This window comes from Xanthomonas arboricola (assembly GCF_002940665.1).
In the GTDB taxonomy this organism is placed as follows: domain Bacteria; phylum Pseudomonadota; class Gammaproteobacteria; order Xanthomonadales; family Xanthomonadaceae; genus Xanthomonas; species Xanthomonas arboricola_B.
The window spans coordinates 1-111,869 of record NZ_MIGY01000003.1 but is presented as its reverse complement, the minus strand read 5'-3'; the positions used below and the strand labels follow the sequence as shown (position 1 = coordinate 111,869).

97 protein-coding genes, 2 tRNA genes and 3 pseudogenes (1 of these 102 running past the window's edge) are annotated in these 111,869 nt (G+C 65.4%); 55 read left to right on the top strand and 47 right to left on the bottom strand.

Annotation, left to right across the window (positions count from 1 at the left end):
- The 6 genes from XarjCFBP7645_RS14035 to XarjCFBP7645_RS14010 all read left to right on the top strand — a co-directional run.
- Positions 1-139, top strand: the end of a protein-coding gene (locus XarjCFBP7645_RS14035) for a DUF2058 domain-containing protein (RefSeq protein WP_343125444.1). 599 nt of this gene lie to the left of the window's left edge; 139 of the gene's 738 nt are visible here — the last part of the coding sequence; its start codon lies beyond the left edge, outside the window; the stop codon is at positions 137-139.
- Positions 140-388: 249 nt separating this feature from the next.
- Positions 389-1,222, top strand: a complete 834-nt coding sequence (locus tag XarjCFBP7645_RS14030) for a transporter (protein WP_429001470.1) — start codon at positions 389-391, stop codon at positions 1,220-1,222.
- A gap of 142 nt (positions 1,223-1,364) precedes the next feature.
- Positions 1,365-2,489, top strand: a complete 1,125-nt coding sequence (locus XarjCFBP7645_RS14025) for a LacI family DNA-binding transcriptional regulator (protein ID WP_104538023.1) — start codon at positions 1,365-1,367, stop codon at positions 2,487-2,489.
- A gap of 13 nt (positions 2,490-2,502) precedes the next feature.
- Entirely contained in the window at positions 2,503-3,813 is a 1,311-nt protein-coding gene (fucP, locus tag XarjCFBP7645_RS14020) for an L-fucose:H+ symporter permease (RefSeq protein WP_104538022.1), read from the top strand.
- On the top strand, positions 3,810-4,796 hold the full coding sequence (locus XarjCFBP7645_RS14015; RefSeq protein WP_181126347.1) for a carbohydrate kinase family protein: 987 nt from the start codon (positions 3,810-3,812) through the stop codon (positions 4,794-4,796). The genes fucP and XarjCFBP7645_RS14015 overlap by 4 nt, the downstream gene beginning before the upstream one ends.
- Positions 4,793-5,998: an AGE family epimerase/isomerase gene (locus XarjCFBP7645_RS14010; RefSeq protein WP_104538020.1), complete on the top strand. Its 1,206-nt coding sequence runs from the start codon at positions 4,793-4,795 to the stop codon at positions 5,996-5,998. Before XarjCFBP7645_RS14015 ends, XarjCFBP7645_RS14010 begins: the two co-directional genes overlap by 4 nt.
- Before the next feature lie 137 nt (positions 5,999-6,135).
- Here XarjCFBP7645_RS14010 and metH read toward each other — a convergent pair whose 3' ends face one another.
- The 3 genes from metH to XarjCFBP7645_RS13995 are packed head-to-tail and all read right to left on the bottom strand — an operon-like array spanning position 6,136 to position 11,050.
- Positions 6,136-8,889, bottom strand: coding sequence for a methionine synthase (metH, locus tag XarjCFBP7645_RS14005; RefSeq protein WP_104538019.1), 2,754 nt, complete (start codon positions 8,887-8,889; stop codon positions 6,136-6,138).
- Complete coding sequence (locus tag XarjCFBP7645_RS14000) at positions 8,886-10,058, bottom strand: homocysteine S-methyltransferase family protein (protein WP_104538018.1); 1,173 nt, start codon at positions 10,056-10,058, stop codon at positions 8,886-8,888. The genes metH and XarjCFBP7645_RS14000 overlap by 4 nt, the downstream gene beginning before the upstream one ends.
- The gene (locus XarjCFBP7645_RS13995; RefSeq protein ID WP_181126346.1) at positions 10,055-11,050 is read right to left on the bottom strand and encodes an ArsR/SmtB family transcription factor; all 996 of its coding nucleotides are present in this window, start codon (positions 11,048-11,050) and stop codon (positions 10,055-10,057) included. Before XarjCFBP7645_RS13995 ends, XarjCFBP7645_RS14000 begins: the two co-directional genes overlap by 4 nt.
- 152 nt (positions 11,051-11,202) lie before the next feature.
- On the opposite strand from XarjCFBP7645_RS13995, the gene XarjCFBP7645_RS13990 reads away from it, so the two are divergent.
- Positions 11,203-12,321, top strand: a complete 1,119-nt coding sequence (locus XarjCFBP7645_RS13990) for an acyl-CoA dehydrogenase family protein (protein ID WP_258079589.1) — start codon at positions 11,203-11,205, stop codon at positions 12,319-12,321.
- Positions 12,322-12,646: 325 nt separating this feature from the next.
- On the top strand, positions 12,647-14,170 hold the full coding sequence (locus tag XarjCFBP7645_RS13985) for a platelet-activating factor acetylhydrolase IB subunit (RefSeq protein WP_104538015.1): 1,524 nt from the start codon (positions 12,647-12,649) through the stop codon (positions 14,168-14,170).
- A 230-nt stretch (positions 14,171-14,400) separates the two neighbouring features.
- Here XarjCFBP7645_RS13985 and XarjCFBP7645_RS13980 read toward each other — a convergent pair.
- Positions 14,401-14,487, bottom strand: a tRNA-Leu gene (locus XarjCFBP7645_RS13980).
- A gap of 121 nt (positions 14,488-14,608) precedes the next feature.
- On the opposite strand from XarjCFBP7645_RS13980, the gene rnr reads away from it, so the two are divergent.
- Together rnr and rlmB are read left to right on the top strand one after the other, a co-directional pair.
- Positions 14,609-17,149 (top strand): ribonuclease R, encoded by a 2,541-nt coding sequence (gene rnr, locus XarjCFBP7645_RS13975; protein WP_104538014.1) that lies wholly within the window; start codon positions 14,609-14,611, stop codon positions 17,147-17,149.
- Between the two features lie 173 nt (positions 17,150-17,322).
- Positions 17,323-18,072, top strand: a complete 750-nt coding sequence (rlmB, locus tag XarjCFBP7645_RS13970) for a 23S rRNA (guanosine(2251)-2'-O)-methyltransferase RlmB (protein WP_104538013.1) — start codon at positions 17,323-17,325, stop codon at positions 18,070-18,072.
- 447 nt (positions 18,073-18,519) lie between these two features.
- On the opposite strand, the gene rnt is transcribed toward rlmB, so the two are convergent.
- From rnt to XarjCFBP7645_RS13925, 9 genes are all read right to left on the bottom strand, one after another.
- On the bottom strand, positions 18,520-19,161 hold the full coding sequence (gene rnt, locus XarjCFBP7645_RS13965) for a ribonuclease T (protein WP_102584351.1): 642 nt from the start codon (positions 19,159-19,161) through the stop codon (positions 18,520-18,522).
- A gap of 138 nt (positions 19,162-19,299) precedes the next feature.
- A complete protein-coding gene (locus XarjCFBP7645_RS13960; protein WP_104538012.1) occupies positions 19,300-19,698 on the bottom strand; it encodes an RcnB family protein in 399 nt (132 codons plus the stop codon).
- Positions 19,699-19,819: 121 nt separating this feature from the next.
- On the bottom strand, positions 19,820-20,530 hold the full coding sequence (gene phoU / locus XarjCFBP7645_RS13955; protein WP_005994733.1) for a phosphate signaling complex protein PhoU: 711 nt from the start codon (positions 20,528-20,530) through the stop codon (positions 19,820-19,822).
- 128 nt (positions 20,531-20,658) lie between these two features.
- Positions 20,659-21,489, bottom strand: coding sequence for a phosphate ABC transporter ATP-binding protein PstB (pstB, locus tag XarjCFBP7645_RS13950; protein WP_016902480.1), 831 nt, complete (start codon positions 21,487-21,489; stop codon positions 20,659-20,661).
- Positions 21,490-21,511: 22 nt separating this feature from the next.
- Positions 21,512-22,375 (bottom strand): phosphate ABC transporter permease PstA, encoded by an 864-nt coding sequence (gene pstA, locus XarjCFBP7645_RS13945; protein WP_104538011.1) that lies wholly within the window; start codon positions 22,373-22,375, stop codon positions 21,512-21,514.
- The gene (gene pstC, locus XarjCFBP7645_RS13940) at positions 22,375-23,349 is read right to left on the bottom strand and encodes a phosphate ABC transporter permease subunit PstC (RefSeq protein WP_006450306.1); all 975 of its coding nucleotides are present in this window, start codon (positions 23,347-23,349) and stop codon (positions 22,375-22,377) included. Before pstC ends, pstA begins: the two co-directional genes overlap by 1 nt.
- Before the next feature lie 112 nt (positions 23,350-23,461).
- Entirely contained in the window at positions 23,462-24,553 is a 1,092-nt protein-coding gene (gene pstS / locus XarjCFBP7645_RS13935) for a phosphate ABC transporter substrate-binding protein PstS (RefSeq protein ID WP_104538010.1), read from the bottom strand.
- A 187-nt stretch (positions 24,554-24,740) separates the two neighbouring features.
- A complete protein-coding gene (gene pstS, locus XarjCFBP7645_RS13930) occupies positions 24,741-25,760 on the bottom strand; it encodes a phosphate ABC transporter substrate-binding protein PstS (protein WP_181126344.1) in 1,020 nt (339 codons plus the stop codon).
- Positions 25,761-25,958: 198 nt separating this feature from the next.
- A complete protein-coding gene (locus XarjCFBP7645_RS13925) occupies positions 25,959-27,209 on the bottom strand; it encodes an OprO/OprP family phosphate-selective porin (RefSeq protein WP_104538008.1) in 1,251 nt (416 codons plus the stop codon).
- A gap of 336 nt (positions 27,210-27,545) precedes the next feature.
- Between XarjCFBP7645_RS13925 and XarjCFBP7645_RS13920 the strand changes: the two genes are divergently transcribed.
- The 3 genes from XarjCFBP7645_RS13920 to XarjCFBP7645_RS13910 all read left to right on the top strand — a co-directional run bounded on the left by XarjCFBP7645_RS13920 (position 27,546) and on the right by XarjCFBP7645_RS13910 (position 30,240).
- Positions 27,546-27,866, top strand: coding sequence for a hypothetical protein (locus XarjCFBP7645_RS13920; protein WP_181126396.1), 321 nt, complete (start codon positions 27,546-27,548; stop codon positions 27,864-27,866).
- 113 nt (positions 27,867-27,979) lie between these two features.
- Positions 27,980-28,660: a carbonic anhydrase gene (locus XarjCFBP7645_RS13915; RefSeq protein ID WP_016902474.1), complete on the top strand. Its 681-nt coding sequence runs from the start codon at positions 27,980-27,982 to the stop codon at positions 28,658-28,660.
- Positions 28,661-28,671: 11 nt separating this feature from the next.
- Complete coding sequence (locus XarjCFBP7645_RS13910; RefSeq protein ID WP_104538006.1) at positions 28,672-30,240, top strand: SulP family inorganic anion transporter; 1,569 nt, start codon at positions 28,672-28,674, stop codon at positions 30,238-30,240.
- 210 nt (positions 30,241-30,450) lie between these two features.
- Here XarjCFBP7645_RS13910 and nth read toward each other — a convergent pair whose 3' ends face one another.
- The 3 genes from nth to XarjCFBP7645_RS13895 are packed head-to-tail and all read right to left on the bottom strand — an operon-like array spanning position 30,451 to position 32,331.
- A complete protein-coding gene (gene nth / locus XarjCFBP7645_RS13905; RefSeq protein ID WP_104538005.1) occupies positions 30,451-31,161 on the bottom strand; it encodes an endonuclease III in 711 nt (236 codons plus the stop codon).
- Positions 31,158-31,538, bottom strand: coding sequence for a hypothetical protein (locus XarjCFBP7645_RS13900; protein WP_104538004.1), 381 nt, complete (start codon positions 31,536-31,538; stop codon positions 31,158-31,160). The genes nth and XarjCFBP7645_RS13900 overlap by 4 nt, the downstream gene beginning before the upstream one ends.
- A 10-nt stretch (positions 31,539-31,548) precedes the next feature.
- A complete protein-coding gene (locus XarjCFBP7645_RS13895) occupies positions 31,549-32,331 on the bottom strand; it encodes an enoyl-CoA hydratase-related protein (RefSeq protein ID WP_104538003.1) in 783 nt (260 codons plus the stop codon).
- 163 nt (positions 32,332-32,494) lie between these two features.
- On the opposite strand from XarjCFBP7645_RS13895, the gene XarjCFBP7645_RS13890 reads away from it, so the two are divergent.
- The 4 genes from XarjCFBP7645_RS13890 to XarjCFBP7645_RS13875 all read left to right on the top strand — a co-directional run bounded on the left by XarjCFBP7645_RS13890 (position 32,495) and on the right by XarjCFBP7645_RS13875 (position 36,022).
- A complete protein-coding gene (locus tag XarjCFBP7645_RS13890; RefSeq protein ID WP_104538002.1) occupies positions 32,495-33,193 on the top strand; it encodes an FKBP-type peptidyl-prolyl cis-trans isomerase N-terminal domain-containing protein in 699 nt (232 codons plus the stop codon).
- A gap of 120 nt (positions 33,194-33,313) precedes the next feature.
- The gene (locus XarjCFBP7645_RS13885) at positions 33,314-34,111 is read left to right on the top strand and encodes a CoA pyrophosphatase (RefSeq protein ID WP_104538001.1); all 798 of its coding nucleotides are present in this window, start codon (positions 33,314-33,316) and stop codon (positions 34,109-34,111) included.
- Positions 34,108-34,980, top strand: coding sequence for a sulfurtransferase (locus XarjCFBP7645_RS13880; RefSeq protein ID WP_104538000.1), 873 nt, complete (start codon positions 34,108-34,110; stop codon positions 34,978-34,980). The genes XarjCFBP7645_RS13885 and XarjCFBP7645_RS13880 overlap by 4 nt, the downstream gene beginning before the upstream one ends.
- An 88-nt stretch (positions 34,981-35,068) precedes the next feature.
- A complete protein-coding gene (locus tag XarjCFBP7645_RS13875; RefSeq protein WP_104537999.1) occupies positions 35,069-36,022 on the top strand; it encodes a DUF1684 domain-containing protein in 954 nt (317 codons plus the stop codon).
- 50 nt (positions 36,023-36,072) lie between these two features.
- On the opposite strand, the gene XarjCFBP7645_RS13870 is transcribed toward XarjCFBP7645_RS13875, so the two are convergent.
- Positions 36,073-36,648, bottom strand: coding sequence for an N-acetylmuramoyl-L-alanine amidase (locus XarjCFBP7645_RS13870; protein WP_104537998.1), 576 nt, complete (start codon positions 36,646-36,648; stop codon positions 36,073-36,075).
- Positions 36,649-36,671: 23 nt separating this feature from the next.
- Between XarjCFBP7645_RS13870 and XarjCFBP7645_RS13865 the strand changes: the two genes are divergently transcribed.
- From XarjCFBP7645_RS13865 to XarjCFBP7645_RS13825, 9 genes are all read left to right on the top strand, one after another.
- On the top strand, positions 36,672-37,163 hold the full coding sequence (locus XarjCFBP7645_RS13865) for an MOSC domain-containing protein (protein WP_104537997.1): 492 nt from the start codon (positions 36,672-36,674) through the stop codon (positions 37,161-37,163).
- Positions 37,160-37,687: a YqiA/YcfP family alpha/beta fold hydrolase gene (locus XarjCFBP7645_RS13860; RefSeq protein WP_104537996.1), complete on the top strand. Its 528-nt coding sequence runs from the start codon at positions 37,160-37,162 to the stop codon at positions 37,685-37,687. The genes XarjCFBP7645_RS13865 and XarjCFBP7645_RS13860 overlap by 4 nt, the downstream gene beginning before the upstream one ends.
- Before the next feature lie 40 nt (positions 37,688-37,727).
- On the top strand, positions 37,728-38,234 hold the full coding sequence (locus tag XarjCFBP7645_RS13855; protein WP_104537995.1) for a GNAT family N-acetyltransferase: 507 nt from the start codon (positions 37,728-37,730) through the stop codon (positions 38,232-38,234).
- Positions 38,235-38,630: 396 nt separating this feature from the next.
- A complete protein-coding gene (locus XarjCFBP7645_RS13850; RefSeq protein ID WP_104538799.1) occupies positions 38,631-40,244 on the top strand; it encodes an ABC-F family ATP-binding cassette domain-containing protein in 1,614 nt (537 codons plus the stop codon).
- Positions 40,223-40,414, top strand: coding sequence for a hypothetical protein (locus tag XarjCFBP7645_RS13845; protein WP_080689560.1), 192 nt, complete (start codon positions 40,223-40,225; stop codon positions 40,412-40,414). Before XarjCFBP7645_RS13850 ends, XarjCFBP7645_RS13845 begins: the two co-directional genes overlap by 22 nt.
- Positions 40,411-42,546, top strand: a complete 2,136-nt coding sequence (gene rlmKL / locus XarjCFBP7645_RS13840) for a bifunctional 23S rRNA (guanine(2069)-N(7))-methyltransferase RlmK/23S rRNA (guanine(2445)-N(2))-methyltransferase RlmL (RefSeq protein WP_104537994.1) — start codon at positions 40,411-40,413, stop codon at positions 42,544-42,546. The genes XarjCFBP7645_RS13845 and rlmKL overlap by 4 nt, the downstream gene beginning before the upstream one ends.
- A gap of 203 nt (positions 42,547-42,749) precedes the next feature.
- Positions 42,750-43,526, top strand: coding sequence for an NAD kinase (locus XarjCFBP7645_RS13835; protein WP_047125593.1), 777 nt, complete (start codon positions 42,750-42,752; stop codon positions 43,524-43,526).
- A gap of 174 nt (positions 43,527-43,700) precedes the next feature.
- On the top strand, positions 43,701-44,666 hold the full coding sequence (locus tag XarjCFBP7645_RS13830; protein WP_054592274.1) for a 5'-nucleotidase: 966 nt from the start codon (positions 43,701-43,703) through the stop codon (positions 44,664-44,666).
- Positions 44,663-45,406 (top strand): transferase, encoded by a 744-nt coding sequence (locus tag XarjCFBP7645_RS13825; protein WP_104537993.1) that lies wholly within the window; start codon positions 44,663-44,665, stop codon positions 45,404-45,406. Before XarjCFBP7645_RS13830 ends, XarjCFBP7645_RS13825 begins: the two co-directional genes overlap by 4 nt.
- Positions 45,407-45,473: 67 nt before the next feature.
- On the opposite strand, the gene XarjCFBP7645_RS13820 is transcribed toward XarjCFBP7645_RS13825, so the two are convergent.
- The 12 genes from XarjCFBP7645_RS13820 to asnS form a co-directional block, all read right to left on the bottom strand.
- Positions 45,474-46,040 carry a DUF2939 domain-containing protein gene (locus XarjCFBP7645_RS13820; protein WP_104537992.1) on the bottom strand — a complete coding sequence of 189 codons (567 nt, stop codon included), beginning with the start codon at positions 46,038-46,040 and terminating at the stop codon, positions 45,474-45,476.
- Positions 46,041-46,164: 124 nt separating this feature from the next.
- Positions 46,165-46,851 carry a DUF2461 domain-containing protein gene (locus XarjCFBP7645_RS13815; protein ID WP_104537991.1) on the bottom strand — a complete coding sequence of 229 codons (687 nt, stop codon included), beginning with the start codon at positions 46,849-46,851 and terminating at the stop codon, positions 46,165-46,167.
- Positions 46,848-48,293, bottom strand: coding sequence for an exodeoxyribonuclease I (sbcB, locus tag XarjCFBP7645_RS13810; protein WP_104537990.1), 1,446 nt, complete (start codon positions 48,291-48,293; stop codon positions 46,848-46,850). The genes XarjCFBP7645_RS13815 and sbcB overlap by 4 nt, the downstream gene beginning before the upstream one ends.
- Before the next feature lie 106 nt (positions 48,294-48,399).
- A complete protein-coding gene (locus tag XarjCFBP7645_RS13805) occupies positions 48,400-49,767 on the bottom strand; it encodes an FAD-dependent oxidoreductase (protein ID WP_104537989.1) in 1,368 nt (455 codons plus the stop codon).
- A gap of 173 nt (positions 49,768-49,940) precedes the next feature.
- Positions 49,941-51,212 carry a kynureninase gene (gene kynU, locus XarjCFBP7645_RS13800; RefSeq protein WP_104537988.1) on the bottom strand — a complete coding sequence of 424 codons (1,272 nt, stop codon included), beginning with the start codon at positions 51,210-51,212 and terminating at the stop codon, positions 49,941-49,943.
- Positions 51,213-51,246: 34 nt separating this feature from the next.
- Positions 51,247-53,400, bottom strand: coding sequence for an FUSC family protein (locus tag XarjCFBP7645_RS13795; protein ID WP_104537987.1), 2,154 nt, complete (start codon positions 53,398-53,400; stop codon positions 51,247-51,249).
- Between the two features lie 187 nt (positions 53,401-53,587).
- Complete coding sequence (locus XarjCFBP7645_RS13790) at positions 53,588-54,118, bottom strand: 3-hydroxyanthranilate 3,4-dioxygenase (protein WP_104537986.1); 531 nt, start codon at positions 54,116-54,118, stop codon at positions 53,588-53,590.
- 85 nt (positions 54,119-54,203) lie between these two features.
- On the bottom strand, positions 54,204-54,866 hold the full coding sequence (gene can / locus XarjCFBP7645_RS13785) for a carbonate dehydratase (protein WP_016902447.1): 663 nt from the start codon (positions 54,864-54,866) through the stop codon (positions 54,204-54,206).
- A 93-nt stretch (positions 54,867-54,959) separates the two neighbouring features.
- On the bottom strand, positions 54,960-55,598 hold the full coding sequence (locus tag XarjCFBP7645_RS13780; protein WP_104537985.1) for an FMN-binding negative transcriptional regulator: 639 nt from the start codon (positions 55,596-55,598) through the stop codon (positions 54,960-54,962).
- A 1-nt stretch (position 55,599) separates the two neighbouring features.
- The gene (locus XarjCFBP7645_RS13775; RefSeq protein ID WP_104537984.1) at positions 55,600-55,926 is read right to left on the bottom strand and encodes a hypothetical protein; all 327 of its coding nucleotides are present in this window, start codon (positions 55,924-55,926) and stop codon (positions 55,600-55,602) included.
- A complete protein-coding gene (locus XarjCFBP7645_RS13770; protein ID WP_104537983.1) occupies positions 55,923-56,228 on the bottom strand; it encodes a hypothetical protein in 306 nt (101 codons plus the stop codon). Before XarjCFBP7645_RS13770 ends, XarjCFBP7645_RS13775 begins: the two co-directional genes overlap by 4 nt.
- Positions 56,229-56,300: 72 nt before the next feature.
- Positions 56,301-57,695, bottom strand: coding sequence for an asparagine--tRNA ligase (gene asnS / locus XarjCFBP7645_RS13765; RefSeq protein ID WP_026064746.1), 1,395 nt, complete (start codon positions 57,693-57,695; stop codon positions 56,301-56,303).
- A gap of 206 nt (positions 57,696-57,901) precedes the next feature.
- On the opposite strand from asnS, the gene XarjCFBP7645_RS13760 reads away from it, so the two are divergent.
- The 7 genes from XarjCFBP7645_RS13760 to XarjCFBP7645_RS13730 all read left to right on the top strand — a co-directional run bounded on the left by XarjCFBP7645_RS13760 (position 57,902) and on the right by XarjCFBP7645_RS13730 (position 65,119).
- On the top strand, positions 57,902-58,240 hold the full coding sequence (locus XarjCFBP7645_RS13760; RefSeq protein WP_104537982.1) for a HesB/IscA family protein: 339 nt from the start codon (positions 57,902-57,904) through the stop codon (positions 58,238-58,240).
- Positions 58,241-58,663: 423 nt separating this feature from the next.
- Entirely contained in the window at positions 58,664-59,098 is a 435-nt protein-coding gene (gene rpsF, locus XarjCFBP7645_RS13755) for a 30S ribosomal protein S6 (RefSeq protein ID WP_006451585.1), read from the top strand.
- A gap of 11 nt (positions 59,099-59,109) precedes the next feature.
- Positions 59,110-59,340, top strand: a complete 231-nt coding sequence (gene rpsR, locus XarjCFBP7645_RS13750) for a 30S ribosomal protein S18 (protein WP_005991243.1) — start codon at positions 59,110-59,112, stop codon at positions 59,338-59,340.
- A gap of 234 nt (positions 59,341-59,574) precedes the next feature.
- Entirely contained in the window at positions 59,575-60,024 is a 450-nt protein-coding gene (gene rplI / locus XarjCFBP7645_RS13745) for a 50S ribosomal protein L9 (protein ID WP_016904199.1), read from the top strand.
- 210 nt (positions 60,025-60,234) lie between these two features.
- Positions 60,235-63,738 (top strand): chromosome segregation protein SMC, encoded by a 3,504-nt coding sequence (gene smc / locus XarjCFBP7645_RS13740; RefSeq protein ID WP_104537981.1) that lies wholly within the window; start codon positions 60,235-60,237, stop codon positions 63,736-63,738.
- Between the two features lie 56 nt (positions 63,739-63,794).
- Positions 63,795-64,526: a cell division protein ZipA gene (zipA, locus tag XarjCFBP7645_RS13735; RefSeq protein WP_102584325.1), complete on the top strand. Its 732-nt coding sequence runs from the start codon at positions 63,795-63,797 to the stop codon at positions 64,524-64,526.
- Between the two features lie 188 nt (positions 64,527-64,714).
- The gene (locus XarjCFBP7645_RS13730; protein WP_104537980.1) at positions 64,715-65,119 is read left to right on the top strand and encodes a hypothetical protein; all 405 of its coding nucleotides are present in this window, start codon (positions 64,715-64,717) and stop codon (positions 65,117-65,119) included.
- Between the two features lie 161 nt (positions 65,120-65,280).
- Here the strand turns inward: XarjCFBP7645_RS13730 and XarjCFBP7645_RS13725 are convergent, their stop codons facing one another.
- Positions 65,281-66,405: a pyridoxal phosphate-dependent aminotransferase gene (locus tag XarjCFBP7645_RS13725; RefSeq protein ID WP_104537979.1), complete on the bottom strand. Its 1,125-nt coding sequence runs from the start codon at positions 66,403-66,405 to the stop codon at positions 65,281-65,283.
- Between the two features lie 177 nt (positions 66,406-66,582).
- On the opposite strand from XarjCFBP7645_RS13725, the gene ligA reads away from it, so the two are divergent.
- The 6 genes from ligA to XarjCFBP7645_RS13690 all read left to right on the top strand — a co-directional run bounded on the left by ligA (position 66,583) and on the right by XarjCFBP7645_RS13690 (position 78,190).
- A complete protein-coding gene (gene ligA / locus XarjCFBP7645_RS13720) occupies positions 66,583-69,084 on the top strand; it encodes an NAD-dependent DNA ligase LigA (protein ID WP_104537978.1) in 2,502 nt (833 codons plus the stop codon).
- Positions 69,081-70,043, top strand: a complete 963-nt coding sequence (epmA, locus tag XarjCFBP7645_RS13715; RefSeq protein WP_104537977.1) for an EF-P lysine aminoacylase EpmA — start codon at positions 69,081-69,083, stop codon at positions 70,041-70,043. The genes ligA and epmA overlap by 4 nt, the downstream gene beginning before the upstream one ends.
- A 168-nt stretch (positions 70,044-70,211) precedes the next feature.
- Entirely contained in the window at positions 70,212-70,898 is a 687-nt protein-coding gene (locus tag XarjCFBP7645_RS13710) for a DUF3011 domain-containing protein (RefSeq protein ID WP_104537976.1), read from the top strand.
- A 634-nt stretch (positions 70,899-71,532) separates the two neighbouring features.
- On the top strand, positions 71,533-72,597 hold the full coding sequence (gene mtnA / locus XarjCFBP7645_RS13700; protein WP_104537974.1) for an S-methyl-5-thioribose-1-phosphate isomerase: 1,065 nt from the start codon (positions 71,533-71,535) through the stop codon (positions 72,595-72,597).
- A gap of 209 nt (positions 72,598-72,806) precedes the next feature.
- The gene (gene gyrA, locus XarjCFBP7645_RS13695) at positions 72,807-75,518 is read left to right on the top strand and encodes a DNA gyrase subunit A (protein WP_104537973.1); all 2,712 of its coding nucleotides are present in this window, start codon (positions 72,807-72,809) and stop codon (positions 75,516-75,518) included.
- Positions 75,519-75,712: 194 nt separating this feature from the next.
- The gene (locus XarjCFBP7645_RS13690; RefSeq protein ID WP_104538798.1) at positions 75,713-78,190 is read left to right on the top strand and encodes a membrane-bound PQQ-dependent dehydrogenase, glucose/quinate/shikimate family; all 2,478 of its coding nucleotides are present in this window, start codon (positions 75,713-75,715) and stop codon (positions 78,188-78,190) included.
- Between the two features lie 233 nt (positions 78,191-78,423).
- On the opposite strand, the gene XarjCFBP7645_RS13680 is transcribed toward XarjCFBP7645_RS13690, so the two are convergent.
- Positions 78,424-79,152: a hypothetical protein gene (locus tag XarjCFBP7645_RS13680; protein ID WP_047125574.1), complete on the bottom strand. Its 729-nt coding sequence runs from the start codon at positions 79,150-79,152 to the stop codon at positions 78,424-78,426.
- Between XarjCFBP7645_RS13680 and XarjCFBP7645_RS13675 the strand changes: the two genes are divergently transcribed.
- A complete protein-coding gene (locus XarjCFBP7645_RS13675) occupies positions 79,145-80,437 on the top strand; it encodes a hypothetical protein (RefSeq protein ID WP_258079562.1) in 1,293 nt (430 codons plus the stop codon). The genes XarjCFBP7645_RS13680 and XarjCFBP7645_RS13675 overlap by 8 nt on opposite strands.
- 151 nt (positions 80,438-80,588) lie before the next feature.
- Here XarjCFBP7645_RS13675 and hutU read toward each other — a convergent pair whose 3' ends face one another.
- From hutU to hutI, 5 genes are read right to left on the bottom strand one after another with little or no spacing between them, the layout of a single operon-like run.
- On the bottom strand, positions 80,589-82,256 hold the full coding sequence (gene hutU / locus XarjCFBP7645_RS13670; RefSeq protein ID WP_104537970.1) for a urocanate hydratase: 1,668 nt from the start codon (positions 82,254-82,256) through the stop codon (positions 80,589-80,591).
- Positions 82,257-82,272: 16 nt separating this feature from the next.
- Positions 82,273-83,133 carry an N-formylglutamate deformylase gene (hutG, locus tag XarjCFBP7645_RS13665; protein WP_104537969.1) on the bottom strand — a complete coding sequence of 287 codons (861 nt, stop codon included), beginning with the start codon at positions 83,131-83,133 and terminating at the stop codon, positions 82,273-82,275.
- On the bottom strand, positions 83,130-83,369 hold the full coding sequence (locus tag XarjCFBP7645_RS21730; protein WP_181126343.1) for a hypothetical protein: 240 nt from the start codon (positions 83,367-83,369) through the stop codon (positions 83,130-83,132). Before XarjCFBP7645_RS21730 ends, hutG begins: the two co-directional genes overlap by 4 nt.
- Positions 83,366-84,907 (bottom strand): histidine ammonia-lyase, encoded by a 1,542-nt coding sequence (gene hutH / locus XarjCFBP7645_RS13660; RefSeq protein WP_104537968.1) that lies wholly within the window; start codon positions 84,905-84,907, stop codon positions 83,366-83,368. Before hutH ends, XarjCFBP7645_RS21730 begins: the two co-directional genes overlap by 4 nt.
- 13 nt (positions 84,908-84,920) lie before the next feature.
- Entirely contained in the window at positions 84,921-86,126 is a 1,206-nt protein-coding gene (gene hutI, locus XarjCFBP7645_RS13655) for an imidazolonepropionase (protein WP_104537967.1), read from the bottom strand.
- A gap of 60 nt (positions 86,127-86,186) precedes the next feature.
- On the opposite strand from hutI, the gene XarjCFBP7645_RS13650 reads away from it, so the two are divergent.
- Together XarjCFBP7645_RS13650 and hutC are read left to right on the top strand one after the other, a co-directional pair.
- Positions 86,187-87,557, top strand: a complete 1,371-nt coding sequence (locus XarjCFBP7645_RS13650) for a formimidoylglutamate deiminase (RefSeq protein WP_181126342.1) — start codon at positions 86,187-86,189, stop codon at positions 87,555-87,557.
- Positions 87,558-87,597: 40 nt separating this feature from the next.
- Positions 87,598-88,335 (top strand): histidine utilization repressor, encoded by a 738-nt coding sequence (gene hutC / locus XarjCFBP7645_RS13645; RefSeq protein WP_429001469.1) that lies wholly within the window; start codon positions 87,598-87,600, stop codon positions 88,333-88,335.
- A gap of 39 nt (positions 88,336-88,374) precedes the next feature.
- Here hutC and XarjCFBP7645_RS13640 read toward each other — a convergent pair whose 3' ends face one another.
- From XarjCFBP7645_RS13640 to XarjCFBP7645_RS13630, 3 genes are all read right to left on the bottom strand, one after another.
- Positions 88,375-89,373 (bottom strand): restriction endonuclease, encoded by a 999-nt coding sequence (locus XarjCFBP7645_RS13640; protein WP_104537965.1) that lies wholly within the window; start codon positions 89,371-89,373, stop codon positions 88,375-88,377.
- 238 nt (positions 89,374-89,611) lie between these two features.
- The gene (locus XarjCFBP7645_RS13635) at positions 89,612-90,166 is read right to left on the bottom strand and encodes a phasin family protein (RefSeq protein ID WP_104537964.1); all 555 of its coding nucleotides are present in this window, start codon (positions 90,164-90,166) and stop codon (positions 89,612-89,614) included.
- Between the two features lie 193 nt (positions 90,167-90,359).
- Complete coding sequence (locus XarjCFBP7645_RS13630) at positions 90,360-90,635, bottom strand: polyhydroxyalkanoic acid system family protein (RefSeq protein ID WP_102596972.1); 276 nt, start codon at positions 90,633-90,635, stop codon at positions 90,360-90,362.
- Positions 90,636-90,805: 170 nt separating this feature from the next.
- Here XarjCFBP7645_RS13630 and XarjCFBP7645_RS13625 point away from each other — a divergent pair, with 170 nt between their 5' ends.
- Positions 90,806-91,615: an FHA domain-containing protein gene (locus XarjCFBP7645_RS13625; RefSeq protein WP_104537963.1), complete on the top strand. Its 810-nt coding sequence runs from the start codon at positions 90,806-90,808 to the stop codon at positions 91,613-91,615.
- Here the strand turns inward: XarjCFBP7645_RS13625 and msrQ are convergent.
- On the bottom strand, positions 91,557-92,213 hold the full coding sequence (msrQ, locus tag XarjCFBP7645_RS13620; protein WP_104537962.1) for a protein-methionine-sulfoxide reductase heme-binding subunit MsrQ: 657 nt from the start codon (positions 92,211-92,213) through the stop codon (positions 91,557-91,559). The two genes, XarjCFBP7645_RS13625 and msrQ, sit on opposite strands and share 59 nt — an antisense overlap.
- Before the next feature lie 136 nt (positions 92,214-92,349).
- Positions 92,350-93,318, bottom strand: a complete 969-nt coding sequence (gene msrP / locus XarjCFBP7645_RS13615; protein ID WP_104537961.1) for a protein-methionine-sulfoxide reductase catalytic subunit MsrP — start codon at positions 93,316-93,318, stop codon at positions 92,350-92,352.
- Positions 93,319-93,496: 178 nt separating this feature from the next.
- On the opposite strand from msrP, the gene serC reads away from it, so the two are divergent.
- The 3 genes from serC (at position 93,497) to aroA (ending at position 97,280) form a co-directional block, all read left to right on the top strand.
- Positions 93,497-94,582: a phosphoserine transaminase gene (gene serC, locus XarjCFBP7645_RS13610; protein WP_104537960.1), complete on the top strand. Its 1,086-nt coding sequence runs from the start codon at positions 93,497-93,499 to the stop codon at positions 94,580-94,582.
- 66 nt (positions 94,583-94,648) lie between these two features.
- Entirely contained in the window at positions 94,649-95,839 is a 1,191-nt protein-coding gene (pheA, locus tag XarjCFBP7645_RS13605) for a prephenate dehydratase (protein WP_047125565.1), read from the top strand.
- Positions 95,840-95,966: 127 nt separating this feature from the next.
- Positions 95,967-97,280, top strand: coding sequence for a 3-phosphoshikimate 1-carboxyvinyltransferase (gene aroA / locus XarjCFBP7645_RS13600; RefSeq protein ID WP_047125564.1), 1,314 nt, complete (start codon positions 95,967-95,969; stop codon positions 97,278-97,280).
- Positions 97,281-97,437: 157 nt separating this feature from the next.
- On the opposite strand, the gene XarjCFBP7645_RS13595 is transcribed toward aroA, so the two are convergent.
- Positions 97,438-98,016, bottom strand: coding sequence for an energy transducer TonB (locus XarjCFBP7645_RS13595; RefSeq protein WP_080959902.1), 579 nt, complete (start codon positions 98,014-98,016; stop codon positions 97,438-97,440).
- A 239-nt stretch (positions 98,017-98,255) separates the two neighbouring features.
- Positions 98,256-98,921 carry an energy transducer TonB gene (locus tag XarjCFBP7645_RS13590; protein ID WP_047125563.1) on the bottom strand — a complete coding sequence of 222 codons (666 nt, stop codon included), beginning with the start codon at positions 98,919-98,921 and terminating at the stop codon, positions 98,256-98,258.
- 111 nt (positions 98,922-99,032) lie between these two features.
- Here XarjCFBP7645_RS13590 and serS point away from each other — a divergent pair, with 111 nt between their 5' ends.
- The 6 genes and pseudogenes from serS (at position 99,033) to XarjCFBP7645_RS13560 (ending at position 105,927) form a co-directional block, all read left to right on the top strand.
- Positions 99,033-100,313: a serine--tRNA ligase gene (gene serS / locus XarjCFBP7645_RS13585; protein WP_104537958.1), complete on the top strand. Its 1,281-nt coding sequence runs from the start codon at positions 99,033-99,035 to the stop codon at positions 100,311-100,313.
- A gap of 463 nt (positions 100,314-100,776) precedes the next feature.
- Positions 100,777-101,793: a LysR family transcriptional regulator gene (locus XarjCFBP7645_RS13580; RefSeq protein ID WP_016903391.1), complete on the top strand. Its 1,017-nt coding sequence runs from the start codon at positions 100,777-100,779 to the stop codon at positions 101,791-101,793.
- Between the two features lie 263 nt (positions 101,794-102,056).
- Positions 102,057-102,146: transfer RNA gene (locus XarjCFBP7645_RS13575), tRNA-Ser, on the top strand.
- An 84-nt stretch (positions 102,147-102,230) separates the two neighbouring features.
- Positions 102,231-103,700, top strand: a complete 1,470-nt coding sequence (locus tag XarjCFBP7645_RS13570; protein WP_104537957.1) for a site-specific integrase — start codon at positions 102,231-102,233, stop codon at positions 103,698-103,700.
- A gap of 8 nt (positions 103,701-103,708) precedes the next feature.
- Positions 103,709-104,456: pseudogene (locus XarjCFBP7645_RS13565) on the top strand (site-specific integrase); the annotation flags it as partial.
- 454 nt (positions 104,457-104,910) lie between these two features.
- Positions 104,911-105,927 (top strand): hypothetical protein, encoded by a 1,017-nt coding sequence (locus XarjCFBP7645_RS13560; protein WP_104537956.1) that lies wholly within the window; start codon positions 104,911-104,913, stop codon positions 105,925-105,927.
- Positions 105,928-106,138: 211 nt separating this feature from the next.
- On the opposite strand, the pseudogene XarjCFBP7645_RS21965 reads toward XarjCFBP7645_RS13560, so the two are convergent.
- Positions 106,139-106,440, bottom strand: a pseudogene (locus tag XarjCFBP7645_RS21965) (hypothetical protein).
- Positions 106,441-106,448: 8 nt separating this feature from the next.
- Positions 106,449-107,039: a hypothetical protein gene (locus XarjCFBP7645_RS13555; protein WP_146096342.1), complete on the bottom strand. Its 591-nt coding sequence runs from the start codon at positions 107,037-107,039 to the stop codon at positions 106,449-106,451.
- 158 nt (positions 107,040-107,197) lie between these two features.
- On the opposite strand from XarjCFBP7645_RS13555, the gene XarjCFBP7645_RS13550 reads away from it, so the two are divergent.
- Genes XarjCFBP7645_RS13550 through XarjCFBP7645_RS13540 form a run of 3 tightly spaced genes read left to right on the top strand, consistent with a single transcriptional unit; the run spans position 107,198 to position 110,616 of the window.
- Positions 107,198-107,872, top strand: coding sequence for a vWA domain-containing protein (locus XarjCFBP7645_RS13550; RefSeq protein WP_104537954.1), 675 nt, complete (start codon positions 107,198-107,200; stop codon positions 107,870-107,872).
- A complete protein-coding gene (locus XarjCFBP7645_RS13545) occupies positions 107,872-108,681 on the top strand; it encodes a PP2C family serine/threonine-protein phosphatase (protein ID WP_055828886.1) in 810 nt (269 codons plus the stop codon). The genes XarjCFBP7645_RS13550 and XarjCFBP7645_RS13545 overlap by 1 nt, the downstream gene beginning before the upstream one ends.
- On the top strand, positions 108,682-110,616 hold the full coding sequence (locus tag XarjCFBP7645_RS13540) for a helix-hairpin-helix domain-containing protein (protein ID WP_104537953.1): 1,935 nt from the start codon (positions 108,682-108,684) through the stop codon (positions 110,614-110,616). It abuts the gene before it with no gap.
- A gap of 25 nt (positions 110,617-110,641) precedes the next feature.
- Here the strand turns inward: XarjCFBP7645_RS13540 and XarjCFBP7645_RS13535 are convergent, their stop codons facing one another.
- Complete coding sequence (locus tag XarjCFBP7645_RS13535) at positions 110,642-111,484, bottom strand: hypothetical protein (protein ID WP_243849075.1); 843 nt, start codon at positions 111,482-111,484, stop codon at positions 110,642-110,644.
- 144 nt (positions 111,485-111,628) lie between these two features.
- A pseudogene (locus XarjCFBP7645_RS21960) lies at positions 111,629-111,775 on the bottom strand (DUF4236 domain-containing protein); the annotation flags it as partial.
- Between the last annotated feature and the right edge of the window lie 94 nt (positions 111,776-111,869).

Here is a 111,869-nt window from a genome sequence, read left to right as displayed (position 1 = left end):
GGTGACTGCCGAGGTACTGGCCGAGGCGGAAGCGGTATTTGCGCCATCGGTAGCATTGAAGGTGGACCCGAATGCGCCGGCAGGCGAAGACCCGTATGCCGATCCCCAGTACCAGGTGCCCGACGACCTGGTCTGGTAACGCTGCGTGTAGTGTTTGTTGGCACATGGGCACCTGATGGGTGCCCATGTTCTTTGGGTGCGTTGCCCTGTGTGTTGCGTGCTTGAATCGTGAATTGCGCACCTTCGGTTTGAACTATGCGGCAAACCTACCGCCGGCGATACACGGGCCGGTCACGGCGCGCGCGGCACCATCGCCGCGTTACTGGCCGACGCATCCGGACATGGTGTCCACTGCGTTGCCGCTCACTTCCTGCCGATGGTGCCGCGTATGTCCATGTTGTCGAAAGTGTTGAAGTCCTGTGCCATTGCGTCGATTGCGTCCACCGCACGTGGTGCTTCGGGTTTGCAGCCCACTTGCGCCCTGGTGCCCGCCGCGGTCGTGCTCGCGTTATGCGTGGTGAGTCAGCAGGCCGCTGCACAGACGGAGGACGCACCGGCGTTCGACCGTCCCGGTATTCCATTTGCCGCCGAAGTGCTGCAGCCCGGCGTGTTTGCCTGGGAGCAGGGCCTGCCGGATGCGAGTACCGATCGCAGCGACGGGCAGCGAGTCACGCAGTACACCGCCGATACGGTGCTGCGCCTGGGTCTGTTCCAGAACGTGGAGCTGCAGGTCGGGAGCGACAGCTACAACTGGCAGCACGGTGGTGGTGAACATGTGCGTGGCGGAGGCGATAGCCATATCGGCTTGAAAGTGGCATTGCCGTCGCAGTCGGACAACTTTCATTGGGCTGCGCTCGGCAGCTACAGCGTGCCGACCGGCAGCCCCGCCTTCAGTGATGGCTATGCGCGCGAACTCGGCGTGACCGCGTCCTGGGATCTGGCCCAGCAGCGTGCACTGGCGCTGTACGTCAACTACGCGCGCGACAGCGACGGGCATACCTGGACCTTCTCGCCCAATTACACGTTCTTTTCCGGCGGGCATTTCAGCAGCTACGTGGAAGCAGGCTTCGACACCGGCAGCGAGCACTCGCGCGTGGCCGGTGCCGGCGGTGCCTGGCAGTTGCCGTATGCGATGCAACTGGATATCTCGGTGCTGCGCGGGCTGACCTCGGAGAGCCCGGACTGGCAGGGCGGGATCGGCCTGTCGATCGCTTTTCAATGATGGGGATGGAAGGGCAGTAGTTGAACGCAGTTGCTACGCATGCTGCACTGCCGCATGCATTGGGCGCGCGGACAAGGCCTAATTGGATCGATCCAATCGACGCCTGACGCATGCGCACTTTTTTCATTGCTAGGTCGGCAACGTGACGCGTGCCAAGCCGCCGCCCTCCGCTCCAGAGGACGGCGACGCGCGCCGCAGCGGACGTGGCGCAGTGACCTTGCGCGATATCGCCGCCGCCATCGGCGTGTCGCGCGCGACCGTGTCGTTGGTGCTGCGCGGCAGCCCGCTGGTGCATGCGGCCACGCGCGCGCGCGTGGAAGCCGAACTGGATCGGCAGCATTACGTCTACAACCGTGCTGCGGCCAATCTGCGCCGCCGTACGTCATCCAGCATCGCGCTGGTCATCAACGATCTGTCCAACCCGTTCTTTGCCGAATTCGCTGCAGGCGTGGACGAGGCGCTGGGCGCGGCCGGTTATGTGACCCTGCTCGGCAGCACCGGCGAATCGACGCAGCGCCAGCAGGCAGTACTGACCTCGCTGATGGAGCACACGCCTGCCGGCATCATCCTGTCGCCGGCCGAAGGCAGCCAGGCGCAGGCACTGACCCAGGTGCTGGGGCGTCAACACAACGTGGTGTTGTTCAACCGCGAGGTGGAAGGCGCGGGCTGGGATCTGCTGGCGCTGGACAACGAGCAGGGCGCGTTGCTTGCCTGCGCGCACCTGATCGCGCAGGGCCATCGGCGCATCGTGTTCTTCGGTGGCCACGCCCAGTCCAGTTCCTGCCGGCAACGCCGCGCCGGTTACGCGCGCGCGATGGCCGATGCCGGTCTGGTCGTGCACTACGTCGAATCCGCACCGAACCGGCAGGATGCTGCACTGTGCGCCGGTCGCATGTTGGATAGCGCCGAGCACGATCGCGCAACTGCGGCGGTCTGCTACAACGACAGCGTCGCATTGGGCCTGATGGCGGCGCTGGCGATGCATGGCATCGTGCCGGGGCGCGACTTCGCGGTGACCGGCTTCGACGATATCGCCGAAGCCGCGCTGTTTACGCCCGCGCTGACCACCCTGGCCGCAGATCCGCGTGCGCGTGGCCGCCAGGCTGCGCAACTGGTGTTGCAGCGTATCGGCAGTCCCGCCCTTGCATCGCAACGCCTGACCGCCGCAGTCGAATTGAAGATCCGCGCCAGTAGCGCCAGCGCGTCAAGCTCCGTCGTTCCGCTTCACTCCCCCAGCGATTCCCCCACCAAGGCCTCAGGCCGCTGACCAGGCAACTCCTATGGTTTCCCTTTCCACGCAATCCACTGCGCCAAGCGGCAACAAGGCGCCCGTCAACAACCGCGTAGCGTTGTCGGTCGTCACCACCATCTTCTTCATGTGGGGCTTTCTTACCTGCCTCAACGACATCCTGATCCCGCATCTGAAGGCGGTGTTCGAACTCAACTTCGCGCAGGCGATGCTGGTGCAGTTCACCTTCTTCGGCGCCTATTTCCTGATGTCGCTGCCGGCCGGTTGGCTGGTGGCCAGGCTTGGCTACAAGCAAGGCATCGTGGCCGGGCTGGCGGTTGCCGCGATCGGTGCGTTGGGCTTCTGGCCCGCGGCAGAACTGCGCGTCTATGGCGCATTTCTCGGCGCGCTGTTCGTGCTGGCGACCGGCATCACCATCCTGCAGGTGGCCGCCAACCCGTATGTCGCGCTGTTGGGTCCGGAGCGCAGTGCGTCCAGCCGGTTGACCCTGGCGCAAGCGCTCAATTCGCTGGGCACGGCGATCGCGCCGCTGTTCGGTGGCTGGCTGATCCTGTCCAACACCGTGATGAGCGGCGACCAGCTCAAGGTGCTGCCGGACGCCGAGCAACTGGCCTATCGCGTGCAGGAAGCGCAAGCCGTGCAGGGGCCGTACATCGGTCTGGGCATCGTGCTGTTTCTGCTGGCGATCTTCGTGTTCCTGTTCCGTCTGCCGGCTCTGACCGATGCGGGCGCGCAGAAGGATGACAGCGGGCATTCGCTGCTGGATGCGCTGGCGCATCCGCATGTGCGCTTCGGTGTCTTGGCGATCTTCTTCTATGTCGGTGCGGAAGTGGCGATCGGCAGCCTGATGGTCAATTATTTCTCGTTGCCGCAGATCGGCGGGTTCACCGAGCGCCAGGCGACCCACTACGTGTCGGCGTACTGGACGCTGGCGATGATCGGCCGCTTCATCGGTTCGGCCTTGCTGGCCAAGTTGTCGCCGCGCGTGCTGCTGTCGGTGTTCGCCGGGATCAATGCACTGCTGCTGGGTCTGACCATGGCCAGTGGCGGCATGCTGGCGGTGTATGCGCTGGTGGCGATCGGCCTGTTCAATTCGATCATGTTCCCGACCATCTTTACGCTGGGCATCGAGCGGCTCGGTCCGCTGACCGGCCGCGCCTCGAGCCTGTTGATCATGGCCATTGTCGGCGGCGCCATCGTGCCGTATCTGCAGGGTCTGCTGGCCGACAGCATCGGTCTGCACGCGTCCTTCGTGCTGCCGCTGGTGTGCTACCTGTACATCGTGTTCTACGGCATCTGGGGCTCGCGTCTGCGCGGCGCACTGGCGGAGGCGCACGCATGAGTGCTGCCAAGGACCGGGTGGTCTGTTTCGGCGAGGCCCTGATCGACATGCTGGCACTGCCGCAGGCCGGTCCGGATGAGGCACGCACGTTTGCGCAATACGCCGGCGGTGCGCCGGCCAATGTCGCGGTCGCGGTGGCGCGGCTGGGTGGCGCGGCGCATTTCGTCGGCATGCTGGGGCGCGACATGTTCGGCGATTTTTTGCTGCAGAGCCTGCAGCAGGCCGGCGTCGCCACCGATGGCATCGTGCGCACCGATCAGGCCAAGACCGCGCTGGCCTTCGTGGCGCTGGATCACGCCGGCGAGCGCAGTTTCAGTTTCTATCGTCCGCCTGCGGCGGATCTGCTGTTCCGGCCGGAGCATTTCGCCGCGGACGGCTTCACACAGGCGGGCGTGCTGCATGTGTGCTCCAACAGCATGACCGAGCCTGCGATCGCGCAATGCACGCTGGACGGCATGCGCCGCGCACGCGCCGATGGCGCCATCGTCAGCCTGGATCTCAACCTGCGGCCGATGTTGTGGCCGCAGGACGTGGACCCGGCTGCACTGCTGTGGGAGGCCTTGGCGCTGGCCGATGTGGTCAAGCTCTCGCGCGAAGAACTCGATTACCTGGCCGGCACGCTCGATGGCGACGCCAGCGCGGTCACCCGCAAGCTCTGGCAGGGCCAGGCCAGCTGGTTGCTGGTTACTGACGGTGGCGGGCCGGTGCACTGGCAGACACGCACCGATTCGGGCCAGGTGCCGGCCTTCCGCGTGCAGGTGCGCGACAGTACGGCAGCGGGCGATGCGTTCGTCGGTGGCTTGCTGTTTCAGCTGGCGACGCGTGCGTCCACGCTGGAGCAGCTGTCCGGCGATGCCGCCGCGATCACCGAGGTGATCCGTTTTGCCGCGGCGGTCGGCGCGCTGGCGGTAACGCGCAAGGGCGCGTTTGCGGCCATGCCGAGCGTCGATGAAGTCCATTCCCTGATCCAGGAACAATCATGAGCCGTTTGCCTGCGAGCCCCGCACCCGATTTCCGTTCGGCCGATGTACTGCGTCAGCATATCGCCGACACCATGGCGTTCTACCACCCGCGCGCGATCGACCCGGCGGGCGGATTTTTCCAGTATTTCCGCGACGATGGTTCGATCTACGATGCCGGGCATCGGCATCTGGTCAGCAGCACGCGCTTCGTCTTCAACTACGCGATGGCGTATCGCGAATTCGGCGATGCGCAGTACCTGCAGGCGGTACGTCACGGCCTGGACTATCTGCGCAACGTGCATCGCAATCCGGCCACCGGCGGCTACGCATGGACCTTGCGCGACGGTGTGGTCGAGGACGACATGAATCACTGCTATGGCGTGGCCTTCGTGCTGCTTGCGTACTCGTGCGGCCTGAAGGCGGGCATCGAGGAGGCGCGCGCATGGATGGACGAGACCTGGCAGCTCCTGGAAAAGCATTTCTGGGAGCCGGAATTCGGCCTGTACCGCGACGAAGCCGATGCGCAGTTCAACTTCACCAGCTACCGCGGCCAGAACGCCAACATGCACATGTGCGAGGCGATGATCGCCGCCTACGAAGCCAGTGGCGAGCAACGTTACCTGGACCGTGCGCTGTCGCTGGCCGACACCATGACCCGGCGTCAGGCGGCCAAGGCCGACGGCCTGGTGTGGGAACACTACGATCTGCAGTGGAACATCGACTGGGACTACAACCGCGACGACCCCAAGCACCTGTTCCGCCCCTGGGGTTTCCAGCCGGGCCATCAGACCGAATGGGCCAAGCTGCTGATGCTGCTGGATCGCTACGCACCGACCGACTGGCTGTTGCCGACCGCGCAACACCTGTTCGATGTGGCGGTGGAGCGCTCCTGGGATGCGCAGCGTGGCGGGCTGTATTACGGCTTCGACCCGGACGGCAAGGTCTGCGACGACGACAAGTACTTCTGGGTGCAGGCAGAATCGCTGGCGGCGGCCGCATTGCTGGCGCAGCGCAGCGGCGAGCAGCGCTATTGGCAGTGGTACGACCAGCTCTGGGAATATTCCTGGAAGCACATGGTCGACCACCGCTACGGTGCGTGGTACCGCATTCTGGACGCGGACAACCGCAAGTACAGCGATGAAAAAAGCCCCGCCGGCAAGACCGATTACCACACCATGGGCGCGTGCTACGAAGTCTTGAACGTGTTGCGGCCGGCTGCTTGATGCTGGTGTGATCAAGGGCACCGCCGTGCAATACGTCGGCGCCGCGTAGGAGCGCACCCGGGCGCGATGAGGCTTTACCGGTAAAGCCTCATCGCGCCCGGGTGCGCTCCTACGACGTCTGCAGTCTGCAGCTGTTCTTATTCCGGGTCGTAATCCAGATTCGATGCCAGCCAACGTTCGGCCAATGCCAAGGTGATGCCCTTGCGCCTGGCGTAGTCGGCCACCTGTTCCTTGCCCAGGCGCCCGACCACGAAGTACTGGCTCTTGGGATGGCTGAAGTAGTAGCCGGAGACCGCTGCGGTGGGCAGCATCGCGAAACTTTCGGTCAGCGTCATCGTGGTATGACGCTCGGCATCGAGCAGGTCGAACAGGGTGCGCTTTTCGCTGTGCTCGGGGCAGGCGGGATAACCCGGTGCCGGGCGAATGCCGCGATAGCGCTCGGCGATCAGCGCTTCGTTGTCCAGCGTCTCATCTTCCACATAACCCCAGAATTCGGTACGCACGCGTTGATGCAGGCGTTCGGCCAGCGCCTCGGCCAGACGGTCGGCCAGGGCCTTGAGCAGAATCGCGTTGTAGTCGTCGTGCGCGGCTTCGAACCGCGCCACATGCGGGTCGATACCGATACCGGCGGTCACCGCAAACGCACCGATCCAGTCCTGCTTGCCGCTGCTCTTGGGCGCGATGAAATCGGCCAGGCAGAAGTCGGGGCGGTCGATGGGTTTGTCGACTTGTTGGCGTAAAAAGTGCAGGGAATGGGGAATGGAGAATCGGGAATGGTCGGGCGCCGATGCGCCGCCTTGCGATTCCCGATTCCCGATTCCCGATTCCGCAGGCTCGGTCAGCACGACAACATCATCGCCTACCGCATTGGCCGGCCACAGCCCGAACACGGCCTTCGCGGTGAGCCATTTTTCGGCGACGATGGTGCGCAGCATCTTGCGTGCATCGCGGTACAACTCGCTGGCCTGGGTGCCGACCACCTCGTCGCTGAGGATCGCCGGAAACTTGCCGGCCAGTTCCCAGGCCTGGAAGAACGGGGTCCAGTCGATCAGCTCGATCAACTCCTGCAGCGGATAGTCGTTCAACACATGCAGGCCCGGCTGGCGCGGGGCGGGCGGCGTGTAGGTGTCCCAGTCGCCATCGAAGCGCTGGGCGCGTGCCTTTTCCAGCGACACCAGGCGTTTGGCGTCGCCGCGGTTGCGATGGCGCGCGCGGATCTCTGCGTAGTCGGCATCGTTGGCGGCGACGAAGGCCTGGCGCAGGTCGCGCGAGATCAGCGATTGCGCAACGCCCACCGCACGCGAGGCGTCCTTCACCCACACGGTGGGGGCGGTGTAATGCGGGTCGATCTTCAATGCAGTGTGCGCGCGCGAGGTGGTGGCGCCACCGATCAACAGCGGAATCTCGAAGCCTTGCCGCTGCATCTCGCGTGCAACGTGCGACATCTCTTCCAGCGACGGCGTGATCAGGCCGGACAAGCCGATCAGGTCCGCATTCTCCGCTCGCGCTCGGTCCAGGATCACCTGCGCCGACACCATCACGCCCAGGTCCACCACATCGAAGTTGTTGCATGCCAGCACCACGCCGACGATGTTCTTGCCGATGTCGTGCACATCGCCCTTGACGGTGGCCATGATGATCTTGCCGTTGGACTTGCCGACATCGCCGGTCCGCAGCTTTTCCGCTTCGATAAAGGGCAGCAGATACGCCACCGCCTTCTTCATCACGCGCGCGGACTTGACCACCTGCGGCAGGAACATCTTGCCGGCGCCGAACAGGTCGCCGACCACGTTCATGCCGTCCATCAGCGGGCCTTCGATCACGTCCAGCGGACGGGTGGATTGCTGGCGCGCTTCCTCGGTGTCGGTTTCAACGAATGCGTCGATGCCGTGCACCAGTGCATGCGCCAGCCGCGCACGCACCGGCTTCTCGCGCCAGGCCAGGTCCTCGACTTTCGCCGCGCCCTTGCTGCCTTTGTAGCGTTCGGCGATTTCCAGCAGCCGCTCGGTGCCGTCGCGGCGCCGATTGAGGATCACATCCTCCACGCGTTCGCGCAGTTCCGGGTCCAGCTCGTCGTAGATCGGCATGCCGCCGGCGTTGACGATGCCCATGTCCATGCCGGCCTTGATCGCATGGAACAGGAACACCGAGTGGATCGCCTGGCGCACCATCTCGTTGCCGCGGAACGAGAACGACACGTTGGAGACGCCGCCGGAAATATGGCAATGCGGCAGCGTGCGTTTGATCTGGCGGGTGGCTTCGATGAAGTCCACCGCGTAGTTGTCGTGCTCCTCGATACCGGTGGCCACGGCAAAGATGTTTGGGTCGAAGATGATGTCTTCCGGCGGAAATCCTACCTGTTCGGTCAACACCTTATAGGCGCGCGTGCAGATCTCGACCTTGCGCGCGCAGGTATCGGCCTGGCCGACTTCATCGAACGCCATCACCACCGCGGCAGCGCCATAGCGCAGCACCTTGCGCGCGTGTTCGATGAACAGTGCCTCGCCTTCCTTGAGCGAGATCGAATTGACCACGCTCTTGCCTTGCAGGCACTTCAGGCCGGCTTCGATCACGCTCCACTTGGACGAATCCACCATCACCGGAATGCGCGCGATATCCGGCTCGGACATGATCAGGTTGAGAAAGCGCGTCATCGCCTTTTCCGAATCGATCAGGCCCTCGTCCATGTTGACGTCGAGGATCTGCGCACCGTTGGCGACCTGCTGGCGCGCCACTTCCACCGCTTCTTCGTAGCGCTCCTCCTTGATCAGCTTGCGGAACTGCGCGCTGCCGGTGACGTTGGTGCGCTCGCCCACGTTGACGAACAACAGGTCAGGGGTGATGACCAGCGGTTCCAGTCCGGACAGGCGGGTGTGGCGGGGAGTGCTCATGCGATGCTCTGGAGAAGGGCGGCCGCGTTGCTAGTCCGGCTGGATACAGGCACTTGCCGCGGCGGCAGGTCGGCGACCGCTTCGGCGATTGCGCGGATGTGATCCGGCGAGGTGCCGCAGCAGCCGCCGACCAGATTGAGCAGGCCGGCCTGCGCGAATTCGCGCAGGGTTTGGGCCATTTCTTCCGGCGTTTCGTCGTACTCGCCGAAGGCATTCGGCAGGCCGGCATTGGGATGCGCGCTGACATAGGCGTCGGCAATCTGCGCCAGCGTTTCCACATGCGGGCGCAAGTCCTTGGCACCGAGCGCGCAGTTCAGGCCCACCGACAGCGGCCGCCCGTGTGCGACCGAGGCATAGAACGCTTCCGCCGTCTGGCCGGACAAGGTGCGTCCGGACGCATCGGTGATGGTGCCGGAGATCATCACCGGCAGGCGCCCGCCGCGCGCTTCGAACACTTCCTCGATCGCATACAGCGCAGCCTTGGCGTTGAGCGTGTCGAAGATGGTTTCCACCATCAACGTGTCGGCGCCGCCATCGATCAGGCCGTCGATGGCCTCGCGATAGGTGTCGCGCAAGGCGTCGAAGCTGGTGTTGCGGTAGCCGGGGTCGTTGACGTCCGGGCTGATCGAGGCGGTGCGGCTGGTGGGGCCGAGCACGCCGATCACGAAGCGCGGTTTATGCGGGGTCAGCGCCTCGACGTCGTCGCAGCAGGCGCGCGCGACCTGCGCGCCGGCCTTGTTCAATTCGTAGACCAGATGTTCCAGGTGATAGTCGGCCTGGCTCACCGAGGTGGCGTTGAAGGTATTGGTTTCCAGCAGGTCGGCACCGGCGTCCAGATAGGCGCGATGGATGCCGGCGATGATTTCCGGGCGCGACAGCAACAGCAGATCGTTGTTGCCTTTCAGGTCGTGGCCCTCCGGCGCATGTGCGTGATCGCAGCCCGGGCCATGCACGTGTACCTGCGCGCTGTCGTAGCCGTCGGCAAAGCGGGTACCGCGATAGTCGGGCTCCTGCAGATCGTGGCGCTGGATCATGGTGCCCATCGCACCGTCGATGATGAGGATGCGTTCGGCGAGCGCGGCAGTGAGCCGGGCGGCGCGCTCGGGATGCAGCCAGGGCAGCGCAAACGGGACTGGGGATTGGGGATTGGGGATTACCGCGGGCGTCATGATGCGATTCTCCGTGAGGCAGTGGCGCTGCTTTCACCGGTTCCCGATTCCCGATTCCCAGTTCCCGGCTTCGCCGCAATCAACGAAATCACCTCGAAATGCGGCGGGCGCTTCTCCCGCGTCACCGTTTCCAGGCTGGACACGTCCAGGCCGGCTTTCTCGGCGAACCTGCGCAATTCCTTGGCAGCAAACCCGAGATTGACGTGGCCATAGGCGTGCACCGCGGCGCGGTGTTCGTGCTTGGCCAGGCTGCATAGCAGCAGGCGGCCGCCGGGGCGCAGCACGCGCGCGGATTCGGCCACTGCTTGCGCCGGCTTGGCTGCGTAGGTGAGCGCATGCATCAGCACCACCAGGTCGAAACTGGCATCGGGAAACGGCAGCGCATGCATGTCGCCCTCGCGCACTTCCACATTGCGCAGCTTGCGCAGGCGCTCGCTGGCGGCGGCGACCACGCGCGCGCTGGTGTCGATGCAGATGTAGCGGGTTGCATGCGGCGCCACCAACTCGGCCAGCACGCCGTCGCCGGAGGCGATGTCGAGCACGTCGCCGGTTTCCAGCAAGGGCAGGGCGGTGCGCGCCAGCGCTTCCCAGGTGCGCCCCGGGGAGTAGTGCCGCTCCATGTCGCCGGCCACCGAATCGGCCCAGTTCTGGTCGGCCGCGCGGTTGGCCAGCACCGCGGCCACGCGCTCGGCGTCCTGGCGCAGCAGCGGATCGTCGCTGCCGGTGCTCAGTGCCAGCCATAGGGCGCGTTGCGCCGGGTCCAGCGACACCTCATCGAAACGGTAGTAAGCCGACACGCCGGCGCGGCGGTCGCGCACAAGCCCGGCTTCCTTGAGCTTGGCCAGATGCGTGGACACGCGCGGCTGGGCCAGGCGGGTGATCGCCGACAGCTCGGCCACGGTGAGTTCTTCCTGCTCCAGCAAGGTCAGCAGGCGGACGCGGGTGGCGTCGGCAAATACCTTCAGGCGCGCCGACCAGTCTTCCAGATCCATGAATATCTCTATATCGCGATATGGAGATATTTTCGGCCGGGCAGGGAGTGGGGTCAACTACATACGCATGCGAATGGTTGGGGCTACAATGGGCACTCAGCCTAGGCCTGGAGGGGTGCGACGTGGATTTCAGCTTTACCGAAGAACAATTGATGATCCAGGATGTGGCGCGCCGCATCGCCCAGGAAAAGATCGCCCCCAGTGCGGAGCAATTCGATCGCAGCGGCGAGTTTCCGCTGGAGAACATCCGCCTGCTCGGCGAGAACGGCCTGATGGGCATCGAGGTACCGGCCGAGTACGGCGGCGCTGGCATGGACCCGATCAGCTATGCGTTGGCGATGATCGAGATCGCCGCCGCCGATGGCGCGCACTCCACCATCGTGTCGGTCAACAACTCGCTGTTCTGCACCGGTATTTTGAAGAACGGCAGCGAGGCGCAGAAACAGCTGTATGTGCGCGCCATTGCCGAAGGTGCGCAGATCGGCGCATTCGCACTGACCGAGCCGCAGTCCGGCTCGGATGCCTCGGCGATGCGTTGCCGCGCGGTCAAGCAGGCCGATGGCAGCTTCGTGATCAACGGCAAGAAGAGCTGGATCACCTCCGGCCCGGTCGCCAAGTACATCGTGTTGTTTGCGGTGACCGAGCCGGACAAGGGCTCGCGCGGTATCACCGCCTTCATGGTCGACGCCGATCGCGCCGGCTTCCATCGCGGCAAGACCGAGCCCAAGCTCGGCATCCGCGCTTCGGCCACCTGCGAGATCGAGTTTGCCGATTACATCGCCCAGCCCGAGGAAGTGCTGGGCGTGGAAGGCGAAGGCTTCAAGACCGCGATGAGCGTGCTCGACGCCGGGCGCATCGGCATCGCTTCGCAAGCGGTCGGCATTGCGCGTGCGGCGTACGAAGCGACCTTGGCCTACGTCAAGGAGCGCAAGGCTTTCGGCGCGGCCATCGGCACGTTCCAGATGACCCAGGCCAAGATCGCCGACATGAAGTGCAAGCTGGATGCAGCGCTGCTGCTGACGCTGCGCGCGGCCTGGTTGAAGGGGCAGGGGCAGAAGTTCGGCACCGAGGCGGCCGTGGCCAAGCTCTCCGCCTCGGAAGCGGCGATGTGGATCACCCATCAGGCGGTGCAGATCCATGGCGGCATGGGCTATTCCAAGGAAATGCCACTGGAGCGCTACTTCCGCGACGCCAAGATCACCGAGATCTACGAAGGCACCTCGGAAATCCAGCGCCTGGTGATCGCGCGCGGCGAAACCGGCCTGCGCTGAGCAGCTGATCCGGCAGCGCGCCGCCATCGGCTCGATCGGCCCAAGATGCGCAGCGGTCGATCCGGCAGCTCGGTGCGGTGATTGCTTCCCATTGCATAGGAGCGTGCCTGCGCGCGATGAAGCTTATCGATAGCGCTTCATCACGCGCAGGCGCGCGCTCACGCAAGCGTGCGCGACCTGGCATCAGAGATGCGCCGTGTCAGTGGCCTGGCGTCGGCACCTGGCAAACACTTCGCAGTGTTACATCGCAGCTGGCGGCGTCCGCGCTTGTCGTGTGCGGCGCACGCGGATCACAATCGCTGCTTCTCCAGCCTCTGGTGCGCGCATGCCCCGGTCTTCGCACGCGGTAGTTCCTCGCCTCTCGTTGTCTGCCATTGCGCCCATGCTGGTTTGTTGGGGGCTGTTGCTAGTCTGCGCTGCGGCAGGTGCGCAAACGCCGCCGCCCTCGATCGTGCCCACCGACCGCCTGCAGGAAGCCTGGTGGGCACAGCGACACGCGCAGGTGCTGGAGCAGGTGAAGCAGCACGCCGACACGCCGCTGTTGTTGATCGGCGATTCGATCACCCAGAACTACGAAAAAGCCAAGGCGCCGGACGAGGATTTCCAGCCGACCTGGCAGACCTTCTACGGCAGCCGTGGCGCGCTCAACCTGGGCTTCAGCGGCGACGGCACCGAACACGTGCTGTGGCGGCTGGCCAATGGCGAGGTGGATGGCCTGCAGCCCAAGGTCGCGCTGGTATTGATCGGTACCAACAACACCGGCCACCTCGGCCAGACCGCAGAGCAGGCCCAGCTCGGTATCGATGCGGTGGTGGCGGCGATCGAACAGAAATTGCCGCGCACGCAGATCTTGCTGCTGGGCGTGCTGCCCAGCGACCTCTCCGGCGAGAAATCGCGCCGCGATGCGCAGATCAATCAGGGCCTGGCGGTGCGCTATGGCGACAATCCACGCGTGACCTACCTGGATGTGGGATCGATCTTCCAGCGCGACGGCAAGCTGCGCACCGAGCTGTTTTACGACACCCGCTTCCGTCCGCCGGCCGGTGCCCTGCATCCGGACACGCAAGGCCAGCGCATGCTGGCCGAGGCGATCGAGCCGACCCTGGCGCGCCTGCTCGGCGAGCCACCGGTCAAGCCGGTTGCGGCGCTGGGCCGCGATTTTGCGACCTCGCTGATTCCGGTCGACCGGCTGGAGCAGGATTCCTACGACTGGTATGCGCGTCACCATGCGGCGCTGGCCGCAGCGCGCGCGCTCAAGCCCGAGGTGGTGATGATCGGCGATTCGATCACGCACTTCTGGGCCGGCCCACCGCAGGCAACGCGCGTCAGCGGACCCGAATCCTGGAGCTGGTTGTACGGCAGCCGCCCGGTGCTGAATCTGGGCTTCGGCTGGGACCGCACCCAGAATGTGCTGTGGCGGATCCGCCAGGGCGAGCTCGACGGCCTGGATCCGCGCTGGGTGGTACTGCATATCGGCACCAACAACCTCACCGGCACCGCGCAATCGCGCGCGGCTACGCCGGCCGAGACCGCGCAGGGCGTGGAGGCGGTGGTGAGCGAGGTGCGTCGCCGTTTGCCCAGCAGTCAGCTGATCCTGATGGCGATCATGCCGCGTGGCCGCCATGCCGGGGATGCGCAGCGCGCGCCCATTGCCGAGACCAATCGGCTGCTGGCCGCGCGTTATGGCAAGGATCGGTCCGTGCGCCTGGTCGACATCGGCCCCCGGATGCTGCAGCCGGACGGGACCTTGCCCGAGGCGCTGATGCCCGACGGCACCCATCCCAGTGAGGCCGGGTATGCGATCTGGGCGACGGCGCTGCGCGAGGCGGGCATCACGGCAACGCCATAACCAGCCTGCGTTGCGGAGTCAGGGCTGCGGCATCGAAGAGGGCGCTGCTGCCGCGCAGCAGGCTATCCGGTTGCACAGTTGCCGCGTCATGGGGTGAGCGGAATGAAAGCTTTGGCCGCCGATCAATAGCGGGCTGCCATCGGCCGGCAACGCAGGCGCACGGCCACCGTCAGAACTTTCCGGACCCCAGAAACCAGAAGACCCCCGATCGCTCGGAGGTCTTTTTAAACTGGTGCCCAGAAGAGGACTCGAACCTCCACGAAGTTGCCCCCGCTAGCACCTGAAGCTAGTGCGTCTACCAATTCCGCCACCTGGGCAGGTGAGCCGCGAATTTTGCAGACTCCCGGCGGGCTTGTCAATGCCTGGCGAGCGGCGATGATGGCCGGCCGGGCGAGGCTTGCTGCCCATGGCGCGGCCGCAAGGGGTACCATGTAAGCAATGACGAAGAAAAACACCCCAGATTCCGATCGGCCCAGTCGCCGCAAGTCCACCAGCCCGGGCGAGTCCACCACCGCCGAAAAACAGAAGTTGCCGGGCTGGATGCCGGACTTCCTGGTCCGCGCCGCCGCCGGTGCGTCGACCAAGTCCGCCAGCAAACGCGCTGCCGACAAGGCCGCCAACGCCTCGCCCGAGCCGCCGTTAGCGCCCGTACTGCCCACGCCGCCGCCACGCGCCCCGCATCCGCGCAAGAGTGGCCCGCCGGCGCCGCCGCCGGAACGCTTCCAGCAGGCGCCAACCGAAGCGCCCGCGCCGGCGGCGGAGTTCAAGGATCCGCATGCCGATCGCGAAGCACTGCGCTACGCCGAACCGATCGCCAGCCGCGAGGCCATCCTGCAGCTGCTCGACGCCTGCGATGGCCCGCAGACCGCCGAGGAAATCGCCGGACAACTCAATCTCAGCGACCGCATCGACGCGCTGGGTAAGCGCCTGGCGGCGATGGTGCGCGAAGCGCAGTTGGTGCAGAACCGTCGCGGCGGCTATGCACCGGTGCAGCAGACCAGCTTGATCGCCGGGGTGGTGATCGCCAATCCGGAAGGCTTCGGCTTCCTCAAGCCCGACGAAGGTGGCGACGACCTGTTCCTGCCGCCTTACGAGATGCGTAAGGTCATGCACGGCGATCGTGCGCTGGCCAACGTCACCGGTATCGACCGCCGCGGCCGTCGCGAAGGTGCGATCGCGCGGGTGCTCGAGCGCCGCATGTCGCGCATGCTCGGGCGCTTCTTCTACGAGCATGGCGTGGCCTATGTCGACCCGGACGACAAGCGCGTGCAACGCAACGTGCAGATCGCACCGGATGGCATCGGCGAGGCACGCGAAGGGCAGTTGGTGGTGTGCGAGCTGATCGCGCCACCGGACGCGCGGCGCCCGGCGATCGGCAAGATCATCGCGGTGCTGGGCGACAAGCTGACGCCGTCGCTGGTAGTGGAAATGGCGATCCACGGCCATGAGCTGCCGCACGAATTCCCGCAGGAAGTGCTGGACCAAGCCGCGGCGGTGCCGTTGGTGGTCGAGCCGCAGATGATCGGCGGGCGCGTGGATCTGCGGCAGATGCCGCTGGTCACCATCGACGGCGAAGACGCCAAGGATTTCGACGACGCGGTGTATTGCGAATCCAATGCCGACGGCTTCCGTCTGGTGGTGGCGATCGCCGACGTGTCCAACTATGTGCGTCCCGGCACCCCGCTGGACGACGAGGCGCAAAAGCGCGCCACCTCGGTGTATTTCCCGGGTTTCGTCGTGCCGATGCTGCCCGAAACGTTGTCCAATGGCATCTGTTCGCTGATGCCCAAGGTCGACCGCATGTGTTTCGTCTGCGACATGCAGGTGGGTCGCGATGGCGAAGTCACCGGTTCGCGCTTCTATGAGGCGGTGATGAACTCGCATGCGCGCCTGACCTATAACCAGGTCTGGAAAGCGGTCGGCGAAGACGACGCGGACACCAAGGCCTTCATCGGCCCGCTGCTGCCGCAGGTGCAGCGCCTGCATCAGCTGTACAACGTGCTGTCGAAGGCGCGCACGCAGCGTGGCGCGATCGAGTTCGAAACCTCCGAAGTACGCTTCGTGCTCGACAACACCGGAGAAGTCACTCAGGCCGGCATGCTGGTGCGCAACGATGCGCACAAGCTGATCGAAGAATGCATGATCGCCGCCAACGTCGAGGCCGCGCGTTACCTGCTGAGCATGCATGTGCCGGCGCCGTACCGCGTGCATGAGCGGCCGCCGGAGAGCAAGTACGAAGACCTGCTGGAGTTCCTCAAGGAGTTCCAGCTGAGTCTGCCGGCGTGGAGCAAGGTGCGCCCTGGCGACTACACCAAGTTGCTGAAAAAGGTGCGCGCGCGGCCCGATGCGGCGCTGCTGGAATCGGTGCTGCTGCGCAGCCAGAGCCTGGCGGTGTACTCGCCTGACAACAACGGTCACTTCGGTCTGGCGCTGGAGGCGTATGCGCACTTCACCTCGCCGATCCGTCGTTACCCTGATCTGCTGGTGCACCGCGCAATCAAGCACGCGTTGACCGGCGCCAGCCCGGAAAAATACATCTACACCCCGCGTCAGATGGCGGCCTTGTCGCTGCAGTGCTCCGAGCGTGGTCGGCGTGCCGACGAGGCCGAACGTGAAGTCGACGAGCGGTATCGCGCCGCGTGGATGGAAAAGCATGTCGGCGGCCAGTTCGACGGCGTGATCAGTGGCGTGACCGGATTCGGCCTGTTCGTGGAGTTGAACGAGTCCAAGGTCAATGGCCTGGTGCATGTCACCCAGTTGCCGCAGGACTATTACCAGTTCGATCCGATCCGCAAGACGCTCAGTGGCGAGCGCCGCGGCCGTGCATTCCGCCTGGGCGATCCGGTGCGGGTGCTGGTGCTCAAGGCCAGCATGGAAGAGCGCAAGATCGACTTCCGCCTGGCAGAGGATCGCGGCGATTCGCCCGAACCGCCGCCGCCGCGCGCTCAGCCGGCCAAGCGCAAGAAAAAACAGTACTGAGCGCGTTTGCAATACCGCGCGCTGCCGTCTGACGGCGGCGCGCGTTGCGCACGAAGTTGACAAGGCGCCTGCGTTTTCGCAGCGGCTGCGCCGTCACGCGGTCCAGGTTGCGGCCGTGACGTGGCAGGCCGCAGGCCCTACCATTCCCTCTTTACCTCTTCCTATCCCGCGCAATGAGCAAGCAGAATCAGTGGATCGTCGGCGTCAACGCCGTCGCCTCGTCCGTCGAGAACGACGCCGACAACGTGCGTGAGGTATTGATCGAGGCCGGTAGCAAGAACCCGCGCCTGATCGAAATCGAAGAGCAGGCCCGCCGCAAGGGCATCGACGTGCGCCGGGTCAACACCCAGGCACTCGATGGCGTCGGTGGGCAGGTGCGCCACCAGGGTGTGGTCGCGCGCTATGCCGCAGCGCGGCTGTGGGCCGAAAACGAGCTCGAGGCGTTGGTGACCGCAGCCGAGGGACGGGCGTTGCTGCTGGTCCTCGACGGCGTACAGGACCCGCACAATCTCGGTGCGTGCCTGCGCAGCGCGGCGGCGGCCGGCGTCACTGCGGTAATCATTCCCAAGGACAAATCGGCCACGGTCAATGCAACCGTGCGCAAGACTTCGGCCGGTGCGGCCGACCGTATTCCGGTGGTAGCGGTGACCAATCTGGCGCGTTGCCTGCGCGATCTGCAGAAGCAGGGCGTGTGGCTCTACGGCCTTGCCGGCGAAGCCGAGGCGTCGTTGTATGGCGTGGACCTGCGCGGCAATGTCGGGCTTGTACTCGGTGGCGAAGCCGACGGCCTGCGCCGACTGACCCGTGAGCACTGCGATGGCCTGGTCAAGATTCCGATGCCGGGCGATATCGAGAGCCTCAACGTGTCGGTAGCGGCCGGTGTGACCTTGTTCGAAGCGGTACGCCAGCGCCTGGGCTCCTAAGCGGCAATCGACGCCGCTGCGCGTATTGCCAGGCAGGCGCGGACGGCTTCGCAATCGGCATAAGCCATTCGTACGCAGCGGCTTCTCCGCCTCGTGCGTACCTAGCTGGCGACTGCTCACTACATCGAAGACCCCGACGTGGTGCGGGTTGGCCACACAACGCGGGGGGGTGGAGTGGGTGAACGGCAAGCGGGCGTCCCTGGCCGTCGACGGCCTGCCTGCACGAAGAGCGCGCCGATCACGCGCTGTATCAGGCCAGGAATGCGAGGCGCGATCGCGCTTGTATCGGCTAGGCGCTGGGAATGGGGATTTGGATTGGCAAAGGCAGTGAGGGGGCGCTTCAGAACCTACTGACTGGCTATCCCATTATCTGCGGCGCAGGGTGGCTCAGGACAAGCAACGCGTCAGGCAACTGGCCCTTGCGAATCGCCAATGCCCAATCCCCGCTCAAACAGGCCCCGGCCAGGCATTGGCGATCGTGCAGAACAGCCGCGCGGTCTGCTCGGTGTCGTAGACCGCGCTATGCGCATCGGCGGCGTTCCATTCCAGGCCCGCGGCTTGTGCCGCGCGCGCCAGCACGGTCTGCCCATACGCCACACCGGCCAGGGTCACGGTGTCGAACACGCTGAACGGATGGAACGGATTGCGCTTGTGGCCCACACGCGCAACGGCAGCATTGAGAAAATTCAGATCGAAGTGCGCATTGTGACCGACCAGGATCGCGCGCTGGCAGCCGTACTTTTTCACTGCCGCACGCACCGGTGCGAACACGTGGTCCAGCGCGTCCTTTTCCTGCTTGGCAAAGCGGAATGGGTGGTCAAGCACGATGCCGGTGATCTCCAGCGACTTCGGATCGATCTCCAGCCCCGGCGCCGGCACCAGATGGGCGCTGGCGGTGTCGCCGGGGAAGAACCGTCCGTCGGCATCCATTTCGATCGGCACGCAGGCAATTTCCAGCAAGGCGTGCTTGTTCCAGTCGAATCCTCCCGTTTCCACATCCACCACCACGGGCAGATAGCCGCGGAAACGCCGCGACATGGGCAGGAAGGAGGGGGCGGGCTGCAGGTCGACCGGTTCGTTCATCGGCATAGCCTAGCAGGTCGCACGGCTGGCCCGATCTTGGCAGCTGGCGGCTTGCCCACGTCTACTGAGCGGCGATCCGGCAACCAAAAAGCCCGACCCGTGTCGCCACGGATCGGGCTCAGGAACTCTGCTGAACCGCCGGCGTCAGCGGGCAGCGACCACACTGGCGATCAGCCCGGTGGCCACTGCAATCAACACGTAGTTGTTGTCCACGCGGCGCCACTCGTGTCCGCGCTGCGGCGTGTTCAAGTGATGCTTGCGGTAGTCGGCCACCCGCGTGCCGCGATGGTCCGGTGCCAGACGCTCGCCACGTCGGTAGGGCGGGCCTCGACGATCGTTGCGGTGATCGTCGTTATGCGCGCTGCGGCGGTCGTCGCGCCGGTCGTCGTGTCTGTCGTTGCGGTGATCGTCGCGACGCTCCGGACCACGGTCGTCGTCGTGCTGCGCGCTGCGGTCGCGATCATCGTGCTGTTGCGGCGCAGCGAACGCTGCACCGGACGTCAGCAGCGACACAACCATGAGGGATCCGATGATACGTTTCATCTGCCTACTCCTGCGTCACAGGAACAGCCTGTGCAAGCTCACCGTAGGCATTTGGAGCTGAATACGTAATGAAATAAGGCGCTGCGCCTGTGCCGGCGGATGTCGCCGGCATCCGCTGCAATCAGATGACGCCGGTCGTGCTGGTGTCGTCGCGCTTCAGACGTGGCGGCAGCGGCTGCTCGCCGTGGACCAGAAACCACACATTCTCGGCGATGTTGGTGGCGTGGTCGCCGATGCGCTCCAGATTCTTGGCCATGAACAGCAGATGCGTGCACGGGGTGATATTGCGCGGGTCCTCCATCATGTAGGTCAGCAACTCGCGAAACAGCGCGGTGTATTGCGCATCCAGGCGTGCATCTTCGTCGCGTACGCGGATGGCCGCATCGGCATCCTTGTTGCGGTACGCCTGCACCGCTTCGCGCACGGCATCGGCGGCCATCTGGCCGAGCGCACGCAGGCCCACTGTCTGCGGCAGCGGCGGTGCGGAATTGAGCGCGATCGAGCGCTTGGCGACATTTGCCGCGTAATCGCCGATGCGTTCGATATCGGCCGGAATGCGCAGGCCGGCCAGGATCTCGCGCAGGTCGCGCGCCATCGGGCCACGCAATGCCAGGCGCATCACGTCGTGGCTGATCGCATGCTCCAGCGCGTCGATCGCTTCGTCGTTGACCACGATGCGATGTGCGGCGTTGTCGTCACGACGCTCCACCACATCCAGTGCGGCTTCCAGCTGCGCCACCGCCGTGTCGCCCATGCGCACGATTTCGGCGACAAGACGGTGCTGCTCCTCGTCGTAGCTTTTGACGATATGGTCGTTGAGGTGCTGGTTCATCGTAATCTCGATTCGTGGCGGTGGTGGATGTCCGCCGCTGCCGGCAACATCGCATGCAGCGTGGATGCCGGTCGGGGCAGGGTGTGGCGGGGTCGTTTGACTGCAGCGCTGCGGCGGCCCGCCTTGCATCAACCGAAACGACCGGTGATGTAGTCCTCGGTCTGCTGCTTGGACGGCTGGGAAAAAATCGTTTCGGTGCGGTCGTGTTCAATCAGGTCGCCCAGATACATGAAGGCGGTGTAGTCGGACACGCGCGCGGCCTGCTGCATGTTGTGGGTCACGATGACGATGGTGTATTCGCGCTTGAGCTCTTCCACCAGTTGCTCGATACGGCTGGTGGAAATCGGATCCAGCGCCGAGGTCGGCTCGTCCAGCAGCAACACGTCCGGGCGTAGCGCCACTGCGCGTGCAATGCACAGCCGCTGCTGCTGGCCGCCGGACAGGCCCAGCGCGCTTTGCCCCAGCTTGTCCTTGACCTCGTCCCACAGCGCGCCCTGGCGCAGCGCCTGCTCGACACGGTTCTGCATGTCGGCCTTGGACAGTTTCTCGTGATGGCGGATGCCGTAGGCGACGTTTTCGAAGATCGTCATCGGAAACGGCACCGGCTTCTGGAACACCATGCCGACTTTGCTGCGCAGCCGGTTCATCGGGTACTTCGGCGACAGGATGTTTTCGTTGTCCAGCAGCACTTCGCCGCGCGCTTCCATCTTCGGATACAGCGCATAGATGCGGTTGAAGATGCGCAGCAGGGTCGACTTGCCGCAACCCGACGGCCCGATCAGCGCGGTGACGCGCTTTTCCGGAATCTCGATGTTGATGCCCTTGAGCGCGTGGTATTTGTCGTAATAGAAGTCCAGATTGCGTGCGGCCACTTTCACCGGCGCCTGCGCGGCCGGTGCTCCCTTGGCGGCCGGAACGGCGATGCGATGCATCGGCATGGCGTTTTGGAGATCGTTCATGTCGGGTGTCCGGAGGGAGAGGTCAGTCATTGGAAATCTTGTTGCGCAATAGCAGGGCGCGCGCGCCCAGGCTCACCAGCAGCACGAACATGGTCAGCACCAGCGCGCCGGACCAGGCCAGGGTCTGCCAGGTGTCGTACGGGCTGCCGGCGAACTGATTCATGACCACCGGCACGCTGGCCATCGGCTGGAACACATTGCTGTTCCAGTACTGATTGCCGAAGGCGGTGAACAGCAACGGCGCAGTCTCGCCGCTGATGCGGGCCAGCGCCAGCAGGATGCCGGTGAGGATGCCGGCCGAGGCGGCGCGATACAGCACCTGCACGGTGACCTTCCACTGCGGGATGCCGAGCGACAACGCCGCTTCGCGCATCTGCGCCGGCACCAGGCGCAGCATCTCGTCGGTAGTGCGCACCACGACCGGCAGCACGATGAAGGCCAGCGACAGCGCGCCGGCAAACGCGGAGAAGCGCCCGCCGGTCTGCATCACGTACAGCGTGTAGACGAACAACCCCAGCACGATCGACGGTGCCGACAACAAGATGTCGTTGACGAAGCGCACTACCACCCCGGCCTTGCGTGCATTGCCGTATTCGGCCAGCCAGGTGCCGGCGGCAATGCCCAGTGGCGTGCCGATCGCCAGCGCCAGGCCGCACATCACCGCACTGCCGAAGAAGGCATTGAGCAGGCCGCCTTCCTGCATCGGCGGCGGTGTCATCTTGGTAAACAGGTTGATGTCGATGCCCGGCACGCCCTTGGACAACAAGGTCCACAGGATCCAGGCCAGGAAGAACAGACCGAACAGCGCGGTAACGCACGAGAGCAGCAGTGCGATCGCGTTGGTCACGCGGCGGCGGTTGTACAGCGATTGCGAGACCGAGGACATCAGTTGCCCTCCCGACGCGACAGCTGCATCAGCATGAAGCGCGCAATCGCCAGCACGATGAAGGTCACGATGAACAACACGAAGCCCAGCAGCAGCAATGCCGAGCGATAGGTTTCGGTGGCCTCGCCGAAGTCGTTGGCGATCAACGCGGCGATGGTGGTGCCGGGCTCCAGCAGCGACGGCGACAGCCGCACCGTGTTGCCGACCACGAACGCCACCGCCATGGTTTCGCCCAGCGCACGGCCCAGGCCCAGGAACACGCCGCCGATCACCGCGGAGCGGGTGTAGGGCAGCACGATGTCCCAGCTGACTTCCCATTTGGTGGACCCCAGCGCGTACGCCGATTCCTTCAGGCGCGTCGGCACGGTCAGGAATACTTCGCGCATCACCGAGGAGATGAACGGAATCACCATGATCGCCAGCACGAAGCCGGCGGTCAGCAACCCGATTCCCAACGGCGGGCCCTGGAACAACGGGCCGATCAGCGGCAGCGTGCCCAGGTGATCGTTGAGCCACGGCGTCACGTGCTCGGTCATCACCGGCACCAGCACGAACAGGCCCCACATGCCGTAGATGATCGACGGGATGCCGGCCAGCAGTTCGATGGCGGTGCCGACCGGGCCGCGCAACCAGCGCGGCGCCACCTCGGTGAGGAAAAACGCGATACCGAAACTCACCGGCACCGCGATCACCATCGCAATCAATGCGGTGACCAGGGTGCCGTAGATCGGCGCCAGCGCGCCGTATTTGTTTTCCACCGGATTCCAGTCGGCGGAATAGAAAAAGCTCAGGCCCTGCATCTGCAAGGCATGGCGCCCGCCCCACAGCATCGACAGCGCGGCGCTGCCGAGCGCCAACAGGACGAAGACGACCGTGGCGGCCAGCGCAAGCTTGAACAGGCGATCGGCACGTGCATCGCGCAGGTCGCGGCCGCGCGGGGCGGTCATCGCTTCGGGAATGGCGGTGGCATTCATTGGATTGGACTCGTCACCCGCGCACTGGCGGGAGCGTGAGACAGCAGGAACGGCGAGGCGCCCGCAGGCACCTCACCGCAGCGCAGCCCGCCATGACAGCGGGTGCAGGGCATCACTTGAACTCGCTGGCCCAGTAGGCCTGGATCTGCTTGACCAGTTCCGGCGGCAGCGGCACGTAATGCAGTCCGCTGGCCTGGGCCTGGCCGTTGTCCAGCGCCCACTTGAAGAAGTCCAGCGTCGCCTTGCTGCGCGCCGCATCCTTGGGCTGCTTGTGCATCAGCATGAAGTTGGTCGCGGTGATCGGCCAGGCCTTCTCGCCTGGGGCGTTGGTGATCACCAGGTTGAAATCCTTGGCGTTGGCCCAGTCGGCGCTGGCGGCAGCGGCGGCGAAGCTTTCCGCATTCGGCTCCACCCACTGGCCGGCCGCATTCTGCAGCGAGGCGTACGGCATCTTGTTCTGCAGTGCGTAGGCCAGTTCGACATAACCGATCGAACCCTTGATCTGCTGCACGTAGGAGGCCACGCCTTCATTGCCCTTGCCGCCGACGCCACCCGGCCACTGCACCGAGGTGCCTTCACCGACCTTGCTCTTCCACTCCGGGCTGACCTTGGACAGGTAGTTGGAGAAGTTGAAGGTGGTGCCCGAACCGTCGGAGCGATGCACCAGGTTGATCTTGGTCGCCGGTAGCGTCACGCCCGGATTGGCCGCGACGATCGCCGCGTCGTTCCACATCGTGACCTTGCCCAGGAAGATGTCGCCCAGCAGCGCGCCGGTCAGGCGCAGCTTGCCCGGTGCGATGCCTTCCAGGTTCACCACCGGCACCACGCCGCCGATCGCCGACGGGAACTGGCCCAGGCCGGCCTGCTGCAGTTCGGCGCTGTCCAGCGGCTTGTCGGTCGAACCGAAGTCCACCGTGCCGGCCTTGATCTGCGCGATACCGCCGCCGGAGCCGATCGACTGGTAGTTCACCTTGTTGCCGGTGGCGGCGTTGTAGTCGGCCGACCACTTGGAGACCAGCGGATAAATGAAGGACGCACCGGCGCCGGAGATCTCGGCGCTCTTGCTGTCGCCAGCGGTGGCACCTGCGGCGGTGGCACCCTTGGCGGTGTCGCCGGACTGCGCATCCTTGCCGGGCGAGCAGGCGGCCAGGGCGAGGGCGATGGTGAGAGACAGGGCGGTCAGGCTGGCCGACTGCAGTTTCATGGAAGCTCCGAGGCTGGGTTGGCCGGGGGACCCGGCAGACCACGCTATGAAATGATGTTTTTGTTACACGTGCATGACAGTGCCTTTTGGAGAAGGCATCACAAAAAAGACGCGACCCCTTGGGGGCCGCGTCCCGGTGCCGACGCCGGGGAGAGAGACGGCGTCGTTCCTGTCGCTGTGGCTGGCGTTACTTGGGCAGGTTCTTGGCCCAGTAGCCTTCGATCTGGGTCACCAGGCTGTCCGGCAGCGGCACGTAGTCCAGCTGCTTGGCCTGCGCATCGCCCTTGCTATAGACCCAGCGGAAGAACTCCAGCGTGTTCTTGAGGCCGGCCGGGTTCTTCGGTTTCTTCTGCACCAGGATGAAGTTGGTGGCGGTGATCGGCCAGGCGTTGTCGCCGGAGGCATTGGTCATCACCAGGTAGAAGTCCTTGCTGCTGCCCCAGTCGGCGCTGTTGGCGGCGGCGGCGAAGGTCTCGTCGGACGGCTGTACGAACTTGCCGGCGGCGTTCTTCATCGCGGTGTAGGCCATCTTGTTCTGCAGCGCATACGACAGCTCGACGTAGCCGATGCCGCCCTTGATCTGCTTCACGTACGCGGCCACGCCCTCGTTGCCCTTGCCGCCGATGCCGGTCGGCCACTGCACCGCGGTGCCTTCGCCGACCTTGCCCTTCCAGTCCGGGTTGACCTTGGACAGGTAGTTGGTGAAGTTGAAGCTGGTGCCCGAACCGTCGGAGCGATGCACCACGGTGATCTTGCCGTCGGGCAGCTTCACGCCCGGGTTGAGCGCGGCGATTGCCGGGTCGTTCCAGGTGCTGACCTTGCCCAGGAAGATGTCGCCCAGGGTCTTGCCGTCCAGCTTCAGCGCGCCTGCCGCCACGCCGGGCACGTTGACCACCGGCACCACGCCGCCGATCACCGAGGGGAATTGCGCCAGGCCGGCCGCGGCCAGTTCTTCCGGCTTGAGCGGTGCATCGGACGAGCCGAAATCCACGCTGGCTGCCTTGATCTGGGCAATGCCGCCGCCCGAACCGATCGATTGATAGTTGACCTGCTTCTTGGTGGCCGCGTTGTAGTCTGCCGACCACTTGGACATCACCGGGTAGATGAACGACGCACCGGCGCCGGTGACATCGGCGGCCTGGGCGCACAAGGCCAGCGAGGCGGTGAGCACGCCGACGGCCAGACGGGTCTTCAAAGAGTGGATCACGGAACAGCTCCTGTAGCGAAGGGATGAGGACGTCCCGCGGTCGTGCCATTGCAGGGCAGGGGCATGACCGCGCGGTGTCCGGGAGATGACATGCAGATGACGGCGTTGCGGTGACGCTTTTGCCGGGGCGGGTCAGGATGGTCGCCGCCGTGGCGCGCTCACAGAAAACGCATCACAGCGGCCGGTTCCACCGCGCACTTACCAATAGAACTGCGCACGTGCCTCGATGATCGACGGGTTGTCGTCCACCAAGCCACGCGTGGCGCTGTTGTAACGGGTGCTTTCCACCTTGGCGTAGTCGAGTGCGAGCTTGAAGTTGGAGCGCCAGTACCAGTTGGCACCGACCGTCCATACATCCATCTTGCCGCCCAGCACGCCGTCCACGAACGGCGTGGTGCCGTTGGAGACCAGATGTCCGTCGTTGAGGTCCAAGGTGTCGTAGCGCACCGCCAGCTGCCACATCCCCGAGGCCGGTGCGTTCGGCAGCGGGGTGGTCGGCACGCCGGCCTTGTAGCCCCAGGTCTCGCCGGTGATGTTCCAGACGCCGCTGACGTACCAGCCGTCACTCTTGTAATCGTGGGCGTTGCTGCCGATGCGCTTGGCGTTTTCCTGGAAGAATTCGCTCTGCAGCTTGAACGGGCCGGTGATCCACATCGCCTCGGCTCCGGCCACACCCACGCTGTCCACGTTGGTGATGGCGCCGCTGTCGATCAGGCGCACCGTGGTCAGGTCGGCGTCCGGGCGCGCGCGCAGGCGCAGGGTGTCGTCGTCGGTGTCGTAACCCAGGTAGCTCAGGCCGACGTGCAGCACGTTGCCGCTCTCGTTGATCGGCGCCCAGGTGCCGCGCGCGCCGTAGCCGCTGCCGTGTGCCTGGTTGCGGGTCAGTTCGCGGCCGAATGCACTGGCGGTGATGCTCCAGTTGTTGTCGCCCATGCCGTAGGCCACGCCCAGCCGGCGCGAGATGCCGTAGGTGTTGGTCACTGCTGCCTTGGAGACAAAGTCGTTGTTCTTGGTGCTGGACAGCTCTTCCAGGCTGTTGGGCTGCTTGAACTGGCCGACCTGCAGGTAGTTGTTGGCGTTGCCGGCGAACTTGTACTTGATGTTGTTGTCGAGGAAACGCCCGGTGCTGCGGATAGTGGTGCCGCGGATGGTGACTTCCTTCAGCACGCTGGGGTCGTAACCGGCCACCCATTCGAAATTGCCCGGGCCCTTGCCCTTGAGCACCAGCTCGGCACGCCGGATGCTGAACTCGGAATTGTCGCCGTTGGCACCGATCGGGCCATTGAGGTCCTGCACATCGTTGTGGAACCAGTTGCCATCGGCCTGGACCAGGCCTTCGAGCGACATCTCCGAACCACCGATCACGTCGATGGCGATTTCGGCGTGCGCAGCGGGTGCGGCCAGCGCCAGCAGCAGGGCGGAGCCAAGCAGGGTGGGAGAACGTTTCATGTGTGCCTTGCGACCTGAGAAAGTGAGCGCAGGCTATGGCGTGAAAGTTGCGTTAATGTGACAATTTCAGATCGCGTTGCAATCTGATATTTGTCAGTAAAGACAAAGATTTACGTGCGCTTGTTTTTTGTCAGCGTGTGTCATGAGTCTGAACGGGTCGCGCCTTATGACAGATGTGACAGCGGCGCAATTCGCCGTCTCAGCGCGCCCAGGCTTATTGCGACCTGAACCAACCACATGAAACTGTGGCGTATCAAGCGCCTTGTGCGTCGCACCACTTGCGCAGGCGCGTTCTAAATTGTTAGTTTCGAGGCCATGTTTCCTCGATTCCTCCAGCTGCTGTTGGTCTGCCTGCTCGCGCTCACTGCGTGGTCTGCGGCCGATGCGCATGACCGCATCCACGATGCTCTTGTGGGCGACGGCTTGGCGGTCATGACGGATGCTGGCGAAGAACGTGATGCAGCCGATGAGCTGCAGGGCGACGGGGACGCACAGACCCAGGTCGATTCCCATTCTGCAGATGACATCCCCTTGCTCTCCCAAGCATGGCCGGTGGTCGCACGTTATTTCCCCTCCTGGTACGCGCATTACGCGCCGGCAACTCAAAAACGCGACCTGATCCCGCAACTGCGTCCTCCCAACGCAGTGCGCGCCTGATCCTTCGTTAGTCGCGTCACCCGGTGCAGCGCACCGGCTTCCTTTGACTTGTGCGTCTTTGCACTTCGCGGTTCTCGCCGCGGAGAGCTATCCGTTACCTAGAGGTATCTCCCATGGAAAGTTTGCTAGAAGGTTTTCGTCATTTCCGTAAGGAAGTGTATCCGCGCCAGAGTGCGCGCTTTCAGGAACTGGCCGGTGGCCAGAGTCCGCATACGTTGTTCATCACCTGCGCCGATTCGCGTGTCATGCCGGAGCTGATCTTCTCCGCACAGCCGGGCGAACTGTTCGTCTATCGCAACATCGGCAATGTGGTGCCGCCTTACTCCCAGCATGTCAGCGGCGTGGTTGCGGCAATCGAATACGCCATTGCCGTGTTGGGCGTGCGCCACATCGTGATCTGCGGCCACACCGACTGCGGCGCGATGAAGGCCGTGCTCAAGCCAGAATCGCTGGAGGACGTGCCGTCCGTGGCGGCCTGGCTCAAGCACACCGATGCGGCGCGTCATGTCACTGCCCACCATGGACACGATCCGCACAGCCAGGAGGCACTGAGCTGCATGACCGAAGAAAACGTGGTCTCGCAGCTGGACCATCTGCGTACGCAGCCGGTGGTGGCCGCGCGTCTGGCTGCCGGTACCTTGCGCATCCATGGCTGGATCTACGACATCGCCCACGGCGAGATTCGTGCCTTCGATGCCGAGAAGGGTGGCTTCCGTCCGTTGTTGGCGGACAACACCCCCGAAGCCACCCCACGTCCGCGACTGCAGCAAGTCGTGCGCGCTGAACTCGCCTGAGGGAGCACATCATGAACACATCAGGTATCGGCGGATATTTCCGTCAGGGACTGTTCGGGCGTGACTTGTTGTCGTCGGTCGTAGTCTTTCTGGTCGCGCTCCCGTTGTGCATGGGTATCGCAATCGCTTCCGGCATGCCGCCGGCCACAGGCCTGATCACCGGCATCATCGGTGGACTGGTCGTTGGCTTCCTGGCGGGCTCTCCCTTGCAGGTGAGTGGACCGGCCGCCGGCCTGGCTGTGTTGGTGTTCGAACTGGTCCGCGAGCACGGTATTGCCGCACTCGGTCCGGTGATCCTGCTGGCTGGTGCGATTCAGTTGATCGCCGGTCTATGCCGTGCAGGCGTGTGGTTCCGGATGACGTCGCCGGCCGTGGTGGCCGGCATGTTGTCGGGCATCGGCATCCTGATCGTGGCCTCGCAGGCGCATGTGCTGATGGACGCCGCTCCCAAGGCGCGCGGTCTGGAAAACTTCGCTGCATTGCCGGCCGTGGTGTGGCAGGCGATCACCGAAGGAACCGGCCGTACCGCGTTGTTCGTGGGCCTGGCCACCATCGGCATCATCCTGGCATGGGACAAGCTGCGTCCGCAGCGTTTGCGTTTCCTGCCGGGTGCGTTGATCGCGGTGGTGGTGGTCACGGCGACGGTGCAGTTGCAGGGCCTGAACGTCAACAAGGTCGATGTGCCGACCAATCTGTTCTCGGCGATCAGCATCCCCAGCGTGGCGGACATCTTCGGCGTGTTCAATGCGACGTTGCTGGTGTCGGCGGTGACCTTTGCCTTCATCGCCAGCGCAGAGACCTTGCTGTCGGCGGCGGCGGTGGATCGCATGCATCAGGGCGCGCGTACGCAGTACGACCGTGAGCTGGCGGCGCAGGGGGTAGGCAATATGCTGTGCGGCTTCCTGGGCGCCTTGCCGATGACCGGCGTGATCGTGCGAAGTGCGGCCAACGTGCAGGCCGGCGCGGCCACGCGCATGTCCACGGTGCTGCATGGCGGCTGGTTGCTGGTCTTCGCGATGCTGCTGCCGTGGCTGTTGCGGATGACGCCGGTGGCGTGTCTGGCCGGCATCTTGGTCTATACGGGCGTGAAGATGATCAAGATCGGGCAGGTCAAGGAGCTGGCGACCTATGGTCGTGGCACCGCGGCGATCTACCTGGCGACCACCTTCGCGATCGTGGCGACCGACCTGCTGACCGGTGTGCTGATCGGCTTCGGCCTGTCGTTGCTCCGTCTGGCCCTGCATTCTGCGCGCCTGAAGGTGGACGTGCGCGAGCACGAGCACAAGAAGGACGAGATGCATCTGACCCTGCAGGGCTCGGCGACGTTCCTGAAGGTGCCGGCGATGGCGCGTACGTTGGAAAGCGTGCCGCCGAACACCGCACTGCATCTGGACGTGGCCAGGCTGCATCACGTCGACCATGCCTGCATCGAGTTGCTGCGCGACTGGAGCCGGAATGCGGCCTCGCGCGGCTGCGAGCTGGTGGTGGACTGGAACGAGTTGGATCGACGCGTGGAAGGACAGCCGACGGCGGAAAGCGTGCTGGTCGAACAGCGCGTGGAGCAAGCGAAGGCGGCGTAAACCTGCTGCAAACGCCCGGCCCTTGCGCTAGGCGATCTCTGTCGCGACCGGGTGATGCATGGCGCCGAAAGACGCATCATCCGGTCGCGATTTTTTTTTGGGGCGGGGATTGGGGAATCGGGAATCGGGATTCGCAAAAGCACACGCTGGCTTGTCGGCGTGGTTGCCTGGCGTGGGACGTGCAGGTTGCCTGGTTGTCGTGATGCCTGGTTAGTTTCTTGGAGTTGTCGGCCGTTCGTCAGGCGCGCGGGTCTTGTCGCGGTAGCGGCATAGGTCGTGGATCACGCAGCCTGGGCAATCGGGTTTGCGTGCCTTGCAGACGTAGCGGCCATGCAGGATGAGCCAATGGTGTGCGTCGTGCAGGAATTCGGCCGGAATGACCTTGACCAGTGTGTCCTCGACCGCGCGCACGTCCTTGCCTGCGGCAAGACCGGTGCGGTTGGCGACGCGGAAGATATGCGTGTCCACCGCCATGGTGGGCTCGCCAAACGCGGTGTTGAGCACGACGTTGGCGGTTTTGCGGCCGACGCCGGGTAATGCCTCCAGTGCAGTGCGATCGTGCGGCACCTGGCCGCCGTGTTGCTCCAGCAGGATCCTGCAGGTGGCGATGACGTTCTTGGCCTTGGCGTTGAACAGGCCGATGGTGGCGATGTAGCGCTTCAGGCCTTCTTCGCCCAGATCGAGAATGTCGCGCGGGGTATTGGCCACCGGATACAGCTTGCGGGTGACCTTGTTGACGCCGACATCGGTGGCTTGTGCCGACAGCAGCACCGCGATCAGCAACTCGAACGGCGTGGTGTATTCCAGCTCGGTGGTCGGGTGTGGATTGAGCTCGCGCAGGCGTGCGAACATTTCCTGTATTTCAGGCTTGCGCATGCTGCTGCCGCGCCGTGCCGGCGCGGATGCGTGGATCGCGTTCATGGCTGTGCTCCACCAGCGGCCTTGGCCTTGGCGCGCGCGAGGATGGCGGCAGCCAGCGGCGGTAATGCGGCGGCGGCCGGTTGGCTGGGCGCCGGTGCCGGCGTCCGGCGTGCATCGCGTTCGGCGGCGCGACGTTGCAGGCGCGCGGCGCGTGCACGGTAGCGGTCGCGTGCGGCCCAGGCATCGCGCAGCCGTAGCTGTGTGGCAAGCAATGCCGCGCTCAGCTGCGGGCAGGCCGGATCCAGCAGGTCGTCGCGCGGATCGGGTCGGTACTCCATCAGGCCCAGTGCCAACGCACGATCGAGATCGTCCGCGTGGACGCAGTCGAACAGCTGCAGGGCCAGTGGACGTGGTGCCGGTGTAGGGTCGGACGTCATGGCAGGCCGATCAGCGGTTGAGAAAGTGCGCGGGGCGTTTTTCGAGAAAGGCGCCGGTGCCTTCGCGCATGTCGTCGCTGGCGAAAAGCAGCGCAAATTGCGCGGTTTCCAGCTGCAGGCCTTCTTCGATGGCGCATTCGCCACCGAACACCACCGCATCCAGAATGCCGCGTAGCGCGAGCGGTGCGGCGGCGGCCAGGCGCTGTGCCAGGGCAAGAGTTTCTTCCCGCAGTGCCTCCGGCTCGACCACGCGATTGACCAAACCCAACTGCAACGCGCGTGCGGCATCGATTGGCAGGCCGAGCAGGCACAGTTCCAGCGCCGCCGCTCGCCCGGTCAGACGCAACAGCCGTTGTGTGCCGCCGAAACCGGGGATCAGGCCGAGATTGACCTCCGGCTGCCCCAGCCGTGCGATGGATGCGGCAATGCGCAGATGGCAGGCCATCGCCAGCTCCAGTCCGCCACCGAGCGCAAAGCCGTTGACCATGGCGATCACCGGCTTGGGCATGCGCTCGATCCGGCGCATCAGCTGCTGACCGAGCAGCGAGAACGCGCGGCCCTGCATCGCCGACAGATCGCGCATCTCGGCGATGTCCGCGCCGGCGACAAACGCCTTGGGGCCGGCACCGGTCAGGATCACCACGCGGATATCGTCCGCGTTCGCTGCCTCGGCAAAGGCGTGATCCAGCGCCCGCAGCGTTTCCTGGTTCAAGGCGTTCAGTTTGTCCGGTCGATTGACCGTGATCGTCCGTACACTGGCGTGGTCGGCGATCAGAATGACGTGATTGGACATGGAAATCCTTACGAACGTAAAAAATTAGTAAATGCGGAACTTCCGAAAGCCTTGCTGGTCATAGCTTTCGTGATAAGTAGCGGTTCGCTATCGCGGCCGCTATCCTAGCGCGTCATCTCAGGCGGCAGACCCGTCCTGTGCCACCACCCTGGAGAATTGTTTGATGAAGTTGCGTTCTATCGCGGTCGCTGTGGCGGCCCTGGCCCTGTCGGGCAATGCACTGGCCCAGGACACGACGTCCGAGAAGGGCAAGTTGAGCTATTACTTCGGCTACGACTACGGCAACAACCTCGCCGAGCTCACCGGCCGCGGCGAGCAGCTCGACATCAACTCGGTGGTAAAGGGTCTGCAGGACGCCTATGCCAAGAAGCAGCCGGCGATCACCGCCGACCAGCTGAAGCCGGCTGTCGAAGCGTTCCAGAAGCGTGAGCAGGGCCGTGCCCAGCAGGCCAAGGCCGAGTACGACAAGGCCGCTGCTGCTAACAAGACCAAGAGCGACCAGTTCCTGGCCAAGAACAAGGGCACCGCTGGCGTGCAGACGCTGCCGAGCGGCGTGCAGTACCGCGTGATCGAAGCAGGCAAGGGCGCCAAGCCGACCCAGGCCAGCACCGTGCAGCTGGAAGTGGCCGGTCCGTTCCCGTTCGGCGACCGCGAGAAGGCGCGTCCCGCGCAGCAGATCCCGGCCATCAAGGTCAGCGAAGTCGAAATGCAGGCCATGCGCGACACGCTGCTGCAGATGCCGGCTGGTTCGAAGTGGGAAGTGACCCTGCCGCCGGAGAAAGCCTACGGTGCCGATCCGCGTACCCCGTTCCCGCCGAACGTGGCTGTGCAGTTCGAGATCAAGCTGGTCAGCGTCAAGTAATTGCCTTTGATGTTGCTGCGACAACGCCGGCCACCAGGCCGGCGTTGTCGTTTGGGTTCACCGGATACGCGTGACAGGATGGCGGAACGGCGTGACGATGCGGTGTGGCGGGAGGCAGCGATGAGCGACATCGATTCGAACCGCAGTGGCCTTCCCAGCCCGTGTATCGGTGTATGTTCGCTGGACGCGCAGGCGCACTGTGTCGGCTGCCTGCGCAGCCTGGATGAAATTGCACGTTGGATGAGCATGAGCGACGGCGAACGTCAGGAGTATCTGCACACGGTTCTGCCCGCGCGCGCGTTGGCCGCGCGGCTGCCCGAATGTGCGCAGCTGCAGCGTGCGTTGTATGCGCTGGACACCGCGCCCGACGGGCCTGGCTGGAATCATGCCGAATTGATCGATCTGACCGAAGGCGGCGCGTCAGCCGAGGCCGCGGTGCTGTGCGGCCTGGTGGCGCGCACGCACGGCACCACGGTGCTGCTGACCCGGCGCACCGACAGCCTGCGTCACCATGCCGGGCAGGTCAGTTTTCCCGGTGGACGGGTCGAGCCGTCGGATGCGGATGCGGCCGCTGCGGCCTTGCGCGAGAGTTGCGAAGAAATCGCGCTCGGCGCCGGTCAGGTGCATGCGCTGGGATATCTGGATCCGTTTCTGACCGTGAGCGGCTTTCGCGTCACGCCGGTGGTGGCGGTCATCGACCCGGCGTTCGTGGCGGTGCCGCAGCCGGATGAAGTGGCCGAGGTGTTCGAGGTGCCGTTGGCCTATCTGATGGACCCGGACAATCTGCGCAGCGTGGAGCTGGAGTTTCGCGGCCGGCCACGCCGCGTGCTGGAATACGACTGGCCGGGCCACCGCATCTGGGGTGCCACCGCGGCCATTCTCCTCAATCTTCGTCGTCGTCTGGAGCAGGTTGCATGAGTGCGGAACTCCACTGGACCACGCTGGTCGACAGCGCCACGTTGGCAGCAGCATTGCCGCACCCGCGGTTGCGACTGCTGGACGCGCGCGCTGCGCCACCGACTGCGCCGGACCCGGATGCAGCGCGCAAGGCCTATGCGCAGGGGCATCTGCCAGGCGCGCACTACGCCGATCTCGACGACGATCTGGCCGATCTGTCGCGGCCTGCACGGGGGCGGCATCCGCTGCCGCACAGCGCCGCATTCGCCAGGCGGCTGGGCGAGTGGGGGATCGACCCGGACAGCCAGGTGGTGATCTACGACGCTGCCGACGGCAGCATGGCCGCGGCGCGGGCGTGGTGGATGCTGCGGCTGATGGGGCATCGTCGCGTGGCGGTGCTCGATGGCGGATTGGCCGCCTGGCGCGCTGCGGGGTTGCCCGAAAGCGCCGAGCCGCCTGCAGTGCGCGATGGCGTGGCATATCCAGGCAGCTTTGACAGCGATGCCGTGGTCGAGGCCGAGCAGATTCTGGCGCGGCTGGATCAGGCGCCGGGCTGGTTGCTGGACGCGCGTGCGGGCGAGCGTTTTCGCGGCGAGGCGGAGCCGGTCGATCCGGTGGCCGGGCATGTGCCCGGTGCGGTGAGTCGTCCCCTGGGTGTGAGCCTGCGCAACGGCCATTTCAAGCCGGCAGGGGAGCTGCGTGCGGAGTTGGCTCCGCTGCTGGGCGCGTATCGCCCCGAGCAGGCGGTGGTGATGTGCGGTTCGGGCGTGACCGCGTGTCATCTGCTGCTGGCATTGGAAGTGGCCGGCTTGTCGGGCGCGCGCGTTTACGCCGGGTCCTGGAGCGGTTGGGTGCAGGATTCGACACGTCCGGTCGCGACCAGCCCCTGATTGCAGGCACAATGGCGGCAGGAACGGTGACCTGTGGGGACGCAGGTTCGCTGCGCGGAGCGCAGTTTCTTGCAGTGCTGGGTGACTCATGCGGTTGCAGTTGCAGGTCGGCGCGCTGTGCGTCGCGATGCTGTCGATGGCGGCCTGTTCGGCCGGGTCGACCGCCGACGCTGACGGTGCGCGCATCGCCGGTCGTGAACAGGGCGACCGCCATGCGGTGTATCAAGTTGAACTCGAACGTGTACGCGCCAAGCGCCTGCAGCGCTTGCGTGCGCCCGACGGTTGGCTGAGCTTCACCGGCTCCGGGCGCGTGCGTGCAGGCCGGTACCAGGTGGGTAGCGATCCGCGCAGCGATCTGGTATTGCCGGCCGGCCCTGCGCAACTGGGGCAGCTGACGCTGGGTACCGACGGCCGCGTGCACTTCGAAGCCGCGGTCGCCGCACAGGTGCACTTGAACGGGCAGCGCGTCGAGCGCGTACGCCTGGAGCCGGAGCGCGCAGGGCAGCGCGGTGATCGCCTGGATGTGGAAGGGCGGCAGTTCTATCTGGTGCAGACCGGCAGCCTGTTCGGCTGGCGTTTCCGCGACCCGGCAGCGCCGCTGCTGACCCACTTCGCCGGGCTGGAATATTTTCCGACCGATCCGCACTGGCGCATCCAGGCGCGCTGGCAGGCGTATCCCACGCCGCGTACGACCACATTGCTGACCTCGATCGGTACACCGCTCACCGTCGAGGTGCCGGGCGAGGCGGTGTTTTCGCGCAATGGCCAGGAGTATCGGTTGCAGCCGATCGTCAGCGACGACGGGCAGGGTCTGTTCTTCCTGTTCGCCGATCGCACCAGCGGCAAGGAAAGTTATGGCGGCGCGCGCTATCTCCATACCGCAGCGCCACGTGAGGGCCGGCTCGTGCTCGACTTCAACCTGGCCGAGAATCCACCCTGCGCGTTGACGCCGCACGTGGTCTGCCCGATCGCATCGCCGGAAAATCGCCTGGACCTGGCGGTAAATGCAGGCGAGAAGACCTACCGCGCGGCCGAACGCTGAGCGCTGCACCAGCGAAGACAGCATGCGGTGTCGATGGCGTTGTGCCGCTGCTAGCGCGGCGTATGCGGCCAGCTGACTGCCGCTTCGATCTGCGGCCACGGAAACAGCGGCCCTGGGTCGAGCTTGCGTTGGATCTTGCGCGACGGGTCATCGCTGGCTGCTTCCCGAGTGGTGTCCAGTGCCTGGTGGCCGGCGATGCGGCGTACCGATGGCAGCTGCTGTTGCAGCCATTGCAGCAGCGTGATCAGCGCGCTGATCTGCACCTGCGGATACGGTTCGTTCATGCACTGATGGCGCGAGTCCAGCCAGTGCGGGTAACGGCCGCTGTTGACCAGTTCGATGCCCAGCGTATGCGGGTTGTGGCCGCGCACGTGATGGGCGACGCGCTCCAGCGCGACGTATTGCTGGATGCTGCCGTTGCGGTCGATGTAGTAATGCCCGCTGTTGCCGGTGCCGCTGTCGTAGAGCACGCGTTCGCCGTATTCGCGCGCCATCGCCATGTCGGGCAGTTCGGTGCAATGGATGACCACCATGTCGATCTGCGTGAGCGCGCGTCGCGCCAGCCGCGATTCGTAGGACAGCGGCGCGTAGGTGATCGGTGGCGACGGCAGGACGGCATCGGACATGGGGCGGATGCTAGCATTCGACGATGGCTTTGAATCCCGACAGCCCTTTGGGCCAATTGATGGCAACCCTGCCGCAGACCGGCCAGGTGACCTGGATCGGCGTGCGCCCGGCGCGCGACGTGGACATGATCGAGGTGGACGCGGCGCAGGCCACCACCGGCATCGGCCTGGTCGGCGACCGCTACAAGGGCGGCAGCGGCAAGCGTGGCGTGACCCTGATCCAGGCCGAGCATCTGCCGGTGATCGCGGCGCTGGCTGGTCACGCAGTGATTGCGCCGGCCACCTTGCGCCGCAATCTGGTGGTGTCCGGCATCCCGCTGATCGCCCTGAAAGGGCGTCGCTTCCGCATCGGCGGTGTCGAGCTGGAAGGCACTGACCCCTGCGATCCGTGCTCGCGCATGGAGGATGCGCTGGGGGCGGGCGGCTACAACGCCATGCGCGGCCATGGCGGCTTGTGCGCGCGCATCCTGCGTGGCGGCGTGCTGCGCATCGGCGATACGGTGCAGGCGCTATGAGCCGCGGTCATTGCATCCTGTCGCACGGCTTCGAAAGCGGCCCGGACGCGCTGAAGGTCACCGCCCTGGCCGACGTCGCCGGGCAGCTGGGCTGGACCCACGAGCGCCCGGACTACACCGATCTGGACGCACGCCGCGAGGTCAGTTCGCTCGGCGACGTGCAGGGCCGGCTGCAACGCCTGCTGCAGATCGCGCGTGCGGCGGCCGACAAGGGCCCGCTGGTGCTGGTCGGTTCCAGCCTGGGCTCGTACATCGCCGCGCAGGTGTCGTTGCAGGTGCCCACGCGCGGGTTGTTCCTGATGGTGCCGCCGACCAGGATGGGGCCGTTGCCGGCACTGGATGCGGCGCGCGTGCCGATTTCCATCGTGCATGCCTGGCGCGATGAATTGATTCCGGCCAGCGAGGTGATCGCCTGGGCGCAGGCGCGGCATGCGCGCTTGTTGCTGGTCGACGACGAACACCGGCTGGCATCGCATGTGGATGCGTCGGCACGCGCCTTCGCCGAACTGTTGCAGAGCCTGTGATGCGCAATGGTCTGAAGACGTGCGGGCTGCGGGGCCTGCGATGAACGTGCTGACTCGCGAAGCCAGCGATGGCGATGCCGTAGCGATCGAACTGCTGACGATGGTCGCGTTCATGCGCGACGAACATAGCCGCCACGACGAGCAGCACGTGATCGCCGCCTTGCGCGACGACGGCGCGCTGGCGCTGTCGCTGGTGGCCGACCACGACGGCTATGTGGTCGGCCACCTGGCGGTATCGCCGGTGTCGCTGTCGGACGATTCGCCCGGCTGGTACGCGTTGGGGCCGCTGGCGATCGGGCCGGGGCATCAGCGCCAGGGACTGGGCACGCGCCTGGTGCAGGCGGCGTTGGCCAGTTTGCGCCAGCGTGGCGCTGCCGGTTGTCTGGCATTGGGCGAGCCGGCGTTCTTCAGGCGTCTGGGTTTTGCGGTGGAGCCGGGGTTGGTGTTGCCCGGCGTCCCGGCATCCGAGCTGCAGGCGCTGGCGTTCGGCGACCGTCTGCTGCCGCTGGCCGATGTTGCCTATCACCCGGCCTTCGGACTGGGTTGAGTCCAGCTGCTGGCGACCAGTTGGCGTGATCCACGCCGGGCCTTGCGTGCGGAGGGACAGCTCTTGCTCCGTCTCGGGAACGCATGGACACCGGATCCTGGCGGTTGCGTGTCGGCGAGCGCTCGCCGCGTTTTTCCAGGGCGCCTGGAAATCAGCGGGGTGGCGGCCTTCAGGAGCTTGAACATATCTGTGAAGGCTGCTGCTTGCCATGCTGTGCTTGAACGCGACCAGGCCGGTAATTTGGCTTGCGTCGCAGGCTGACCTACACTTCGCCGCATTGCCCACGGTCTGAGGATTGGTCCAATGCGCCATTGATGCCGCCGTCGTGATGACGGCCTTGACCCGTTGCTGGTCCGCTTGGATCGGCGCGTGTGCTGGCATGCAATGGAGACCGGTATGACCTGTCCGTCGTTGACGCTGGAAAGCGTTGCGTATGTGCTGCCCGATGGCAGCTCGCTATTTTCCGATCTGACCATCCACATCGACCAACGCGCCACGGGCCTGGTCGGGCGCAATGGCGTGGGCAAGAGCGTGCTTGCGCGCCTGCTGGCCGGCGAGGTGCTGCCCAGCGCAGGGCGTTGCGTGCGCAACGGCAGCGTGCATTACCTGCCGCAGCGCGTGCGCGTGGCGCCGGGACAGAGCATTGCCGAACTGGCCGGTGTTGCGCCGCTGCTGGATGCGCTGGACCGTATCGCCGCCGGCAGCGTTGCGCCCGCCGATTTTGAACTGGTCGGCGAGCGCTGGACCGCCCATGCGCAATTTGCCGCAGAACTCGAACGGCAAGGCCTGGGTGGGCGCGACCCGCGTGCACCGGCCGCGCAGCTCAGCGGCGGCGAAGCGACGCGCGTGGCACTGGCCGGTGCGTTTCTGACCCGGCCGGACCTGTTGATTCTGGACGAGCCCAGCAATCACCTGGATGGCCCGCAACGGCAGCGGCTGATGGATCAGCTGCTGGCGTGGAGCGGTGGCTTGCTGGTGATCAGCCACGACCGCGACCTGCTCGATGCGATGCAGCGCATTGTCGAATTGTCCGCGCAGGGGCTGCGCAGCTACGGCGGCAATTACACGTTCTATGCACAGCAGCGCGCCATCGAACAGCAGGCAGCCAGCGAATTGCTGGCCCAGCGCAAACAGGCGCGTGCACGCGGTGAGCAGGCGCTGCGCGAACAGCAGCAGCGTCAACAGCAACGCCAGGCACGCGGCGCGCGTGCCGCAGGGCAGGCAAACCAGGCCGCGATCCTGCTCGGCGCGCAGAAGCAGCGCAGCGAGGTCAGCGCGGGGCGGCTGCAACAGCACCGCCAAGCCGAACAGGCGCGGTTGAGCGAGGCGGTGGTGCAGGCCGCAGCGCTGGCGCAGGACGACCCCACGATCGCACTCCTGGCGCCGACATCGCCCGCCGGCGCATCGCGGCAGCTGGCCACGCTGCAGCAGGTGGAGCTGGCCGACGGACGGCTGGGCGGGCGGCAGGTGGATCTGCTGCTGCATGGGCAGCCGCGGATCGGCCTGGTCGGCCCCAACGGCAGCGGCAAGTCGTCGTTGCTGCAGCTGCTGGCCGGGCGCCTGCAACCCAGCGCGGGGCAATGCCAGGTGCACGTGCCGGCGGCGTATCTGGATCAGCACCTGGGGCTGCTGGATCCGGCGCGCTCGGCCGCTGCGCAGCTGCAGGATGCAGATCCGGACGCGCCAGCCCACGCACAGCGGCTACGCCTGGCGCTGCTGGGGTTGGACCAGCAGCGTGCCGACCTGCCCACCGGCCAGCTCAGCGGCGGCCAACGGCTCAAGGCGGCACTGGCGTGTGCGCTGTACCGGGCGCAGCCGGCGCAACTGCTGTTGCTGGACGAGCCGACCAACCACCTGGACCTGGCCGCGGTGGAAGCGATCGAGGCGCTGCTGCGCAGCTACCAGGGGGCGCTGATCGTCGCCTCGCACGATGCCGCCTTCCTGCAGCGGCTGGGCCTGCAGCAGCGCCTGGAGACTGCGCAGCCGCAGTGGCGGCTGGCGCCGTGGTGAACCGCGCAGCGGGCGATCCGGCCGGCGGGCTGGTAAAGCCGGCTCCGATGGCCGACCATTTGCGCCCCGCCCGCGGCGGCCACGGCTTTGCCCTCCCGGGCGCCGGCCCAGCGTCCTGCTCCCACGCTCGCCCCCACGGCCAGCGTCTCCATCGATACCTGCCTACGTGAAATTCTTCGCATCCTGTGCCAAGGGCCTGGAATACCTGCTTGCCGACGAGCTGCTGTCGCTCGGTGCCAGCAAGGCCACCGCCACCATCTCCGGCGTCAACGTCGAAGGCGACCTGCGCGACGCGCAGCGCGCCGTGCTGTGGTCGCGCCTGGCCAGCCGCGTGTTGTGGCCGCTGAGCGAGTTCGATTGCCCGGATGAGGATGCGCTGTATGCCGGCGTGGCCGAATTGCCGTGGGACGAGCACTTGTCCGTCGGCCACACGCTGTCGGTGGACGCGCATGTCTCCGGTACCGCGATCACGCACGCCCGTTACGCGGCGCAGCGGATCAAGGACGCGGTGGTCGACACCATGCGCCGGCAGGGCCTGGAACGTCCGTCGGTGGATGTGGACAGCCCGGATCTGCGTCTGAACCTGTCGCTGCGCAAGGGCCGCGCCACCATTTCGGTGGATCTGGGCGGCGGCCCGCTGCACCGGCGCGGTTGGCGCATGGCGCAGAACGATGCGCCGCTCAAGGAGAATCTGGCCGCGGCGGTGTTGCTGCGCGCCGGTTGGCCGCGCGCCTACGCCGATGGCGGCGGCCTGCTGGATCCGATGTGCGGCAGCGGCACCTTGCTGATCGAAGGCGCGCTGATGGCCGCCGACGTGGCGCCCGGCCTGCAGCGCTATGGCAGCGATCTCCCCAGCCGCTGGCGCGGCTTCGACCGCGAGGGCTGGCAGCAACTGGTGGGCGAAGCACGCGAGCGCGATAGTCTTGGCCGCGCCGCGCTCCGGCAGGTGATCCACGGCAGCGACATGGACCCGCATGCGATCCGCGCCGCGAAAGAAAATGCGCAAGTGGCTGGCGTGGCCGAGGCGATCTGGTTCGGCGTGCGCGAGGTGGGCGACCTGCAGACCCCGCCGCAGGCCACCGGCGTGGTGGTGTGCAATCCGCCCTACGACGAACGTCTGGCCGCCGATGTGGCGCTGTATCGCCGCCTGGGCGATACCCTGCAGCGCGCGGTGCCGCAATGGCGGGCCAGCCTGCTGTGCGGCAACGCCGAGCTGGCGTATGCCACCGGCCTGCGCGCGGGCAAGAAATACCAGCTGTTCAATGGCGCGATCGAGTGCGCGTTGATCGTCTGCGACCCGATCGCGGTGCCGCGGCGCACCCCGCTGGCGGCGCCGACCGCGCTCAGCGAAGGCGCGCAGATGGTCGCCAACCGCCTGCGCAAGAACCTGCAGAAGTTCAAGAAGTGGCGCGCACGCGAAGGCATCGAATGCTTCCGCGCCTACGATGCCGATCTGCCGGAATACTCCGCCGCCATCGACGTGTACCAGCAAGCCGATGGCGATCGCCGCGTGTTTCTGCATGTGCAGGAATACGCGGCGCCGGCGACGATTCCGGAAGCCGACGTGCGCCGCCGTCTAGGCGAACTGCTGGCCGCCGCACGCGAGGTGTTCGAGGTGCCGGGCGAACGCGTGGCGCTCAAATCGCGCGAGCGCGGCAAGGGCGGTAGCAAGTACGGCCGCTTCGAGCAGCGCAACGAGTTCATCAACGTGCGCGAGCATGGCGCGCTGCTGCGGGTGAATCTGTTCGATTACCTGGACACCGGCCTGTTCCTGGATCATCGCCCGTTGCGCGGCACCATGGCCACGCAATCGAAGGGGCGGCGCTTCCTCAACCTGTTCTGCTACACCGGCGTAGCCAGCGTGGAAGCGGCGGTGGCCGGCGCGAGCTCGACCACCAGCGTGGACCTGTCCGGTACCTATCTGCAGTGGTGCGCCGACAACCTGGCCCTGAACGGCCAGGCCGGCAGCAAGCACAAGCTGGTACAGGCCGACGCGTTGGCCTGGCTGGAAGCCGAGCGCGCGCATTTCGACGTGATCTTCTGCGACCCGCCGACCTTCTCCAACTCCGCACGCGCCGAAGACTTCGACATCCAGCGCGAGCACGTGCGGCTGTTGCGCGCGGCAGTGGCGCGCCTGGCGCCGGGTGGGGTGCTGTATTTCTCCAACAACTTCCGCCGCTTCAAGCTGGACGAGGAACTGGTGGCCGAGTTTGCGCAGTGCGAGGAAATCAGCCCGCGCACCATCGACCCGGATTTCGAGCGGCATGCGCGCATCCATCGCGCCTGGCGGTTGACCGCCTGAGGAAGTGGCCCGGTCGTGTCTGACCGGGCAGTGCGCGCAGGGCGCGTGGGATCGCCGCATTCGTGCGGCTGCCGCGCGCCGTGTCACCGGTGGCGCCCGATCGCGCAGGCGCAGGCGCGGCCGCACAGGCGAGGGCAGGGCGGCCAGCCAACAAGCCCACCACAGCGCTGCGGTATGCTGATTCGCATGCTCTGGAGTCAACGATGACCGCACCACCCCGGATTGCCTTTCTCGCCAGTCACGCCGAGCCGGCGGTGACCGCGCGCGCGCGTCTTGTGCAGCGCTATGGCGATCATGCGCTGGACAGCGCCGACATCGTCTGCGCCCTGGGCGGGGACGGCTTCATGCTGCAGACCCTGCACCGGCACGGCGCTGCCAGCAAGCCGGTATTCGGCATGAAGCTGGGCTCGGTCGGGTTCTTGATGAACCAGTACCGCGACGACGAGGACGACCTGCTCGCGCGTCTGCAACGTGCCGAACCGGCGCACCTGCGCCCGCTGGAAATGCAGGTGCAGACCGAGTCCGGTGCTAGCACGGTGTCGCTGGCCTACAACGAGGTCTCGCTGCTGCGCCAGACCCGCCAGGCCGCGCACCTGAGCGTGGATCTCAATGGCCAGACCCGCATCGCCGAGCTGATCGGCGACGGTGTCATGGTCGCCACGCCAGCCGGCAGCACCGCCTACAACTATTCCGCGCACGGGCCGATCCTGCCGCTGGGCTCGCACACCCTAGCGCTGACGCCGATCGCCCCGTATCGCCCGCGCCGCTGGCGTGGCGCCATCCTCAAGGCCGATACCGAAGTGTGCTTCCGCGTGCTGGACCCGTACAAGCGCCCGGTCAGCGTCACCGCCGACTCGCACGAGATCCGCGACGTGGTCGAAGTGACCATCCGCGAATCCACCCAGCGCCAGGTGACGCTGCTGTTCGATCCCGAACACAATCTGGAAGAACGCATCTTCAGCGAACAGTTTGCGGTTTGAGGAGCGGGGATTGGGGAGTGGGATTCGGGATTGGCAACGGCAGCAGCGCGACGTGCAGCCGAGCCTGTGCGTGCCCAAGGTACGATGCAGTGCAAGTAACCATCTCAAATCCCAGAACATTCGTTGTTGCTCTAACCCATTCCCCAATCCCGATTCCCCATTCCCGGCACCCCAATGGCTGATAATTCCCCAAGACTCCTGACCGTCGCAGTGACCTCGCGCGCGCTGTTCGATCTCGAAGAAGGCCATGCGCTGTTCGAGGCCGATGGCGTGGAGGCGTATTCGGCGTTTCAGCGCGAGCATGAGGACGACATCCTGGAGCCGGGCGTGGCCTTTCCGGTGGTGCGCAAGCTGCTGGCGCTCAACCACGATGTGCCCGAAGAAACCCCGCGTGTGGAAGTGATCCTGCTGTCGCGCAACTCCGCCGACACCGGGCTGCGCATCTTCAATTCGATCCAGCACTACAACCTGGGCATCGTGCGTGCGACCTTCACCTCGGGTCAGCCGACCTGGCCGTACGTGAAGCCGTTCGGCACCGACCTGTTCCTGTCGGCCAACCCGGAGTCGGTACGGCGTGCGCTCACCCATGGCATTGCGGCGGCGACCATCATGCCGCGCGCGCCGGGCGAACGCGCCGAAGCCGCCGCGGCGATCGTGGACAACGACGAAAGCCGCCTGTCGACGCAGCTGCGCATCGCCTTCGACGGCGATGCGGTGATCTTCGGCGACGAGAGCGAACGCATCTCGCGCGAGCAGGGCGTAGAGGCATTCGGGCGCCACGAGCGCGAACGTGCGCGCGAGCCGTTGTCGGTCGGGCCGTTCCGCAATTTCCTGTCGGCGCTGCATGCGCTGCAGGCGGCATTCCCGCCGGGCGAGGCCTCGCCGATCCGCACCGCGCTGGTCACCGCGCGCTCGGCGCCGGCGCACGAGCGGGTGATCCGCACCCTGCGCGAATGGGGCGTGCGTCTGGACGAGGCGCTGTTCCTCGGTGGGCGGCACAAGGGGCCGTTCCTGGAGGCGTTTGGCGCGGACATCTTCTTCGACGATTCGCAGCACAACATCGACAGTGCGCGCCAGCACCAGCACGTGGCGGCCGGCCACGTACCGCATGGCGTGGCCAACGATCCGCCGGGCAGGTGAGCGAGGCATCGAAGCCTACTGGACGCGCCGCGCTGCGCTCCAGCTGGCGCCAGCTGGAGCTGTACTTCGCCGACGACACCGTGCAGACCCGCATGTCGCGCTGGGCGCCGTACCGGCTGATGCTGCCGTATACGCGCGGCATGCTGGCGGCGCTATGGCTGCAGCCGCGGCCCGAACGCATCGGCCTGATCGGCTTCGGCGGCGGCGCGCAGGCCAAGTTCTGCCACCGGTATCTGCGCAGCACGCGCATCGAGGCGGTGGATGCCGATGCGCAGGTGCTGGCGTTGCGCGATGCGTTTGGCGTGCCGCGCGACGATGCACGGCTTGAGGTTACGCATGGCGACGGTGCGCAATGGATCGGTACGCGTGCCGGGCGCTACGACTTGTTGCTGCTGGATGCCTACGATGCCGATGGCATCCCACCGGCGTTGTGCACGCCCGAGTTCTACGCCGCTTGCCGCGCTGCGCTGACGCCAGGCGGTGTGCTGGCGCTGAACCTGTTCCAGGTGCCGCTGGCCGGGCATCTGGCCGCGCTGCGCGAGGTATTCGATGGGCGGGTGCTGCTGCTGCCCGAGCCGGATCCGCGCAACCAGCTGCTATACGCCTGGAACGGCAAACGCACGCCAGGCACTGCGGAGCAGGCGCTGGCGACGTTGCCGTGGCCGGCGCGTCGGCAACTGCGGCCGTCGATGCTGCGGCTGCAGGCAGCGTGGATGGAGCGGGCCTGGCGGTTTTCGTAAGCCGCTGTCGGGCGCGCGGCGTCAGCCTGCGCAAGAGAAAATCCCAATATCGCTCGCAAGCGCGCGCTTATGGGAGCAGCGGAGTTTCCGCATCTGCCAGCGGCAGCTGGATATCGGTCAGCCGCCAGCGCAGCCCTTGCCGGGTCAGCACGAATACCACCGGCGCTCCGGTCGCGGTGCGGGTGGTGGCGGTGAAGCGGCGGGTGGATTCGAAGCGCTGCTCGGCGCCTTGCAGCGGACGCGCCGGCGCCGGCGCCGCATAGGTGTCCGGGCTGACGGTGTCGCCGGTGACGCGATTCCACACGCTATGGCCTTGCAGCAGCGCGCCGATGCCCAGCGGCGTCACCAGCGTGTCCACGCCGGCACCGCTGATACCGCTGGCGAGCTGCAGGGCGAACCCGCCGAGCAGGCTCGATTGCATGCGGCTGCCGGCCTGGCGAACCAGGTAATCGTCCAGCTGCGCCTTGAGGTTGACCCGCAGGCTGGGGAAATCCACATGGCGTTCCAGCTGCGCCGCGTCGCGATTGGCGACTGCCTGGCTGATGCCGCGAATGGCCAGGTACGGGCCTGCAACCACATAGCTGACAAGCAGCAGCACGGCCAGTACGGGCAACAGCAACCAGCGCTTGTTCATGGTGTGCAGTTCATCGCGGTGGTTGGCGCAAGACGCAGCGATGCACAGTGCCGCGCAGCGAGAGATCGCTTCGGTGTGCCGACCGCCGGCGTCGCGTCGATGGCTGTCGGCGCCGCGCGATTCATCAAAATTCCAGATCCAGCGCGGCGCACAGGTAATCGACGAACGGCGCCAGCACCACCAGGTCGGCCTCGATGGTCTGGCGCAGGCGCGGGCCGGTCATGACGGCATCGTCGAGATGACGCAGATACGCCCAGTTGCGATGCTTGAGATCGTCGATGAACTCGAACTCGTTGGGAAAACCGCGCGGTGCACGCACCAGCTTCTCGCTGTCATCCAGCGCGAACTTGCGGCGCAGTTTGGGTTCGTAGGCGGCCGCTTTCCAGTTGGCTGGATTGTCGAAAATGAACTGGCGCAGCTTGCGCTGGGTGTCCGGCTCCGGATGCCACAGCCCGGCACCGACGAAACTCTCGCCCGGCTGCAGATGGATGTAGAACGACGGCGCCGGCACCTGGCGGCGGCGCTCATGGAACAGGCGCGCGCCCTGCCAGTTCTTGTACGGCGATTTGTCGTTGGAAAAACGCGCATCGCGGTAGATGCGAAACAGCGAGCCGCCCTGGGTCTTGGGATCGGCGCGATAGTGCTCGCTGACTTCGGCCAGGGCCGGCTGCAGGTCGGTGATGAGCTGCAGGAACGGCTGGCGCACATGCGCCTCGTACTGATGCCGGTGGTCGTTGAACCAGGTCTTGTCGTTGTGGCGCGCCAGGGCGCGCAGGAACTTGAAACTGGCGTCGGAAAAATAGGTGGTCATAGCGTGCGTTGGAGGTCCAAACCCCAGGCGGCGAGCTGATCGAGCAGGGACTGCTTGGTAGCATCGTCGGGGTGAGCAAGCCGTAAATCCGCGATCTGCGCATGGAACTGATCGAGCGTAAGCTCGCCCAGGCCACGGTCGTCGAGCAGGCGTTGACGGCGGTAGACGTTCCAGCGTTCCTGCTGTTCGAACGATAACGTCTGCGGCCAGTTGCGCGCGCGGTAGCGGAACAGCAACTCGACCAGGCGCGGGTCGCGAAAGCGCGACTCCAGCGCGCCCAGTTCGGCCGGCGCACTGGCGCGCACCTGCGCCAGCAGGCGCTTGTCGCCTTCGGCCAGGAAGCCGTCATAGAGCGAGGCATCGGCATCGTTGACCGCCGGCGCCGCAGCGCGCTCGTTGCCGTACACCTGGCGCACTTTTTCGGCCAGTTCAGGGCCGAGCTCGCGCAGGCGTGCAGCCTTGGCCAGCACCGCGTCGTGGTCGATGCCCAGGCGCTGGAAGTCCGCTGCGCGCAGATGCTGCCAGGCCACCAGCGCCGGCGACTTGTTCAAGTGCACTTCCTTGAGCGGAATGCGCTGCTCGCCCTCGGGCAGGTCGGCGGCGCGGATATACAGCCGGTCGGCGATCTCGTCCGGGCTCAGGCGCAACAGCACTTCAGGGTCGCCGTCCAGATCGAACACGATCACGCGGCTGTCGATGCGCGGATGGCGCGTCAACGGCAGCACCGCGGCGGCGCACATGCGCGAGGCGGGATAGCGCTGCGAGATGTGCAGCACCGGCTGCATCGCGATGACGTCCAGCAGCGTCGCCGCAAAGCGCTTGTCGCGCAGGCGCAGTGCGTAGTCCCACAACTTGGGTTGATGTTGCTGGAACCTGCGCGCCATGCCGATGGTGGCGTATACGTCCGACAGCGCCTCGTGCGCGTCGCCTTCGCGCACTGCGTTGGCATCGGCCAGGTGTTCGAGCTTGAACGAGGTGGCGCCGTCTTCGCGCTGCGGCCAGACGATGCCGTCCGGGCGCAGCGCATGCACCAGCCGCAACACGTCGAGCAGGTCCCAGCGCGAATTGCCGCCGCGCCACTCGCGCTCGTACGGGTCGTAGAAATTGCGGAACAGCCCGCAGCGCACGAACTCGTCGTCAAAGCGGATCGAGTTGTAGCCCAGCGTGCAGGTCTGCGGCCGGCTCATCTGTTCGGAGATGCGCGCGAACGCTTCGGCCTCGCTCACGCCTTCGCGCAGTGCGTGCTGCGGGGTGATGCCGGTGACCATGGTCGCGTACGGCGAGGGCAGCAGATCGTCGGCCGGCTGCACGTAGAAACTGATCGGTTCTTCGATCACGCGCAGTTGCGCATCGGTACGCACCGCGGCGAACTGTGCGATGCGCGTGCGGCGTGGATCCTGGCCGAAGGTTTCCAGGTCGTAGAAGAGAAAGCTGTCAGGCATGCCGTATGAGATCCAGGTCCGCGGCGCGCTGCGCAGGGCGCCGCCAGTGCTGCCTAGTATCTCTCATCCGCACGCCGGCTCTCTGACGCCGGCCTGTGCGAGTGGATCAGTGCGCGCCTTCCAGCGGCTGCAGGCGCGCATGCACGACCGCTTCCAGCGCGGCCCAGTCGATGCGCGACAGGTCGCTATGCCCGCGCGTGGCCTCGACCAGGATCTGGCGCTGGATCTCGCTGCGTGCCAGGGCGATCGAGTAGCGCGTGCGCAGGAAGGTCACCATCGTGTAATGCGGCACGAAACGGGTGGGCCAGCGCGCCTGCAGTTGCTGTTCGAGTGCGCGTTGCAGCAGGAAATCGGGATCGTCGACGCGGTCACGCATTTCCAGGTAATTCTCCAGCGCCATCTGCTGGATCGCTGCGGCGTCGTCACGGCGTGCGGCCTGGAACGCGGCAAACGCGGTCTCCAGATCCTCGTGCGCATCCAGCTGCTCTGCCAGCGCCACGCAATCTTCGAACGCGCAGTTCATGCCCTGGCCGTGGAACGGCACCATCGCGTGCGCGGCGTCGCCGATCAGCAGTGCGCGGCCGCCCAGGTGCCAGCGGTCCAGGGTGAGGGTGCCGAGCAGGCCGGGCGGATGTTCTTCCCAATGCTCCTTGAGCTGCGGGATCAGCGTCAGGGCATCGGGAAAATCACGCGCGAACAGGGCCAGCGCTTCGTCGCCGGTGCGCGTGGTGGCAAAGCTGGGTTCGCCGGCGTTGGGCAGAAACAGGGTGACGGTGAAGGTGCCGCCGTCGTTGGGCAGCGCGATGCACATGTAGCGCCCGCGCGGCCAGATGTGCAGCGCATTGCCTTCAATGCGGAAACCGCCACCGGGCAACGGCGGAATTTCCAGCTCCTTGTAGGAGTGATCGAGGAATTCGGTGCGCTCGCCCAATGGCGATTTGCGCTGCATCGCCGCGCGCAACGCCGAGCCGGCGCCATCGCTGCCGATCAGGCTCTGGAAGTGGATTTCGTGCGGCTGGTCGTCGCGGTCGTCGATGAAGCGCGCATAGCCGGCATCGAAGTCCACCGTGTGCAGGCGGCGGTAGAAATGCACGCGTGCGCCGGCCTGCTCGGCCAGATCCAGCAGCGCGACATTCAACGCGGCGCGGTGGATCGACCAGATCACTTCGCTGTCGTCGCGCCCGTAGCGCTGCAGCTGCGGTTGTGCATGCAGCGGATGCACCATGCGCCCGCGCATCATCACCGCCTTGGCCATCACCGCGTCGTCGGCGCCAGCCTGACGCAGCGCATGGCGGCCGCGTTCGGCCAGCGCCAGGTTGATCGAGCGGCCGGACTCGTAACCCTTGATGCGCGGATCGCCGCGGCGCTCGTAGACGGTGACCTGCCAGCCGCGACGCGACAGCAGGATGGCCAGCAGGCAACCGGCCAGGCCAGCGCCGATCAAGGTCAGGGAACGGGGAGAGACTGCGCTCAATGCGGTATCCGGCAGCGGCCGGACGTGAGTACCGGCCAAGAAGGGAAAAGGAGAGTGATTGGCAATGGCACCTGCCGTGGCCGGCCAGGTGCGGGTTCGGAGTGTACGTGGGCGTGTGCCGGTCCCGGCTCACGCGCCGATCTGCTCGATGGCACAGTGGGTGCCGTGCGTGCTCAGGCGGTGGCCCAGGTCTCCACCTGTTCCACCAACTGGTGCAGATCGCCAAAGCGGTTGTACAGCGGCACCGGCGCGATGCGGATCACGTCAGGTTCGCGCCAGTCGCCGAGCACGCCCACCGACTGCAGGTACTCGAACAGCGAGCGCCCCTGTGCGCGACCGCCGGCCACGCGCAACGATAGCTGGCAGCCGCGTTGCGCCGGCTCGGCCGGGGTGACGATCTGCAGCACCTGCGGCACGCGGGCGTGGATCAACTGTTCCAGGTGCCCGGTGAGCTGTTCGGACTTGGCGCGCAGTGCCCGCATCCCGGCCTGATCGAACAGCTCCAGCGACGCGCGCAACGGCGCCAGCGCCAGCACCGGCGGATTGCTCAGCTGCCAGCCTTCGGCCCCAGGCGAGGGCACGAACTGCGGATCCATGCGGAAGCGGCTCTGCTGCTCGTGTCCCCACCAACCGGCCATGCGCGGCAGGTCGCTGTTGGCATGACGTGCGTGCACGAAACAGCCACCCACCGCACCGGGGCCGGCGTTGAGATACTTGTAGTGGCACCACACTGCGAAATCCGCGCCGTCGTCGTGCAGCGTCAGCGCGATATTGCCGACCGCATGCGCCAGGTCGAACCCCACCATCGCGCCCTGCGCGCGTGCCAGCCGCACGATGTCGCCCAGCTCGAAGGCCTGGCCGGTGCGGTACTGGATGCCGGGCCACAGCACCAGCGCCAGCCGCGGACCGTGCCGTGCGATGGCATCGGCGATCGCCGCCATCGACACCGTGCCATCGGGTTGGTCCGCTTCCACTTCGATCAGCTGCGTGGCCGGATCCAGCCCATGCAGGCGCAGTTGCGATTCCACCGCATGGCGGTCGGACGGAAACGCGCCGGCTTCGATCAGGATGGCGCCACGCTCGGGCGTGGGCCGGTAGAAGCTGGCCATCATCAGATGCAGGTTGACGCTCAGCGTGTTCATCGCGACCACTTCGCCGGGCTGCGCGCCGACCACGCGCGCCAGGCCATCGCGCACCAGCTGGTGATAGGTCAGCCACTGGGTGGGACCGGTGAAGTGGCCTTCCACCGCGAACGCGCCCCACTGGTCGAGCACCTCGGCCACCATCGCACGGGCGCCGCGCGGCTGCAGGCCCAGCGAATTGCCGACGAAGTAGGTCTGGTCCTGGCCGGCATGCTGCGGAAACACGAAGTCGTCGCGCAGGTGGCGCAGCGGGTCGGCGGCGTCCAATGCAACGGCATGGGCGCGGGACAGCAGGTCGGTCATGATCACGGCTCGCAACGCAGGTCAGTGGCGCAGTTTACCCCCCGGCACCGTGCGCGCCGTCGGCCGCGGCCGGTGCCTCGGCCGCGGCGTTGGTCGAGGCGTTGGTCGAGGCTGGCCGGGCAGGGCGCAACAGATGCGTCAAGGTGCCAATACTGTCGGTGATGCGGTCGATGGTGTCGGCCAGTGCGGCGGTGGCGGGTGAGCCGTCGGGCAGCGCCGTCAATGCATTGGACAGCTGGCGCTCGGCGCCGCGCAAGGTGGCCGCTGCCGGAGTGCCGCCCTCGACCAGGCAGGCGATCAGCTCGGACAGCGCCTGGTCGGCCTGTTGCGCAAAGGCGGGCAGCGCTTCCAGCGCGGGCAAGGGGTGGCCATCGCGCAGCACCGCTTCCAGCGACAGGGTGGCGCGGATCAGCCGGTTGCCGTTGGCCAGCAACGACTCGGCGAGTTTGAGCTCGTGCAGATTGCGCCGGCTGCGTGGCTCGCCGCGCAGGCGTTCGATCGAGGCCTGCGCGTTGGTGCGCGCCACGCGTGCGGCAGCGCGGGTATCGCCCAGATCCTCCATCCTGCCGAGCAGCAGATTGCGCAGATGATCGCGATAGGCGCTCAGCAACTGCGCCAGCGAGGCGCGGATATGCCGGCGTTCGCGCGTGGGCCACACCGCGTAGGCGATCAACGCCCAGGCACTGCCGGCGACCGTGGCCTGCAGACGCGCACCGATGGCCTCGCCCGGTGCCACGCCTTCGAACGACAGCAGCAGCACCAGCATGCCGGTCAGAAACGCCACGCCGATGCCGTAGTTCACCTGCGTCAGCAGGCGGAAGCCCAGGCAGAACAGCGCCAGCAACGCCAGGCGGACGCTGGCGCCGTCCATCGCCAGGTGCGCCAGCAAGGTCGCCACCAGCAGGCCGACGAAGGTGCCGGCCACGCGCAAGGCGCCGAAGCTGAAAGTGCCGCCGAAATCCGGCTTGAGCACGATGGCGGTGGTCATCGGAATCCAGAAGCCGTGCGGGATCTGCTGCCAGCGCTGGAAGGCGACCGCCAGCGCCAGGCACACGCCGCAGCGCAAGGCATGCCGGAACGCCACCGAGGACAGATCCAGGTTCGCGCGCAGCGTGGCCCAGGTTGCTGCGGGCCTGAGTGCCGCCGGCAGGCGCGCTTCGGCCAGCTGCGCCTGGATCTCGCCACGGCTGCTGGCCCAGTGCGCGTTGCGGATCAGGGCGCGCAGCTGGCCGCCCAGGCCTTGCGCGCGCGCCACCGCCACCCGCACCAGCCGGCGCTCGCGGGTATCGGCGTTGTCGTGCTGGAACTGCGCCAGTGCGGCGACCAGATCGTCGAAACCGGTCATCGAGGCATTGGCGGCGAGCGGGTCTTCGCCCACCGTCATCGCATGCGCGAGCTGTTCCAGCACGATGGCGCTGCGTTCGAGCACGCGCTCGATCGCCGGGCGCGCCTGCGAGTCGGTCAGGCGGGTATCGACATCGGCCAGCGACAGCAGCTCCAGCCGCACGCGTTCGCACAGCTCGGCGATGATGCGGAAGCTCTGCACGGCGATCGCGCGCGAGCGATGCTCGCCGTGCAGCATCACCATCGCATCGAGCACCTCCTGGGTGGCCGGCGGCGGGGCGCTGGCTTCCGGTCGCTGGCGTGCGATGCCGGCCAGTTGACGCATCAGGTCGGCCAGCGCGAAACGCTCCGGGCGATAGCGTTGCAGCGGCCACGCCGCCAGTGCCAGCACCACCTGGAGCAGGCCGCCGGCGAAGATCAACGCTGCCACGCCCGCGGCCTGCTGCACCGGCAGGCGCATGTCGGCGCTGACCACCAGCAGGATCATGCTGGTCAGCCCCACCCGCGCCGCTACCGGGCCCAGTGCCACCAACAAGCCGCCGCTAAGACCGAGCAGCAGCCCGGCGATCACCAATGCCGGCGTGTTGTGGCCGACCCAGATGCCGAGCAACGCGGCAAGGCCCGCTGCCAGTGCGGCCATCAACATGCGTTGCAGACGCGCGCGGTACGGGCCGGGCTGGTCGGTGAACATGGTGTTGAGCGCACCGGTACACACGGCCAGACCGGCGGCGACATGCCCGGTGGCCACACCGATCGCCAGCGGCAGCACCACCGCGGCGGTATTGCGCAGCGCAACGCGCAGCGGCACGTCGCGTGGTTTGAGGTCGATCAGCGTGCGCAGCATGGCAGGGGGTTCAACGTGGACGCACAGCGTGGCTGCGGCGCATGCACAACCTCGAAACACCGCGCGATGCGCACAGCTGCATCGTCATTGCGTTGCGCGGCATTGCGATGTCGCGGTGACGCGCCCACGACCGACCGCCGAGCGACTGCGCTCGAAGACCTGTGAACGTGCTTCGGCCATCGCCCACTCATGCCTCGACAGTGGCATAGCGCTCCGGCGCAGGGTGCAGATGCCCGCACTGGGTGCAGGTGCGCAGCGCGAGCGAGCGGTAGAAATGATCGAACACCGGCGGAAAATCGGTTTCGATGTCCTGCAGCGGAAACATCGCCTCGTACAGTTTGTGATTGCACTGCGGGCAATACCACTGCAGGCCGTCTTGCTCGTTGGGCAAGCGCTCGCGTTCGATCACCAGGCCGATCGAGCCGGCCGCGCGTTGCGGCGAATGCGGCACCTTCGGCGGCAGCAGGAAGATCTCGCCGGCGCGGATCGGGATGTCGCGTGCGACGCCTTCGTCCTGCACCTTCAGCACCATCTCGCCTTCGAGCTGGAAGAACCACTCGGGGCCTTCGTCGTAGTGGTAGTCGGTGCGCGCATTCGGCCCACCGACGATCATGATGATGAAGCCGTCCTGCTGGATGCACTTGTTGCCCACCGGCGGCTTGAGCAGGTGGCGGTGTTGCTCGATCCAGGCTTGCAGGTTGATCGGCGGGACCAGCATCGACGTTCCTCGGCAAAGAAGACGTCCAGCATAGCCAACCGACGGCGCCGATGGGCGCCGCGGTGGGAGGGTGTGCGGGCGCGGCTCAGCGTTCGGCGTGATCGGCCTGGATGCGCGCCAGTGCGGCGTCGTAGCGTTCCTGCAGCAGCTCGGGGCGGTCGATCGACATGCCCAGGTCGTGCGCACGGCCGTCACGCAGGCTGTAGACCCAGCCATGCACCTGCAGTGCCTGGCCGCGGTCCCAGGCATCGCGCACGATGGTGGTGCGGCAGACATTGACCACCTGCTCGAGTACGTTGAGCTCGCACAGGCGCGCGTGCTGCACCGGCAGGTCGCCCGCGTCGTGCAGGCAGGCCTCGTGCTTGTCGGCCACATCGGTGACATGGCGGATCCAGTTGTCGACCAGGCCCATGCGCTTCTGGGTCAGGCTGGCAAACACGCCGCCGCAGCCGTAATGGCCGACCACCAGGATGTGCTTGACCTTGAGCACGTCGACGGCGAACTGGATCACCGACAGGCAGTTCAGGTCGGTGTGCACCACCACATTGGCGATGTTGCGATGGACGAACACCTCGCCCGGGGCCATGTCGATGATCTGGTTGGCGGGCACGCGCGAGTCCGAGCAGCCGATCCACAGGTACTCGGGCGTCTGCTGGGTGGACAGCTTGGAGAAGAATTCCGGGTCCTCGCGGCGGATGCGCTCGGACCAGGCACGGTTGTTTTCAAGCAAGTGGTTGAGCTCGTTCATGCGCGCAGTATTCCAGAGGACAGTGGGGCGGTGTGTGATCGAGAGATGAGCGATAAAACGGTGATGCGGAAAATCCGCGCTGGACGGCGCCGCTCAGACCGCGCCGTCGCGTGCGCGCAGGGCGTCGCGCATCAGCGACGCCACCTCGCGGGAGTCGGCCGATGCCTGTTGCTGCAATGCATCGCTCACGGCCGCCACATTAGCGGCCGGGTGGTTCTGGCTGAGCTTGAAGGTCAGCTGGATGCGGCTGGGAACGAAGCGGAAGCCGACCAGGCCGCGCAACTGCCGGCGGTGGCTGTCGCGCTCCATCTCGAACAGCCAGTCGCTGCCGACGCGTTGTTCGAAGTGCGTGCTCATGCGGCCGATCAGCTCGCCCAGCGCCGCCTCATCGCTCACCTGCTCGCAACGTCCGTGCAGATGCGCCACGGCGTAGTTCCAGGTCGGCACGCGTGCGGCTGCTTCCTTGTCCGGATACCAGCTCGGCGACACATAGGCATGCGGGCCCTGCACCACGAGTACCGCGTCGCCTGGGCTGTGTGCCTGCGGATTGGGGCGCGCCCAGTGGCCTTCGATGACCACTGCCTGCGCGTCGCGTCGGTACAGCACCGGCAGATGCGAGATTGCCGGCTGTCCATCGTCGCCGTGGCTGATCATGGTGACGAACGGGTCGCGCGCGATCAGCCAGTCCAGCAAGGCCAGATCGGTCTGCGCGAACGCGCGTGGGGCGTACATGTCAGGCGCGACCGCCCAGGGTCAGTACCATGCGTTCGCGCAGGTCCGCATCGTCCTCGCCACGCGGCGGCGACACTTCGTCGAGCGAGAAGCCACGCATCAGCGCGTCTTCTTCGTCCAGCCCGTCGAGCGCGACGAACTCGGCATCGAACAACGCCGCGCGGGCGCTGTCCTCGCTGTCGTAGGGCAAAATCTTGCCATCGCTGTCCAGGACTTCGGCGGTACCGGCCTGCTTGACGCGCAGGCGCGCCCAGATCAGCGTGCGGCCGATCGTGGCCAGCCACCACGAATCGCGGTCGTCATATGCAGTGTCTTGCTGTGTATTCATGGCATTACCTTGGAAAGCAGGCCGAGCAGGGCCGCCATGCCCAGGCCGAAGAAGATGGTCAGCAGCGACAGCCAGGCGGGTGTGGCCAGGCCGGACAGCGCACTGTCGCGATGGCTGCGGTAGCGCCGCGTCAGCAACCAGCGCAGCGCCGCAGGACTGATGAAGGCCGGCTCGCCGAAGCCGGCCAGCGCCTCGGGATGACGGTCGCGCAGGTGCACCAGCGTCAGCGGCCAGAAGATCAGCAAGGCGGTGAGCCCGGCAACGGCAACACCGACAAAACACAGTGCGAAGAACAGGGTCATGCGCCCGCCAGCATCAGTGCGAGTTGGGGAGGTGCTGCGCCGATCACCAGCGCAGTGATGGTCCACCTCACATCAGAACTCCGCGCTGCCCGGCGCGCGCGGGTAGGGGATGGCGTCGCGGATATTGCTCAGCCCGCACACGTAGACCACCAGGCGCTCGAACCCCAAGCCGAAGCCGGCATGCGGCACCGAACCGTAGCGGCGGAAATCGCGGTACCAGCTGTAGTGCTCCTGATCCAGGCCGAACTGGGCCATGCGTGCATCCAGCACATCCAAGCGCTCTTCGCGCTGGCTGCCGCCGATGATCTCGCCGATGCCCGGCGCGAGCACGTCCATCGCCGCGACGGTCTTGCCGTCGTCGTTCAGGCGCATGTAGAAGGCCTTGATGTGCTCGGGGTAGTTGGTTACCACCACCGGGCGGCCGATGTGTTCTTCGGTCAGCCAGCGCTCGTGCTCGGTCTGCAGGTCCAGGCCCCATTCGACCGGGAAGTCGAACTTTTTGCCTGAATTCTGCAGCAGCTTCACCGCCTCGGTGTAGTCGATCTGCTCGAACGGGGCATTGATGAAGGCTTCCAGTTTGGCGATCGCGTTCTTGTCCACGCGCTCGGCCAGGAATGCCAGGTCGTCGCCACGCTCGTCCAGCACCGCGCGGAACAGGTACTTGAGGAACTGCTCGGCCAGGCGCGCGTCTTCGGCCAGATCGGCGAAGGCGATTTCCGGCTCGATCATCCAGAATTCGGCCAGATGGCGCGTGGTGTGGCTGTTCTCGGCGCGGAAGGTCGGGCCAAAGGTGTAGACCTTGCTCAGCGCCAGGCAGTAGGCCTCCACGTTGAGCTGGCCAGACACGGTCAGGAAGGTCTCTTTGCCGAAGAAGTCGCGGCTGAAATCCACCGCGCCGCTGGCATCGCGCGGCAGGTTGACCATGTCCAGCGTGGAGACGCGAAACATCTGCCCGGCGCCCTCGGCGTCGGAGGTGGTGATGATCGGGGTGCTGATCCAGTTGAAGCCGTTCTGGTGGAAGAAGCGGTGCACCGCCTGCGCCAGGCAGTTGCGGATGCGGGTGACCGCGCCGAACAGGTTGGTGCGCGGGCGCAGGTGCGCCACTTCGCGCAGGAACTCCGGCGACATCGGCTTGGGCTGGATCGGGTAGGTCAGCGGGTCCTCGACCCAGCCGACGATCTCCACGCCGCTGGCCTGGATCTCGAACGACTGGCCCTTGCCCTGCGACTTCACCAGCACGCCCTTGGCGACCAGCGAGCAGCCGCTGGTCAGGCGCTTGATTTCGTCGAAGTTGGGCAGGGTGTCGTTGGCCACCACCTGGATCGGAGCGAAGCACGAGCCATCGGTCACGTTGATGAAGGCCAGTCCGGCAGATCCGCGCAGCGTGCGCACCCACCCCCGTACCGTAACTTCGCCGCCTTCCGGGAGTTTTCCCGCAAGCGCATGTTCAACGCTGACCACCGTCATGACTTGTCCTCGCCGTAGCGACCTTGAATGGTCTGCGAGTTTACTGGCTGCGGGCGCGCCGGCGCGAGCATCTGAACCGCTTGCGGGTGGTTGCGCTTGTCGAAGCCCGGAGATGGCCCCATCTGGTGAACACGTCGTAGCGGCGGGTGCAGCCCCGGTTACTGCAGCCTCGCTATACTTGCCACCATCGTTTCCGGAGCACCTCCATGGCCATCAGCCTCACCCCTGCCGCGCTGGAGCGCGTGCAGCGTTTCGTGCAGCAGAGCCCGGGGACGCTGGGCCTGCGCTTTGGCGTGACCAAGACCGGTTGTTCGGGCTGGGGCCATGTCACCGACCTGGCGCGCGAGAAGCGCGATGACGATGCGGTGTTCGAGCAGGAAGGCGTGCGCATCTTCGTCGATCCGGTCAGCCTGCCGTTGGTCGACGGCACCTGCATCGATTTCGGCAAGCACGGCCTCAGCGAGACCTTCACTTTCCGCAATCCCAATGCGACCGCCGAATGCGGCTGCGGGGAAAGCTTCACGACCGAAGCCGAGCATCGCTGAGCTCGCCAGCGAGCGCTATCCCTTCTCCCTGTGGGAGAAGCTGCCCGAGGGGCGGATGAGGGTACTGGGCGAAGCCTCGCGCGGTTAGGCGTCACGGGTGGCTTTGCCCCGGACCCTCACCCCAACCCCGCTCCGCGCCCCGGCCCGCGCTTGCGGCGCGGGCGCTCCAAGGCACGCGCGCCAGTGGCGCGCAAGCGGTGCCTTATCGCCCCGGCGGGAGAGGGGCTCGAGCAGTCGCCGCGCAGCTGTCCTGTTTGTGGGCTCGGCCGCTGGCTCGGCCTGGTTGCGGCTAAACGCCTGAACTGCCATACTTTCCTGCTTCCTGCCCGGTTCCGAGCGGGAATCCTTGCTCCACCGGCCGCCTTGCGCGGGTCACCGGGGAGCTGTCCGGCCCACGTGGCCACATCCGAAAGGTAATACAACATGAGTCGTCATTACGAAGTCGTGTTCCTGGTCCACCCGGATCAGAGCGAGCAGGTCCCGGCCATGATCGAGCGCTACAAGTCGCTGATCGAGGGCGGTAACGGCACCATCCACCGTCTGGAAGACTGGGGCCGCCGTCAGCTGGCCTACCCGATCCAGAATCTGGTGAAGGCGCACTATGTGCTGCTCAACATCGAAGTCGACCAGGCCGTGCTGAGCGAGCTGGTGGAAAGCTTCCGCTTCAACGATGCGGTGCTGCGTCACCTGGTCGTCAAGCGCGACGGCCCGGACACCGAGCAGTCGCTGATCATGAAGAGCAAGGACGAGAAGGGCGACAAGCCCGAGCGTAGCGAGCGTCGTCGTCGCGATGACGATGAGGGCGATGCTGCACCTGCCGCCACCGATACCGACGGCGACAACGCCGAAGCCGCTTAAGGAGCGCTGTCATGTCCAAGTTCTTCCGTCGTCGCAAGTTCTGCAAGTTCACCGCCGAGGGCGTGAAAGAGATCGATTACAAGGATCTCAACACCCTGCGTCAGTACCTCACCGAGAACGGCAAGATCGTGCCGAGCCGCGTGACCGGTACCAAGTCCAAGTACCAGCGTCAGCTGGCCACGGCCGTTAAGCGCTCGCGTTTCCTGGCGCTGATCCCGTACACGGACAATCACGACGTCTAATCCGAGTCGTTGATGTGAGTTCCTCACAAAAGCCCGCACGGTGATATGTGAGTCCCTCACAAGAGCCCGCACATCCATGTGCGGGTTACTAAAAATATAGAGGCCGGTCATTCGAGATGCGGTGTTGATCGTGCTGTTGCGATTCCCAAATCCCGATTCCCGAATCCCGTCTTTTCGGACAGCAAACGTTGCGTCGGCCAAAGTGCCGGCGCTAACGAATAACGGAGCACCACCATGGATCTGATTCTTCTGCAGAAAGTGACCAATCTCGGCGGCCTGGGCGACAAGGTCAGCGTCAAGCCGGGTTACGGCCGCAACTTCCTCGTGCCGCAGGGCAAGGCCGTTCCGGCCACCGCTGCCAACGTCGAAGCGTTTGAAGCCAAGCGTGCCGATTACGAAGCCAAGGCCAACACCATCCTGGCCGATGCACAGAGCCGGGCCGGCAAGTTCGAAGGCGCCAGCGTCACCATCGGCGCGCATGCGTCGACCGAAGGCAAGCTGTACGGCTCTGTCGGTCCGCGCGACATCGCCGAGGCGTTCACCGCCGCCGGCCTGCCGCTGGAAAAGAGCGAAGTGATCCTGGGCGAAGGCGCATTCCGCAATGTCGGCGAGTACGACGTTGTGCTGCACCTGCACGCCGATGTGGAAACCTCGGTCAAGGTCATCGTCGAATCCGACGCCTGATCCACGCTGCACGCTATACCCGAAGGGCGCCTGGTTAGGCGCCCTTCGTCTTTCTGCGGCCACGCCAGCGATGCCAGGCCCGCTATACTCATGCTCCATTGCCGGTTCCACGGCCCATAGATCTTGTGGATCAAGGGTTTAGGTGGGCGGCTTCACAGGAATAAAGCGCCTGCCGGCCCTGCCCGTGCGGTGCCCGGAACCTTCAGTCCCATGCGCCTGTCCACGATCAAACTGTCCGGTTTCAAGTCGTTCGTCGACCCGACCACGTTGCACCTGCCCACCAACATGACCGGCATCGTCGGGCCCAATGGCTGCGGCAAGTCCAACATCATCGATGCGGTGCGCTGGGTGATGGGCGAAAGTTCGGCCAGCCGACTGCGCGGCGACTCGCTGACCGACGTGATCTTCTCCGGTTCCTCGGCGCGCAAGCCGGTGTCGCAGGCGACGGTGGAGCTGATCTTCGACAACTCCGATCACACCATCAGCGGCGAGTTCGCCTCGTTCAACGAGATCTCGGTCAAGCGCCTGGTCAGCCGCGACGGCAACAGCGCCTACTACCTCAACGGCACCAAATGCCGGCGCCGCGACATCACCGACCTGTTCCTGGGCACCGGCCTGGGGCCGCGCAGCTACTCGATCATCGAGCAGGGCATGATCAGCCAGATCATCGAGGCGCGGCCGGAAGACCTGCGCGTGTATCTGGAAGAAGCCGCCGGCATTTCCAAGTACAAGGAGCGCCGCAAGGAAACCGAAACGCGCATCCGGCATACCCGCGAGAACCTCGATCGCCTGGGCGACCTGCGCGAAGAGATCACCAAGCAACTGGCGCATCTGCAGCGCCAGGCGCGCCAGGCCGAGCAGTATCAGGCCCTTCAGGAAGAGCGCCGGATCAAGGACGCCGAGTGGAAGGCGCTGGAGTACCGCGGCCTGGATGGCCGGTTGCAGGGCCTGCGCGAAAAATTGAATCAGGAAGAGACCCGGCTGCAGCAGCTGATCGCCGAACAGCGCGATGCCGAGGCGCGGATCGAAACCGGGCGCGCGCGTCGCGAGGAGGCCGCCGAAGCGGTGGCCAAGGCGCAGGCCGATGTCTATCAGGTCGGTGGTGCGCTGGCGCGCATCGAGCAGCAGATCCAGCATCAGCGCGAACTCTCGCATCGCCTGCACAAGGCGCGCGATGAGGCGCAGAGCCAGTTGCAGGAGCTGACCCAGCACATCAGCGGCGATTCGGCCAGGCTGGCGGTGCTGCGCGAGGCGGTGGACGCTGCCGAACCGCAACTGGAACAGCTGCGCGAAGACCACGAATTCCGCCAGGAGTCGCTACGCGAAGCCGAAGCGCGCCTGGCCGACTGGCAGCAGCGTTGGGAAACCCATAATCGCGACACCGGCGAAGCCTCGCGTGCCGGCGAAGTGGAACGCACGCGTGTCGATTATCTCGATCGCCAGTCGCTGGAAGCCGAGCGCCGCCGCGAAGCGCTGGTCAACGAGCGTGCCGGACTGGACCTGGATGCGCTGGCCGAGGCGTTCGAGCAGATCGAGCTGCGCCATGAAACCCAGAAGACCTCGCTGGACGGGCTGACCGAGCAGGTCGAAGCGCGCAAGCACGCGCTCGGCGGGCTGCAGGAACAACAGCGCGCCAGCCAGGGCGAATTGGCCGAGGTGCGCAAGCAGGCGCAGGCCGCGCGTGGCCGGCTGTCGTCGCTGGAAACCCTGCAGCAGGCCGCACTCGGCCAGGAGCAGGGCGCGGCAGTGGCGTGGCTGAAGTCGCGCGGGCTGGATTCTGCCGCACGTGTCGGCGAGCGCATCATGGTCGAAAGTGGCTGGGAAAACGCGGTCGAAGGCGCATTGGGGCAGCTGATCGAAGGCGTGCTGGTGGATGCGCCGGAGCAACTGGTCGATGCGCTGGGCGAGTTGGGCGAGGGCCGCATCGCGCTCGTCTCCAGTGCCAGCGACAACGCGAGCTTTGCGCCCACTTCGCTGGCGGCCAAGGTGCAGGGGCCGATCGCGATCCGTCGCCTGCTCGCGCGCCTGCACGCGGCCGAGGATCTGGAGGCCGCGCGCACGCTGCAGCGCGGCCTGCCCGAGGGCGATTCGGTCATCACCCGCAGCGGCGAGCGGCTGGGCGAGGGCTGGGTGCGGGTGTCGCGCTCCGGCGCTGCCAAGCAGGGCGCCTTGCTGCGCGAGCGCGAAATTCAGGAGCTGCGTGCGCAGATCGAAACGCTGCAGGAGCGCGAGGCCGACCTCGAGCAGCGCCTGGGTAGCTTCCGCGAACAACTGCTGGCGGCCGAACAGCAGCGCGAAGATGCGCAGCGCCAGTTGTACATGGCGCACCGCAGCGTGTCCGAACTGGCCGGTCAGCTGCAGAGTCAGCAGGGCAAGGTCGATGCCGCGCGCACGCGCATCGAGCGCATCGAAAACGAATTGTCGCAGCTGTTGGAAACGCTGGACACCAGCCGCGAACAGGCACGTGAGGCACGCGCCAAGCTCGAAGACGCGGTGACCCTGATGGGCGATCTGCAAGGCACCCGGCAGGCGCTGGAGAACGAACGCCGTCAGCTCACCGATGCACGCGATCAGGCCCGCGATGCCGCACGTGGCGTGCGCGATGCGATGCATGCATTGGCGCTCACGCTGGAATCGCAACGCACCCAGATCACCTCCCTGAGCCAGACGCTGGAGCGCATGGACAGCCAGCGCGGCCAGCTCGACACGCGTCTGGAGGATCTGGTCGCCCAGCTCAGCGACGGCGACTCGCCGGTGGAAACGCTGGAGCACGAGCACCAGGCCGCGTTGAGCGAGCGTGTGCGCACCGAGCGCGTGCTGAGCGAAGCGCGCACCATGCTGGAGAGCATCGATGGCGAGCTGCGCAGCTACGAGCAGACCCGTCAGCAGCGCGACGAACAGGCGCTGGCCCAGCGCGAGCGCATTTCCCAGCGCAAGCTGGATCAGCAGGCGCTGGTGCTCAGCGCAGAGCAATTGGAGGCCGCCGTGGTGAAGGCCGGCTTCGTGCTCGAGGACGTCGTCAATGGATTGCCGGAAGCGGCGAACGTGGCCGAGTGGGAAGCGGCGGTCGGCCAGATCGACGGGCGCATGCGGCGGCTGGAACCGGTCAACCTGGCCGCGATCCAGGAGTACGGCGAAGCGGCGCAGCGTTCGGAATATCTGGACGCGCAGAACCTGGATCTCAACACCGCACTGGAGACGCTGGAAGAGGCGATCCGCAAGATCGACCGCGAAACTCGCGGCCGCTTCAAGGACACCTTCGACCGGGTCAATTCCGGCGTCCAGGCGCTGTATCCGCGCCTGTTCGGCGGTGGCCACGCCTATCTGGAACTCACCGGCGAAGACCTGCTCGACACCGGCGTAACCATCATGGCGCGCCCGCCGGGCAAGCGCGTGTCCAGCATCTCGCTGCTGTCCGGTGGCGAGAAGGCGATGACCGCGGTGGCGCTGGTGTTTGCGATCTTCCAGCTCAATCCTGCGCCGTTCTGCCTGCTCGACGAGGTGGACGCGCCGCTGGACGAAGCCAATGTCGGCCGCCTGGCCAACATGGTGCGGGAAATGAGCGAGAAGGTGCAGTTCCTGTTCGTCAGCCACAACAAGGCGACGATGGAGGCCGCGCGCCAGCTCTCCGGCGTGACCATGCGCGAGCCGGGCGTCAGTCGCCTGGTCAGCGTGGACCTGGAAGAGGCCGCACGTTTGGCGGGTGCTGCATGACGTGCCATGCTTGTCGGAATATCGACACCTGTCACTCTTATGCGGAGGCACGCTAAATGTCCGACATGGCCATGATCCGGATCGGGATCCTGATCGCTGGACTGCTGCTGGTCGCGGCCATCTTCCTATTTGGTCGCCCGAAAAAATCGCCGCAAGGGCGCCGGGTCGACAAGGACGACGGGCAACCGCGCGAGCGCCGCGAGCCGGTGATCTCCAGCGAGCCTGGCGTGGAGGGCGACCCGTTCGAGCGCAATGAGGGCGCCGAGCAAAGCGAACTGAACCTGGACGATGCCGATGCGGCCGGCGGCAACGATGTCGGCAAGCGCCCCAACCAGGATTTCGACAAGATCGTCTCGCTGTTCGTGGCCGCCAAGGCCGGCCAGGTCCTGCGCGGCGAAGACGTGGTGGTCGCTGCCGAGAAGACCGGGCTGGTGTTCGGTCACATGAATGTCTTCCACCGCCTAGTGGAAGGGCATCCGGAGCGCGGGCCGATCTTCAGCATGGCCAGCATCCTCAAGCCCGGCAGCTTCGACATGGCCAACATCCGCGAGATGCAGACCCCGGCGATTGCGTTCTTCCTCACCTTGCCGGCGCCGATGACCGCGCTGGATGCCTGGGAAAAGATGCTGCCGACCGTCCAGCGCATGGCCGAACTGCTGGACGGCGTGGTGCTGGACGACAGCCGCAATGCGCTGGGCCGCCAGCGCGTGGCGCATATCCGCGACGAACTGCGCGCCTACGATCGCCAGCACCAGGCGCCGCCGCTGACCAAGTCGCCGCGCTGGTGAGTGCGTATTGCTGTTAAGTGTGCGCTGCTGGTGATGTGCGTCGGTGGTGATTGCGCACCGCTGGTGATCGAGCGTCGCTGAGTCAGTGATTGCGAGCCATTGACCGCGAGTCATCCCGACCGTGCGTCATCCATACGCGGTCTGAGTCGCGACCTGCCGCAGGGCGCGTTCTAGCGTAGAGGTGAACGATGTGGGGCTTGCAGGGCCCGCTGGCGGTGCTGATGTTGCTGGCGGTGTGGGCCATCCTGGCCGCACCGCTGCTATGGATGGCGTCGCGGGTTGCGCCGCGTTTGCGCAAAGGCGCGTCGACAAGCCCACGTCGCGCGCAATGGAGCTCGATCGGGTTTGCCGTTGCAGTGACGCTGCTGGTTGCGCCAGTGCCAACGCCCATCATCACTGTCTTCCTGCCGCACGTGATCGCGCTGTTGGATGCAAGCTACTACGCGCGCATCTTTCAGGGGCCGCCGATGATGCGCCAGCTCCTGGTGTGGAGTGCGGTGTCGATGGCGTTGACGTTTGCGCTCAGCTACGTGTGGATCCGGCGCGTGCTGCGTCCTAATGCCGCCGCGCCTCTTCCAACTCCCAAGCAGTAGGAAATCAAAGCCCCTCTCCAGCGGGAGAGGGGTCAGGGTGAGGGTACGCAGGCGAGGCCCTCGCGCGGCTGGGCGGCACGAGGCTTCGCTCGCACCTTCATACCCCTTCGGGGCACCTTCTCCCGGGGTGGGAGAAGGGATGACCACTCTGTGCTTGGCGATCAGCGCTTGGCCTTGGTAAACGCCTCGCGAAAGCGCAGCATCTCCGCCTCGGTGCCGACGCTCACGCGCACGCGCTTGGGCCAGATCGGCCAGCTGCGGCCGACGATGACGCCCTGTTTCTGCATCGAATCGGCAAACACGCTGGCGTCGCGCTTGACGTCGAGCAGGAAGCAGTTGGCCTGCGTGGGCAGGCAGGTGTAGCCCTTGCTCTTGAGCCAGGCGATGGTGTCGTCGCGCACGCGGGCGTTCTCCGCGCGGCGGGTCTGTACCAGTTGCGGGTCGCGCAGGCTGGCGATGCCGGCGGCCATTGCCGGTACCGACAACGGGTTGCTGCCCACGCTGGCGAGCTTGGTCTGCAGCCCCGGCGGCGCCAGCGCGGCGCCCAGGCGCAGGCCGCCCATGCCGTAGAGCTTGGAGAAGCTGCGCAGCACGATCAGGTCCTGGCGCTGGCGCACCAGGTCCGCCACGGACGGCTCGTTGCTGTAGTGGATATACGCTTCGTCGACCACCAGCACCGCGCTGGACGGCTTGTTGGCCAGCAGCCACTCGATGTCGGCGCGCGGGGTGATGGCGCCGCTGGCGTTGCCGGGGTTGCACAGGTAGATCAGGCCGGCGGACGGGTCGGCCTTGGCCATCGCCTTGACGTCGTGCGCGCCATCGGCCCGCAGCGGCAGCTTGCGCACCGGCACGCCGCGGGCGGTGGCGCTGTCGACGATCGGGTCGAAGCTCGGGTCGGCCACCACCAGCCCGGCACGTGCCGAGGTGAACAGGCTGCCGGCACGATGCAGTGCGTCCCTGGAACCGGGAAAGAACGCCAGATGGTCGCCGGGCAGTTGCAGCTCGCCGGTCATCAGATTGCGCAGGTCCTGCTCCATCTCGAACTGATAGCGGCCTGCACGTGCCAGCGAGCGCGTTGCCGCATCCAGTGCGGCGGGCGAGGGGCCGAGCGGATGCTCGTTGTCGTTGAGATACACCGTGCCGGCGGCGGGCGCCATCCCGGGGGCGGCCGGCGCGGCTGCGCGTTTGCGCGCTGCTTCGGCTGGCGACGTCAGTCCCAGTGCGGAAACCGCCACGCCGGAGGTGGCAAGGCTGAGAAACGAACGGCGCGAGACGGGCAACGGCACGGTGAGCTCCAGGCGAGCAGGCAAAAGAGGGCGCCACGCTAGCGGGTTTGTGCCTGTCTGCCTATCGGAAAATCGCTGCCGGGCTCGCTGTCGCGCGGTTTGGTCGGCGGTCGGGCCGCACTTGCACACCGGCACGGCCCGTTAGAATGGGCGGCCCAGAGCCAGCCCAGCGATCGTATGACTGTCAGCCCGGATCCCGCTCAGCGCATCGACGCCCTGCGTCATCGTATCGAGGACGCCAACTACCGCTATCACGTGCTCGACGAGCCGCAGATGGCCGACGTCGACTACGACCGCCTGATGCGCGAACTGGAAGCCCTGGAGGCTGCGCACCCGGAGCTGGCCAGCGCCGATTCGCCGACCCAGCGCGTCGGCCACCTGGCCGCGTCGCGCTTTGCCGAAGTGCGGCATGCCTTGCCGATGCTGTCGTTGGGCAATGCCTTCAGCGATGAGGAGGTGGCCGAGTTCGTGCGGCGTATCAGCGAGCGGCTGGAAGTGAAACGGCCGGTATTTTCAGCCGAGCCCAAGCTCGATGGCCTGGCGATCAGTCTGCGCTACGAAAACGGCGAGTTCGTGCAGGGCGCAACGCGCGGCGACGGCGCCACCGGTGAGGATGTCAGCGCCAATCTGCGTACCGTCAAGGCGATTCCGCTGCGCCTGCGTGGCGAAGGCTGGCCGCAGGTGCTGGAGGTGCGTGGCGAGGTATACATGCCGCGCGCCGCCTTCGAAACCTACAACGCGCAGATGCGCCTGCAGGGCGGCAAGGTGCTGGCCAATCCGCGCAATGGCGCCGCCGGCTCGCTGCGTCAGCTGGATGCGCGCATCACTGCGCAGCGCCCGCTGAGTTTCTTTGCCTACGGCGTGGGCGAAGTGAGCGAGGGCGTGTTGCCGCAGACGCATTCGGCGATCCTGGCGCAGTTGCGTGCGTGGGGTTTCCCGGTCAGCGCCCTGGTCGAGGTGGTGCAGGGCAGCGACGGCCTGTTGGCGTACTACCAACGCATCGGCGAGGCGCGCGATGGCTTGCCCTTCGATATCGATGGCGTGGTCTACAAGCTCGACGATCTGGCCGGGCAGCGCGAGATGGGTTTTGTCTCGCGCGCGCCGCGCTGGGCGATCGCGCACAAGTTCCCGGCGCAGGAGCAGTCCACCACGGTGGAGGCGATCGAGATCCAGATCGGCCGTACCGGGGCGGCCACGCCGGTGGCGCGGCTGAAGCCGGTGCACGTGGCCGGGGTGATCGTCACCAATGCCACGCTGCACAACGCCGACCAGATCGCGCGGCTGGATGTGCGCGTGGGCGATACGGTGATCGTGCGGCGTGCCGGCGATGTGATTCCCGAAGTGGCCGGCGTGGTTGCCGATCAACGGCCGCCCGGCACCCAGCCATGGCAGATGCCCACGCAATGCCCGGTCTGCGGGTCGGAGATCGTGCGCGAGGAAGGCGAGGCGGTGTGGCGCTGCTCAGGCGAGCTGACCTGCCCGGCGCAGCGCAAGGAAGCGTTCCGGCATTTCGTCTCGCGCCGTGCGATGGATGTCGATGGCCTGGGCGAAAAGTTCATCGAGGTGCTGGTCGACAGCGGCGTGGTGCAGGGCGTGGCCGATCTGTACCTGCTCAACGTGGACCAGCTGCTGCAATTGCGCCTGATCAGCACTGCCGAGAGCCCGCATGCGTTCCTGCGCGAGGCGCGCGAGCATCTGGCCAGCGGTGCGTACGGTCAGCTGGAAAATACCGTGGTCGGCATCGGTGTGGACCTGGCCGGCGCGCGCGAGGCGCCGCACACCTGGCAGGCCGATCTGCTGCGTGCCGGGCTGCCGGCGTTCGACTGGAACCGCAAGAAGATCGCCACCAAGTGGGCGGAAAACCTGATCGAGGCGATCGAGCAATCGCGCGATACCACGCTGGAGCGTTTCCTGTTTGCGCTCGGCATCGAGCATGTCGGCGAGAGCACCGCCAAGGCCTTGTCGGCGTGGTTCGGCGATCTGGAATTGATCCGCCATCTGCCGTGGCCGCTGTTCAAGCGCGTGCCCGATATCGGTGGCGAGGTGGCGCGCTCGCTCGGGCACTTCTTCGACCAGCCCGGCAATCAGCAGGCCATCGACGACCTGCTGCAGCGTGGTGTGCGCATCGGCGATGCGCATCCGCCATCGCCCAGGCTGCGCGAGGCGCTGAGCTTTGCCAGCGTGCTGCAGGACATGGATATCCCCAAGGTGACGCCAGTGCGTGCGCAGCAGCTGGCTGCCGCGGTGGCCTCCTTCGATGCGCTGCGCAGCGCCGGGTCCGATGCCTTGTTGCAGGCCGGCGTTCCCGCGCCGGTGGTGGCGTCGCTGCTGCAATGGCTGGAGCGGCCCGAAAATGCGGCCTTGGCAAGCGCTGCGCAACAGGCGATGGAAACGGTGCTGTCGCGTCTGCCCGACGCCGATGTGCAGCAAACCGGCCCGCTCGACGGCCAGACCGTGGTGATCACCGGGACCCTGGCCGCGCTCACACGCGATGCGGCCAAGCAACGGCTGGAAGCGCTGGGCGCCAAGGTCGCCGGCAGCGTCTCCAAGAAAACCGCGTTTCTGGTGGCCGGCGAAGAAGCCGGCTCCAAGCTGGACAAGGCGCAGTCACTGGGCGTGGAGATCTGGGACGAGGCGCGCTTGCTGGCCTTCCTCGGCGAGCACGGCCAGCAACCATGAGTGCGACGCAGGTCGATCTGGACGCGTTGCGGTTGCGCGCGCGGCTCAACGCGCTGATCCGCGATTTCTTCGCCGAGCGCGACGTGCTGGAAGTGGAGACGCCGGTGCTGTCGGAGGCCGGCAATACCGAGCCGAACATCGACAGCTTCAGCACGCGCTTCAGCGGCCATGTCGATGCCGGCGCGCCGGTGCGCTGGTTGCGTACCTCGCCGGAATATCCGCTCAAGCGCCTGCTGGCGGCCGGGGTGGGCGACTGCTACGAGCTGGGGCGGGTGTTCCGCAATGGCGAGGCCGGCGGCCGCCACAATCCCGAGTTCAGCATGCTCGAGTGGTACCGGGTGGGCTGGGACGATCGCGCCCTGGCGCAGGAGACCGTTGCGCTGGTGCGCCGCGCGCTTGCGCTGGTCGGGCGCCAGGCGCAGGTGCAGGTGCTGAGCTATCGCGCGCTGTTCGTGCAGGCGCTGGGTATCGACCCGCTAAGCGATCCGATCGAAACGCTGCGCGCACCGCTGCACGACATCGCGATCGATCCGGATGGCCTGAGCCGCGACGACTGGCTGGATCTGCTGATGACCCATCGCATCCAGCCGGGCTTTGCCAGCGACATGCTGACCGTGGTGCACGACTGGCCGGCCAGCCAATGCGCGTTGGCGCGCATCCGCCGCGACGAGCCGCCGGTGGCCGAGCGCTTCGAGCTGTATCTGGGCGCCTACGAGGTTGCCAATGGGTACCACGAGCTCAACGATGCGCAGGAGCAGCGTGCGCGTTTCATGCGCGACAACGCGGTGCGGGCGGCGCGCGGATTGCCGCAACTACCGGTGGACGAGCGCCTGCTGGCGGTGTTGTCGCAGCTGCCCGATTGCGCGGGAGTTGCGGTCGGTGTGGACCGGCTGTTGATGGCCATGCGTGGAACCACGCAGATTGCCGATGTGTTGGCATTCGCATTCGCAAGCGCCTGACCCCGGCAGCGCCTGTAATGCACTGTGCCTGACGTTGCGGCGCATGGTATGCGCCCGCTGCCATCCCGCTGTCATCGCTACCGTATTGCTATCTTCACATCGATGATGCTCTCATCGTGGCGTCCACGGGGGCGCGGCGCAGAGCGTGTTTGGGTGAGGATTGTCGGCATGAAGTGGCTGATCAGCTTATGCGGTTTGTGGTGCTTGCCGCTGCTGATGCTCGCCGATGCGCGTGCGGCCGATCGCGCATCGGGCGTGGTGCGTTGCGAATCCAAGGACATGGCGCGCGTGCATTGTGCGATGGATACCGAGCACGGCGTCCAGCTGGTACGCCAGCTATCGGAGACAAGTTGCATCCGCGGCAGCGAGTGGGATATCGAACGCGATGGCGTGTGGGTCGAGCAGGGCTGCCGTGCGGAGTTTGCCAGTGCGCGGGTGCCGAGCGCTGCGCAGATGCGTCGCGTGGTGCGCTGCGATTCCAACGGCGGCAAGGTGGTTTGCCCGGTGGTGCTGCGCGGAGCGCCGGTGCGCCTGCTGCGCCAGCGCTCGGTGTGGCCGTGCAAGGAGGGCCGCAGCTGGGGCGCGCGCCGTAACGAAATCTGGGTGTCGCGCGGCTGCGACGGCGAATTCGAGGTCGCGGCCGAGGACGGTTCTGGCTTCGTGGCCATGCCACGTATGGTGACCTGCGAATCGAAGAAGGGCGCACGCCGCACCTGCGGGATCTCGGTAGAGCGTCAGGTACGTGTAGGCCGGCAGATCTCCAAAAAGGAATGCGTGGAAGGCCAGACCTGGGGCTGGAGCCGCGACGGCGTGTGGGTCAACGACGGCTGCCGCGCCGAGTTCATCGTCGACTGATGGACTGACGAAACTGCCGCTCTCCATCGCATAGGTTGGCGTAGCCGGTGCCGTGGCCCCGTTAGCACGCGATCAGGTTGGTGAGGGTGTCTAGCCCTCAACCAGCTCTGCTTGGAACATCCAGGCTACGCTGAAGCTCAAGCTCCCAGTTGTCGTGAGATGTGATTGAACGGGGTGCGGATGCGTCGGGCGTGGAGCGGGCGATCTGTGGCTCGGTTGCAGGGCCCTTGCCCGCCCACCCTCACGGGACACGCCGCAAGTACGTCCCTGTAGGCTCTTACGCGGCATCCATGCCGCGTAAGGTCCCGCGACGGCAGGCGGACAAGGACCCGTCGGGATGGTCGGTGTGCGTGGTGCAGGCAGGCATGACGTGCGCTGGTTGGAGCACTGTGCGTCGGCCGGCTTCTCTTTGCCTTGCCATTGCAAGCCGGGCAACTGAAAGGCGTTCAACACGCCACCTGCCAACTTCTCATTCGCCTCGCGCAGGCTGCGCAACAGGCTTTCAAGAAGCGGCCGGCCAACTCTTTGGCGCGGTGAGGGCGTCGCGGACTCGACCAGCTCGGTTTGCGACATCGCCAGCGGGCCGAGCGATGCGGCCACTGACTGGGCTGCCCGGGCGCCTTACAATGTCCGGATGAACGACAGCGCCCATATCGATTACGCCCGCTACGACCATATTCGCCCGCTGCTGTGGACGGGCGATGCCCTGGAACTGCTCGACCAACGCAAGCTGCCCTTCGTGGTCGAGCACGTGCGTTGCGACACCAGCGACGCGGTGGCCGAGGCGATCCATTCGCTGGCCGTGCGCGGCGCGCCGGCGATCGGCATTGCGGCCGGGTGGGGCGTGGTGCTGGCGGCGCGCGACATCGTTGCCGACGACGGCGGTGCGGCCTTGCAGAAACTCGAGCCGGCACTGTTGCGGCTCAACGCCGCGCGTCCGACCGCGGTCAACCTGGCCTGGGCGCTAATGCGCATGCGTCGCGTGCTCGGCGCTGCCGGTGCCGACTGGCGCGAGGTGATCGCGCGCCAGGCGCAGGCCATCGCCGACGAAGACCTGGCGGCCAACCGGCATATGGGCGCGCTGGGTGCGTCGTTGATCGAGACCGGCAGCGGCGTGCTGACCCACTGCAATACCGGTTCGCTGGCCACCGCCGGCTTCGGTACCGCGCTGGGCGTGATCCGCGCCGGCGTGGCGCAGCAGCGCATCGCCAAGGTGTTTGCCGGCGAGACCCGGCCGTGGTTGCAGGGCGCGCGCCTGACCGTGTGGGAGCTGCAGCAGGATGGCATCGACGCGACCCTGATCGCCGATTCGGCCGCCGCGCATCTGATGAAGTCCGGGCTGGTGCAGTGGGTCATCGTCGGCGCCGACCGCATCTGCGCCAACGGCGATACCGCCAACAAGATCGGCACCTACCAGCTGGCGATCGCCGCGCGCCACCACGGCGTCAAGTTCATGGTGGTGGCACCGTCGTCCACGGTGGACATGGACACCGCCAGCGGCGATCAGATCGAGATCGAGCAGCGCGATCCGGGCGAATTGTTCGGAGTCGGCGGCGTGCGCACGGTGGCCGATGGCATCAACGCCTGGAACCCGGTCTTCGACGTCACCCCCGGCAGCCTGATCGATGCGATCGTCACCGAACGCGGGGTGATCGCGCAGCCGGACCTGGCGCGCATGCAGGCGGCCTTCGGCGGCTGAGGCCAGTGCGGCGCACTATCGCCGCATCGCCCCGCCAAAATCCTGCAAGTGCTTGTTTCTGGCCGGTAAACCGGCGGCATCGTGGTGCCCCTTCGTGATACAATCCGACGCTTGAATCGATCGGCGGGAGCGTGGGGTCGGCAGCCTGTCGTCAGGGCGCCCCTAACGTAGCTTTCCGGCTCGCCCGCCACCTCACTTACGGAACCCGAATGGCAGAAACCGCCAAGGAAATCATCCAGGTCAATCTGGAAGACGAGATGCGCAAGAGCTATCTCGATTACGCGATGAGCGTGATCGTGGGCCGCGCACTCCCCGATGCCCGTGATGGCCTCAAGCCTGTGCACCGCCGCGTCCTGTACGCCATGCACGAGCTGGGCGCACACAGCAACAAGGCCTACTTCAAGTCGGCGCGTATCGTCGGCGACGTCATCGGTAAGTACCACCCGCACGGCGACCAGTCGGTGTATGACACCCTGGTGCGCATGGCGCAGCCGTTCTCGCTGCGCTACATGATGGTGGACGGCCAGGGTAACTTCGGTTCGGTCGATGGCGATTCCGCCGCGGCGATGCGTTACACCGAGTCGCGCATGTCGCGGCTGGCGCATGAGCTGATGGCCGACATCGACAAGGAAACCGTCGATTTCCAGCCCAATTACGACGAGAAGGAACAGGAGCCGACGGTCATGCCGACCCGGTTCCCGAGCCTGCTGGTCAACGGCTCGGCCGGTATCGCGGTGGGCATGGCCACCAATATCCCGCCACACAATCTGACCGAGGCGATCAACGCCTGCATCGCCTTGATCGACACGCCGGAGCTGGATGTCGAAGGCCTGATGGAGTACATCCCCGGCCCGGATTTCCCCACCGCCGGCATCATCAACGGCACCGCCGGCATCGCTGCCGGTTACCGCACCGGCCGTGGCCGCGTGCGCATGCGCGCCAAGGCCGATGTGGAAGTGGCCGACAACGGCCGTGAAGCGATCATCGTCACCGAGATTCCGTACCAGGTGAACAAGGCGCGGCTGATCGAGAAGATCGCCGAGCTGGTCAAGGAAAAGAAGCTCGAAGGCATCAGCGAGCTGCGCGACGAGTCCGACAAGGACGGCATGCGCATCTACATCGAGGTCAAGCGCGGCGAGTCGGCCGAGGTCGTGCTCAACAACCTGTATCAACAGACCCAGATGGAGTCGGTGTTCGGCATCAACATGGTGGCGCTGATCGACGGCCGCCCGCAGTTGATGAACCTCAAGCAGATGCTGCAGGCGTTCATCCGCCACCGCCGCGAAGTGGTGACCCGCCGCACCATCTTTGAGCTGCGCAAGGCGCGTGCGCGTGCGCACGTGCTGGAAGGCCTGACCGTCGCGTTGGCCAACATCGACGAGATGATCGAGCTGATCAAGACCTCGGCCAACCCGCAGGAAGCGCGCGAGCGCATGCTGGCCAAGACCTGGGAACCGGGTCTGGTCGGCGCGCTGCTGGGCGCCGCCGGTGCCGAAGCCTCCAAGCCGGAGGATCTGGCCCCGGGCGTGGGCTTGGCCGACGGCTTCTATCAGCTCAGTGAAGTGCAGGCCTCGCAGATTCTGGAAATGCGCCTGCATCGCCTGACCGGGTTGGAACAGGAAAAGCTGACCGACGAGTACAAGCAGTTGCTCGAGGTCATCCAGGGCCTGATCCGCATCCTGGAAAACCCCGACGTGCTGCTGCAGGTGATCCGCGACGAGCTGATCAATATCCGCGAAGAGTACGGCGACGAACGCCGCACCGAGATCCGTCACAGCGAAGAAGATCTGGACATCCTGGACCTGATTTCGCCGGAAGACGTGGTGGTGACGCTCTCGCATGCCGGCTATGCCAAGCGCCAGCCGGTGAGCGCGTATCGTGCGCAGCGCCGGGGTGGCCGTGGCCGGTCTGCGGCGGCGACCAAGGAAGAGGATTTCATCGATCAGCTGTGGCTGGTCAACACGCACGACACGCTGTTGACCTTCACCAGCAGCGGCAAGGTGTTCTGGCTGCCGGTGTACCAGTTGCCGGAAGCCGGCTCCAATGCGCGTGGCCGTCCGATCATCAACTGGATTCCGCTGGACCCCGGCGAGCGTGTGCAGGCGGTGCTGCCGGTGCGCGAGTACGCCGACAACCGCTATGTGTTCTTTGCCACGCGCAACGGCACGGTCAAGAAGACGCCGTTGAGCGAATTCGCGTTCCGCCTGGCACGCGGCAAGATCGCAATCAACCTCGATGAGGGCGATGCGCTGGTGGGTGTTGCCTTGACCGATGGCGATCGCGACGTGTTGTTGTTCGCCTCCAACGGCAAGACCGTGCGTTTCGGCGAATCCACCGTGCGTTCGATGGGCCGTACCGCCACCGGCGTGCGCGGCATCCGTCTGACCAAGGGCGAAGAGGTGGTCAGCCTGATCGTGGCCGAGCGTGCCGGCGGCATCGAGGGCGATGTCGAGGACGACGGTGTCGAGGACGTGGTGGAGAGCACGGATGGTGTCGAGGCGGAGGTGATCGACGTTGCCGAGAGCGACGACATGGCCTACATCCTCACCGCCACCGAAAACGGCTACGGCAAGCGCACCCCGCTGACCGAGTACCCGCGCAAGGGCCGCGGTACGCAGGGCGTGATCGGCATCCAGACCACCGAGCGCAACGGCAAGCTGGTGCGTGCGGTGCTGCTGGGCGCCACCGACGAAGTGCTGCTGATTTCCGATGGCGGTACGCTGGTGCGTACCCGCGGTTCGGAGATCTCGCGCGTGGGTCGCAATACCCAGGGCGTGACCTTGATCCGCCTGTCCAAGGGCGAAAAGTTGCAGGCGGTCGAACGCCTGGACGCCTCGCTGGATGAGGCCGAGGACGTGCTGGACGATGCAGCGGCTGCACCGGCAGCAAGCACCGGCGAGCTGCCACCGACCGACGCGTGATCGCATCTGGCGAGCAACGCAGTTGACGAAAAACGCCGGCGCACAGCCGGCGTTTTTTGTTGCACGCGGTGACATCTGCAACGCAGTGTTTGTCGACGGCGGTCGCAAAGAACGCGGTGTTTTCACCGCAGCGGGTCGAAGGTTGTGGGCGGTGCGGCGGCGCTGCGTCGCCGCAGATCGAAGAGGAACAACTGATGACGACATTGCATCGTCCTTCCCGTCGCGGCCATTGGGCGCTGGCGACGTTGGGAGGCGTGATTGGAGTGCTGGGCGCCGTGCTGCTGGCAGGCGGCGTGTGGCTGGCCGCGCTGGGCGGCTCCTGGTATTACGCGCCTGCGGGCGCGGCCTTGCTGATCTCCGGCGTATTGCTGTTTCGCGGTCGCAATGCGGGCGCGTGGTGGTTTGCTGCAGTGGTGGCGGCGACGTTGCTGTGGACGTGGTGGGAATCGGGCAGCGACTACTGGCGTTGGGTGCCGCGGCTGGGCTTGATCGTCGGCCTGGCGTTTGTGCTGGCGCTGCTGCTGCCGAAACTGGAGCGCCCGGTGTCGCGTGCGGTATCGCGCAGCGTGGCCGGCGCCTTGGCAGCGGTGTTCGTGTTGGCCTTCGCGCTGGCCTTCGTACCGTTTGGGGTGACCGAGGCCGATGGCGCGCTGGCACATGCCGCCGGCATGGCCGCGAGCCTGGTCAAGCGCAGCGCGTCTGCAGCGCCGGCCGCCTCCGACGGGCAGCCGGGCAATGCGCCTGCCGACGACGACTGGGCCGCGTATGGACGCAGCCAGGCCGGGCAGCGCTATTCGCCGTTGCAGCAGATCAATCGCGACAACGTTGCGCAATTGGAGCGGGCCTGGGTCTTCCACACCGGCGACCTGCCGAGCAAGCGCTGGGGTGCGGAGACCACGCCGCTGAAGGTAGGCGACAGCCTGTATCTGTGCACTGCACGCAATCAGGTGATCGCGCTGGATGCCGCAAGTGGCAAGGAGCGTTGGCGCTACGATCCCAAGGTCAAGGACGAGGCGATTCCGTATACGGCCGCCTGCCGTGGTGTGTCGTACTACCAGGTGCCGGCGGCAGCCAACGACGCCGCCGCAGCGGTGGCAGCGGATGCGGCGCCGCTGTGCCGCACGCGCATCATCGAAGGCACGCTGGATGGCCGCCTGATCGCGCTGGATGCGCGTAGCGGCAAGCCGTGCACGGATTTCGGCAACGATGGCCAGGTCGACATCACCGTCGGCATGGGGCAGACACCGCCGGGCTATGTGTCGATCAATTCGCCGCCCGCCATCGTGCGTGGGGTAGTGGTCACCGGCCATCAGGTGCTGGACGGGCAGAAGCGTTACGAGCCGTCCGGTGTGATCGAAGGCTTCGATGCGGTGACCGGCCAATTGCGCTGGGCCTGGGACATGACCCATCCGGACTGGAACGGCGCGCCGCCGCCGGGCCAGACCTGGACGCGTGGCACGCCGAACATGTGGACCACCGCCGCGGCCGACGAACAGCTGGGCTATGTGTATCTGCCGATGGGCAACTCCACCGCCGATTACTGGAGCAGCTCGCGCACGCCGCAGGAGAATCGCTATGCGACCTCGCTGGTGGCGCTGGATGTCACCACCGGCAAGCCGGTGTGGAATTTCCAGACCACGCATATCGATGCCTGGGATTACGACCTGGGCTCGCAGCCGAGCCTGATCGACTTCCCCAAGGACGGCGTCAACGTGCCGGCGGTGTTGTTGCCGAGCAAGCAGGGCGAGTTGTACGTGCTGGATCGGCGTACCGGCAAGCCGCTGGTGGGCGTGGAAGAACGCGCGGTGCCAGGCGGTGGCGTGGAGCCGCAGATGCGTGCCAAGACCCAGCCATTTTCGCTGTACCACACGCTGCGCAAGCCGGATCTGACCGAGCGCGACATGTGGGGGATGACGCCGATCGATCAGCTGGTGTGCCGCATCCAGTTCCGCAAGGCCAGCTACAAGGGCATCTACACGCCGCCGGAAGCCGACCGCCATTCGATCGAGTATCCCGGCTACAACGGCGGTTCAGACTGGGGCAGCGTGTCGGTGGATCCGCGTCGCGGCGTGATCGTGGCCAACTACAACGACATGCCCAACTACAACCTGCTGGTGCCGCGCGCCAAGGCCGACAAACTGGGCTGGGCGCCGCGCGATGAAGTGCGCGGCGATGCCGGTGGCGCAGAAGGCGCGGGCGATCCGCAGGCCGGTACGCCGTATGCGATCAACGTCAACGCCGGCTGGCGCCTGCCGTTCACCAAGCTGCTGTGCAAGCAGCCGCCGTATGGCGGCATCCGTGCGATCGATCTGGCCAGCGGCAAGACGCTATGGGACCGCCCGTTCGGCAGCGCACGCGGCAATGGTCCGTTCGGCATCCGCTCGGGTCTGCCGATCGAGATCGGCACGCCCAACAACGGCGGTTCGGTGGTGACGGCCGGCGGATTGATCTTCATTGCCGCAGCCACCGACGACCTGATCCGCGCCATCGATCTGGCCACCGGCAAGGAACTGTGGCACGCCAAGCTACCGGCCGGCGGCCAGGCCAACCCGATGGTCTACGCCTACGGCGGCCGCGAGTACCTGGTGATCATGGCCGGCGGCCACCACTTCATGGAAACGCCCGCTGGCGATGCTGTGGTGGCCTACGCGCTGCCGCAGCAGGCACCGTGATGAACGCAGCAATCAAACCAGCAAGTTGAGGGTTGTCGGCCATCCCCCAGGCCTGAAACGAAAAAGCGCACCGCAAGCGGTGCGCTTTTTTTTACGGGCAATCGCATCACAGCAGTCACCAAACACCCCGCATCGAGAAGCGGTCAACCACCTGTTGACCCAACAGAACCCCGCACCCACGCTCTTACGATTCCCGATTCCCGATTCCCGATTCCCGATTCCCGATTCCCGATTCACCCGACGTTAGCCGCAGCCGCATCCTCCATCACCGCATCCCGCACATCCTGCGCCAGCGTGGCCTTGACGATGATCGAGCGGATGGCATCGTTGGCATCCGAGAGCGGCACATCGCTGCTCAGGCGCTGGAAGGTATCGCGGCTGTTGTAGCCGGACCCGTCCTTCAGATAGTGGTCGTACATCGACAGCAGGTCCTGGCAGGCGGTGATCAGCGCCGCGACGTTGCCGCGCAACAAGGCATAGCCGATCTGGTCGAAGCTGTGCAGGCAATCGGCCAGCCAATGCAGGTCGTAACGGGCGGTGGCCGGTTCCGGCGCAGTGTGGCCGCGGCTGTAGGCGCTGTAGCGGCGCAGGCTGCGTGCCACCCGTGCGACGTGTGCGAACAATGTGCCGATCTCGTTGGCGATATCCAGCCGCTGCACCATCACCATCGGAATCACCTGGCTGTCGGCAGCCGGCACCTGTTCGGCGGCCGTCTGTTCCTGCTGCTCCAGCGATTGCTTGAGGACGGTGTAGCTGCGCTGTAGCGATTCCAGCTCCAGCACGCTTGCGGCCGCACGCGCCTTCGCCTGCGAGAGCGCAGCCTGGTAGCGGGCAAGGCTGTCCTGGGTGCTGGCGAGCTGGCCGGATTCGGCGCGCAGCTGCCGGCCACGCACGAACGCCAGCACGGTGGCAATCAGCGCCCAGAGCGCGAATGCAGGCACCAGGTAGATCAAGATGCCCATGGAGATTCCTCGAAACGTTGCATACCTTGTCGGCCCGCACGCGGCGGACTTGAGGGCAATCGTCGGGAATGTGATGGGCAACGATGTCCTCGCTTGCAACCTGAAGCCGGAAGCTCTCGCGCCCCTGACCAAAGGCACGTGGCGGGCGGTATCCCAGCATGCTCGAATCAGCGCACTCGCCAGCCCGGAGCCTTGCATGCGCAGATGGATCGATCGCTGGCCGCCAACACTGCGGCGCGTCCGCTCAGCCGGACTGATCTGCGTCGTGATGTGCGCCACCGCGCATGCCGTTGCAGCCATGCCGTCATCGGCATCCGTGCAGGTGGGTTACAGCGAGGCCACGGATCTGTTCAACCTGCTGGATAACCTGTCGGACTGGTTGCCGGGCTATACGGCGCCCGTCTATCGCAGCTATTTCGAAACCCATGGCGGGCTGGACCCGGCCGATCGTGCAGCCCTTGTGGCCTACGCAGCTTTCCGTCGGCGCACCTCTGGGGTGGCAAAGGACGACGATCTGGAGGTGCTCGACCGTGTGTTTGCGCCAGATGCCACTCGTGAGGTGGATCCTTTCTCCCGGCATTTCCTCGGGGATGCGGGATTCGAGGCCTCAGCGGACGCCGCCATTGCCGAGCAGTCGGCAGACGATCAGGGGATGTTGCACGCGTACTTTGCCCGCTTCGTTCCGCGCGCCAGACGCCTGGTCGCCGTTGCACCGCGCTTCGAGCAACAGGCGCGCGAGCTGGGCGAAGAACTGTCCAACCCCGCCGTCTCGCGGTTGGCAGCGCAGATGCGGGCGTTCTTTGCGGTGCCGGAGCCTGCGGTGTTCCAGGCAAGATTCGTCTGGTGGCCGGAGCCGGACACCACCCAGGCCAAGGTGCGTGGACGCACCATGCTGCTGTATTCGCAGCATGATGCGCGTGCCGGCACGGCCTCGATGGACTGGGCGCCGATCGTGTTGCATGAATTGAGTCACTACCTGTCTGCGGGGCAGCCTTCGGCGCGCAAGCGCATGCTCGCTGCCAACTTCGTGCGGCTGTGTCCGGGTGCGGCCACCTTGCGTAACCCGCTCAACGCGCTGGAAGAGCCGTTGGCGATCTACTGGGGACAGTATCGATTCGAGCAGGCAGTGCGCGGGCGTTCGCTGCCGCCGTCGTCGCAGTGGTATATCCAGGCGGACGCCGATCGCGCGGCGAAGGCGATCGCAGCGGCCTATCCAGCAAGCGGTGCGACACCGGTGCTCGATGACAACGCATTGCTGGCCGCTGCTGCATTGGCCTGCAAGTAGACCGTGATGGAGCTGGAAGCCGCCGGCAGAACGCGGCGGATCGTCGTCGCCTGCTGCGGATGGTGCGCTCACAACCGGTGATCTCCGCGTGCTGCATGCCGACCGCGTGCGGCGTGCACGCGGTCGGCGAAACAGCCGGGGCTGAAAATCCTCAGCCGAGAATGCTGGGCAAATCCAGGCCCTTTTGCTTCGCGCAGTCGGTGGCGATGGCGTAGCCGGCATCGGCGTGGCGCATCACGCCGGTGGCCGGGTCGTTCCAGAGCACGCGCTCCAGGCGTCGGTCGGCCGCCTCGCTGCCGTCGCAGACGATGACCATGCCGGCGTGCTGCGAGAAGCCCATGCCGACGCCGCCGCCGTGATGCAGCGATACCCAGGTGGCGCCCGAGGCGGTGTTGAGCAGGGCGTTGAGAAGCGGCCAGTCGGAGACCGCATCCGAGCCGTCGGCCATGGCTTCGGTTTCGCGGTTGGGCGAGGCGACGCTGCCCGAATCCAGATGATCGCGGCCGATCACCACCGGTGCCTTCAATTCACCGCTGCGCACCATCGCATTGAAGGCCAGGCCGAGCCGATGGCGGTCGCCCAGACCGACCCAGCAGATCCGCGCAGGCAGGCCCTGGAAGGCGATCTTTTCGGCAGCCATGTCCAGCCAGCGGTGCAGATGCGCATCGTCGGGAATGAGCTCCCTGACCTTGGCATCGGTCTTGGCGATGTCGTCCGGGTCGCCACTGAGCGCGACCCAGCGGAACGGGCCGATACCGCGACAGAACAACGGCCGGATGTAGGCGGGCACGAAGCCGGGGAAGTCGAACGCGTTGTCGACGCCTGCTTCCAGTGCCATCTGGCGCAGGTTGTTGCCGTAATCGACGGTTGGCACGCCGAGTGCGTGGAAGGTGAGCATGGCGCGGATGTGGTTGGCCATCGAGTCGCGCGCGGCCGCTTCCACCTCCGTCGGTACGGACACGCGCCTGGCGTCCCATTCCTCCACCGTCCAGCCCTGCGGCAGGTAGCCGTTGATCGGGTCGTGCGCGGAGGTCTGGTCGGTCAGCAGGTCCGGCTTGACCCCGCGTAGCAGCAGTTCGTCTAGCACGTCGGCGACATTGCCGAGCAGGCCGACCGACAGCGGTTTCTTTGCCGTGCACGATTGCTCGATCAGGCGCAGCGCTTCGTCCAGGTCGTCGGTCCAGGTGTCCAGGTAGCCGGTGCGCAGGCGCATGTCGATGCTGGAACGGCGGCATTCCACCGCCAGGCACGAGGCACCGGCCATCACCGCGGCCAGCGGCTGCGCGCCGCCCATGCCGCCCAGGCCACCGGTGAACAGCCACTTGCCGGCCAGGCTGCCGCCGTAATGCTGGCGGCCCATCTCCACGAAGGTTTCATAGGTGCCTTGCACGATGCCCTGCGCGCCGATGTAGATCCAGCTGCCGGCGGTCATCTGGCCGTACATCGCCAGACCCTTGCGATCGAGTTCGTTGAAATGCTCCCAACTGGCCCAGCGCGGCACCAGGTTGGAGTTGGCGATCAGCACGCGCGGCGCATCGGCATGCGTGCGGAACACCCCGACCGGCTTGCCGGATTGCACCAGCAGGGTCTGGTCGTCGTCCAGGCGGGTGAGCGCGGCGACGATCGCATCGAAGGACTCCCAGTCGCGCGCGGCGCGGCCGATGCCGCCGTAGACCACCAGTTCCTGCGGGCGCTCGGCCACGTCCGGGTCCAGATTGTTCATCAGCATGCGCAGCGGCGCTTCGGTGAGCCAGCTTTTTGCGGTGAGCATGGTGCCGGTGGCGGCGCGGATGACGCGGGTTGCATCGTGACGGGTCATGCCGGTTTCCTTGCAATCAACGGTGCGCCGCAGGCGGCGTGGTGGCGGAGGAGTGCGCGGTAGCGTTGGCAAACTGCAGGCAGGTCAGCAGGACGTGGCGCAGCACCGCGCGCAGTGCGACCGCATGTGCGGGCAGCCAGGGCGTGGGCCAGGTCTGCGGGGTGATGGTGTCCGGCTCGCGCATATAGCCGCGGCACGCCAGCTCCATCTGCAGCGTATGCACGCCATGCCCGGGCTGCGCGTAATGGCGGGTGATCCAGCCGCCCTTGAAGCGCCCGTTGCGCACGGTGCTCGAGCCGCTGCTGCGGCACAGCTGCTCCACGGCGTCGGCCAGTGCGGGATCGCAACTGCGCTCGTCGTTGCTGCCGATGTTGAACTGCGGCAGCTCGCCATCGAACAGGTGCGGAATATGCGAGCGGATCGAATGCGCGTCGTAGACCACGATGCTGGCGTGCTGCGTGCGCAGGCGCGCGATCTCGGCAGCGAGCGCAGCGTGATAGGGGTCGAACCACTGCGTGCGGCGCCAGGCGATCTGCGCTTGGTCGGGTTCGGCGCCGTCGGCATACAGCGGCTGATTGTCGAAGGTGGTCAGCGGACACAGGCCGGTGGTGTTCTGGCCGGGATACAGCGACGCCCCGCTGGGGTCGCGGTTGACGTCGATCACCGAGCGCGAGATGGCGGTGCGCACGGTGGTAGCGCCCAGCGATTGCGCGAAGTCGTACAGCTGATGCACCCACCAATCGGCATCGCGGCGTGCCAGCCAGGGCGAGACGAACTGGTCGACCATCTCCTCGGGCAGCTCGGTGCCTGTGTGCGGGAAGCTGAGGATCAGCGGCGCATCGCCGCGGTGGATGTCGAGCCAGGGCAGGGCGCTCATCGCGGTGCGCCTTGTGCTGGTGCGATCGTCAAGACGCGACGATGTCGCGCCTGCATCCGCTCGGCGCGCGGCGCGCAAGCGCGCACCACGGCCTGACGCGCAAGCAATGCGCGCGCGCGTATCGCCCGCAGTGCATGGTCGTCGCGCAGATGCGCGCTCGGCAGTGACGCAAAACCTTGCACGTGCGAACTGCACTTTGCCGAGATCATTCCAGCAGCTGCGATGTGTGGCGTCATGCGTGCTGCTCCACGCCCGGCAAGGCAATGGCAACCGCCTGCGCGAGTGCGCCCGAGCGCACCAACGCGCTGGCCGCCAGCATGTCGGGATGGAAATAGCGGTCGTCCTGCAGCGTCGGCACCTGCGCGCGCAGCAGGGCGCGTGCGGCTTCCAGCGCGGCGCTGGAGCGCAGCGGCGCATGGAAGTCGCAGCCTTGCACGGCCGCCAGCAGCTCGATGCCGATCACGTGCGCGGCGTTCTCCGCCATCGCCAGCAAACGCCGCGCGCCGTGCGCGGCCATCGACACATGATCTTCCTGATTGGCGGAGGTGGGGATCGAATCGACACTGGCCGGATACGCGCGTTGCTTGTTTTCCGACACCAGGGCCGCAGCGGTGACCTGCGGAATCATGAAACCGGAATTCAGGCCCGGGCGCGGGGTGAGGAACGCCGGCAGGCCCGACAAGGCCGGGTCGACCAGCATCGCAGTGCGGCGTTCGCTGATCGAGCCGATTTCGCAGACCGCCATCGCCAGCATGTCGGCCGCGAAGGCCACCGGCTCGGCGTGGAAGTTGCCGCCGGACAAGGCCTCGCCGGTATCGCTGAACACCAGCGGATTATCCGAGACGCCATTGGCTTCGATCTCCAGGGTGCGTGCGGCCTGACGCATGATGTCCAGCGCCGCGCCCATCACCTGCGGCTGGCAGCGCAGGCAGTACGGATCCTGCACGCGCACATCGCCGAGCCGATGCGATTCGCGGATGCTCGAATCGGCCATCAGCGCGCGCAGTGCCGCAGCGGTGGCGATCTGCCCCGGCTGGCCGCGCAAGGCATGGATGCGCGCATCGAACGGCGTGTCCGAGCCCTTGGCCGCTTCCACCGACAGCGCGCCGGTGACCAGCGCGGCCTGCAGCACGGTTTCGATCTCGAACAGGCCGGCCAAGGCGCAGGCGGTGGAGAACTGGGTGCCGTTGAGCAGCGCCAGGCCTTCCTTGGCGCCCAGCACACGCGGCTGCAGCTGCGCCTGCGCCAGCGCGTCGGCCGCAGGCAGGCGTCGCCCGCCGACGAAGGCTTCGCCGACGCCGATCATCACCGCGGCCAGGTGCGACAGCGGTGCCAGATCGCCGGAGGCACCGACCGAGCCCTGGCACGGCACCACCGGCGTGATGCCCAGGCGCAGCATCGCGTCCAGCAGCGCCAGCGTCTGCGGCTGCACGCCGGAGGCGCCCTGGGCCAGGCTGGTGAGCTTGAGCGCCATCATCAGCCGCACCACCGGCACCGGCGTGGGCTCGCCGACGCCGGCGGCGTGCGAGAGCACGATATTGCGCTGCAGGGTCTGCAGATCTTCGCGCTCGATGCGCACGCTGGCCAGCTTGCCGAAGCCGGTATTGACGCCATACACCGGCTCGCCGCGCGCCACGATGGCCTCCACCGTCTGCGCGCTGCGCAGCACCGCGGCCGCGCAGGCGTCGTCCAGCACGACGTCGGCGCCGCGATAAAGCGCACGCCACCGCGCCAGCGTGACCTGGCCGGGCTGCAAGACAATAGATGCACTCATGACGACTCCGGATTCAGCAGGAATGCCCGCGCCAGACGCGGGCATGAAGAGGGTTGAAGCCCATGCGGTAGACCAGGTCGGCCGGCGCATCGATGTCCCAGATCGCCAGGTCGCAGTGCAGGCCGGCGCGCAGCCGGCCGAGTCGCTCGCCGCGCCCGAGCGCGCGTGCGGCTTCGCGGGTGAAACCGGCGATGCATTCGTCCACGGTCATGCGGAACAGCGTGGCGGCCATGTTCATCGCCAGCAGCGGGCTGGTCAGCGGCGAGGTGCCCGGATTGCAGTCGGTGGCCAGGGCCAGCGGCACGCCGGCGGCGCGCAACGCCGCGATCGGCGGCAGCTGGGTGTCGCGGGTAAAATAGAACGCGCCCGGCAACAGCACCGCGACGGTGCCTGCGCCGGCCATTGCGGCAATCCCGGCGTCATCCAGGTATTCGATGTGGTCGGCCGACAACGCGCCATGGCGTGCGGCCAGTTGCGCGCCATGCTGATTGCTCAGTTGCTCGGCATGGATCTTGATGTCCAGGCCGTGTGCCTGCGCGGCGCGGAAGATCTGTTCGGCCTGCGCGGGCGAGAACGCCAGATGCTCGCAGAACACGTCCACCGCCTCGGCAAGGCCTTGCGCGGCGATCGCCGGAATCATCTGCGTGCAGACCGCGTCGATATAGGTTTGCGCATCGCCGCCCGGCGGCACCGCATGCGCGCCGAGGAAGGTCGGCACCACTTCGACCTTGCGCAGCGCAGCGAGCCGACGTGCCACGCGCAGCTGCTTGGTTTCGTCCTCCAGCGTCAGCCCGTAGCCGGATTTGATTTCCAGCGTGGTCACGCCTTCGGCGAGCATGGCGTCCAGGCGCGGCAGGCTGGCGGCCAGCAGCGCTGCGTCGTCGGCAGCGCGGGTGGCGCGCACCGTGGCCACGATGCCGCCGCCGGCTGCGGCAATCTCGGCATAACTGGCGCCGCGCAGGCGTTGCTCGAATTCGTTGGCGCGATTGCCTGCGTACACCAGATGGGTATGGCAATCGATCAGGCCGGGGCTGATCCAGCGGCGCCGGCAATCGTGCGCGGTGCCCGGCTTCAGCGCCGGGGCCTGCGCGGCCGGGCCGGCATAGGTGATGCGGCCGTCCTGGCAGGCCACAACGCCATCGTCCACGATGCCCAGGCCACCATCGACCGCGTCCAGGGTCATCAGCTGGGCGTTGTGCCAGAGGACGTCGCAATGCATGGCGCAGGCTCATGGTGTCTGATATGTATATACAATAGAACCGGCAATCGAGGGTGTCCAGTGGCAGACCAACAGGTGCAGGCGTTGTGGGCAGCGCGGGCTCTCTTGCCCGATGGCTGGGCGGGCGATGTGCGGATCACGCTGGCGCAGGGGCGTATCGCGTCGGTACAGACCGCCACCACGCCCGCTGCCGACGATGGCCGGGTCGAGCTGCTGCTGCCCGGGCTGGGCAACCTGCACAGCCACGCGTTCCAGCGCGGCATGGCCGGCCTGAGCGAAGTGGGCGGGCGCAGCGGTGACAGTTTCTGGAGCTGGCGCGAGTTGATGTACCGCTTCGTCGACCGGCTCGATCCGGACAGCCTGCAGGCAATCGCCGAACAGGCCTATGTGGAGATGCTCGAAGGCGGCTTCACCCGCGTCGGCGAATTCCATTACCTGCACCACAGCCCCGGCGGCGCGGCGTATGCGCAGGCTGGCGAAATGTCCGGACGCATCGCCGCTGCCGCCGCCAACACCGGCATCGGGCTGACGCTGTTGCCGGTGTTCTATGCGCATTCGGATTTCGGTGGCGTCGCGCCCAGCGCAGCGCAGCGACGTCTGATTCACGACATCGACGGGTTCGCGCGATTGCTGGACGACTGCGCGCGCAGCCTCGAGGTATTGCCGGATGCCGTGCTCGGACTGGCGCCGCATAGCCTGCGCGCAGTCACGCCGGAGCAGCTGGCTGCGTTGGTGCCGCTCACCGATGGCCCGATCCACATCCATATCGCCGAGCAGCAGCGCGAGGTCGAGGCCTGCCTGGCCTGGTCGGGCCAGCGCCCGGTGCAGTGGCTGCACGCCAACGCACCGGTGGATGCGCGCTGGTGCCTGGTGCATGCCACGCATGTGGACGCGCGCGAGCTGCAGGCCATCGTCGACAGCGGCGCGGTGGTTGGGCTGTGCCCGATCACCGAGGCGAATCTGGGCGACGGCCTGTTCCCGATGCAGGCATTTGCCGCCGCGGGCGGGCGCTTTGGCGTGGGCTCGGATTCGAATGTGTTGATCGACGCGGCCGAAGAACTGCGCTTGCTCGAATACGGCCAGCGTCTGCGACTGCAGGCGCGCAATGTGCTGGCGCGGGCGGGCGCCTCCAGCGGACGTTGGTTGTTCGAGCAGGCCGGCGAGGGCGCGGCGCAGGCGTTGGGCGTTTCCCACTGCGGCATCCGTGTGGGTGCATCGGCCGACCTGCTCGAACTGGACCCGACCCATGCGGCGCTGCTGGCGCGCAGCGACGATGCGCTGCTGGATAGTTGGCTGTTCGCCGCGCGCGGCGGTGCGGTGCGCACCGTCTGGCGCGCCGGGCAAGCGGTGGTGCGCGATGGACGCCATGTGGATCGCGCGCGGATTGCCGCCCGTTTTGCCGGTGTCCTGCGATCGCTGCTGAGCAGTTGAACGGATGCGCGCACAATGCGGGTCTGACCGGAGACCTGTTTTGACCGCCACCCCCACCGCCGCGCCCGGCACCCTGCATCAACGCATCCGGCAGGATCTGGAGCGCCGCATCCACAGTGGCGATTGGCCGCCCGGTCATCGTGTGCCGCCCGAGCATGAACTGATGGCGCAATACGGCTGCTCGCGCATGACCGTGAACAAGGTGCTCGGCCTGCTCGCCGATGCCGGCATGATCGAACGCCGGCGTCGCACCGGCTCGTTCGTGGCGCGGCCGCATCCGCATCTGGAGCAGGTCGCGTTGTCGATTCCCGACATCGAAGTCGAAATGACCGCGCGCGGTCACCTCTACCGGTTCTCGCTGTTGTCGCGCCGACTGCGCAACCTGCGCCTGCGCGTGCCGCAGGAGCGTGCCCTGGGCAGCAGCGGCAAGGTGCTGGCGCTGGAAAGCGTGCACCTGGCAGACGGCCGTCCGTTTGCGCTGGAGCAGCGGGTGATCGACACCACCACCGTGCCCGAGGCATTGCTGCAGGCGTTCACCGACGTGGCGCCGGGCAGTTGGTTGTTGCGCAACGTGCCATGGACCCGCGCCGAGCACCGCATCAGCGCCGTCAATGCGGATGCCGCACAAGCGGCACGCCTGCAGGTGGACGATGGCGCGGCATGTCTGGTCATCGATCGCCACACCTGGCGCGGAGATCAGCCGGTCACTTACGTGCGTCAACTGTTCCTGGGCGGATCCTACGACCTGGTGGCGCGCTTCGCGCCGGGAATGCGCTGATCCCAGGCGGGACGGGCAGCGTATGGCTCGATGCGCGGATCAGATCGTCGTGCACTGCCGCCAGCGTACCGGTTCGTCCACGCCGGGGCGCGGATTGAGCTGCACACGCACGGTGCGCAGGTATGGGTAGCGCTGCAGTTCGCGGCAGATCAACGGCCACGCCGCCGCATCGTCAACCGAGCGATCGACCGCCAGCGTCGCCTGGGTGATCCAGATACCGCGCACCAGACCGGGTGTCTGTGCCAGTGCCTTGGACACCTCGCGCTGATAGCCCTGCATGGTCGCCGCATCCGGTTCGGCGCCGGCTGTCAGTGGTGTCGGTGCAGGCAACGCGGCTGATGGCGGCGCTGCCTGCGGCGAGCCTGTGCCCTGCGGTGAAGGTGGCGCAGCGACCGCTGCGGCAACGCGTGGAGCAGCCACCCCCGCTGCTTGCTGCGTGGGCGCAGGCGGCTCTGTCGGTTGCAAGGCTAGCCCCGCAGCCAGCGCCAGGGTCGCCAGTGCTGCACCGGCAATGAGGCTGTGAAGGATCGCGCGACGGCGCGCCATGCCGACCACGCCGGTTTCCACATCGCCCGGCAGATACGGTTTGAGCAAGGGCCACAGACGCACGCCATCCAGCACTTCGATGGACTGTTTTTCGGCGGCTGCCAACCCTTCGCGTTGCATGCGCCCCTCGGTCACCATCACGCCGCCACCTGCGCCGGCCAGTCGCGCCATCGCGCCCAATTCGTTCACCGCTGCCACGCCGATGCGGTAGCCACGCCCGTGCTTGCAGGCCACCAGGCGCGTGCCTTGCTCGGTCTGCATCATGAAGTCAGCCGTCGGCAGGCCGTCCTGGGGCGCCTGGGTGGGTTGCCAGCCGCGCTGATCCTGCAGCACGCGCAGCACCACGGCGGAAAAGTCGCGCCAGTGCATTGCCGCCAGCGCACGCACGCCTTCACTGGTTTCGTCGGCGCGGCGGCGCACCAGCCACACATAGGCGCACACCCCCAGCCAGAGCAGCAGGAAAGCCACAAGCGCCACAATCCAGGAAGGCATGAGCATCAAGCGAAGGTATGGCACGTGTGACGGAGCGGTACGCCTAGAAGAATCTTTCGCGGCAGGTCCGTCAATGGATCGCGGGCGGCGATGGCACGAGCTGTGATCCAGATAGCGAAAGACCCGCCAGTCCGAAGCCGTGAGGGGAGGGGAGCAAACGGACTTCGTGTTACAGGACTGGCGGGTCCTTCCCGATTGTCTAAAAAATCATGCTGCTTTGCAACATTGTCGAGCTGGCTTATTCATCATCGAACGCAGTGCCGGTCGGACCAGAGCTGCCGCTGGCGGGGCCTGCACCAGTGGTGTCGCTGCTGGCGGCCTGCGCCGCCTGATTGGCGGTGCGGTTGGCGCGCTTGGTCGCGGCGGTGTTGGCGCGCACCTGGGCCTTGAGCGATTCCACCTCGCGACGCAGGTTTTCCAGTTCGTCCTGCTCGGGAATGTTGAGCGTGCGCAGCACGCCCTTGACGCGTTCGTCGAAGGCCTTGCCCAGCTTGTCCCAGCCACGTACGGCGGTGTCACGCGCCTGCTCGAACTGGGTTTCCACCTCTTCGCGCAGCTCATCGACGCTTTCGGCCGCCTTGCGCTGGCCGCTGCGCTCGTACGCCGCGCCTTCGCGCACCAGCGAATCGAACAACTTGCCACCCTCGCTCTGCACCCGTCCCAGTGCACCGAGCCCGGCCAGCCACACCGTCTGCGCCGATTCGCCGAGCCGGCGCGAAATCTGTTCCGCCTGCGCCTGGAAGCCGTGCGCTGCGTCGTCGCGCTTGCCGTTCTGATCGTATCCGGTCGTCATGGAATGCTCCTGTGGGTTGCCAAAGTGACGTTGCCTTCACCCTAGTCCCGGCACTGCATCGGGCAGGTGAAGCACCCTCAGAGCATCCGCCTGCGATGGGCTGCGCGGGTGACTTGTCGCTGAAGCACCGGCGCGGCCAGGCATGGTCGGGCGACCCGGACCAACGGCACCCCGGACCAACGGCACCGCATGCTCAGGCGAGTTTTTCGGCCAGTAGGCGGCGGATCTCCGATTCCACCATCGGTTGCATCGCCGACAACAGGAAGCCGAGCTCGGCGGTGACATGGACCTGCTGCGGCAGCAGGGCGATCGCCCCATCCACGCCGGCCCGCGCGATGCGCAAGGTATCGCCTTCCCAATGCGAGGCGACGCCGTAGCGATCGGTCAACTTGCGTGCCGCCGCGTCGATCGCTGCGCGGGCCTGGGCCGGCGACAAGGCATGGTCGTGGCGGATATCGATGCTGGACATGGGTTCCATGGGAAAGACGAAAGGAGCGCGCATTGTGCGCATGCGCGGGCCCGGCTCCAAGTGCGGCGCACGCGGGGCGGGCAGCGACGACGCCTCGGTATGGGCACACGTCGGCTGGACGCCGGTCGTTGTTGGCCGCTGCGCGTGGCAAACCTGCTAGTCTGCGGCGGGTGCGCGATCTGCAAGTTCATTTCACCCACCGGCAGCAGCCGGATCATTCCCTCAAACCCGGCGTCCACCGGATCGTCCGCCATGCCTCCGGCAGCGTGCGGGTGGTTGCCGATGCGCAGGGCGCGCTGCTGTTGGCGCAGTTTTGCCTGGATCAGCGCGGGCTGTGGCTGCAGGTGGCCAACGGGATCCGCGGCATCCACGTCAACGGACGTCCGGTACGGCGCATGGCGCTGCTGCGCCCCGGCGACGCCATCTATGCCGACGGCGTGGAGATGCTCCTGCGCAGTGCGCCGTCGAGCGCGCCGGCCAACGATGCTGCAGACGACGATGCCGGCCTGAGCGAGGTGTGCCTGCTGTTGCGCGGGCTGGGCGGACGCCATCATGGGCGTAGCTTCACGCTGGACCGCTCGCGCCTGGTCGGCAGCGACCCGGCGGCAGACATCGTCATCGACGACCCGGCCTTTGCCGCCCAGCATGCACGTCTGGAACGCCACGGCGACCGCGTGCTGATCCGCGATCTGGGCTCGGAAGAAGGCAGCTGGATCAACGGCGTGCAGGTGCGCGACGGCTGGCTGCAGGCCGGCGACCAGGTCGTGTTCGATGCCCGCCACCGCTTTGTCGTGGAAGTGCCGCGCATCCATCACGGCACCACCTGGGACATCCCCGAGCCGGAGCCGTTGCCGCCATCACGCGCGCCTGGCGAACCGGCGCGTGCGCCGGTCAAGGTCGCGCGCTGGCCATGGCTGCTGCTCAGCGCAGTGTTGCTGGCGGCAGCGTTGAGCGCCTTGCTGTGGTTCGGCGCGCGCTGAGTTTCTTCCAGATCCGCCAGCCCAGCAGCAGCGCCAGAATGCCGGCATACAGCGCCGGTTCGCGGATGTCGGATTTCACCAGCCACCAGAAATGCAGTACCGCCAGCAGCCCGATCGGGTAGATCAGCATGTGCAGGCGGCTCCAGTTGCGCTTGAGCCGCCGCATCCAGCCCTGGGTCGAGGTGATCGCCAGCGGCACCAGCAGCAGCCATGCCGCAAAGCCCACCGTGATGTAGGGACGCTTGAGGATCTCCTCGAAGATCTGCGTCCAGAAGCCGCGCAGATCCAGGCTCAGGTAGGCCGCCAGATGCACGCTGGCGTAGAAGAACGCGTACAGCCCCAGCATGCGCCGGAAGCGGATCAACGTCGCCTGGCCGGTGAGCTGGCGCAATGGCGTGATCGCCAGGGTGATCAACAGCAAGCGCAGCGCCCACAACCCGGTGCGGTGCTCGATCTCGGCCACCGGATCGGCGCCCAGCGCGTCGCTGCCGGTTTGCCATACCTGCCAGAACTGCCAGCCGAGCAGGGCGATCGGCGTCAGCGCGGCGACATGCACCAGGGTCTTGGCGGCGATCAGGGATGCGGAGGTCTTGGCCATGCGATCTCGAAGTAAGGAAGCGATGCCGCGCGGGCATGAAACGTAGGAGCGCACCTGGGCGCGACTGGCATGGCCAGCAAAGCCAGTCGCGCCCAGGTGCGCTCCTACGACAGGTCGATATCAGATTGTGTGTTGCCTAGAACCACTTCTTCAGGTCCATGCCCGCATACAGCGAGGCGACCTGGTCCGCGTAGCCGTTGAACGGCGTGGTCGCGACGCGTTCGGCGAACAGCTTGCTGGCTGTGCCGGCGATACGGCGCTCGGTCTTCTGGCTCCAGCGTGGATGATCTACCGCCGGATTGACGTTGGAAAAGAAGCCGTATTCGGAGGGCTGCAGATCGTGCCACGCGGTCTCGGGCATCTTCTCGACAAAGCGGATCTCCACGATCGACTTGATGCTCTTGAAGCCGTACTTCCACGGCACCACCAGCCGCAGCGGCGCGCCGTTCTGCTGCGGCAGCGGCTTGCCGTACAGGCCGGTGGCCAGCAGGGTCAGTGGATGCATCGCTTCGTCGATGCGCAGGCCTTCCCGATACGGCCAATTGATCGAACGGTAGCGCACGCCCGGCATCTGCTGGGGATCGGCCAGCGTGGTGAACGCCACATACTTGGCCTTGGAGGTCGGCGCGAAGCGCTTGAGCACCTCGCCCAGTGGCACGCCCGTCCAGGGGATCACCATCGACCAGCCTTCCACGCAGCGCAGCCGGTAGATGCGTTCTTGCGCGCTGATGCCCTTGAGCAACTCGTCCAGCGACAGGCTGCCGGGCCTTTCGCACTCGCCGCTGACCTTCACCGACCACGGCGACAGCTTCAGGGTCTTGGCGGCCTTGGACGGGTCGGTCTTGTCGGTGCCGAACTCGTAGAAGTTGTTGTAGCTGGTGACGTCTTCCAGCCGGGTCAGTTCCTCGGCGGTACGGAAGCCGCTGCGCGCCTGCGCCGGGGTCACCACGGTCTTGGGCGGGGGCGGCGGATCGGCCTCGGCGCAGCCGGCCATGCCCAGCGCCGGGGTCAGGGCAAACAGCTGCAGCAGCCGGCGTCGGTCGCGGTAGACGGCCTCATCGGTGATCTCGCTGGACGGCGTCTTCAAGACATCGCGAAGGGACATGGCTCGCTCCTGACAGTGGCTGCTGATGAGAATAGCGGACCACGGTGATGGCGCTGCCGATGATCCAACCAGACCATACGTCGACGCCGATGAGAAGGATGCACATGCAACTTTTCTGCAACGCTGCCAAGGCCGGTGCGCTGCGGCATACTAGAAGGCTAGCTCGACAAGGTGTGCCATGACACGCGCGTTCAATTTCAGTGCCGGCCCTGCGACATTGCCGGAATCGGTCCTGCGGCAGGCGCAGACAGAGATGGTCGAGTGGAACGGCGTCGGCGCCTCGATCGTGGAAATCAGCCACCGCAGCGGCGATTTCATGGCCGTGGCGGCCGCGGCCGAAGCCGACCTGCGCACCCTGTTGTCGATTCCCGACGACTACGCGGTGCTGTTCACCGCCGGTGGCGCCACCACCATCCAGGCGCTGCTGCCGCTGAATTTCGCCGCACCCGGCCAGGCTGCCGACTACGTGATCACCGGCCACTGGGGCAAGACCGCGATCAAGCAGGCGGCCACCTATGTGGATGCGCGCATCGCCGCAGACGGGCAGGCGGGCGGCTTCACCGACATTCCGCCGGTGTCTGGTTGGACCTTGTCCCCGCACTCGGCCTATGTGCACATCACCGCCAACGAGACCATCCACGGCGTCGAGTTCCGCGACACGCCGGCCGTGGGCACGTTGCCGCTGTTTGCCGATTTCAGTTCGTCGATCGCCTCCGAACCGCTGGATGTATCGCGCTACGGGCTGATCTACGCCGGCGCGCAGAAGAATCTGGGCCCGGTGGGTATCTCCGTGCTGATCGTGCGGCGCGACCTGCTCGAACGCGCCGGCCAGCCGCGTGCGGACATTTTCAACTATGCCTCGCATGCCGCCCGCGATTCGATGCTCAACACGCCGCCGACCTGGAACTGGTATCTGCTCGGACTCACCGTGAAGTGGATGCTGGAGCAGGGCGGGGTGCAGGAGTTCGCCCGCCGCAACGCCGAAAAGGCCGCGCTGATCTATGGCGCGATCGATGGCTCCGGCGGTTTCTACCGCAATCTGGTCAAGCCGGCGGTGCGCTCGCGCATGAACATCCCGTTCTTCCTTGCCGACGAGCAGCTGGATGCGTTGTTCGTCAGCGAATCCAGGGCGGCCGGTCTGCTGGCGCTGAAGGGGCACAAGGCGGTCGGCGGCATTCGCGCTTCGCTCTACAACGCGATGCCGGTGGCGGGCGCGCAGGCGCTGGCGCGTTTCATGCACGACTTCCAGCAGCGTCACGGCTGAATCTTCATTCGACCGCGGCGCATGCCGCGCAGGCGCATGCGCCGTAATTTCAAGGAATGCCGAGCAATGGCTCCCAAGTCCAGCAAGCCCAGTGCCGCCAACGGCGGCAAGACCAAACCGGCAGGCAAGTCCGCGGCCAACTCCGCTGACAAAGGCGCGACCAAGCCTGCCACGGCTGCGCCGGTGCTGGCCGATGTGCGCGCCAAGATCGACGAGATCGACCGCACCATCCAGGCGTTGATCGCCGAACGTGCCAACTTCGCCCATCAGGTCGGCAAGGCCAAGGGCAAGCTCGCTGCGGCGGTGGATTACTACCGGCCCGAGCGCGAGGCGCAGGTGCTGCGCATGGTGGTGGACCGCAACGAAGGCCCGCTCAGCGATGAAGTGCTGGTGCACGTGTATCGCGAAATCATGTCCGCATGCCTGGCCCAGCAGGAGCCGCTGAAGATCGGCTATCTCGGCCCGGAAGGTACCTTCAGCCAGCAGGCGGTGCTAAAGCATTTCGGCCGTTCGGCAGTCGGCCTGCCGATGGCCACCATCGAGGAAGTGTTCCAGGAAGTGGAAGCCGGCAATGCCGATTTCGGCGTGGTGCCAGTGGAGAATTCCGGACAAGGCACCATCCAGGTCACCCTGGACATGTTCCTGACCTCCAACCTGAAAATCTGCGGTGAAGTCGAGCTGCGCGTGCACCAGTACCTGCTCTCGCGCAACGGCCGGCTGGAAGACATCGAGCGCATCTATGCGCATTCGCAGTCGTTTGCGCAGACCGCCGGTTGGCTGCGTTCGCACTTGCCAAAAGTGGAGAAGATCGCCGTCTCCAGCAATGCCGAAGGCGCACGCCGCGCGCGCAATGCCGAAGATGCCGCGGCGATCGGTGGCGAGAGTGCCGCGCATGTGTATGGCCTGAAGAAAGTCATCATGAAGTCGATCGAAGACGACGACGACAACACCACGCGGTTTCTGGTGATCGGCCGGCAGATCTTCCCTACCTCCGGGCATGACCGCACCTCGGTGCTGGTGTTCATCCACGACAAGCCGGGTGCGTTGTTCGACGTGCTCAGCCCGTTCGCGCGGCATGGCATCAGCATGAACCGCATCGAGTCGCGTCCCTCGCATCAGGCCAAGTGGGAATACGGCTTCTTCATCGACCTGGCCGGCCACGTGGAAGACGAGGCGATGAAGCAGGCGCTGGCCGAACTGGAAGCGCACTCGGCGCAGATCAAGGTGCTGGGCTCCTACCCGGTCGCCATCCCCTGAGCGCAGGGCGTCCCGCCAGCGCGGTCCCAACTGGCGCGCCGTCACCGGCCGAGGTGACGGCAGCGCCACCACACTCTTCAACACGCATCACCAAACCTGGCGATGCCGCAGCAACCGGATCACACGCATGAGCAGCAGCACGCACCACTGGATCGCCCGACAGGGCAGCGCATTGCAGGGCAGCCTGGCCATTCCCGGCGACAAGTCGGTTTCGCACCGCGCGGTGATGTTTGCCGCGCTGGCCGATGGCGTGTCGCAGATCGACGGCTTTCTCGAGGGCGAAGACACGCGCTCCACCGCAGCCATTTTCGCCCAGCTCGGTGTGCGCATCGACACGCCGTCGGCGTCGCAGCGCATCGTGCATGGCGTCGGCGTGGATGGCCTGCAGCCGCCCAGCCAGGCGCTGGACTGTGGCAACGCCGGCACCGGCATGCGTCTGCTTGCCGGCCTGCTGGCGGCGCAGCGTTTCGACAGCGAGTTGGTCGGTGATGCGTCGCTGTCCAAGCGCCCGATGCGGCGCGTGACCGGCCCGCTGGCACAGATGGGCGCGCGCATCGACACGGAAGACGACGGCACGCCGCCGCTGCGTGTGCGCGGCGGTCAGACCTTGCATGGCATCGACTTCGTCTCGCCGGTCGCCAGCGCGCAGGTCAAATCCGCAGTGCTGCTGGCAGGCCTGTATGCGCAGGGCGAGACCTCGGTCAGCGAGCCGCACCCCACGCGCGATTACACCGAGCGCATGCTGTCCGCGTTCGGCGTGGAGATCGATTTCTCGCCCGGCAAGGCGCGGCTACGCGGTGGTCAGCGTCTGCGTGCGACCGATATTGCAGTGCCTGCCGATTTTTCGTCGGCCGCGTTCTTCATCGTGGCAGCCAGCATCATTCCCGGCTCGGACGTGCTGCTGCGGGCGGTGGGCCTGAATCCACGTCGCACCGGGTTGCTCGCGGCATTGCGGCTGATGGGCGCGGATATCGCCGAAGAACGTCATGCCGAACATGGCGGCGAGCCGGTGGCCGATCTGCGCGTGCGCTATGCGCCATTGCAGGGCGCGCAGATTCCCGAAGCGCTGGTGCCGGACATGATCGACGAATTCCCGGCGCTGTTCGTGGCTGCCGCTGCCGCAACCGGGCAGACGGTGGTTACCGGCGCTGCCGAACTGCGGGTCAAGGAATCCGACCGCCTTGCGGCCATGGCCACCGGGCTGCGCGCGCTGGGGGTGCAGGTGGACGAAACCCCGGATGGCGCGACCATTCATGGCGGCAGCATCGGCAGCGGTGTGATCGAAAGCCATGGTGACCACCGCATTGCGATGGCGTTTGCCATTGCCGGGCAGCTGTCTACCGGCAGCGTGCGGGTCAACGACGTGGCCAATGTCGCAACCTCGTTCCCGGGCTTTGATAGCTTGGCGCGGGGTGCCGGTTTCGGGCTTGAAACGGCCTGAATAACGAGACAGCTTCGGTAGAAAAGCATGCAGTCCTCAGCGGATGAGGACTGCTCGACCAAATCGTGGTGGCTGAGTAACGCCTGGCGGTCGACGCTCGAATGCCGCATTGCAGCCAGCGCAGCGATGCTGCGATCCAGCTTGTCGATGATCCCACTTAGCGCTCTGCGGTGAACTCCACCGGCACCTGCACGCTGCTGACGACGGCATGCCCATCGCGGGTGGCCGGCTCGAAACGCCACTGGCGCAAGCTATCCATCACCGCTGCGTCCAGGCGCAGGTCGTTGCTGCCGCTGCGATCGACGATGGTCACATCGCTCACCTGGCCTTGCACATCCAGTTGCAGGCGCGCGGTGCGGCGGCCTTCGATCCCGGCCTGCGCGATGTCCGACGGATACTTCGGCATCGCATTGCCCGGCAGCGGAATCGCCTCCTGGGTGCTGATCGGCGCGCGTGCGGGTGGGTGCGCGATCATGGTCATCGCACGCGCGCCCTCCGAGGTCGGCAGGATCTGGCGGCTGGCTGCAGGCACGGGACGCGTGTCGGTCGCAAACGATTCGTCGCTGTGTCGGGCCCACCACCAGGTCGGCAGTACTACCAGTACCGCCAGCAGTGTCGCCCACAGCCATGGCGAGGCACCGTCGGCAGTGTCGTCACGCACGCGGTCGTCAGCGTGCGCGGGCCGATGCGGTAACGCCTGCGTGGGATGTGAAGAGGGATTGGAGATGAAGGACATGGCCGGCCTCCTGGCACATCTTTGGGATGACGTGGTCAGTCTGGTCGGCCTTGCCTGAGGCCCAGCTAAGGCAGGGCACTCAGGAAGGTTTAAACGGCGGTAGACATTCAGCTTGGTCAAGCCGAGTCAAGGTCTGGTTCGACCCGCTTTGTCCGATTAATGCGCAGTGATGTTCGTCGATTGCGGCAGTTTGGCCGTCGTTGGTCTGCGGTGCGCACGACGCGGCTTATCGGCCGGGTTTACTGCGCCGGCTTGAACTCGAACGGGATATCCAGACTGCCGGCAACCGGCTGGCCGTTGCGCTGGGCCGGATGGAAGCGCCAGTGACGCACCGCCTCCATCGCGGCGCGATCCAGATCGCGCGAGCCGCTGCGTTGGACCAGCGTCACGCCGCCCGGATTGCCTGCTGCGTCCACGTCCACCCGCACCACCACATCGCCGGCATCGCCGCGACGCAATGCGGCCGACGGATAGCGCGGCGGCGGCATCTGGCCCTGCATCGGCACCGGGCGATCTCCGCCTGCGACCGCCGCGGCGTTCGCCGGTGCTGCATTGCTCGGCGCACCGGCAACCGCGTCCTCCGGCAAGGGCGTCGGCGCGGGCGGGGCTGGCGGTGCAGTTTCCACCAGTGTCGGGGTTTCTTCCGGTGGTTTGGCCTGCGGTATGTCGCTGGCGCCGTCCTGAGCCGGCAGCGGCGCGGGCAGCGGCTGGATGTTGTCGTCGGCCTGCGCACCTGCAGCCGGTTGGGCCGGCGAGGCCTTGTAGAAGTCGTCCTTGCGGCCGGTGGCCCACACCAGCAGGAACAGCAACAGGCCGGCGACGAAGGCGATACCGGCAATTTTCAGGGTGTGGCGGGGCAGACGCAGGACGATCTGACGATCGGACGCAGGGCGGGGCGCGGGCATAGGGCTCACCTGAAGGATCGGGCCAATTCTGGCATAGCGGCGGTGAATCGATCGCAGCAGGTGGCGGAACAGGCGATAATCTCGCGCTTCCTACCGACACACAGACTCCCGATGCTAGATCCGGCCCTGCTTCGTCAACATCCCGCCGACCTTGCCGAGCGCCTGCGCAGCACGCGCAGTTTCTCCCTGGACACTGCGGAACTGGAGTCGCTGGAAAGCGAGCGCAAGCGCATCCAGGTGCGTACGCAGGAACTGCAGAGTCAGCGCAATTCCAAGTCCAAGGCGATCGGGCAGGCCAAGGCCAAGGGCGAGGATGTCACTGCGCTGATGGCCGAAGTGGCCGGTTTCGGCGATGAGCTCAAGGCCTCCGAAGAAGCGCTGGAGGTGATTCGCGCCAAGCTGGAGACCATCGCCCTGGGCCTGCCCAATCTGCCGGCCGACGCTGTGCCGCAGGGCAAGGACGAGAGCGAGAACGTCGAGCAGTCGCGCTGGGGGACGCCGCGCCAGTTCGACTTCCCGGTCAAGGACCATGTGGAACTCGGCGCGCCGCACGGCTGGCTGGACGGCGAGACCGCCGCCAAGTTGTCGGGTGCGCGCTTCACCGTGTTGCGTGGGCCGGTCGCGCGGCTGCACCGCGCGCTGGCGCAATTCATGCTCGACCTGCATGTGGGCGAGCATGGCTACGAAGAAACCAACGTGCCGCTGCTGGTCAATGCCGAGTCGATGCGTGGCACCGGGCAACTGCCCAAGTTCGAGGACGATCTGTTTCAGACCGAAGTGGGCGAGTCGCGCCGCTATCTGATCCCCACCTCCGAAGTACCACTGACCAATATCGTGCGCGACGAAATCATCGATGCTGAACGTCTGCCGCTGCGCATGACCGCACATTCCATGTGCTTCCGCGCCGAAGCCGGCAGCGGTGGCCGCGACACGCGCGGCATGATCCGCCAGCACCAGTTCGAAAAAGTCGAGCTGGTCACCGCCTGCGCGCCGGAACACAGCGACGTCGAACATCAGCGCATGACCCGCTGTGCCGAAGTGGTGCTCGAGAAACTTGGCCTGCCGTATCGCAAGGTGCTGCTGTGCACCGGCGACATGGGCTTCTCTGCGATCAAGACCTACGATCTGGAAGTGTGGCTGCCGTCGCAGGACACCTATCGCGAGATTTCGTCGTGCTCGAACTGCGGCGATTTCCAGGCGCGGCGCATGCAGGCGCGCTGGCGCAATCCGGCCAGCGGCAAGCCGGAGCTGCTGCACACGCTCAACGGCTCGGGCACCGCGGTGGGCCGCGCAATGATCGCGGTGATGGAGAACTACCAGAATGCCGATGGCTCGATCGATGTGCCCGAAGTGCTGCGTCCGTACATGGGCGGGCTCGAGCGGATCGGATAAGAGCGGCCAAGGCACCGGCTGCGCAGCGTCCAGGCGGGCGCGGCCGATGCCTGAAATGGGCGTGCATTTTCATTTTTGATTCCGGGAGGCAGGCAGCCTCGACTGGCGACCGCCTGCTTCGTTTACGCTCGTCAGCTTATTGAGCATGCTGCTGGCGCGGCCGCTCAGCTGCCCAAGTTGCGGTGGTGTAGCAGCTGAAAGCATTGATCTGAAACGGGGCCAGCACTGGCCCCGTTTGCATTTCCATGGTGGACGGCCTGCTGTATCGCCCGGACGACCCAGGCAGATCTAGCAAGCGCTACCTGCCACCCTCAGCGTTGGGCGCTGCGCGTTGCCATGGCGAAAACGATGCAGCTCAGCACGCAGAAGTCCGATGTTCGGCTGCGCGAAACTACATTTCTGATGTATCAGGTCGTTGCTCTGTTGGAATAAAGGTGATTAAATGTAACTTATCGTTCTATCCATGGATGCATGCGCCATGCACGACCTGAATGACCTGTACTACTTCGCGATGGTGGTGGACCACGGCGGCTTTGCTGCGGCCGAGCGTGCGCTCGGGATCCCCAAATCGCGCCTGAGCCGCCGTATCAGCCAGCTCGAAACCGACCTGGGCGTGCGCCTGTTGCAGCGCTCCACGCGCCGCTTTGCGGTCACCGACGTCGGCACCAGCGTGCATCGGCACGCGCAGACCATGCTGGCCGAAGCCCAGGCCGCGCGCGAAGTGGTGGATCGTCTCAGTGCCGAGCCGCGTGGCCTTGTGCGCGTGAGCGTTCCGGTCTCGCTGGCGCAGATCCAGTTGCCCAAGCTGTTGCCGGAGTTTCTGGCCAAGTATCCCAAGGTGCGGCTGCAACTCAACATCAGCAATCGCCGCGTCGACGTCATCAACGAGGGCTACGACATCGCGCTGCGTGTGCGCTCGCGCCTGGACGACGACGGCAGCCTGGTGATGCGCAGCTTCGGCCAAGTGCAGGAGTTGCTGGTGGCTAGCCCCAAGTATCTGGACCGCGCCGGCCGCCCCAAGGACCCGAGCGAGCTGGCCAACCACACCACCATGAGCACCAGCGAGGACGAAGCGCATCAGCGCTGGGAACTGCACGGCCCCAACGGCGAGATGCGCCGCGTGGACCTGCAGCCGCGTCTGGCCGGTTTCGATTTTCCGCTGCTGCAGTCGATGGCGCGCGATGGCTTCGGCATCACCATGCTGCCGGAAACCGTGTGCGCCCAGGCAGTGCGCAGCGGCGAGCTGGAAGTGGTGCTGCCGCACTGGTCGCTGCCGCAGGGCATCTGCCATGCCGTGTTCGCCTCGCGTCGCGGCCTGTTGCCGGCGGTGCGCGTGTTCATCGACTTCCTGGCCGAACACCTGCCGCAGGAAATCGAGCGCTCGCGTCTGGATTGCGGCGGCAATTGCGCCGAGCTGGCCGAGAAGCTCAAGCGTGCGGCCGCGACCGCACCGCGCCTGGCCGTAGCCGAAGCCGGCTAAGCGCTACGTCTGCTCGTCGACTTCGGTGCAGCGCGATGTCGCTTAGCAACGTTGCTTGAGGCGGCGGAGTGAAACCGTCCCGCGCAGTCTTGTGACTCGGTAGACGGCGGCGCTTAGCAAAGAGCGCCCGGGCATGCGAGAATGCGCGCCCGGGAGTAACCCTGGGTAGAGGGCACCGCGCAAAGCGGTGTCCATCGACAGCGTTCCGCGCGAGGCGCAAGCCTGATCACCCGATGTCGTCGGCGATCACGCAAAGCAGCATCGGAGAGATGGCCGAGCGGTTTAAGGCACCGGTCTTGAAAACCGGCGAAGGGTCAAACCTTCCGTGGGTTCGAATCCCACTCTCTCCGCCAGTCACGTCTAAGTTATTGATTTTAATCACTAATTTTTTTAGGCGAATTGATTGGAGGCAGGAAGCATGCAGAGGAAAAACTCGCATGCGCATCCCTCATCATCTGAGCCGGTCGTCCACCGGCCGCTGGTCGTTCGTCCAACGTGTGCCCGTCGATTTGCAAACCGTGATGGGCTGCCGGCTTATCAAACGCACCCTGCAAACGAAGGACTTGGCACAGGCCCACGTGCGTGCGGTCGTGCTGGGGGCGGGCTATGCTCGGCTCTTCGCACAGTTGAAGGATCAACGCGTGACCAAGCTCAGCAAGTCGGACGCGGATCTGCTCATTGCGCGTTTGACGAGCGCAGAAAATCTTCAGGACCTGACGCTCAACCGCACCCGCCAGCCGGATGGCACGGTGACGGAGCAGTGGCAGATCGACAGCCCGAAGGACTTGAAGCTGTATCGGCAGCTCATGGAGTTGGAAGCGATGGCCGGCGCTGCCTTGCAGGCTCGGGCCCACCCGGTTGCCGTGCCAACCATGTTTGGCTCAACGCATGCTGGCCCAAGTAGGCAGTCATCTGCGCCGGCCATCGAAACGATGACGCTGGGCAAAGCCCGTGACGCCTTTCTGGCGACACTCAAGGGCTCGACGCTGCCCAAGACCTACACCATCAAGAAAACCGCCATTGAGGCGTTGGTGTCGTTTCTGGGACCGACAATGAAGGTCCATGCCATCACCCGGTCGGATTTGGCACGGTGGTATCAAGACATGCGGGGAAAGGGAGCTTCCACTCCGACGCTCACCAACAAGCAGAGCTACATCGGAGGCAAGGGAGGATTTTTCGAATGGGCCATGGCGTCGGGGCACTACCCCCGTGGCGACAACCCGGCAAGCGGTCATGTGAGCTACTCCCAGCGCGAGAAGCGTGCGAGGAAGAAGCTTGGCTTCAAGGCCTACGATCGGGCGCAGATCCAGGCGCTTTTCGCTCCTGAGGCGCTGGCCAAACTGCCCGAATCGGCTCGCTGGGCCTCGCTCATTGGACTTTTTACGGGGGCCAGGGCCTCGGAAGTGGGGCAGCTTCTGGTCAAGGATGTGTTAGAAGAGGACGGCATTCTTTGCATCCGTATTTCGGACGACGGCGAGCACCAGAAGGTCAAGACCGAAGTGAGCCTCCGCACGGTGCCCCTCCATCCCGAGCTCCTCAAGATGGGCTTCCTGGGTTGGGTAGATGCAAAGCGCAAGGCAAGTGAAACGAGGCTATTCCCTGCTGCCAAGGCCACGGCGGTCAATGGACAAGGCAACTGGATCACCAAAGCATTCAGTCGGCACCTAGCTGACGTTGGAAAGGATTGGGAGCCCGCTAAGCGCGGCTTCCACTCCCTCCGAAAAACGTTTATCCAAGAGTTGCAGGGTGCGGGCGTGGTGTCGGAACTGCGCGCCCAGATCGTGGGGCATGAGATCGATGATGAGCATCATTCGACCTATAGTCGTTATTTCACAGCGGTGGAGAAGCTAGGCGGACTCGGTGCGCATTCACCAGGTATAACGTCCCTTGTTTGGGGCCTCCGATGACATCGCCCGCGTGGACGATGGCCCAAGCACCGGCAACGGTTGAGCGTCTTCCTAGTCTCATTGGTTGAGGGCAAACACTTGGCGGTGAATCCGTTGGCGGGCCTCCGGGCGATTTCTACGCCTGATTCGGAAGACATCGGCTCGCCTTTCACGGACGCCGAGTTGAAGGCGATCTTTGACCCGGTGGAGTTTCCGAAGTGCGTCGAAGTATCCGCATGGCTGGTTTGGGTCGATACTCGGGCTCTACTCGGGGGCTCGGGTCAATGAGATTGGGCAGCTCCGATTGGACGACATCAAGACCATCGACGGGGTGCCCGGCTTCTTCGTGCGCCAGGGCAGCAAGGGGAAGAGCGTCAAGAACAAGAACAGTCGCCGCTTCGTCCCGCTGGCCCAACCGGTGATCGATTGCGGCTCCCTGGATTACGTGAAAGAGGCCCGGCAGGCAGGGCTAGATCGCCTGCTCCCTAACCTGCCCAATTCGACGGGGCTAGGTTACGGACGGCAGCTGAGCCGCCAGTTTTCCGTCTACGTCAAGCGGCAAGGAGTGCCGGACAAGGGGCAGGGGTTCCACGGGTTCCGCCACACCATCGCTTCAAAGCTGGACGAGGCGGGAGTGTCTGCATCGGCGATTGGAGCCCTCACGGGGCATGGACTAGACAAACCGTGTTGGAGAAGTTCTACGTTGATCGGCGGAGCTTGCCGGACCGGGTGGCGACGCTCGCTCGGTTTCAGCCCACTGTCTCACTCCCTAATTAAAGCCACGTGCAATTTTCACAAAAGTTGAAGCCTTAAGATTTCCTCAAATGACCCGGGGTGACCATAGAGACAAGGCGTGCAGAAATCGGACATTCATTGAAAGTGGTTCAACGTAAGACTATTGAGTAGGCCAGATATAGCGTGTTCAACTTGCCATTGTTAGCTCACCGCTCCGTGCGCTTAGGTATGGAGTTGTTTTACGGAAAATTTGCAAATCAGAGGTTTTGTGCTATATTTGATCTGTGAAGGAGGGTTTAATATGTTTAGATTTCTAGATTTTTTAGGCCTAAGCTTTCGGATCAAGATCGGTTGGCTATTCGATCGCTCAGATCTGAGAAGGTGATACGCATGTCCGACGGGGCCTTTTATGTGGATCCTAGAGACTTGAAAAAAGAGTTGAGTGAGCTATCTGAGCAAACTCGACATTTAGTAGAGTAATTCTTGTGGGCCAAGGATGGGGTTACTTCTCATATTGCCACTTCTGGTTAGTGGCTATCTGGTTTGTTTGAACGACAGGTTTGTATTTTCGAGGCTGCACCGATATGGGGGGCAGCTTTTATATTTTTTGGCTGCATACCAAGGGCTTAAATGTTTTGGTGCTGCCTTTGCCATCATTTCTGTATTTGCTTGGGCGACTAGTGGCTTAAGTATTCCGCTATGCATTCCAATTTCAAAAAATTGTGCTGCTACTAATTTAGATTTGCTGCAAAGGTCAGCTGCTCTCATCTTTAGCGTCGATCCGTCCCTCACTCTTAAAGCTCAAGTATTCTCTTTTTTTATTCTGGTCGGTTGCCTCACATGTGTAATGCCATATGTGTTCGCGTTCTTCTCCTATAAATATTACATTTTTAAATTTTTCCTTAGAAAAGGCGCTTATGAAGAAACTCTGGGGGAAGAATTAGTTGAAAATGCGCCGCTGACGACTCCCCTTAAGGCTAAAGCTCGCGGAATTCTGAAGTCTAAGTTTGGTAATTTTCTTGCGAAAGATTCTATAAAGCATCATCCAATTGCGAGTGTTCTGGTTCAATCCTTAACTGGTTCAATACCTATCATGGTGACCATGGAGGATAGGAAGGTCTACGTCGGTTTTGTCACCGCGATCGGATCAATGTCGGAGGTGTCGAGCCCCCTGGAAAATTTCGGAGTATCGCCAGTTCTGAGTGGATATAGAGATAAAGATACCTTAAAGGTAATTTTTACTTACAAATATCCGGTGGACGATGAAGCCTTTAAACAAGGTGCAAAGAGCAGTGTAGGCGCGCAGCCAAGTGAAATATTCTTGAAGCTTGAAAATATATCTTCAATAACGCGCTATGATAAGGACTTGAAAAGCAAAGTAATTGAAACTCCATTGCCTGAGTCCACTAATCAAGGCGCGGCCCCACTGCACGTAATTCCCTTGGAGACGGAGCGTGTCGATAAAGGGTTGGTTCGATGGCTAAGGAAATGGTTAATTCAAAAAATTGCCTGATTAGCTCTATCTTGTAGCTTCAGTAATTTCATGTTTCCCCCTAAATCAGCTCAATTCTAAGGCGGCGATGGTTCTTTGGCTGAAAAATGCCTGGTCAGCATTTCGTGGTTCTGCCGGTAAGGGCGCTTCGCCTTCCTCAGGCCTCGCCGGGCAAGCAGCGGCCGGACGATGAAGCCTAACGGCCCGGGAAGAGCAGGATGCTTAGAAGAACTCACCGTGTTAGCTGCAACCACAACACCAGTAGCACCATGGGAAGGCCACTCAGCACCGAGGTGACCCAAAAGCTCCCATCACGGTCAGCGGGGTCATCACCCACCACTGTGCCCAGCTGAAGCCCTGGTCGCGCCGCCGAGCATCGCAGGCCTCCTGCGGATAGAGCCGCTCCGCCCTCCTCAGTCCTCGCCGAGCCATGAGCGGCCCAACGATGAAGCCGAGCGGACCCAGGAAGAGCAGGCAGGGCTGCCGGTTCGGGGGGCATGCTGCGCGATAGCGGTATGGCGAGATAGCGGGCATGCCTTGCATCACCGCGAAGCTCGTTTCGACTTGTTCGTGGCTATCGACTTGAGAGCGATCTGCTGGTCACTGGCCCTGACCTCGGCAAGTGGTCCTTTCAAGGCTCCGAGCTGTAAGGCACCAGATTCCGTAATGGTTAACGAACTCAACCTGGACGACTGTTTGGCGTTTCGGTCGTAAGCAATGGCAATGAGGCCGTGGGCATTGAATACCAAAGCGCTGGCTCCAATGGCCACGCAGCCAGCGGAAGCCTTCTTCGCGCCGGCGTCTACCATGACTAAGCGAAATCCTTTGAACGTCATGTCCGCACTGACGTGCCAGCCCGTATTGATAGCCGCCTTGGCCTCAGGGGATGGGTTGGGCAGCGACGACAGAGGGCATCGCTCGTCGGCCTGCAGGGGTTGCTTTACCGGCGGCAGCTGAGTGGTGGGCACCAGCCTTAGGGAACCAACGCGCTCGGTCGAAAAAGCAGGGGTTCCTGCATTCAACGGGGGCGTCACTGATGAGTTCGCTGTTGTTTCTACTGTCGTCTTATCTGGTGCGCGCTCTACATCAGCGGTGCGGAGCGCTAGCGCTACCGTCATGGTCAAGATGATCACTGAAGAAACAGCTAAGGGAGCCCAATCCGCAGCGTTTTGCGGTGCCCAAGCTGGTAATGAGGAAGGAGCAGCGCGAGTGGCCATGGCCCATCATAGATTGGGTTGATTGTCAGAGCTATGATGTCGCTTCAAGCCAATGGACAGGGAGATCCAGCGTAATGAACGATTTTGAACAGGTGCCTTTCGGCGCCAGCGATTTTGCCGAAAACCCCGAGAACCGGTGCGCGTGCCTACTTCTGCTGGACACATCAGGTTCCATGGGCGGCAAGCCCATCGAGCAGCTCAACGCTGGCCTGCTGCAGTTTCAGGAAGAACTGAACTCGGACTCGCTCGCTGCCAAGCGGGTGGAGGTCGCCATTGTCACCTTCGGTCCGGTCCAGACCGTGATGGACTTTGTCACGGCAGAGAGCTTTTATCCTCCCGTGCTGTCGTGCACTGGGGACACCCCGATGGGCGCAGCGATTGAGCAAGGCTTGGAGATGGTTCGGCAACGCAAGGAGATCTACAAAGCCAACGGCGTTTCCTACTACCGACCTTGGGTGTTTCTCATCACCGATGGTTCGCCGACCGACGCATGGCAACGCGCTGCAGCTTTGGTCCGGGAAGGGGAGGCAACGAAGAATTTCCAGTTTTTCGCGGTTGGCGTGCAGGGGGCAGACATGGACATCCTCGGCCAAATCTCGACGCGCGCACCGCTGCATCTGAAGGGGCTCCAGTTCAAGGAACTCTTCAAGTGGCTGTCCAACTCCATGAGCGCGGTGTCCCGTTCGACCCCTGGAGATAATGTGCCCCTGGTCAACCCCGCAGCCCCGGACGGCTGGGCCAGCGTGTAATGGATCTCCAGGATTGGCGCGTCGTTGCGGCCTCATCCATTGGCACCTCCCACATCAAGTTTGGAACGGACTGCCAGGACGCCTATGAACAGGAATTCTTTCCAGAGCACGGCACCGTGCTCTTGGTGGCGTCGGATGGTGCGGGAAGTGCATCTCAATCAGAGACCGGTGCGAAGCTGGCGACGTCGGAGATTCGGGACTGTGTGCGCAACCACTTTGAAGACGGCCATGGCGTCGAAGAGATAACGCGGGACGTTGTCTTGAACTGGCTCGCCGGCGTTACGACCCGTATTGCGCACAGGGCTGTGGCCGACGGGTTGGAGGTCAGAGAGTATGCCTGCACGTTGGTGGCGGCCATCGTCTCCCCGACGCATGCATGCTTCTTCCAGGTGGGCGACGGGGCCATTGTTATTCGCCCTCGCGGCGATGATTGGGCCTATGTGTTTTGGCCCCAGCACGGGGAATACATAAACACGACCGTCTTCGTCACCGATCCGGCTGCCGTGTTGAACGCGGAGTTCTCCTGCAATGTGGGCGCGGTGGATGAGGTCGCGGTGTTCACCGATGGCATCGAAGCATTGGTGCTCCACCAGGCCACGCAAAGCGTTCATTCGCCTTTCTTCGACAAAATATTTGCTCCCGTTCGCGCGTTGGAAAGCCCGGGCTACAGCGAAGAATTGTCCTCCAAGCTGGAAGCTTATCTTGCCTCGCCGGTGATCTGCGAGCGGACGGACGACGACAAGACGCTCCTGCTTGCCAGTCGGCTGGCGAAGCTACCAGACGCACCGGCGTCAGTAGAGGACGCCTAAGTGGTTTCACCTGCTCTGGTTGGTAAATCCGGACCGGTTCGGCTGGGAAAGCAACTGGGCAAAGGGGGAGAGGGAACGGTCTTCGAGGTCGAGGGGAGGCCGGACTCGGCTGCCAAAATCTATTTGGCTGCGGTAAGCAGTGAGAGAGCCGACAAGCTGGTGGCCATGGCTGCCCTTCGGACCGCTGCGCTGGATCAGCTCACTGCCTGGCCTACTGACGTGCTGCGGCAATCCGATGGCAAGGTCTGTGGCTTTGTGATGGCCAACCTTCGCGCATCGAAGGACATTCATAAGCTCTACAGCCCCAAAAGCCGCTTGGCGGACTTTCCCCAGGCAGACTGGAGGCTAGTGGTTCGTGCCGCCTTGAACACTGCGCGAGCATTCTCGGTTATCCACCAAGCAGGTCACTTGGTTGGGGACGTCAATCACGGCGGTGTGCGGGTGTCACCGGATGCGACCGTGAAGCTGATCGACACAGACAGCTTCCAGATTTCGCATCAAGGGCGCACCTTCCTCTGTGAGGTCGGCGTCCAGGACTTCACACCGCCCGAGCTCCACGGAAAGGCCTTCAAACAAGTCACGCGAACCGCCAACCACGACAACTTCGGCTTGGCCGTCCTGATTTTTCAGATGCTCATGAACGGTCGGCATCCCTTTGCTGGCCGATACAGCGGGCCGGGCGACATGCCAATCGAGAAGGCGATCCCTGAGTTCCGCTACGCCTACGGCAAAGACACTGCGCGCACCCGCATGAAGCCCCCGCCATTGAGTGCCTCGCCGGCCGCGGCATCGCCTTGGGTTGCAGACCTCTGGGAAAAGGCCTTTGGCATCGAGGGGGCCAAGCCGGGCGGGCGGCCCAAGGCAGAAGACTGGGTCCAGGCCCTGACGAAGCTGGAGCAGCACTTCAAACGGTGTTCTTCCAGGCCGTCCCATTCCTATTTCAATGGGCTGGCTGAGTGCCCATGGTGTCCAATTGAACGCGCCGGGATTTCGCTCTTTGGCGGTGCAGCGGTCGTCATCCCCAAGCTGGCCTCCGGTCCCTTCAACCTGGATGCGATTTGGCGAGATATCACGACAGCAGTGTTGCCACCCATGCATGCGCTGCCACAGGTGAAGGTAGTGCCTGCCAATCCCCAGATTCAAGCATTGGGCCGCAGGCACACCTTCTGGAAAACGACCGGGTGGCTGGTGGGGCTGCTTATTGTGGTGCTTGGCATCGCGCTTTCTGCGGTGCTAGCCCCCGTGTGGGCGTGTCTGGGGTGGGCGATGGGCGCGTGGGTCAACAGCCGTGGCCGTTCGGACTTTGCACCACTGGCGTCCGGCTATAAGCAAGCGAAAGCCCAATACGACGGGCTCGTCGCTCGATGGAAGCAAGAGCAAGCGGACACTCAGCTTCAAGCGAAGCAGAATCAGCTTCGTCCGCTGCGGGATGAGCATGCCGGTCTGCATGCGGAACGAGAAAGGCGTTATCGAGCGCTGTCCAACAATCGCGAACAGATCGCACGCAAACAGTTCTTGGATCAGTTCGAGATTGAGCGAGCCACTATTCCGGGCATCGGGGCGGCGAAGAAAGTCATGCTGGAATCGTTTGGCATCGAGACGGCAGCAGATGTGAATCGCAATGCGGTTCTAAACGTTCCGGGGTTTGGGCCCGCGCTGACCGACCGCCTTATGAAGTGGCGACAGGAAAAAGAAGCACGATTCCACTTCAACCCGAACTCAGCAATCGATCCCAGGCAGGTCGCGGATTTAGATCGAACCATTCAAGCAAGAAAGGCCCAAATCGAGGCAGACCTGGTGGCCGGCCGCAGTGCCATTCTCCAGATGCGACAGGCCGCGATGGCTCGTCGCAGGTCTTTAGAGGAAGCCATGAGTGCCGCGGTGGAAGATTTCTCACAGAGGACAGCAGACGCTAGGGCTGCCGGGGTTCTTTAAAAGTCATTGCTGACAGAGGCGATCGCTAGGGCAGCTCTCTAGGCATGACTCGGGATAGGCCCTCAATGGCTGAGGCGAACCCAGCGGCTGATCCCAGACGAGAAATCTGTAGTAGCTCGTTGAGGCCGGTGTCGCTGCGCAGGGCGACCTCTTCGTATTGGCATACCGGCAGCTCCCGATTGTCCTTGAAGCGGCGGTCAGGGCCTCCTTTCTTATTGACGTAACGCCATGTCCGATCCACAACCGTTGCATCACGCGGAACGCTGCCATCCTCAATAAAGCGAGTGGATGACACCAGCACCTGTAGCTCTTTGTAGCCCACCGCGCCAACGCCATTCGCGTCGTAGATCAGAACACGGTCCGGGAAAAAATGGAGTGCCTGGGTTCCGACATTGACGGCGATGGTCTTGATGTTCGTTTTGACAAATGGGGGCGGTGCTGAGGCAAAGCGCGTCGGCTTGCGCTTAACAAGGGTTCCAGCCCCAGCGTGGTATTTCCGGTCGAAGACCTTGGCGTGGGAGGACACGTGCCACGTGGCATAAGCGGAGGCCATGGTTTGGGCTCCTGCGTGGAGTGCTTCCAATGCCTTCTGCATCGGCTCGTCCAGCTCATACATCAGAACTACCGTCTTCCGGAGTTGGTCCTTCAAATGCGCTGCGATAATGCCTCCCACGCTCAAGAGAGCCAGCATAACCAGCGCCCAGTCCGGGGCTTCGTTGCCAGTCGCAATCAAAAGCACCAGCGCCGAAACCATAGCGACGCCTGGCCACATGCGCCATCTCTTCTTCTTTGCATTGAGCTCTTCCAGCAATGCTTGGGAGGACGAGTCCACAATCGTGGTCGCGTCAGCCGAATCTATGTCGACCATCGGGCCATGCGTGCGCGAAATTTCAGGCCATTGTGGGGGTGAAGACGGGGAGTGCTGGGCACCAGGCACGGGACGGACGGAACCGCGTGGTGACACCGGGCGAGGACGCGTGGCTCCCGAAGGGATGGTTGCGCGGTAGTAAATGCCGCCTGCACCCATGTGCACGTAGTTACCCCGCGGACCAGTTCCGACCCGGAGCCCCTTGATTCCGGCCGAGACGCCAATCCCGCCCTTCGACAAGTTGAACCGCAGAGGTCCAACCCTTACGCTTTTGCGCAGATAAAGTCCCATGTTCAGGCCCCCCCTAGCAGGCTGCTGAAATACCAGTCGCGACGAAGCAATCATCGGCCAACGTGTGAGCCAGCAACTGCGATGCTGATCGCTT

Excerpts from the sequence above, each read along its gene's own strand:
- XarjCFBP7645_RS14030 (WP_429001470.1), top strand. The coding sequence starts at position 389 with ATGTCCATGTTGTCGAAAGTGTTGAAGTCCTGTGCCATTGCGTCGATT.
- fucP (WP_104538022.1), top strand. The coding sequence starts at position 2,503 with ATGGTTTCCCTTTCCACGCAATCCACTGCGCCAAGCGGCAACAAGGCG.
- XarjCFBP7645_RS14015 (WP_181126347.1), top strand. The coding sequence starts at position 3,810 with ATGAGTGCTGCCAAGGACCGGGTGGTCTGTTTCGGCGAGGCCCTGATC.
- XarjCFBP7645_RS14010 (WP_104538020.1), top strand. The coding sequence starts at position 4,793 with ATGAGCCGTTTGCCTGCGAGCCCCGCACCCGATTTCCGTTCGGCCGAT.
- metH (WP_104538019.1), bottom strand. The coding sequence starts at position 8,889 with ATGAGCACTCCCCGCCACACCCGCCTGTCCGGACTGGAACCGCTGGTC.
- XarjCFBP7645_RS14000 (WP_104538018.1), bottom strand. The coding sequence starts at position 10,058 with ATGACGCCCGCGGTAATCCCCAATCCCCAATCCCCAGTCCCGTTTGCG.
- XarjCFBP7645_RS13995 (WP_181126346.1), bottom strand. The coding sequence starts at position 11,050 with ATGGATCTGGAAGACTGGTCGGCGCGCCTGAAGGTATTTGCCGACGCC.
- XarjCFBP7645_RS13990 (WP_258079589.1), top strand. The coding sequence starts at position 11,203 with ATGATCCAGGATGTGGCGCGCCGCATCGCCCAGGAAAAGATCGCCCCC.
- XarjCFBP7645_RS13985 (WP_104538015.1), top strand. The coding sequence starts at position 12,647 with ATGCCCCGGTCTTCGCACGCGGTAGTTCCTCGCCTCTCGTTGTCTGCC.
- rnr (WP_104538014.1), top strand. The coding sequence starts at position 14,609 with ATGACGAAGAAAAACACCCCAGATTCCGATCGGCCCAGTCGCCGCAAG.
- rlmB (WP_104538013.1), top strand. The coding sequence starts at position 17,323 with ATGAGCAAGCAGAATCAGTGGATCGTCGGCGTCAACGCCGTCGCCTCG.
- rnt (WP_102584351.1), bottom strand. The coding sequence starts at position 19,161 with ATGCCGATGAACGAACCGGTCGACCTGCAGCCCGCCCCCTCCTTCCTG.
- XarjCFBP7645_RS13960 (WP_104538012.1), bottom strand. The coding sequence starts at position 19,698 with ATGAAACGTATCATCGGATCCCTCATGGTTGTGTCGCTGCTGACGTCC.
- phoU (WP_005994733.1), bottom strand. The coding sequence starts at position 20,530 with ATGAACCAGCACCTCAACGACCATATCGTCAAAAGCTACGACGAGGAG.
- pstB (WP_016902480.1), bottom strand. The coding sequence starts at position 21,489 with ATGAACGATCTCCAAAACGCCATGCCGATGCATCGCATCGCCGTTCCG.
- pstA (WP_104538011.1), bottom strand. The coding sequence starts at position 22,375 with ATGTCCTCGGTCTCGCAATCGCTGTACAACCGCCGCCGCGTGACCAAC.
- pstC (WP_006450306.1), bottom strand. The coding sequence starts at position 23,349 with ATGAATGCCACCGCCATTCCCGAAGCGATGACCGCCCCGCGCGGCCGC.
- pstS (WP_104538010.1), bottom strand. The coding sequence starts at position 24,553 with ATGAAACTGCAGTCGGCCAGCCTGACCGCCCTGTCTCTCACCATCGCC.
- XarjCFBP7645_RS13925 (WP_104538008.1), bottom strand. The coding sequence starts at position 27,209 with ATGAAACGTTCTCCCACCCTGCTTGGCTCCGCCCTGCTGCTGGCGCTG.
- XarjCFBP7645_RS13915 (WP_016902474.1), top strand. The coding sequence starts at position 27,980 with ATGGAAAGTTTGCTAGAAGGTTTTCGTCATTTCCGTAAGGAAGTGTAT.
- XarjCFBP7645_RS13910 (WP_104538006.1), top strand. The coding sequence starts at position 28,672 with ATGAACACATCAGGTATCGGCGGATATTTCCGTCAGGGACTGTTCGGG.
- nth (WP_104538005.1), bottom strand. The coding sequence starts at position 31,161 with ATGAACGCGATCCACGCATCCGCGCCGGCACGGCGCGGCAGCAGCATG.
- XarjCFBP7645_RS13900 (WP_104538004.1), bottom strand. The coding sequence starts at position 31,538 with ATGACGTCCGACCCTACACCGGCACCACGTCCACTGGCCCTGCAGCTG.
- XarjCFBP7645_RS13895 (WP_104538003.1), bottom strand. The coding sequence starts at position 32,331 with ATGTCCAATCACGTCATTCTGATCGCCGACCACGCCAGTGTACGGACG.
- XarjCFBP7645_RS13890 (WP_104538002.1), top strand. The coding sequence starts at position 32,495 with ATGAAGTTGCGTTCTATCGCGGTCGCTGTGGCGGCCCTGGCCCTGTCG.
- XarjCFBP7645_RS13885 (WP_104538001.1), top strand. The coding sequence starts at position 33,314 with ATGAGCGACATCGATTCGAACCGCAGTGGCCTTCCCAGCCCGTGTATC.
- XarjCFBP7645_RS13880 (WP_104538000.1), top strand. The coding sequence starts at position 34,108 with ATGAGTGCGGAACTCCACTGGACCACGCTGGTCGACAGCGCCACGTTG.
- XarjCFBP7645_RS13875 (WP_104537999.1), top strand. The coding sequence starts at position 35,069 with ATGCGGTTGCAGTTGCAGGTCGGCGCGCTGTGCGTCGCGATGCTGTCG.
- XarjCFBP7645_RS13870 (WP_104537998.1), bottom strand. The coding sequence starts at position 36,648 with ATGTCCGATGCCGTCCTGCCGTCGCCACCGATCACCTACGCGCCGCTG.
- XarjCFBP7645_RS13865 (WP_104537997.1), top strand. The coding sequence starts at position 36,672 with ATGGCTTTGAATCCCGACAGCCCTTTGGGCCAATTGATGGCAACCCTG.
- XarjCFBP7645_RS13860 (WP_104537996.1), top strand. The coding sequence starts at position 37,160 with ATGAGCCGCGGTCATTGCATCCTGTCGCACGGCTTCGAAAGCGGCCCG.
- XarjCFBP7645_RS13855 (WP_104537995.1), top strand. The coding sequence starts at position 37,728 with ATGAACGTGCTGACTCGCGAAGCCAGCGATGGCGATGCCGTAGCGATC.
- XarjCFBP7645_RS13850 (WP_104538799.1), top strand. The coding sequence starts at position 38,631 with ATGACCTGTCCGTCGTTGACGCTGGAAAGCGTTGCGTATGTGCTGCCC.
- XarjCFBP7645_RS13835 (WP_047125593.1), top strand. The coding sequence starts at position 42,750 with ATGACCGCACCACCCCGGATTGCCTTTCTCGCCAGTCACGCCGAGCCG.
- XarjCFBP7645_RS13830 (WP_054592274.1), top strand. The coding sequence starts at position 43,701 with ATGGCTGATAATTCCCCAAGACTCCTGACCGTCGCAGTGACCTCGCGC.
- XarjCFBP7645_RS13820 (WP_104537992.1), bottom strand. The coding sequence starts at position 46,040 with ATGAACAAGCGCTGGTTGCTGTTGCCCGTACTGGCCGTGCTGCTGCTT.
- XarjCFBP7645_RS13815 (WP_104537991.1), bottom strand. The coding sequence starts at position 46,851 with ATGACCACCTATTTTTCCGACGCCAGTTTCAAGTTCCTGCGCGCCCTG.
- sbcB (WP_104537990.1), bottom strand. The coding sequence starts at position 48,293 with ATGCCTGACAGCTTTCTCTTCTACGACCTGGAAACCTTCGGCCAGGAT.
- kynU (WP_104537988.1), bottom strand. The coding sequence starts at position 51,212 with ATGACCGACCTGCTGTCCCGCGCCCATGCCGTTGCATTGGACGCCGCC.
- XarjCFBP7645_RS13795 (WP_104537987.1), bottom strand. The coding sequence starts at position 53,400 with ATGCTGCGCACGCTGATCGACCTCAAACCACGCGACGTGCCGCTGCGC.
- XarjCFBP7645_RS13790 (WP_104537986.1), bottom strand. The coding sequence starts at position 54,118 with ATGCTGGTCCCGCCGATCAACCTGCAAGCCTGGATCGAGCAACACCGC.
- can (WP_016902447.1), bottom strand. The coding sequence starts at position 54,866 with ATGAACGAGCTCAACCACTTGCTTGAAAACAACCGTGCCTGGTCCGAG.
- XarjCFBP7645_RS13780 (WP_104537985.1), bottom strand. The coding sequence starts at position 55,598 with ATGTACGCCCCACGCGCGTTCGCGCAGACCGATCTGGCCTTGCTGGAC.
- XarjCFBP7645_RS13775 (WP_104537984.1), bottom strand. The coding sequence starts at position 55,926 with ATGAATACACAGCAAGACACTGCATATGACGACCGCGATTCGTGGTGG.
- XarjCFBP7645_RS13770 (WP_104537983.1), bottom strand. The coding sequence starts at position 56,228 with ATGACCCTGTTCTTCGCACTGTGTTTTGTCGGTGTTGCCGTTGCCGGG.
- asnS (WP_026064746.1), bottom strand. The coding sequence starts at position 57,695 with ATGACGGTGGTCAGCGTTGAACATGCGCTTGCGGGAAAACTCCCGGAA.
- XarjCFBP7645_RS13760 (WP_104537982.1), top strand. The coding sequence starts at position 57,902 with ATGGCCATCAGCCTCACCCCTGCCGCGCTGGAGCGCGTGCAGCGTTTC.
- rpsF (WP_006451585.1), top strand. The coding sequence starts at position 58,664 with ATGAGTCGTCATTACGAAGTCGTGTTCCTGGTCCACCCGGATCAGAGC.
- rpsR (WP_005991243.1), top strand. The coding sequence starts at position 59,110 with ATGTCCAAGTTCTTCCGTCGTCGCAAGTTCTGCAAGTTCACCGCCGAG.
- rplI (WP_016904199.1), top strand. The coding sequence starts at position 59,575 with ATGGATCTGATTCTTCTGCAGAAAGTGACCAATCTCGGCGGCCTGGGC.
- smc (WP_104537981.1), top strand. The coding sequence starts at position 60,235 with ATGCGCCTGTCCACGATCAAACTGTCCGGTTTCAAGTCGTTCGTCGAC.
- zipA (WP_102584325.1), top strand. The coding sequence starts at position 63,795 with ATGTCCGACATGGCCATGATCCGGATCGGGATCCTGATCGCTGGACTG.
- XarjCFBP7645_RS13730 (WP_104537980.1), top strand. The coding sequence starts at position 64,715 with ATGTGGGGCTTGCAGGGCCCGCTGGCGGTGCTGATGTTGCTGGCGGTG.
- ligA (WP_104537978.1), top strand. The coding sequence starts at position 66,583 with ATGACTGTCAGCCCGGATCCCGCTCAGCGCATCGACGCCCTGCGTCAT.
- epmA (WP_104537977.1), top strand. The coding sequence starts at position 69,081 with ATGAGTGCGACGCAGGTCGATCTGGACGCGTTGCGGTTGCGCGCGCGG.
- XarjCFBP7645_RS13710 (WP_104537976.1), top strand. The coding sequence starts at position 70,212 with ATGAAGTGGCTGATCAGCTTATGCGGTTTGTGGTGCTTGCCGCTGCTG.
- mtnA (WP_104537974.1), top strand. The coding sequence starts at position 71,533 with ATGAACGACAGCGCCCATATCGATTACGCCCGCTACGACCATATTCGC.
- gyrA (WP_104537973.1), top strand. The coding sequence starts at position 72,807 with ATGGCAGAAACCGCCAAGGAAATCATCCAGGTCAATCTGGAAGACGAG.
- XarjCFBP7645_RS13690 (WP_104538798.1), top strand. The coding sequence starts at position 75,713 with ATGACGACATTGCATCGTCCTTCCCGTCGCGGCCATTGGGCGCTGGCG.
- XarjCFBP7645_RS13675 (WP_258079562.1), top strand. The coding sequence starts at position 79,145 with ATGCCCATGGAGATTCCTCGAAACGTTGCATACCTTGTCGGCCCGCAC.
- XarjCFBP7645_RS13680 (WP_047125574.1), bottom strand. The coding sequence starts at position 79,152 with ATGGGCATCTTGATCTACCTGGTGCCTGCATTCGCGCTCTGGGCGCTG.
- hutU (WP_104537970.1), bottom strand. The coding sequence starts at position 82,256 with ATGACCCGTCACGATGCAACCCGCGTCATCCGCGCCGCCACCGGCACC.
- hutG (WP_104537969.1), bottom strand. The coding sequence starts at position 83,133 with ATGAGCGCCCTGCCCTGGCTCGACATCCACCGCGGCGATGCGCCGCTG.
- XarjCFBP7645_RS21730 (WP_181126343.1), bottom strand. The coding sequence starts at position 83,369 with ATGACGCCACACATCGCAGCTGCTGGAATGATCTCGGCAAAGTGCAGT.
- hutH (WP_104537968.1), bottom strand. The coding sequence starts at position 84,907 with ATGAGTGCATCTATTGTCTTGCAGCCCGGCCAGGTCACGCTGGCGCGG.
- hutI (WP_104537967.1), bottom strand. The coding sequence starts at position 86,126 with ATGCATTGCGACGTCCTCTGGCACAACGCCCAGCTGATGACCCTGGAC.
- XarjCFBP7645_RS13640 (WP_104537965.1), bottom strand. The coding sequence starts at position 89,373 with ATGCCTTCCTGGATTGTGGCGCTTGTGGCTTTCCTGCTGCTCTGGCTG.
- XarjCFBP7645_RS13635 (WP_104537964.1), bottom strand. The coding sequence starts at position 90,166 with ATGACGACCGGATACGATCAGAACGGCAAGCGCGACGACGCAGCGCAC.
- XarjCFBP7645_RS13630 (WP_102596972.1), bottom strand. The coding sequence starts at position 90,635 with ATGTCCAGCATCGATATCCGCCACGACCATGCCTTGTCGCCGGCCCAG.
- msrQ (WP_104537962.1), bottom strand. The coding sequence starts at position 92,213 with ATGGCCAAGACCTCCGCATCCCTGATCGCCGCCAAGACCCTGGTGCAT.
- msrP (WP_104537961.1), bottom strand. The coding sequence starts at position 93,318 with ATGTCCCTTCGCGATGTCTTGAAGACGCCGTCCAGCGAGATCACCGAT.
- serC (WP_104537960.1), top strand. The coding sequence starts at position 93,497 with ATGACACGCGCGTTCAATTTCAGTGCCGGCCCTGCGACATTGCCGGAA.
- pheA (WP_047125565.1), top strand. The coding sequence starts at position 94,649 with ATGGCTCCCAAGTCCAGCAAGCCCAGTGCCGCCAACGGCGGCAAGACC.
- aroA (WP_047125564.1), top strand. The coding sequence starts at position 95,967 with ATGAGCAGCAGCACGCACCACTGGATCGCCCGACAGGGCAGCGCATTG.
- XarjCFBP7645_RS13595 (WP_080959902.1), bottom strand. The coding sequence starts at position 98,016 with ATGTCCTTCATCTCCAATCCCTCTTCACATCCCACGCAGGCGTTACCG.
- XarjCFBP7645_RS13590 (WP_047125563.1), bottom strand. The coding sequence starts at position 98,921 with ATGCCCGCGCCCCGCCCTGCGTCCGATCGTCAGATCGTCCTGCGTCTG.
- serS (WP_104537958.1), top strand. The coding sequence starts at position 99,033 with ATGCTAGATCCGGCCCTGCTTCGTCAACATCCCGCCGACCTTGCCGAG.
- XarjCFBP7645_RS13580 (WP_016903391.1), top strand. The coding sequence starts at position 100,777 with ATGGATGCATGCGCCATGCACGACCTGAATGACCTGTACTACTTCGCG.
- XarjCFBP7645_RS13570 (WP_104537957.1), top strand. The coding sequence starts at position 102,231 with ATGCGCATCCCTCATCATCTGAGCCGGTCGTCCACCGGCCGCTGGTCG.
- XarjCFBP7645_RS13560 (WP_104537956.1), top strand. The coding sequence starts at position 104,911 with ATGGGGTTACTTCTCATATTGCCACTTCTGGTTAGTGGCTATCTGGTT.
- XarjCFBP7645_RS13550 (WP_104537954.1), top strand. The coding sequence starts at position 107,198 with ATGAACGATTTTGAACAGGTGCCTTTCGGCGCCAGCGATTTTGCCGAA.
- XarjCFBP7645_RS13545 (WP_055828886.1), top strand. The coding sequence starts at position 107,872 with ATGGATCTCCAGGATTGGCGCGTCGTTGCGGCCTCATCCATTGGCACC.
- XarjCFBP7645_RS13535 (WP_243849075.1), bottom strand. The coding sequence starts at position 111,484 with ATGGTCGACATAGATTCGGCTGACGCGACCACGATTGTGGACTCGTCC.